At 37.1% G+C, this 86,643-nt stretch carries 79 protein-coding genes, 1 other RNA gene and 3 pseudogenes; 14 read left to right on the forward strand and 69 right to left on the reverse strand.

Annotated features, from left to right (window positions below):
- Positions 1-285: 285 nt before the first annotated feature.
- Positions 286-888, forward strand: a pseudogene (locus HMPREF0819_RS08790) (IS3 family transposase); the annotation flags it as partial.
- 53 nt (positions 889-941) lie between these two features.
- Here HMPREF0819_RS08790 and hpf read toward each other — a convergent pair.
- The 3 genes from hpf to HMPREF0819_RS06960 all read right to left on the reverse strand — a co-directional run bounded on the left by hpf (position 942) and on the right by HMPREF0819_RS06960 (position 3,530).
- Positions 942-1,490, reverse strand: coding sequence for a ribosome hibernation-promoting factor, HPF/YfiA family (hpf, locus tag HMPREF0819_RS06950; protein ID WP_003067314.1), 549 nt, complete (start codon positions 1,488-1,490; stop codon positions 942-944).
- 76 nt (positions 1,491-1,566) lie between these two features.
- A complete protein-coding gene (locus tag HMPREF0819_RS06955) occupies positions 1,567-2,232 on the reverse strand; it encodes a ComF family protein (protein ID WP_003067316.1) in 666 nt (221 codons plus the stop codon).
- On the reverse strand, positions 2,232-3,530 hold the full coding sequence (locus HMPREF0819_RS06960; RefSeq protein ID WP_003067317.1) for an ATP-dependent helicase ComFA: 1,299 nt from the start codon (positions 3,528-3,530) through the stop codon (positions 2,232-2,234). Before HMPREF0819_RS06960 ends, HMPREF0819_RS06955 begins: the two co-directional genes overlap by 1 nt.
- A gap of 54 nt (positions 3,531-3,584) precedes the next feature.
- On the opposite strand from HMPREF0819_RS06960, the gene HMPREF0819_RS06965 reads away from it, so the two are divergent.
- Together HMPREF0819_RS06965 and cysK are read left to right on the forward strand one after the other, a co-directional pair.
- Positions 3,585-4,211: a YigZ family protein gene (locus HMPREF0819_RS06965; RefSeq protein WP_003067319.1), complete on the forward strand. Its 627-nt coding sequence runs from the start codon at positions 3,585-3,587 to the stop codon at positions 4,209-4,211.
- Positions 4,212-4,308: 97 nt separating this feature from the next.
- Positions 4,309-5,238, forward strand: coding sequence for a cysteine synthase A (gene cysK, locus HMPREF0819_RS06970; protein ID WP_003067321.1), 930 nt, complete (start codon positions 4,309-4,311; stop codon positions 5,236-5,238).
- A gap of 74 nt (positions 5,239-5,312) precedes the next feature.
- Here cysK and HMPREF0819_RS06975 read toward each other — a convergent pair whose 3' ends face one another.
- The 13 genes from HMPREF0819_RS06975 to HMPREF0819_RS07035 all read right to left on the reverse strand — a co-directional run bounded on the left by HMPREF0819_RS06975 (position 5,313) and on the right by HMPREF0819_RS07035 (position 19,950).
- Positions 5,313-5,669 (reverse strand): S1 RNA-binding domain-containing protein, encoded by a 357-nt coding sequence (locus HMPREF0819_RS06975; protein WP_003067323.1) that lies wholly within the window; start codon positions 5,667-5,669, stop codon positions 5,313-5,315.
- Positions 5,669-7,069 (reverse strand): bifunctional Cof-type HAD-IIB family hydrolase/peptidylprolyl isomerase, encoded by a 1,401-nt coding sequence (locus tag HMPREF0819_RS06980; protein WP_080552927.1) that lies wholly within the window; start codon positions 7,067-7,069, stop codon positions 5,669-5,671. The genes HMPREF0819_RS06975 and HMPREF0819_RS06980 overlap by 1 nt, the downstream gene beginning before the upstream one ends.
- A gap of 123 nt (positions 7,070-7,192) precedes the next feature.
- Entirely contained in the window at positions 7,193-7,837 is a 645-nt protein-coding gene (locus tag HMPREF0819_RS06985) for a response regulator transcription factor (protein WP_003067327.1), read from the reverse strand.
- Positions 7,821-8,846: an envelope stress sensor histidine kinase LiaS gene (locus HMPREF0819_RS06990; protein WP_003067329.1), complete on the reverse strand. Its 1,026-nt coding sequence runs from the start codon at positions 8,844-8,846 to the stop codon at positions 7,821-7,823. The genes HMPREF0819_RS06985 and HMPREF0819_RS06990 overlap by 17 nt, the downstream gene beginning before the upstream one ends.
- Complete coding sequence (liaF, locus tag HMPREF0819_RS06995; protein WP_003067331.1) at positions 8,843-9,538, reverse strand: cell wall-active antibiotics response protein LiaF; 696 nt, start codon at positions 9,536-9,538, stop codon at positions 8,843-8,845. The genes HMPREF0819_RS06990 and liaF overlap by 4 nt, the downstream gene beginning before the upstream one ends.
- A gap of 149 nt (positions 9,539-9,687) precedes the next feature.
- Positions 9,688-11,613 (reverse strand): Stk1 family PASTA domain-containing Ser/Thr kinase, encoded by a 1,926-nt coding sequence (pknB, locus tag HMPREF0819_RS07000; protein WP_003067334.1) that lies wholly within the window; start codon positions 11,611-11,613, stop codon positions 9,688-9,690.
- Positions 11,613-12,350 carry a Stp1/IreP family PP2C-type Ser/Thr phosphatase gene (locus HMPREF0819_RS07005; RefSeq protein WP_044023444.1) on the reverse strand — a complete coding sequence of 246 codons (738 nt, stop codon included), beginning with the start codon at positions 12,348-12,350 and terminating at the stop codon, positions 11,613-11,615. The genes pknB and HMPREF0819_RS07005 overlap by 1 nt, the downstream gene beginning before the upstream one ends.
- A gap of 37 nt (positions 12,351-12,387) precedes the next feature.
- Positions 12,388-13,710, reverse strand: a complete 1,323-nt coding sequence (gene rsmB / locus HMPREF0819_RS07010) for a 16S rRNA (cytosine(967)-C(5))-methyltransferase RsmB (protein ID WP_003067338.1) — start codon at positions 13,708-13,710, stop codon at positions 12,388-12,390.
- Complete coding sequence (gene fmt, locus HMPREF0819_RS07015; protein ID WP_003067339.1) at positions 13,700-14,635, reverse strand: methionyl-tRNA formyltransferase; 936 nt, start codon at positions 14,633-14,635, stop codon at positions 13,700-13,702. Before fmt ends, rsmB begins: the two co-directional genes overlap by 11 nt.
- Before the next feature lie 59 nt (positions 14,636-14,694).
- Positions 14,695-17,085 carry a primosomal protein N' gene (locus HMPREF0819_RS07020; RefSeq protein WP_003067341.1) on the reverse strand — a complete coding sequence of 797 codons (2,391 nt, stop codon included), beginning with the start codon at positions 17,083-17,085 and terminating at the stop codon, positions 14,695-14,697.
- A gap of 143 nt (positions 17,086-17,228) precedes the next feature.
- Positions 17,229-17,543, reverse strand: coding sequence for a DNA-directed RNA polymerase subunit omega (gene rpoZ, locus HMPREF0819_RS07025; protein ID WP_003067343.1), 315 nt, complete (start codon positions 17,541-17,543; stop codon positions 17,229-17,231).
- A 23-nt stretch (positions 17,544-17,566) separates the two neighbouring features.
- Complete coding sequence (gmk, locus tag HMPREF0819_RS07030) at positions 17,567-18,184, reverse strand: guanylate kinase (RefSeq protein WP_003067345.1); 618 nt, start codon at positions 18,182-18,184, stop codon at positions 17,567-17,569.
- A 158-nt stretch (positions 18,185-18,342) separates the two neighbouring features.
- A complete protein-coding gene (locus HMPREF0819_RS07035) occupies positions 18,343-19,950 on the reverse strand; it encodes a ribonuclease Y (protein WP_003067347.1) in 1,608 nt (535 codons plus the stop codon).
- Positions 19,951-20,098: 148 nt separating this feature from the next.
- On the opposite strand from HMPREF0819_RS07035, the gene HMPREF0819_RS07040 reads away from it, so the two are divergent.
- On the forward strand, positions 20,099-20,584 hold the full coding sequence (locus HMPREF0819_RS07040; protein WP_003067349.1) for an S-ribosylhomocysteine lyase: 486 nt from the start codon (positions 20,099-20,101) through the stop codon (positions 20,582-20,584).
- Between the two features lie 72 nt (positions 20,585-20,656).
- Here the strand turns inward: HMPREF0819_RS07040 and HMPREF0819_RS07045 are convergent, their stop codons facing one another.
- The 6 genes from HMPREF0819_RS07045 to HMPREF0819_RS07065 all read right to left on the reverse strand — a co-directional run bounded on the left by HMPREF0819_RS07045 (position 20,657) and on the right by HMPREF0819_RS07065 (position 25,916).
- Positions 20,657-21,421, reverse strand: a complete 765-nt coding sequence (locus HMPREF0819_RS07045) for a (S)-acetoin forming diacetyl reductase (RefSeq protein WP_003067351.1) — start codon at positions 21,419-21,421, stop codon at positions 20,657-20,659.
- A gap of 147 nt (positions 21,422-21,568) precedes the next feature.
- The gene (locus tag HMPREF0819_RS07050; protein ID WP_003067352.1) at positions 21,569-23,101 is read right to left on the reverse strand and encodes a cell division site-positioning protein MapZ family protein; all 1,533 of its coding nucleotides are present in this window, start codon (positions 23,099-23,101) and stop codon (positions 21,569-21,571) included.
- Between the two features lie 63 nt (positions 23,102-23,164).
- On the reverse strand, positions 23,165-24,337 hold the full coding sequence (locus HMPREF0819_RS07055; protein ID WP_003067355.1) for a THUMP domain-containing class I SAM-dependent RNA methyltransferase: 1,173 nt from the start codon (positions 24,335-24,337) through the stop codon (positions 23,165-23,167).
- Positions 24,338-24,507: 170 nt separating this feature from the next.
- Positions 24,508-24,875: RNase P RNA component class B (gene rnpB, locus HMPREF0819_RS08795), an RNA gene on the reverse strand.
- 66 nt (positions 24,876-24,941) lie between these two features.
- Positions 24,942-25,271 (reverse strand): cell division regulator GpsB, encoded by a 330-nt coding sequence (gpsB, locus tag HMPREF0819_RS07060; RefSeq protein ID WP_003067358.1) that lies wholly within the window; start codon positions 25,269-25,271, stop codon positions 24,942-24,944.
- Positions 25,272-25,397: 126 nt separating this feature from the next.
- Entirely contained in the window at positions 25,398-25,916 is a 519-nt protein-coding gene (locus HMPREF0819_RS07065) for an SLOG family protein (protein ID WP_003067360.1), read from the reverse strand.
- Between the two features lie 74 nt (positions 25,917-25,990).
- Here HMPREF0819_RS07065 and recU point away from each other — a divergent pair, with 74 nt between their 5' ends.
- Together recU and pbp1a are read left to right on the forward strand one after the other, a co-directional pair.
- The gene (recU, locus tag HMPREF0819_RS07070; RefSeq protein WP_044023445.1) at positions 25,991-26,599 is read left to right on the forward strand and encodes a Holliday junction resolvase RecU; all 609 of its coding nucleotides are present in this window, start codon (positions 25,991-25,993) and stop codon (positions 26,597-26,599) included.
- Positions 26,586-28,847, forward strand: coding sequence for a penicillin-binding protein PBP1A (pbp1a, locus tag HMPREF0819_RS07075; protein ID WP_003067363.1), 2,262 nt, complete (start codon positions 26,586-26,588; stop codon positions 28,845-28,847). The genes recU and pbp1a overlap by 14 nt, the downstream gene beginning before the upstream one ends.
- A gap of 90 nt (positions 28,848-28,937) precedes the next feature.
- On the opposite strand, the gene pepC is transcribed toward pbp1a, so the two are convergent.
- From pepC to HMPREF0819_RS07155, 16 genes and pseudogenes are all read right to left on the reverse strand, one after another.
- Positions 28,938-30,275: an aminopeptidase C gene (pepC, locus tag HMPREF0819_RS07080; RefSeq protein ID WP_003067365.1), complete on the reverse strand. Its 1,338-nt coding sequence runs from the start codon at positions 30,273-30,275 to the stop codon at positions 28,938-28,940.
- 256 nt (positions 30,276-30,531) lie between these two features.
- Positions 30,532-31,356 (reverse strand): ammonia-dependent NAD(+) synthetase, encoded by an 825-nt coding sequence (gene nadE / locus HMPREF0819_RS07085; RefSeq protein WP_003067367.1) that lies wholly within the window; start codon positions 31,354-31,356, stop codon positions 30,532-30,534.
- The gene (locus tag HMPREF0819_RS07090) at positions 31,356-32,816 is read right to left on the reverse strand and encodes a nicotinate phosphoribosyltransferase (RefSeq protein ID WP_003067370.1); all 1,461 of its coding nucleotides are present in this window, start codon (positions 32,814-32,816) and stop codon (positions 31,356-31,358) included. The genes nadE and HMPREF0819_RS07090 overlap by 1 nt, the downstream gene beginning before the upstream one ends.
- Positions 32,817-33,043: 227 nt before the next feature.
- Positions 33,044-33,958 carry a thioredoxin-disulfide reductase gene (gene trxB / locus HMPREF0819_RS07095; RefSeq protein WP_003067371.1) on the reverse strand — a complete coding sequence of 305 codons (915 nt, stop codon included), beginning with the start codon at positions 33,956-33,958 and terminating at the stop codon, positions 33,044-33,046.
- A gap of 66 nt (positions 33,959-34,024) precedes the next feature.
- The gene (locus HMPREF0819_RS07100; RefSeq protein ID WP_003067372.1) at positions 34,025-34,249 is read right to left on the reverse strand and encodes a DUF4059 family protein; all 225 of its coding nucleotides are present in this window, start codon (positions 34,247-34,249) and stop codon (positions 34,025-34,027) included.
- Between the two features lie 82 nt (positions 34,250-34,331).
- Positions 34,332-35,075: an amino acid ABC transporter ATP-binding protein gene (locus tag HMPREF0819_RS07105; protein ID WP_003067374.1), complete on the reverse strand. Its 744-nt coding sequence runs from the start codon at positions 35,073-35,075 to the stop codon at positions 34,332-34,334.
- Entirely contained in the window at positions 35,075-35,878 is an 804-nt protein-coding gene (locus HMPREF0819_RS07110; protein WP_003067376.1) for an amino acid ABC transporter permease, read from the reverse strand. Before HMPREF0819_RS07110 ends, HMPREF0819_RS07105 begins: the two co-directional genes overlap by 1 nt.
- A gap of 31 nt (positions 35,879-35,909) precedes the next feature.
- Positions 35,910-36,734 (reverse strand): transporter substrate-binding domain-containing protein, encoded by an 825-nt coding sequence (locus HMPREF0819_RS07115; RefSeq protein ID WP_044023446.1) that lies wholly within the window; start codon positions 36,732-36,734, stop codon positions 35,910-35,912.
- A gap of 165 nt (positions 36,735-36,899) precedes the next feature.
- Positions 36,900-38,243, reverse strand: a complete 1,344-nt coding sequence (locus HMPREF0819_RS07120; protein ID WP_003067380.1) for a DEAD/DEAH box helicase — start codon at positions 38,241-38,243, stop codon at positions 36,900-36,902.
- A gap of 193 nt (positions 38,244-38,436) precedes the next feature.
- Positions 38,437-39,450: a phospho-N-acetylmuramoyl-pentapeptide-transferase gene (mraY, locus tag HMPREF0819_RS07125; protein ID WP_003067382.1), complete on the reverse strand. Its 1,014-nt coding sequence runs from the start codon at positions 39,448-39,450 to the stop codon at positions 38,437-38,439.
- A gap of 6 nt (positions 39,451-39,456) precedes the next feature.
- Positions 39,457-41,721: a penicillin-binding protein PBP2X gene (pbp2x, locus tag HMPREF0819_RS07130; protein WP_003067384.1), complete on the reverse strand. Its 2,265-nt coding sequence runs from the start codon at positions 41,719-41,721 to the stop codon at positions 39,457-39,459.
- A 3-nt stretch (positions 41,722-41,724) separates the two neighbouring features.
- Positions 41,725-42,048, reverse strand: coding sequence for a cell division protein FtsL (gene ftsL, locus HMPREF0819_RS07135; protein WP_003067386.1), 324 nt, complete (start codon positions 42,046-42,048; stop codon positions 41,725-41,727).
- Positions 42,048-42,998: a 16S rRNA (cytosine(1402)-N(4))-methyltransferase RsmH gene (rsmH, locus tag HMPREF0819_RS07140; RefSeq protein WP_044023459.1), complete on the reverse strand. Its 951-nt coding sequence runs from the start codon at positions 42,996-42,998 to the stop codon at positions 42,048-42,050. Before rsmH ends, ftsL begins: the two co-directional genes overlap by 1 nt.
- 110 nt (positions 42,999-43,108) lie before the next feature.
- Positions 43,109-44,359, reverse strand: coding sequence for a glutamate-5-semialdehyde dehydrogenase (locus HMPREF0819_RS07145; protein ID WP_003067390.1), 1,251 nt, complete (start codon positions 44,357-44,359; stop codon positions 43,109-43,111).
- A 15-nt stretch (positions 44,360-44,374) separates the two neighbouring features.
- The gene (proB, locus tag HMPREF0819_RS07150; protein WP_003067391.1) at positions 44,375-45,178 is read right to left on the reverse strand and encodes a glutamate 5-kinase; all 804 of its coding nucleotides are present in this window, start codon (positions 45,176-45,178) and stop codon (positions 44,375-44,377) included.
- 107 nt (positions 45,179-45,285) lie between these two features.
- Positions 45,286-46,705 (reverse strand): annotated as a pseudogene (locus tag HMPREF0819_RS07155) (6-phospho-beta-glucosidase).
- Between the two features lie 152 nt (positions 46,706-46,857).
- On the opposite strand from HMPREF0819_RS07155, the gene HMPREF0819_RS09420 reads away from it, so the two are divergent.
- The 3 genes and pseudogenes from HMPREF0819_RS09420 (at position 46,858) to HMPREF0819_RS07165 (ending at position 49,718) form a co-directional block, all read left to right on the forward strand.
- Entirely contained in the window at positions 46,858-47,046 is a 189-nt protein-coding gene (locus tag HMPREF0819_RS09420; protein WP_003067396.1) for a MurR/RpiR family transcriptional regulator, read from the forward strand.
- Between the two features lie 70 nt (positions 47,047-47,116).
- Complete coding sequence (locus HMPREF0819_RS09425) at positions 47,117-47,728, forward strand: MurR/RpiR family transcriptional regulator (RefSeq protein WP_237393059.1); 612 nt, start codon at positions 47,117-47,119, stop codon at positions 47,726-47,728.
- A 137-nt stretch (positions 47,729-47,865) separates the two neighbouring features.
- Positions 47,866-49,718, forward strand: a pseudogene (locus tag HMPREF0819_RS07165) (beta-glucoside-specific PTS transporter subunit IIABC).
- Positions 49,719-49,775: 57 nt separating this feature from the next.
- Here the strand turns inward: HMPREF0819_RS07165 and HMPREF0819_RS07170 are convergent.
- The 9 genes from HMPREF0819_RS07170 to HMPREF0819_RS07210 all read right to left on the reverse strand — a co-directional run bounded on the left by HMPREF0819_RS07170 (position 49,776) and on the right by HMPREF0819_RS07210 (position 61,339).
- Entirely contained in the window at positions 49,776-51,398 is a 1,623-nt protein-coding gene (locus HMPREF0819_RS07170) for a hypothetical protein (protein WP_003067402.1), read from the reverse strand.
- A gap of 4 nt (positions 51,399-51,402) precedes the next feature.
- Positions 51,403-52,137, reverse strand: coding sequence for an ABC transporter ATP-binding protein (locus tag HMPREF0819_RS07175; RefSeq protein WP_044023447.1), 735 nt, complete (start codon positions 52,135-52,137; stop codon positions 51,403-51,405).
- Between the two features lie 15 nt (positions 52,138-52,152).
- Positions 52,153-52,455: a bacteriocin immunity protein gene (locus HMPREF0819_RS07180; protein ID WP_003067407.1), complete on the reverse strand. Its 303-nt coding sequence runs from the start codon at positions 52,453-52,455 to the stop codon at positions 52,153-52,155.
- Positions 52,456-52,594: 139 nt separating this feature from the next.
- Positions 52,595-54,580 carry a transketolase gene (gene tkt / locus HMPREF0819_RS07185; protein WP_003067411.1) on the reverse strand — a complete coding sequence of 662 codons (1,986 nt, stop codon included), beginning with the start codon at positions 54,578-54,580 and terminating at the stop codon, positions 52,595-52,597.
- A 158-nt stretch (positions 54,581-54,738) separates the two neighbouring features.
- On the reverse strand, positions 54,739-54,996 hold the full coding sequence (locus tag HMPREF0819_RS07190; protein ID WP_003067414.1) for a DUF896 family protein: 258 nt from the start codon (positions 54,994-54,996) through the stop codon (positions 54,739-54,741).
- A 122-nt stretch (positions 54,997-55,118) separates the two neighbouring features.
- Positions 55,119-57,158: a glycine--tRNA ligase subunit beta gene (glyS, locus tag HMPREF0819_RS07195; protein ID WP_003067417.1), complete on the reverse strand. Its 2,040-nt coding sequence runs from the start codon at positions 57,156-57,158 to the stop codon at positions 55,119-55,121.
- Positions 57,158-58,075 carry a glycine--tRNA ligase subunit alpha gene (glyQ, locus tag HMPREF0819_RS07200; protein WP_003067420.1) on the reverse strand — a complete coding sequence of 306 codons (918 nt, stop codon included), beginning with the start codon at positions 58,073-58,075 and terminating at the stop codon, positions 57,158-57,160. The genes glyS and glyQ overlap by 1 nt, the downstream gene beginning before the upstream one ends.
- 350 nt (positions 58,076-58,425) lie before the next feature.
- On the reverse strand, positions 58,426-59,574 hold the full coding sequence (nagA, locus tag HMPREF0819_RS07205) for an N-acetylglucosamine-6-phosphate deacetylase (protein WP_044023448.1): 1,149 nt from the start codon (positions 59,572-59,574) through the stop codon (positions 58,426-58,428).
- Positions 59,575-59,707: 133 nt separating this feature from the next.
- Positions 59,708-61,339 carry a Na/Pi cotransporter family protein gene (locus HMPREF0819_RS07210; RefSeq protein ID WP_003067426.1) on the reverse strand — a complete coding sequence of 544 codons (1,632 nt, stop codon included), beginning with the start codon at positions 61,337-61,339 and terminating at the stop codon, positions 59,708-59,710.
- Between the two features lie 361 nt (positions 61,340-61,700).
- On the opposite strand from HMPREF0819_RS07210, the gene HMPREF0819_RS07215 reads away from it, so the two are divergent.
- Positions 61,701-62,312: a hypothetical protein gene (locus HMPREF0819_RS07215; protein WP_044023449.1), complete on the forward strand. Its 612-nt coding sequence runs from the start codon at positions 61,701-61,703 to the stop codon at positions 62,310-62,312.
- 2 nt (positions 62,313-62,314) lie between these two features.
- Positions 62,315-62,827, forward strand: a complete 513-nt coding sequence (locus tag HMPREF0819_RS07220) for a YgjV family protein (protein WP_044023461.1) — start codon at positions 62,315-62,317, stop codon at positions 62,825-62,827.
- Positions 62,828-62,850: 23 nt separating this feature from the next.
- On the opposite strand, the gene HMPREF0819_RS07225 is transcribed toward HMPREF0819_RS07220, so the two are convergent.
- The gene (locus tag HMPREF0819_RS07225) at positions 62,851-63,696 is read right to left on the reverse strand and encodes a DegV family protein (RefSeq protein ID WP_003067432.1); all 846 of its coding nucleotides are present in this window, start codon (positions 63,694-63,696) and stop codon (positions 62,851-62,853) included.
- A gap of 132 nt (positions 63,697-63,828) precedes the next feature.
- On the opposite strand from HMPREF0819_RS07225, the gene HMPREF0819_RS07230 reads away from it, so the two are divergent.
- Positions 63,829-64,386 carry a TetR/AcrR family transcriptional regulator gene (locus tag HMPREF0819_RS07230; RefSeq protein WP_003067434.1) on the forward strand — a complete coding sequence of 186 codons (558 nt, stop codon included), beginning with the start codon at positions 63,829-63,831 and terminating at the stop codon, positions 64,384-64,386.
- 37 nt (positions 64,387-64,423) lie between these two features.
- On the opposite strand, the gene HMPREF0819_RS07235 is transcribed toward HMPREF0819_RS07230, so the two are convergent.
- The 21 genes from HMPREF0819_RS07235 to HMPREF0819_RS07335 form a co-directional block, all read right to left on the reverse strand.
- Positions 64,424-65,236: a Cof-type HAD-IIB family hydrolase gene (locus HMPREF0819_RS07235; protein ID WP_003067436.1), complete on the reverse strand. Its 813-nt coding sequence runs from the start codon at positions 65,234-65,236 to the stop codon at positions 64,424-64,426.
- Positions 65,229-65,855 carry a trimeric intracellular cation channel family protein gene (locus HMPREF0819_RS07240; RefSeq protein ID WP_003067438.1) on the reverse strand — a complete coding sequence of 209 codons (627 nt, stop codon included), beginning with the start codon at positions 65,853-65,855 and terminating at the stop codon, positions 65,229-65,231. Before HMPREF0819_RS07240 ends, HMPREF0819_RS07235 begins: the two co-directional genes overlap by 8 nt.
- A gap of 102 nt (positions 65,856-65,957) precedes the next feature.
- Positions 65,958-66,164 carry a heavy-metal-associated domain-containing protein gene (locus tag HMPREF0819_RS07245; RefSeq protein ID WP_003067440.1) on the reverse strand — a complete coding sequence of 69 codons (207 nt, stop codon included), beginning with the start codon at positions 66,162-66,164 and terminating at the stop codon, positions 65,958-65,960.
- An 11-nt stretch (positions 66,165-66,175) separates the two neighbouring features.
- Positions 66,176-68,416 (reverse strand): heavy metal translocating P-type ATPase, encoded by a 2,241-nt coding sequence (locus tag HMPREF0819_RS07250; RefSeq protein ID WP_003067442.1) that lies wholly within the window; start codon positions 68,414-68,416, stop codon positions 66,176-66,178.
- Positions 68,417-68,452: 36 nt separating this feature from the next.
- Positions 68,453-68,884, reverse strand: coding sequence for a CopY/TcrY family copper transport repressor (locus tag HMPREF0819_RS07255; RefSeq protein WP_003067444.1), 432 nt, complete (start codon positions 68,882-68,884; stop codon positions 68,453-68,455).
- Positions 68,885-68,987: 103 nt separating this feature from the next.
- The gene (locus HMPREF0819_RS07260; RefSeq protein ID WP_003067445.1) at positions 68,988-69,533 is read right to left on the reverse strand and encodes a nucleotidyltransferase family protein; all 546 of its coding nucleotides are present in this window, start codon (positions 69,531-69,533) and stop codon (positions 68,988-68,990) included.
- 11 nt (positions 69,534-69,544) lie between these two features.
- Positions 69,545-70,075, reverse strand: coding sequence for an LOG family protein (locus HMPREF0819_RS07265; protein WP_003067447.1), 531 nt, complete (start codon positions 70,073-70,075; stop codon positions 69,545-69,547).
- A 75-nt stretch (positions 70,076-70,150) separates the two neighbouring features.
- Entirely contained in the window at positions 70,151-70,501 is a 351-nt protein-coding gene (gene rbfA / locus HMPREF0819_RS07270; protein WP_003067449.1) for a 30S ribosome-binding factor RbfA, read from the reverse strand.
- Between the two features lie 124 nt (positions 70,502-70,625).
- Entirely contained in the window at positions 70,626-73,352 is a 2,727-nt protein-coding gene (gene infB, locus HMPREF0819_RS07275; RefSeq protein ID WP_003067450.1) for a translation initiation factor IF-2, read from the reverse strand.
- Between the two features lie 19 nt (positions 73,353-73,371).
- The gene (locus HMPREF0819_RS07280; RefSeq protein ID WP_003067452.1) at positions 73,372-73,674 is read right to left on the reverse strand and encodes a YlxQ-related RNA-binding protein; all 303 of its coding nucleotides are present in this window, start codon (positions 73,672-73,674) and stop codon (positions 73,372-73,374) included.
- Positions 73,667-73,963: an RNase P modulator RnpM gene (rnpM, locus tag HMPREF0819_RS07285; protein ID WP_003067455.1), complete on the reverse strand. Its 297-nt coding sequence runs from the start codon at positions 73,961-73,963 to the stop codon at positions 73,667-73,669. Before rnpM ends, HMPREF0819_RS07280 begins: the two co-directional genes overlap by 8 nt.
- A gap of 18 nt (positions 73,964-73,981) precedes the next feature.
- Entirely contained in the window at positions 73,982-75,142 is a 1,161-nt protein-coding gene (gene nusA / locus HMPREF0819_RS07290; protein ID WP_044023462.1) for a transcription termination factor NusA, read from the reverse strand.
- Positions 75,143-75,225: 83 nt separating this feature from the next.
- On the reverse strand, positions 75,226-75,723 hold the full coding sequence (gene rimP, locus HMPREF0819_RS07295; protein ID WP_044023450.1) for a ribosome maturation factor RimP: 498 nt from the start codon (positions 75,721-75,723) through the stop codon (positions 75,226-75,228).
- Between the two features lie 206 nt (positions 75,724-75,929).
- The gene (locus HMPREF0819_RS07300) at positions 75,930-77,768 is read right to left on the reverse strand and encodes a hypothetical protein (protein WP_044023451.1); all 1,839 of its coding nucleotides are present in this window, start codon (positions 77,766-77,768) and stop codon (positions 75,930-75,932) included.
- Positions 77,765-79,996, reverse strand: a complete 2,232-nt coding sequence (locus HMPREF0819_RS07305) for a glycosyltransferase family 2 protein (protein ID WP_044023452.1) — start codon at positions 79,994-79,996, stop codon at positions 77,765-77,767. Before HMPREF0819_RS07305 ends, HMPREF0819_RS07300 begins: the two co-directional genes overlap by 4 nt.
- The gene (locus HMPREF0819_RS07310; RefSeq protein ID WP_003067464.1) at positions 79,983-81,050 is read right to left on the reverse strand and encodes a bifunctional glycosyltransferase family 2/GtrA family protein; all 1,068 of its coding nucleotides are present in this window, start codon (positions 81,048-81,050) and stop codon (positions 79,983-79,985) included. Before HMPREF0819_RS07310 ends, HMPREF0819_RS07305 begins: the two co-directional genes overlap by 14 nt.
- A gap of 5 nt (positions 81,051-81,055) precedes the next feature.
- The gene (locus HMPREF0819_RS07315; RefSeq protein ID WP_044023453.1) at positions 81,056-82,069 is read right to left on the reverse strand and encodes a sensor domain-containing diguanylate cyclase; all 1,014 of its coding nucleotides are present in this window, start codon (positions 82,067-82,069) and stop codon (positions 81,056-81,058) included.
- A 238-nt stretch (positions 82,070-82,307) separates the two neighbouring features.
- Entirely contained in the window at positions 82,308-82,943 is a 636-nt protein-coding gene (gene trmB, locus HMPREF0819_RS07320) for a tRNA (guanosine(46)-N7)-methyltransferase TrmB (RefSeq protein WP_003067469.1), read from the reverse strand.
- Positions 82,943-83,740, reverse strand: a complete 798-nt coding sequence (ccrZ, locus tag HMPREF0819_RS07325; protein ID WP_003067471.1) for a cell cycle regulator CcrZ — start codon at positions 83,738-83,740, stop codon at positions 82,943-82,945. The genes trmB and ccrZ overlap by 1 nt, the downstream gene beginning before the upstream one ends.
- Before the next feature lie 69 nt (positions 83,741-83,809).
- On the reverse strand, positions 83,810-84,844 hold the full coding sequence (locus HMPREF0819_RS07330; protein WP_044023454.1) for an ABC transporter permease: 1,035 nt from the start codon (positions 84,842-84,844) through the stop codon (positions 83,810-83,812).
- Between the two features lie 2 nt (positions 84,845-84,846).
- Positions 84,847-85,572, reverse strand: a complete 726-nt coding sequence (locus HMPREF0819_RS07335; protein WP_003067475.1) for an ABC transporter ATP-binding protein — start codon at positions 85,570-85,572, stop codon at positions 84,847-84,849.
- Positions 85,573-85,635: 63 nt separating this feature from the next.
- Between HMPREF0819_RS07335 and HMPREF0819_RS07340 the strand changes: the two genes are divergently transcribed.
- Positions 85,636-86,055, forward strand: a complete 420-nt coding sequence (locus HMPREF0819_RS07340) for an HIT family protein (protein WP_003067477.1) — start codon at positions 85,636-85,638, stop codon at positions 86,053-86,055.
- A complete protein-coding gene (locus tag HMPREF0819_RS07345) occupies positions 86,052-86,366 on the forward strand; it encodes a hypothetical protein (RefSeq protein WP_003067479.1) in 315 nt (104 codons plus the stop codon). The genes HMPREF0819_RS07340 and HMPREF0819_RS07345 overlap by 4 nt, the downstream gene beginning before the upstream one ends.
- The last annotated feature ends 277 nt before the right edge of the window (positions 86,367-86,643 follow it).

Genomic DNA, 86,643 nt, shown 5'->3' on the forward strand with positions numbered 1-86,643 from the left:
CTTTTTTTCTTCTGTTTCAAGATGTTCCTACCAGATTTTTGCAGCTATATTAATTTATCATCTTATATCCTAATTTGTCAATACCATTTTGATAAAAAATTAAAAAGCCGCTACTAAACTGCACCCCAAAAGTAAGACAAAAAATCTAACGATTGGGGTGCTCTTTGTATGAAATTAACTTATGAAGATAAACTAGAAATCTATCAACTCAGAAAACAAGGTATGTCGTGGCCTCAGCTGGGTCAAACCTATGATGTTAATCCTAGAAATCTACGTTACATGGTTAAGCTTATGGACCGATATGGCGTAGAGATTGTTAAAAAAAGCAAAAATAGGTACTATTCCCCTGAACTAAAGCAAGAAATTATCAATCAAGTCCTTTTTGAAGCTTCAAAGCCTTACGAAAAATGTTATACTGACGTCACAGAATTTGCCATTCCAGCCAGCTCTCAAAAATTATACTTATCACCATTTTTAGATGCTTATAATAGTGAAATCATCGCTTATCAGTTATCAACTTCGCCTAATTTGGAACAAATCAAACGAATGTTAACACAAGCTTTTCCAGATGACCATTATGATGATACGATTCTTCACAGTGACCAAGGGTGGCAATATTAACACCTGTTTTATTATGACTTTCTCAATCAAAAAGGAATTCATCCATCCATGTCCCGTAAGGGAAATAGCCCAGATAATAGCATGATGGAATCTTTTTTTGGAATCTTAAAATCAGAAATGTTTTATGGGTTTGAAAAGACATTTAAGTCACTCAATGAGCTAAAACAAGCTATTATTACTTACATTGACTATTACAATAACAAACGGATTAAAGTCAAACTAAAAGGACTTAGCCCTGTGCAGTACAGAACTAAATCCTTTCAATAATTATTTGTCCAACTTTTTGGGGTCAGTACATACTTATAGCGAATTTTTTACTATCATTTCGCCTCAATTAACCCTAACTCGCCATCTTCGCGGCGGTAGAGAATGTTGGTTTCGCCATCTTCTGCATCTGTGTAAATGAAGAAGTCATGACCCAAAAGGTCCATTTGGAGAAGCGCTTCATCAAGATCCATAGGTTTCAAGCTAACATGTTTTGTACGAACAACGTTTACAGCTGGGCTTTCTTCTGTTTCTTCAGCTTCAAACTCGCTTGTAAAAATATGACTAGCTGGTAATTTTTCACGATGCTTTCTAGCAATTTTTGTTTTGTTTTTGCGAATTTGGCGTTCAATCTTATCTGTTACTAAATCGATTGATCCATACATATCTTGTGATACATCTTCTGCTCTTAGAGTGATAGAGTCAACCAAAATAGTCACTTCAACTTTAGCAGTTTTTTCACGATAAACTTTAAGATTGACACGAGCATCTAACTCTTGTTCAGCGTTGAAGTATTTTTTAATTTTTCCGAGTTTAGATTCGACATAGCTACGGATAGCATCTGTTACTTCGATGTTTTCTCCACGAACACTATATTTAATCATAAAAACACCTCTTTCTCGCTATAAAGCGCTTTCTTTACTCTTTCATTATACTACTTTCATGAAAATTTGCAAGCATTTACCGTGCAATTGTTAAACTTTTTACATTCTGTGCACCGTTTTTATAAAGAAGATGATAAATGCCTTTTAGTGTAGCGCCAGTCGTATAGATGTCGTCAATGATTAAAATATTTTTGGGAATTTTACTATTTGACATAACTTGAAATGGACACTGGCTCCCAAGTCTCTTTTTTCTGTTTTTATCTGATTGTTTAGCGATATTTTTCTTTGATAAAATCTCCTGATAGGCTATTCCAGAAGCGTCCAATAAGGCAGCAACTTGATTAAATTTACGTTCTGTCATTCGCTCTTTACTTAAAGGGACTGGCACGATACTGTAATTTTTGTACAGCTTTATTTTTTTCTTAAGCTCTCTAGAAAAAATTGCACCGAGTGCTACGTCTCCTTGAAATTTGTACTTTGAAAAATAATTTTTCATGGCAACATTATAGGTAAAAATTGCCTGATGCTTGACAGAATGCCCTTCCTTTTCCCATTTTTGACAATCTTTACACTGCGTTTCACAACCATTTCGATAACAAGTTGGGCAGTGCTTATCTCCTATTTTTTCAAAAGCAGCGAGACAATCAGGACAAATATTTCTTTGATTTTTTTGAATAGAAATGATACCCAAAAAAGTTTCTTTTTCAAGAAATAATTGGTCACATAACAAACACTTTTCCATCAAAATCCTCCTTTCTTGTTCATTTCCTTTATTTCTTTAATCGCTTGTTGCATTGATTTTGTAGCACCATCGTGCAAAAATAATAATTCTCCTGTTGGTCGCTTTGCAGCTCTACCGACTCGCCCAGAAATTTGAACCAAGGCACTTTTAGTGTATAATTTGTGATTCGCTAATACAACAAATACGTCAACACAAGGAAACGTGACTCCACGTTCTAAGATGGTTGTGCTGACTAAAATTGTTATTTCATTCTTTCTAAATTTTTCAACTAATTCAAGTCTATCTTCGGTCTTACTTGACACAAAACCAATCTTCTCAGTAGGAAATTTTTCTTGCAGAATCACCGAAAATCTTTTTCCCTGCTCTATATTTGGAAAAAAGATTAGTAAGGGGTATCCAGATTTTCTTTGATTTTTAAGCAGCAAGTCTAATTTTTTAGGTACTTTTCCCTTTTTCATTGACTTTAACACCCCACTAAGCCAGAGCATTTTAGGAACAACCAAAGGATTGGCGTGAAAACGTCTGGCTAAATGCAATTTTTTTAAGTTGCCTTTTCGAACTTTTTTATCTAATTCATCTGTCGATGTAGCTGTTAAAAATATTTTAACACCTTCTTTTTTTAAAGATTGATTTACTGCGTAATACAGCATTTTATTGTCAACAAATGGAAAGGCATCAACTTCATCAATAATTAATAAATCAAATGCTTGGTAGAACTTTAAAAGTTGATGAGTTGTTGCAATAATGAGCGGTGCTCGCTTGTAAGGCTCAGCTTCCCCATGTAATAAAGTAATTGGACATGAAAAATCACGAGACATACGTTTATAAAGTTCTAAACAAACATCAATTCGTGGGCTAGCAATACAAACACAACCACCGTCATCGATTATTTTTGCTACTGAGTGATAAATCATCTCTGTCTTACCAGCTCCTGTCACAGCATGAACTAATAAATCTTTCTTTTCAGCAATTCCTGACACCATACCTTCTGACACTTCATTTTGATAAGGGGTTAGTTGCCCTTGCCAGTTTAGAGAATTATTTTTTGGAAAACTTTTTTGCGGAAAGTAATATAGATAAGAATCACTGATGTTACGACCAAAAACTAGACATTCTCTGCAGTAAGTCTGACCAGTTTGTAAAATATTATCTGGTAAAACAATGCTTCTGCAGCGGTTACACGTAAAATTGTCTTTTCTTTTTACCATAGAAGGAAGTTTTTCAGCTTCTTCTTTTAACTCATCAGACAATTGAGACTCAACAAAAATTCTTCCATAATAGTCATTTTTATCTTCCATATCTATTTATTCGAAAATTTTGCTAAATCTCTAAAAATCTTGTAAAATTTTGATATGAACTATAAAACAATAAAAAAAGATGACATCTGCGAGGAAGAAATCAAAAAATCTCGCTTTATTTGCCAATTAAAACGTGTTGAAACTGAAGAAGAAGGGCGAGAATATATTGCTCAAATCAAAAAAGAACATTACAAAGCAACTCACTCTTGTTCTGCTATGATTATTGGAGAAAACTCTGAGATCAAACGTTCTAGTGATGATGGTGAACCAAGTGGAACAGCTGGTGTTCCAATGCTTACTGTTCTAGAAAAGCAAGGTTTGACAAATGTTGTTGCTGTTGTCACACGCTATTTCGGTGGTATCAAATTAGGCGCTGGAGGCTTAATTCGCGCTTACGCTGGTAGTGTCGCAAATGCTCTTAAAGAAATTGGTATCGTAGAAGTTAAAGAGCAAGAAGGCATTAAAATTACTCTTTCTTATCCGCAGTACCAAACATTTTCAAATTTTTTACAGGCTGAAGAACTTCAAGAATTTGACACTGAATTTTTAGAAAATGTCACTACTCACATTTACCTTGATCCAGAAAAAATTCAGGAAGTTACTGATCGACTTATTGAATTCTATCAAGGCAAGGTTACTTTTGAAAAGGCTGGTCCAAAAATTGTTGAGTTAGATTTGTGATAAGTTTTTCCTATCACCTTGATAAGAATTAAATATTTTACAAACAATAAATTTGAGCATATACTTGACCTATAACTTTTATTCAAGGAGAAGATTTATGGCAAAAATTTATAACTCAATTACTGAATTAATCGGAAATACTCCTATTGTAAAATTGAATAACATTGTTCCTGAAGACGCTGCTGATGTTTATGTTAAAATTGAATCATTTAATCCAGGGTCTTCTGTCAAAGACCGTATTGCTCTTCGTATGATTGAAGATGCTGAAAAAGCTGGTACTATCAAACCAGGTGATACAATTGTTGAACCTACATCTGGTAATACTGGTATTGGTCTTGCTTGGGTTGGTGCAGCAAAAGGTTATAAAGTTATTATCGTAATGCCCGAAACAATGAGTCTTGAACGCCGTAAAATCATTCAAGCTTATGGAGCTGAACTTGTTTTAACACCAGGTAGCGAAGGCATGAAAGGTGCTATCGCTAAGGCAAAAGAAGTCGCTGCTGAAAAAAATGGTTGGGTCCCACTTCAATTTGCTAACCCTTCAAATCCTGCTGTTCATGAAGCTTCAACTGGTGCTGAAATCATCGATGCTTTTGGACCAAAAGGTCTTGATGCTTTCGTAGCTGGTGTTGGTACTGGTGGAACAGTTTCAGGTGTTTCTCATGCTCTTAGAAAAGCTAACCCAGAGATCAAAGTTTATGCCGTAGAGGCTGACGAATCTGCTGTTCTTTCTGGTGAAAAACCTGGTCCACACAAAATTCAAGGAATTTCTGCTGGTTTTATCCCAGATACTCTTGATACTAAATCTTATGATGGCATTATTCGTGTAGCTTCAGACGATGCTATTGTGACAAGTCGTCATCTAGGTGGAAAAGAAGGTTTCCTTGCTGGAATTTCTTCAGGTGCTGCAATCTTTGCCGCTATTGAAAAAGCAAAAGAACTTGGTAAAGGTAAAAAAGTCTTGGCACTTCTTCCAGACAACGGTGAACGTTATCTATCAACATCACTTTATGATTTTGAAGACTAATATACGAAAACTGCTAGACAATTGTTCTAGCAGTTTTCGTATACCATAATAAAAAAGCATCCTAAGGATGCTTTTTATTCTTTAGTTAATAAATCTAGACTTTCTTTAGTCCATTTTGGCAAATTGTCCGCCAAAGGCTGAAAGCCAATATTTAGGTGGCTATTTGAAAAACGATGACGTCTGTGAAGGTGATGTTTTTCTTCTTCGAGAGTACGAAGAGAAAGACTTACTTTTTGAGTAAATTCATCAAAATCAACCACCTGAACTAAGACTTTTTCACCAACTTTTAACAGTTGATAAATGTTTTCAATATAGCCTGCTTTGATTTCTGAAATGTGAATAAGACCTGTTGTCCCATTATCCAATGCGACAAAGGCACCATAAGGTTTTATACCCGTTATTGTTCCAGTGATTTTGTCGCCAATTCTCATTAATCAACTACCTCAATTGTTTCGATAACTACGTCTTCGACTGGACGGTCTTGCGCACCAGTTTCTACGTTTGCAATTTCGTCAAGAACTTTGTAAGATTCTTCATCCATGATTTGACCAAAGACAGTGTGACGACGGTCAAGGTGAGGTGTACCACCGTTGTTTGCATAGTATTCAGCAATTGGTTTTGGCCAGCCACCACGTTCTAGTTCTTTTTGAGCATATGGAATTTTGCTGTTTTGTACGATGAAGAACTGACTTCCGTTAGTATTTGGACCAGCATTTGCCATTGAAAGTGCGCCACGAACGTTGTAAAGTTCTTCTGAGAATTCATCTTCAAAGCTATCACCATAGATAGATTGTCCACCCATACCAGTACCTGTTGGGTCGCCACCTTGAATCATAAATTCAGGGATAATACGGTGGAAGATAATACCGTCATAGTAACCATCTTTTGACAAAGCAACGAAGTTTGCTACTGTTTTTGGTGCATGATCAGGGAAAAGTTGAATTTTCATGTCACCGTGATTTGTTTTGATTGTCGCAACTGGACCCTCGACAGTTGATAAATCAACTTGTGGGAAGTTTAATTGTTTTTCTACCAAACCTAGTTCCTCCAAGGCATATAAAATACCATCTTCTTCTACTGTTTTTGTTACAAAATCTGCTTTTTCTTTAAGTTCAGGTACTGCATTACCCATGGCAATTTTCAAGCCAACATAATCAAAAATTTCCATATCATTTGGACCGTCGCCAAACATCATGGCATTGATTGGTTTTAAGTTTTGACTTTCTAAAACATGAGCAACACCAGATGCTTTAGAAATATTTACTTTAACAACATCAGATGAATGTTCGTGCCAAGGCACAAGACGAATTTCATTTGCCAACTCTTCTGGCAACTGCAAATCAGCATTATTTTTTGCAAATGTCCACATTTGGTAAACATCATTTGCCAAATAAAAATCTGGTTCAACATCGCAGATACCATAAATAGGTTTCATAGCGTCATCAATCAAATCACAACGTTTTGATATGACTGGTTTATCTTTACCAGTAAAACCGTATTCGATTCCTTCTGATTTTGCCCAGTTGACATATTTTTCAACAAGTTCACGTGGCAATGGATCACTAAAAATCTCTGATTCTTTATTATCAACGACATATGTTCCGTTGATTGTTACAAAAAAATCAGGATGCAAATCACGAATTTCAGGTACAACACCATAAAGTGCACGACCAGTAGCAATTCCTGTCATAATGCCTTTTTCCTTCAAGTTTTTAAAAACATACTTGATTGATTCTGGCATATAACCTGTCAGCTTAACACGCAAGGTGTCATCAATGTCAAAGAAAACAATTTTAGTTTTCTTAGCTTTGTATTTTGTTTTTACATCCATCTGTATCATTATGGGAAAGGAAATGGTCAATACATCTCAATTTCCATCAAAAGTCCAAAAACTTTTATCCCATTTTCCTTTCTAACTTTGAAATCAAAGAAAAGCTATGTTTTTATTATATCATTATTCCTCATCTTGCGGAACTAAATGATGCTTAAAGGCATAGACAACAGCTTGAGTGCGGTCATCAACTTCTAGCTTCGCTAAAATATTTGACACGTGTGTCTTCACGGTTTTCAGAGAAATAAATAACTCATCAGCGATAGTCTGATTATCATAACCTTTTGCCAAAAGTTTCAAAATATCACGTTCACGCGCTGTTAGATCCTCATGCAATTCTGGTTTTTGATCGTGCGCTTTGATTTTTTTATCAACTTCTGTCTCAATCGCCAAATCACCACGCGCAACTTTATGAATAGCATTTAAAATCTCAGCTGCACTAGATGTTTTTAGCATGTAACCTTTGGCACCAGCTTCAATAACTGGATAAATTTTTTCATTATCAAGGTATGATGTCAAAACTAAAATTTTGGCTTCTTTCCACTCTTTTAAAAGCTTCAATGTCGCTTCAACACCACTCATCTCTGGCATTACCAAATCCATAACAACAACATCTGGTTTTAACTCTAAGGCTAATTTTATCCCATCAATACCATTTCCAGCTTCACCGACAACTTCAATGTCTGGCTGCAAATTAAAGAAACTTTTCAGCCCTAAACGTACCATTTCATGATCATCAACTAGGATAACTCTAATTTTCTGGGTCATCTTCTTTCTCCTTTTTTTCTCCCTTGACCAAAGGCAAACGAATATCCATTGATACTCCTTTTCCTTTTTGGCTCAAAAATGTTATTGTTCCAGCCATGTCATCTACACGATCTTCAATATTAGTAATACCATAACTTAAATCATGACGCTCATCCATATCAAATCCAACACCGTTATCCACCATTTTCAATTGCAGTTCGGTTTCAGTTTGATTTAGATACACTTCCAGACGAGTCGCTTTTGCGTGCTTAAGCGTATTACTAATAAATTCTTGTGCAATTCGGAAAACATTATCTTCGATTTTTTTAGGTAATTTTCCGAGATTTTTCTTATAAACAACTTCTATACTACTCTTATCTGTTAATTCTTTCAAGAGGATATCAAAACCTTCCGAAAGGGTTTTATTTTCAAGCTCTGTAGGTCTTAAATGCAAGAGTAAAATTCGCAAATCTTTTTGAGCATTTTGCAACATACTTTCAACTGCAGTCAATTGAAATTCCAGCTGCTCTCTTTCAATTTGGTCAAGGTTAGCTGATACACCTGAAAGAATCATTGAGGATGCAAATAATTCTTGACTGACGGTATCATGTAAATCACGCGCAATACGTTTACGTTCTTGCTCAACAATTTCTTGTCCATTCTGAATACGGCTATTTTCGGTATTTTGGAGACTTGTTGTCAAATGAGTCATCTTTTTAGATAAGCGTGACAAATTCGTGTTGATTTCTGTATCTTCATCAAGAGATACTTCCTGATTATTTAAAATGCGGCGCAGATTTTGGTTAGTACTACGCTTGCTGTTATCATCTAAAATCACCCACAACAAAAGTAAAAGAATTGTCACAGCTAGAATTAGGAAGACAATTGAGAATACAAAACGTTCCCCCATCCAAAAATCAGTGATGAGATTTTGTAATTGTAATTCTAAACTATCTAAAACAACAACAACAATTGAAATGATGATGATACTTGCATAAAGAATCAAGAGTAAAAAATGATGTTTTTTCATTTGCGTACCACCTCTACATCTCCAGCAATCGTGTTCACAATGATTTTAACACCCTTTAAATATTCTTCATCTTGAGCATGCCATAATTTCAATGATTCATTACGCAAATCATACTCACCAAAATCAAAATATCGAACACTACCATAAATGGCACTGACATCAAGTTTAACACCAACATCAATTGGCACTAAAACTTTTGTCGGCCCAAAAACTTTACGAATGATAACAACATTATCTTTTCCTGTTACAATAACACTGCTTAAATCAATGACATCACTTCCTGTTAGTCGAATGATATTAATGTCATCAAAAGCATAAAAATCGCTATCGTGCATGCTTGCACCAATCCACTGGTTTCGAATTGGTTTTGCCTTTAAGTCTTCTTCACGAAAACGCACCAAAGCAAAGCGATTCTTCTTTTTAACTTGTGAAAAATGGTTAATCACAACGTAGACAACACCCAGAACTACCGCCATGATAATATAAGGATTTAACATTAAAATCAAAAATAGAAGAACCAGCCCTACTGTTAACAAAAGATTATTGCGTTTATCCTGATTATAAAAACGAAGTGCTATCAAAATGAGAACTAAAATTAAAATAAAGCTCGATAGATCATTGGCTAAAATAGTCATCATGCCTAAAGCTAGCAAAATGCATTCAACCAATAAGAAAAATTGAAATTTTCGCATGTTCTCTCCTTATCACACATTTTCTGCCATTTTACCAAAAAGCCTCAAAAATTGCTGGCTTTTGCCACATGAACATTAGTACATTTCTTGAATATTCTATGCAAATAAGAAGCCTGAGATAAATATCACAGACTTCTTTTATAATAATTTTATTGTTGCATTTCAGTAGATGCTTCTGAACTTTCTTCAGTACTACTACCACTACTTGATGAACTTGATTCACTTGTCTCACTTGTCTCACTTGTCTCACTTGTCTCACTTGTCTCACTTGTCTCACTTGTTTCAGATGATTCTGGAACTAATTGTGACGTTTTTTCAGATGGTTGCGCAGCCGTTTCTGAAGAGAAGTAAAGGTTAACCTCTCCTTCAACAGCCCCACCATAATAAGGATCCTGAGCAACGACAACCGCAGAACTTGATACTGAGTTTACTCGAGAATATCCTGTTGATGAAGTTACATCTGCCATATAAATTGTAATATGTGAGCTTGATACACCCATAGAATTTAACTCAGCAATCGCTTCTTGGTAAGTATAACCAATCAGACTAGGCATTGTGATTGCTGCTACTTCAAAAGTAATTTTATCTTCACTACCAACTTTTGTCCCTTCATTAGGAGTCTGGCTGATAATGGTACCACCGATATAATTTGTTCCGGATAACCATTTAATAGCAATCTTTTCGCTTGAAATACCATGTTTCTTTTCAAGCTCCTTGATGACATCTTGATAATTCTGACCAGTGTAATCTTTCATCTTGAATTCAGAACTTCCTTTTGATACATAAATATCAACTTTAGCTCCTTCTTTCTTAGATGAACCAGCAGTCGGATCTGTTTTAACAACGTAACCTTCAGCAACTGTATCACTAGAAACTTTGTGGATATCACCAATCTTCAAACCAGATGATAACAAGCTTGTCTTAGCATCAGATAAAGCCGCACCAGACACGTCTGGAACATTAACTGAAGCTGGTGTACTTAAAGTTAAGTAAGTAAAGATAGCAATCGCAACAACAACAACTGCAAAGAAGATTTTCATCAAAGTACCAAATATACGATGAGATTTTTTCTTTTTAGTCTTTGCTTTAGGTGCTTTTTGATTAGCTACTTCTTTATTTTCTTTTGCAGCTTTTTGTTTTTTCAACAATTGTTCTGTCGTTGATGGAACAGGTGTTGAAGTAGTCACTTTTGGAAGTGTCTTAGTATTTTCTGTATCCTCAAAAACAAGTTTACGTTCTCGACTACGGTTGTATGAAAGTGCCGTCATCAAATCACGACTCATTTCAAAAGTTGACGCATAACGGTCGCTTAAACGTTTTGCTGTTGCTTTGATAACTACATTTTCTAAAGCCTGTGGAACGTTCTTATTTTCAGCGATAATGGATGGTAGAGGTTTTTGAAAATGTTGCAGTGCAATTGTCACCGCTGAGTCGCCATCATAAGGAATGTGACCTGTTAACATTTCAAACAACATAATCCCCATAGCATAGATATCACTTTGAACAGTGGCTTTTGAACCTCGCGCTTGTTCAGGTGACAAATAATGCACACTACCAAGCATTGAGTTTGTCTGTGTTAAACTTGTTTCTGCAAAAGCTACAGCAATACCAAAGTCAGTAACTTTTACAGTTCCGTCTTTAGTCAACAAAATATTTTGTGGTTTTAAGTCACGGTGAACAATTCCTTGTTGATGGGCAAGAGTCATTGCTGACAAGACTTCTTCCATAATTCTAACAACTTCGTTATTAGATAGAGGCGCATGATCTTGAATGTATTTTTTCAAGTCAGAACCATCAACATATTCCATTACTAAGAATTGCTGTCCGTCTTCTTCTCCAATATCTCGAATCGAAACAATATTGGGATGGTTCAACTCTGCCATGGCGCGCGCTTCACGTTGGAAACGAGCTACGGCAATTTGATCTGTTTGATAATTAGTCCGAAGAACTTTGATGGCTACTTCTTCATTATCAAGAATCAGATCTTTGGCAAGATAAACATCTGCCATTCCACCCCGTCCGATTGATTTAAGGATACGATAACGACCAGCAAATAATTTGCCAATCTGAATCATTAAGCTTCCTCACTTTCGGCGTGGATAAGAGCAATGGTAATGTTATCAAGACCTCCTCGTTCGTTAGCAAGAGTTACCAATTCATTATTTTTGTCGTCAAGTTTTTTATCTTGAGTCAAAATGTTAACAATTTCATCATTCGTAATCATATTTGTCAAACCATCACTGTTAATGATGAGATAATCACCGTCTTCAAGAACTTGAACACCTAAATCTGGTTCAACTGGGTTTGCTTGTCCAATAGATTGCGTAATAATATTTTTTTGTGGGTGGTTTGCTGCTTCTTCTTCTGTCAATTGACCAGCTTTCACCAATTCATTAACAAGAGAATGGTCGCTTGTCAATAATTGGTATTCGCCATTATGAAGTAAACCAATACGTGAATCACCAACGTGCGCAAAGATAACGTTGTTATCAACAATCGCTAAAGCTTCAACGGTTGTCCCCATACCTTTGTACTCATCTGTTTGACCCAGTTCGTAAATTCTTTTGTTTTCAGCTTCAAGAGCTGTTATCAACCAATCACGAATTTGGCTTAGTTCTGTAAATTCAGTACTAATCCATTCACGTCCAAGATCAGTAACGGTCATTTCACTAGCAATATTACCAGCACGATGACCTCCCATACCATCTGCTAGAATAACTAATGTGATACCCTTTTGATTATCAAATTTATTAATAAAATCCTGATTATTTGAACGTCTTTGTCCAATATCAGTTACAAGTGAAATTTTCATAGTTTTATATCTGACTGTGTCAGTTTCCTCCTCGAGATTACAAGATACGTTTAACTTGTCCAATAAAGAACCCGTCTGTCTGATATTGCTCTGGTGTGATTGCAATGCAGCCATCTTTTATAATATCTTCTTGTGTATGACTCAGTTTTACCTGTTCAAAATTTGGATGAGTTTCTAAAAATTTATGGATGACTTGGAAGTTTTCCTCATCAAAAATCGTACAAGTACTATAAGTTATTATACCACCTTTACGCAATGTTTGACAAACGCTATCAAGAATTTGCAATTGAATTTCTTGTAAAGCGGTCAAATCTTGATTTTCTTTATTATATTTGATGTCTGGTTTACGACGAATCAAGCCAATTCCTGAACAAGGAGCATCTACTAATATTTTATCAAAAGTATCTGCCGCAAAATGTTCATGAACAGTCGTAGCATCCATTCTTTGGGTAGAAATTTTATCATCAACATGCAAACGTTTGGCATTATCCATAACCAACGCTAACTTGTGGTCATACAAATCAAGTGCTGTAATATGACCATCAGTCAGATATGACGCTATATGAGTAGTCTTTCCACCCGGGGCAGCACATGCATCAAGAATTTTCTCTGAACCTTTAATATTAAGTGTTGGTGTCACTAGCTGACTAGACTCGTCTTGAATGGTAATATCACCGTTAGCAAAATAATCTGTCCCTGCAAAATGCCCTGATATTTTAACCAAACCAACAGGAGATAGAAGTGATGGTTTAGCACCCGTTGCCGCCTCTATCTCAGCTAATTTATCAGGATTTGTCACACGAATACTAGCTTTATTTCTGACAAATAGACTCTGCATGATAGCTACTGCTCGTTCTTCACCAAATTGGTGAATTAATTTTTTAACCAACCAAACTGGTAAAGAATACAGAACTGAATAGCGTTTATTTTTTCGTTTGATACTTTCAGGATTTGGAAGGTCATCCTTTGTCAAACGACGTAAAACAGCATTGACGAATTTTTCAGCACCTTTTTTATTGCCACGATTTTTTGCAATATTAACTGCATCGTTGACAACAGCGTGCGCAGGCATTTTATCAAGGTATAACAGCTGATAAAGACTCAACATCAAAAGGTAATATACCCATGAATCTAACTTATCTCGGTCTTCAATATAATGTGCTAAATACCATTCCAAGGTAATCTTACGTGCAACTGTTCCATAGACAATTTCAGTCACTAAAGATTTATCTTTTTGAGATAAATGAGTGTGTTTCAACTCTTGATTAAGAGCAATATTTGAATAAGCTCCTTCTTCAAAAACATTTTCCAGAACAAGTAAAGCTAATCCGCGTGCTTGGTTTTTCCAATCATTCGCCAATAAGGTCACCTACTTCAAGTTTACGTCCAACACCATTTAGAAAATCAACAACACTCATACGAGGTTTCCCAGATGGCTGTACAGTTTTTAGTGAGATCGCGCCATCACCAGTTGCCACAACAAGTGATTTTTTACCTTTTTCGATAATTTCACCAGGTTTTCCTTGACCCTCAGCCAAAACAGCCTCATAGATTTTGAAACGTTTGCCATCAAGAAGTGTATACGAAACAGGCCATGGATACAAGCCACGAATGTGGTTAAAGACATCACGCGCTGATTTATTCCAATCAATACGTTCTTGTTCTGGTGTGATATTTGGTGAGAAAGTTGCCGCTTCTTCATCTTGTGGTTCTGGTTTGATATTTCCAGCAATGTAATCTGGCAAAGTTTTCAAAAGCAAATCACGTCCGATAACTGCCAATTTTTCAAACATTGTACCGACGTTATCATCATCAGTAATTGGTGTTGAAGCTTTAGCAATCATATCACCAGCATCCATTTTCTTAACCATTTCCATAATAGTTACACCAGCTTCTTTATCGCCATTGATAATAGCATAATGAATTGGTGCGCCACCACGATATTTTGGTAATAATGATGCGTGAACGTTAACAGCAAAGTCAACAGAGTCAAGTAATTTTGTTGGTAAAAATTGACCAAAAGCAGCTGTTACGATACCATCTGCACCCAAAGTCATTAGCTCAGCCATTTCTTCTGAACCAGACATCTTTTCAGGTTGATAAACTGGTAAGTCATGTGCCAAAGCGACTTCTTTAACAGGTGTCATTTTGATTTCTTTTTTACGACCAACAGCACGGTCTGGTTGAGTTACAACAGCTAAAACTTCATAATTGGCATCGTTTAATAAGCCTTTTAGAACAGTCGCTGAAAAATCAGGTGTTCCCATAAAAATAATTTTTGTCATTTTTCTTCCTCTCAAAGGATTTATTCTTATCTTTTTCTTTATTATAGCATAACAAAAGCCTACATAAAATTCTGTGGCTCATGGTCAATCACAAGTCGCAAATCTTTATTTTCAGGTAATTGCGTCATGTCCAAAATGTAATTCAAGACCTCTTCTAAATGATCTTCAAAGCGATATTTAATAATAATCTGATAATGATAGAGACTATGCGTTCTTGCAATCGGCTTAGGTGTTGGCCCCAAAATCTTGATTTTATCAGATAAATGCTGACGCAAGAGTTGCAAGATTTCAAAAGACTTGCGCACAACTGTCTGTTCATCTTTATGCGATAAAGTCAAACCAGCCGTAAAATAATATGGCGGATAAGACAGTTGCTTGCGAATTCCCATTTCATAAGCATAAAATGCTTCATAATCCTGCTTTTGAGCCAACTTAATGGCATAGTGCTGAGGATTATAAGTTTGAATGAGGACTTCACCTTCTTTTTCTGCACGCCCTGCACGTCCTGCTACCTGCGTTAGCAATTGAAACGTTCTCTCAGATGATCTAAAATCAGGCAAATTCAAAGACGTATCCGCATTTAAAACCCCAACTAAAGTCACATTGGGAAAATCAAGTCCTTTTGCAATCATTTGAGTTCCAAGTAGAATATCTGCTTCATGATTTCCAAATTTATCCAATATTTGCTGATGAGCACCTTTTTTGCGCGTCGTATCAACATCCATTCGTAAAATACGAGCTTGCGGAAAAACCTCTTTTAATTCATCATAGGCTTTTTGAGTCCCAGTTCCATAGTAACGAATACTGCGGCTATGACAATTTGGACAGGTATGTGGGATAGCTTTTTCAAAACCACAATAGTGACAATTCATGGTCTTTGTATCCATATGAAGTGTCAATGAAATATCACAATTTGGGCACTCATCTACGTAACCACAATCACGACACATGACAAAGCTCGAATACCCACGGCGATTTAGCATGAGAACGACCTGCTCACGGTTTTCCAATCTGTCAGCAATTTTTTCTAAGAGATAAGGTGTGTAATTGCTAACTTCTTGTTGCCCAACATAATCGCGAAAATCAACAATGTCCACTTTTGGAATTTTAGCAAGCGGGTTAGCACGGTGAGTCAATTGTAAAAATTGGTAAACGCCACGGCTAGCCCTAGCTCGACTTTCAATGCTTGGTGTCGCAGAGCCCATTAACAGAACTGCTTTATGGTATTTTGCCCGTAGCAAGGCCACATCACGTGCATGATAACGCGGATTAGATTCTTGCTTGTAAGTTGCCTCGTGTTCCTCATCGATAATAATGGCTCCAATATTTTCCATTGGAACAAAGATAGCCGATCTGGCACCAACAACCACTCGAGCTTGTCCAGATTTGATTTTTCGCCATTCGTCAAATTTTTCACCATCAGATAAAGCTGAGTGCATAATTGCCACTTGCTTACCAAAACGTGAAATAAAGCGATTTGTCATCTGCGGTGTCAATGAAATCTCAGGTACCAAAACAATGGCTGTCTTGCCGAGCTTTAAAACCTTATCAATGATATGAAGATAAACTTCAGTTTTACCTGAACCTGTCACACCTTCTAACAAGTAAGGTTTAGAGTCTTTTCCAATTTGACTTGTAACTTTTTCAACAACTGCAGCTTGTTCATCATTTAAATCAAGAAACTTAGTTGTTGCAACATCAAAATATACATCTGAACGTTTTTTCTCTCTTTCAATGACTTTAATCAGCTGATTTTCTACAAAAAATTTGACAACTTCACGTGAAAATAGCTGATGCAAATCTGATAATTTTCCTTCGTCAGGATGTTCAAGCAGATATTCTTGCAGCTCCAAACGCTTCTTAGCACGAGCTGAAATCTCGGCAGCTGCAAGTTTATCAGACAGAACTTGATAATATTTTTCTGTCTTAATATTCTTTTTGTCTTTTGCCAAATATTCTACAGTTATCTTTCCAGCCTGAACTAGTCGTGCAACTTTTTTAGTCTCGTCTTCTGACAAAGTAGAATGGAGACGGCTCTCTTTTTCACCAAATAAAGCTAATCTCTCTTCTTGTGACAAATCTTCGCTTGGAATCAGCTTTTTATCATACTGAGAATTAAGGAGATTTGGAATCATTGATTTCAAAATTGAAATCTTATATGAAAAGACAGTATGGCGCATTTGCTCAGCTAGCTTAAGTTGTTCTTCATTCAAAACAGGTTCAAAATCCAAAACTTCACAAATAGCCTTGAGTTGCTTAGCTTGACCTTGCATATTCTCAGTAAAGCCAACAACGAACCCTTGCAAAAGACGATTGCCACGTCCAAAAGGAACATGCACACGAGACCCTAAAACGATTTGGTCTTGCATATCATCTGGAACAAGATATGAAAAAGGCTTATCCGTCTGCATCAAGGGAACATCGACGATAACTTGGGCAATCTTTACCATAACTCTCCTTTCTAATGACTCTTGAGCTAAAAATCAGCATTATTCTACCGAAAAAAAGAATAATCATCATGATAAGTAATACTGCAGCACTTGTTTACTTTATCACAATGATTTATTACAAGAAAAATCTAAGATAAAATACCTTAGATTTTTTCTCCTTCTTCTTTTTCTTTAGCAATTTGTTCTTTGATTTTACGTTCTTCTTCTTCTTTAGCCAAACGTTCTGCTTCAATGCGAGCAAGAACAGCTGCGCGTTTTGCTTCTGGATCTGGGTGGATAACAACGTTACCAGATTCGATTTCTTCAAGAGCTTGCAAAGTAGCTTTAACAGATTTGAATTCTTGAGTCGGTTTAGCACCCGCTTCAAGTTCATGAGCGCGTTTAGCTTGAAGAATGCAAAGTGAGTATTTTGAAGGCACTTTATCAAGCAAAGTGTCAATAGAAGGTTTTAACATCATAGCTTTTTTCTCTTTTCTCTCTTTTAATCAATGTCTTTAATCATGTCATTGTAACGACCAATCACACGATCAACACGGAAGTGTTCTGCTTCAATAATGCGTTTAACACGTTCAGCTGCCAAAGACACTTCATCATTAACTACAGCATAATCGTATTCACGCATCAAAGCAATTTCTTCTTTGGCACGTTCAATACGTTGGCGAATAACTTCTTCGCTATCAGTACCACGACCGACCAAACGATCTTTTAATTCATCCAAATCTGGTGGAGTCAAGAAAATGAATACACCATCTGGAACCTTTTTCTTAACTTGAAGGGCACCTTGAACCTCAATTTCAAGGAAAACATCAATCCCTTTATCAAGAGTTTCATTAACGTAAGTCAGTGGTGTGCCATAGTAATTACCTACATATTCAGCGTATTCCAACATCTGACCATTTTTAATAAGCTCTTCAAATTCTTCACGAGTTCGGAAGAAATAATCAACGCCATCAACTTCTCCAGGCCGTTTTTGGCGTGTTGTCATCGAAACAGAATACTCAAATTTATGATCAGGTGTTGAAAAAATTTCTTGGCGAACTGTTCCCTTACCAACCCCAGAAGGTCCTGAGAAAACAATTAACAAACCACGTTCGGTCATGCCACTCTCCTTATTATAGACTACAAGTTAAGACTTGCTTTTTATCAATTAGACTACAGTTTAGTATATCAAAGATAAGGCTATTTTTCAAGAAAATTTACAAGCTCTTGCTATTAAAAAGAAGTACGTTTAAAACGTACCTCTTTTTGTCTATTTCATTATTTTGCGTAATCAACCGCACGTAGTTCACGAATAACTGTAACTTTAATATTACCCGGGTAATCAAGATTATTTTCAATCTTTTCACGAACTTTATGCGCAATGATTGTTACCTCATCATCGGAAATTTTATTTGGTTGTACCATGATTCGAATTTCACGACCAGCTTGCAAAGCGTAACTATTTTGAACACCGTCAAAGCTTGTCGCAATTTCTTCCAAATCACGAAGACGTTTGATGTAGTTTTCCATTGACTCGTTACGAGCACCTGGACGAGCTGAACTCAAAGCATCAGCAGCTGCAACAATTACAGCAATGACACTTTCTGGTTCGACATCACCGTGGTGACTAGCGATAGCATTAACGACGATTGGATTTTCTTTATATTTGCGAGCGAACTCTGCACCAATCTCAACGTGACTACCTTCAACTTCACGGTCAATTGCTTTACCCATATCATGCAAGAAACCAGCGCGACGAGCAAGCATCACATTTTCACCAAGTTCACTAGCAAGAATACCTGCCATCTTACCAACTTCAACAGAGTGACGTAAGACATTTTGACCATATGAAGTTCTAAATTGCAAACGTCCCATGATTTTAATCAAGTCAGGATGCAAGTTTACTGCACCGATTTCAAAAGCAGCAGCTTCACCATATTCACGAATACGGTTATCCATTTCCAAACGGTTCTTTTCAACCAATTCTTCAATACGCGCTGGATGAATACGACCATCTTGAATCAAAGCTTCCAAGGTCATGCGAGCAATCTCACGACGAATTGGATCAAATCCTGAAAGAACGACCACTTCTGGAGTGTCATCAATGATGACATCAATACCAGTCAAACTTTCAAGAGTACGAATATTACGACCTTCACGTCCAATGATACGACCTTTCATGCTATCATCAGGTAATTGAACAGTTGTAATAGTTTGTTCAGTAACGTATTCACCAGCCATTCGTTGCATGGCTTGAGCGAGAATATTTTTAGCGAGTTTGTTGGACTTATCACGAACCTCACGTTCAGCATCTTTGATACGAGTAGCAATTTCGTGCGTTAAATTAGTTTCTGTTTCTGTTAAAATAATTTCACGCGCTTCAGCAATCGTCATCAATGCAACACGTTCAAGTTCTGCTTTTTTCTGTTCTTCAAGTTCTCCGATTTGTTTTTCACGCTCATTAATGTGTCTAGATTTATCGGTTAGACTTTGTTCTTTACTATCCAACACTTTTTCTTTGCTGGTTAGATTTTCATCCTTGCGATCAAGAGAGGACGCTCGTTCTGTTAAACGAGTTTCCATTTGTTTCAACTCTTGTCTTTCAGATTTAAATTCTTTTTCAATCTCTTCTCGATATTTTCTAGCCTCTTCTTTTGCTTCGATCAGTAATTCTTTGCGATGAGCTTTTGTTTCTCGCTCAGCTGATTTTCTAATGTGTTCAGCTTCTAACTCAGCTTTTCCACGTAGATTGACAGCATCCTGTTCTGCATTTAAAAGAGTGAGTTCTGCAGCTTCTTTCGCAGACTTAAGTTTAATCGAAATCAGTGCATAACCAACTATCAAACCAATGAGGGCAAAAACAATCAAGATAATAATATTTGGCATGTTTTTACCTCAATAAAAATTTTAGATTTCATCTATAGAAAGCTACTTTCAAGTTTACCATAAAATAAATTTTTTCACAATTTAAAATTGTAAAGCGTTTTACTAAAATTTATGATATGATTATTAAAACAATACAAAGGAGGCTGTTATGTCTAAAAAAGAAGTAACTGTTGAAAGTTTTGAACTCGATCACACTCTCGTTAAAGCACCTTATATTCGTTTGATTTCTGAAGAAGTTGGACCTTCAGGAGATGTTATTTCAAACTATGATATTCGTCTCGTTCAACCAAACGAAAATGCCATTCCAACTGCTGGCTTACACACTATCGAACATTTGTTTGCAAAACTTATCCGTGAGCGCATTGACGGAATGATTGACTGCTCACCTTTTGGTTGCCGTACTGGTTTCCACATGATTATGTGGGGCAAACACAGCACAACTGAAATCGCAAAAGTCATCAAATCAAGTTTGGAAGAAATTGCTAATGTAACATCATGGGAAGACGTTCCTGGTACAACTATCGAATCATGCGGTAACTACAAAGACCACAGTCTATTTACAGCTAAAGAATGGGCTAAACTCATTCTTAAAGATGGTATCTCAGATGATCCATTTGAACGTCATATTGTTTAAAAAACAAAGTCAGCTTTGCTAGCTTTTGTTTCATAAAAGGCAGAGAGATTCTCTCTGCCTTTTATGATAATTTTAATGGAATTGCATACCACCATCAACAATAATGGTTTGCCCGGTAATATAATCAGAATCAGGTCCCGCTAAAAAACTGACAGCTTTAGCCACATCTTCTGGTTCAGATAACCGCTTAAGAGTAATGTCTTTAGCGAATGTTTGCATTCCCCATTCATCGTCCTTACCTGCATTTCTACCAACTTCATGGGCAATATCAAACATCATCGGCGTTTTAACAATTCCAGGTGCATAAGCATTTACTGTAATACCATAATCTGCTAAATCACGCGCCAAAGTTTGTGTAATACCGCGAATGGCAAATTTGCTACCACCATAAACAGTTAAATTAGGATTACCTACCACACCAGCTTGAGATGATGCATTAATAATTTTACCACCGTGACCTAATTTTTTGAATTCTGCCAAAGCCGCTTGAGCACCCCAAATTGCACCTCCGACATTAATGGCAAAAGTACGTTCGAAGATGTCTTCTGTGATTGTTTCTAGAGGTGTTGTCGGAGCGACCCCTGCATTATTCACAACTACCGATAAATCTCCAAAATGTTCAACAACCTTAGCAAATGCTTTAGCAACCTCTTCACGCTTAGAAACATCCGCTACAACAGCATAAGCATCTTGTGGAGAAAGTTCCTGAACAGCTTTATCTGCTGTTTCTTGATTATAATCTAAGATTCCAATTTTAAAACCATCTTCGTGAAGACGTTTTGCAATAGCAAAGCCAATCCCTTGACCTGCACCAGTAACAATGGCTACTTTTACCATAATATCACCCCTTAATCTTTAAGTTACGACAATTATAGCGTTTTCAAATTTTGCTGTCAATTTTTTGAAACTCTTTCAAGTATTTTTCAAAATTTCACTTTAAAAATCAAAAAAGCCCTCCAAAAGGAGAGCTTTTTGAACATTTGATTAATAATCCAATGCGTCAGAATGACCTGAACCATTACCTACAAAGTAACCTGTTTTACAGTTGATTGAAAATAGATATGTTCCGTCTTTTCTAAACATGTTGTAGTAGCCATTACCATTGATGATGTTAACTTTTTCAAGAATATAATCATCACCTGAGAAATAACCACGTGCTTGTGATGTTGAAACAACTTTTTCAAGTACACCATCACCAAATGTCCAAGCGGCATTTCCTGAATCAGCAATAGCAGATTCGTTATATGGAACACGACTTTTATCGCGTTGAAGGTTTGATGTATTAGAAGTTGATTCTGTAGAAGAAGCCTCACCGCTGTCTGTTTGGCTAGCAAAACTTGCTGATTGTTCTTGACTACTTGATTGTGTTTTAGATGTTAATTGTTTTTTACCTTCAGTGATAGCAGATTGAAGTAAGTTATCCAATTTAGCATCACCAGTATTTAAAACATCACTAGACAAGTTATCAAAGTTAGCATCAGCTTTTACAGTTCCTGAAACTTTTTTACCATCTACGATGACATCTTTATCAAATAAAGCGTTGATTGCTTTGATAGCAGTAATGTGAGCTGCAACAGTGTCGTATTGTTTTTTAGCAGCATCGTAAAAATCAGTTCCTTTCAAGGCATCTAATTTTTCTTTCAATACTGAGATTTTATCAAACTCACTGTTTTTCAACTTCGTTTTAGTATCATCAGTAAATAGCGCTGCGTAAACATCATCAAAAGCTTCTTTCACTTCTTTTGCTTTCTTAGCAGCACTTGAACTTGCTGAAGTTTTTTTCGTAGTTGAAGTTGTTGATGAACTTGCAACTGTAGTACTTGAATCTTTGGCGTAGTGTAATCCATAGCCAGCTCCAAAGATAGCTACAACCAACGCAGCCAAACCACCAATAATCACACGTTTTTTCGTAGATGAAGGTTTGTCATCATCAGAAGAAATCGCAATTGAGTCATCAGCTGTTTTGGTTTCTTCCTCAACTGTGGTAGAAACTTGTTCATCAGCGCTTGATTCTTTCGCTTCATCTTCTTTAATCTCATCACCAACTTCTTTGTCATCAGTTGGTGTTTCTTTGACAGAAGCTTCTTTTGTTTCTGCAACTTCAGGTTCTGAAACTTCTTTTGCAGGTTCTACAGTTTCTTCAACAACTTCACTTGATGTTTCAGATGGTTCTACATCCTCAATAACTGGTTCTACTTGAGCTTTTTCAGCTTTTTCGAACACTTCTTTGCTGACAATACCACTATTAACAAGTTCTTCACGTTGTTTTTTAATAAAGTTATCCAAAGCTTCTGTATCTAAATTTTCAAAATCAGATAGCTTTGTTTCAAATTTTTGTGATGTTACTTCATCTCGGTGCTGTTTAATATACTTATCTAAAACACCATCAGACTCAGTAATTCCAGCTTTCCTTTCAGAATCTTTTCGAACAGCTTCTTCAATGGTTAGATTTTTAACATCTTGCAAGTTAAGCCCGTCTTGCTCTTCTGAAGACGGCATGTCTTTTTTCTCTGACATGTTTTGGTCACCTCTCTAAATAAAATCTCAACTGCCTAACTAAGCTGTTAAGCGCTACATTCCTTACTTTTCTTTTGCTTGCGCGATAGCAGATCGTTTAACACGTTCACCGTAAAATTGATACAAATCAACTCTCAAAGTACCATTGTACAATTTACGTTTTTTATCAGCTTGTGACCCGTATTTTCGTTCAAACTGTTCGTCGCTAGTCAGAATAAATTTACTCCACGTTTTAAGTGGTGCAAATGTCTGACCCATCTCATTATACAGGATGTCGACAGCTTTGTCATCAAGCAATCGTTCACCATAAGGAGGGTTAGAAACGATAACACCGTTGATTTTATCAGTTTTCAAGTCTTGAAGACGCATTTGTTTAAATTTGACAACATCAGAAAGTCCCGCTTCTTCAGCATTTTTCTTAGCAATTTCAACCATGCGCCCATCAATATCAAATCCTGAAATATCAAGTTCAACGTCATAATTAGCTTTTTCTTCAGCTTCATCGCGAACTTGCTGAATCAGATCAGCATCCACCCAATTCCACTCTTCAAAAGCAAAATCACGGTTAAACCCTGGAGCGATATTCATCCCGATTAAAGCAGCTTCAATACAGAATGTTCCTGAACCGCAAGTTGGATCAATCAACGGTTTATCAGGATACCAATTTGACAACTCAATAATAGCTGCTGCCATATTTTCTTTAATCGGAGCACCACCTTTTTCAACACGATAACCGCGTTTGAAAAGACTAGCACCTGTTGTATTAATCATGACAGTTGCTTTATCTTTTAAAATAGAGACTTCAATTTTGAATTCAGCACCATTTTCCTGCAATGGAACACCATCAGGACGGTGATAAACCTTTTGAAGTTTTTTAACAACTGCTTTTTTACTAATTGCTTGAACGCTTGGCTCATTATGCAATTTTGATTTGACACATTTTGCTTTTGAGATTGGAAATTTTGCTCCAAGTGGCAAATAATTTTCCCAATCAAGTTTATAAACACCTTGGAAAAGTTCTTCAAAAGTGCGTGCTGGAAATTCTCCAACAATAATTTTGACACGGTCAGCGGCACGCAACCAAAGGTTTGTCACAGCAATGGTTCTAACATCACCTTGAAAACGTACTTTACCATTTTCAACATGACAATCAATCCCTAAATCACGGATTTCACGTCCAACAACTGCTTCAAGTCCAGCGGCTGCTGTCGCTACTAAATTAAATGTTTTTTTCATTCACACATTCCTATTTCATCAAATACTTATCTATAAGTTTAACACGTTTTACCAGCTTTAAGCTAGCAAAATTTAATTAATTTTAAAATACCAAAACAATTGATGATTTAGTATTAAAATACAGCAAAAATAAAAGCTAGCCTAAGCTAGCTAGATACCTATATGCAATTTTCTATAAGCCATGTTTTGTTCCAGAGATAACTAGGCCTTATCTCCTTCGATAATCATCTGTCTACTGTTTCCAGTCAGGATAAATCGTTCGTTTCCTACTATCCCGTGCCCCTACCAAAGTTTGGGTTGCTAGCTTGAGGGGTTTACCGCGTTCCACTTCTCGGGTTTTCCCAAGAACTACGTCACTGTGGCACTTTTCAGAGCTATTCAAGCATATCAAAAGACTTAGCTTTTTCACTCGCCGTAACATCAAAAAGATGTCCCTAGGCTTATTAATTCACCTAGCACAAACACTACCGGCATCACAGCCAGTGCTAGCATGGACTTTCCTCATGGTACGTAAGGTACCACGCGATTATCCAAAAATTGCAATTTATCATCCTTACCTTCAAATGAAGATAAGACACATACAAAGTTAGTACTTAAATAGTAATTATGATTCAGTAATTTGTTTACCGAATACTTCTTTTTCCAAACGGCTGATACGTTTCAAAATATCAAAGTTAGTTGCCGTTTGAGCCACATGCGCATGATCCGCTTGCGGTGCGACAAATGGAGCTGATGGCACTTTAGGTTTAGCAGCCAGTTGTTGTTTCAATTTTTCATTTTCAGTACGTAGTTCTTGAACTTGTGAAATATAACTTTCATAATCTTTGATAACATCATCAAGAAACTCGTCTACTTCTTGTTTATCATAACCACGCATGCTAGTTTTGAACTCTTGTTCAAAAATGTCCTTTGGACTATAAATAATACTTGCCATTCTATCTCTCTCCAAACAAAACTATTCTAGTTAACCTTAGAATATGACATCGTCATATCAAGATATATGTTACAGAAAATTTAGTGAAAAATCAAGCATTTACTTTTAATTCATATTAAAAATTTATTACCAATCTTCAAGAAATTCATTAAGGCGATCAAAAGTCAGATATTGGATAGGATAATCTGACTTTTCTTGCATTACATGAAGTAAATATTTTAAATTCGTTTCATTTTCTGAATCATAAAAAAGATATGCACCATCTGTATTATCAACCAGAAATTGGTTGTAATTTCTAAATTGACTTGGATTTTCGTAATCTGGATAAGAATACTTCACAAAATCAACTTGCTTAAACTCGCTGAGTTTCATCTGATTAGCTTCATTCCAGTTATACCCATGATTTTCAAATGTAAAAATTGTAGCAATACTAAAATCATACTCCTCTTGCAACTCTTTTGCAACCTGCAATGCCCAATATTCAAATCCAAGATTTCCCATAAAAATCAACCAGTCGACACCTTCATCAAAGTATCGAATAAAATCATGTTTAATTGCTTTTTTGATAACCTTAATTCGCTCGTCTTTTTCTTGAAAAATGCCAAGCTCAAAACTCTTGTAGCCTGTAACGAGAATTGCAGTCATATTCTGTTTCCTTTCTAAAAATATGTTATAATAGTAGTGCTTATATTGACTTAAGCATGAATGTTAGGAGTTTTATGGTTAATTATCCACATCATATTATTCGAAAACAAGCAGCCCCAGCTTCTAAAAAGGTAAAAAAATCAACAATTAATTTTGCTAACCGTGGGATGAGTTTTGAAGCAGCAATCAATGAAACTAATAATTACTACTTATCTCGTGATATTGCTGTTATTCACAAAAAACCAACTCCAATTCAAATTGTAAAAGTTAATTATCCTAAAAGAAGCCGTGCAAAAATTGTAGAAGCTTACTTTCGTCAAGCATCAACAACCGATTATTCTGGCGTTTATAAAGGTCGCTATATTGACTTTGAAGCTAAAGAAACTCGGCAAAAGACATCCATGCCACTTAAAAATTTTCATGCCCACCAGATTGAGCACATGGAACATGTCCTAAAGCAAGATGGGATTTGCTTTGTATTACTTCATTTTTCAACAATTAAGGAAACTTATTATTTACCTGCTAGTGCTTTAGTGGACTTTTACCAAATCAATCTCGGAACCAAATCCATGCCACTTGATTATATCAGAAAAAATGGATATATGGTGACGACAAGTTCACTCCCTCAGGTTCCTTATTTAGATATTATCGATCAAAAAATTTTAGGCGGTGATCACAATTAAAAAGAAAACAACAAAACACAGACGATCAAATAAACCCACATCCAACAAGACAGCTATTAAGGTACTTAGATATGCCTTAATCACTATAATGTCATTAGTTATTGCTGGTTTTGTCATTGGTGGATTAGTTTTTGCTTTTTATGTTAGCAGCACTCCTAAGCTAACAGCTAGCAAACTATCATCTACCAACTCAAGTTTGATTTATGATTCTAACGGCTCACTAATCGCTGACTTAGGTTCTGAAAAACGCGAAAGCGTCTCAGCAAACAGTATTCCACTAAACTTGGTTAATGCCGTTACATCAATCGAAGATAAACGTTTCTTCAAGCACCGTGGTATCGATGTTTACCGTATTCTAGGTGCTGCGTTAAATAACTTTACAAGTTCGAGCACTCAAGGTGGATCAACACTTGACCAACAGCTAATCAAATTGGCTTACTTCTCAACAAGTGAATCAGACCAAACTTTGAAACGTAAAGCTCAAGAAGCTTGGCTTGCACTCCAAATGGAACGTAAATACACTAAAGAAGAAATTTTAACTTTCTACATCAATAAAGTGTACATGGGTAATGGTAACTACGGAATGCTAACAGCAGCTAAGTCATACTACGGTAAAGACTTGAAAGATTTGTCTATCGCTCAATTGGCCTTACTTGCAGGTATCCCTCAAGCTCCTAGTCAATACGACCCTTACACAAATCCAGAAGCTGCACAAAACCGTCGTGACACAGTTCTTTCTGAAATGTACGAAGATGGTAACATCACTAAATCTGAATATGATACTGCTGTTGCTACACCGGTTACAGATGGTCTACAAACTCTTACAGAGTCTACAAGCTACGAACCTTACCTTGATAACTACATTAAAGAAGTCATCCAAGAAGTTAGCGATAAGACAGGTCAAGACATCTACTCAGCTGGTCTAAAAGTTTACACAAACGTAGATACTGATGTTCAAAAATATCTATGGAATGTCTACAACACAGACTATTACGTAACATATCCTGACTCTGATTTACAAGTTGCCTCAACAATCGTTGATGTTCAAACAGGTAAAGTTATCGCCCAACTTGGTTCACGTAATCAAGACACAACTGTTTCACTCGGAACTAACCAAGCAGTTCTTACAGACCGCGACTGGGGTTCTACAATGAAACCTATCACTGATTATGCTCCAGCCATTGAACACGGTGTTTATACAAGTACTTCTGACATTACTAGCGATAGTAAAGCTTATTGGCCTGGTACTTCTACCCAAATTTATAACTGGGATCGCCAATACTATGGTAATATGACAATCCAAACAGCTATCCAACAATCACGTAACGTTCCTGCTGTTAAGACACTCGAAGCTGTTGGTTTAAACAAAGCTAAATCATTCTTGGAAGGACTTGGTATTTATTACCCACAACTTTACTACTCAAATGCTATCTCAAGTTCAACAAGTGATTCCGATGAGAAATACGGAGCAAGCAGCGAAAAAATGGCTTCTGCTTATGCCGCATTCGCTAACGGAGGAATTTATTATGAACCTCAATATGTCAACAAAGTTGAATTCAACAACGGTACAAGCAAAACATTTGATACATCTGGTAGCCGTGCAATGAAAGAAACAACAGCATATTTGATGACATCAATGCTTAAAACAGTACTAACTTACGGTACTGGTACCGAAGCTGCTATCTCGGGTGTTTACCAAGCTGGTAAGACTGGTACTTCAAACTACTCAGACGACGAACTCGCTGAAATCGAAGAATCAACTGGTATTTACAACAGTGTTGTTGGTACAATGGCACCTGATGAAATGTTTGTTGGTTACACTTCTCAATATTCAATGGCCGTTTGGACAGGTTATAAAAACCGCATGACGCCAATCTACGGAAATGGTTTGAATGTTGCAGCTGATGTCTACAAAGCTATGCAAAGCTATCTTAATGAACAATATGGTAGTGGTAGCGAAGACTTTGAAGTTCCAAAAGGTGTTCACACAAGTGGTGGCTATGCTTACCTAAGTGGCTCAAGCAAATACACTTACTCACCATCATCAACTTCAGTCTACAGCAACATCTACGGTTCAAGCTCTTCAGAAGAATCTTCATCTAGCCAATCATCTAGTGAAGAAAGTTCTTCATCAGAAGAAAGTTCTTCATCAGAAGAAAGTTCTTCATCAGAAGAAAGTCAAACTTCTGAAATAGAAACAGCTACAGAAAATAACGCTGACTCAAGCAGCACTGAAACTAGTAACTAGTCCTTAAATTAAAAACTCCTCTGAATAATCAGAGGAGTTTTCTTATCTCTAAAAAAGTATCAATAGCTAAAACTACTGATACTTTTTGTTTTATTTACCTGCAAGTGCTCCCATTGGATCCCATGGTGCAAGAACGACTGGTTCAGCTTCATAAGCTGCACGTTCTTCTGCCGTCAAGAATTCTTTACGTACCACGATTTGATATGTGAATTCATCCATCCAAGCATCAGAAGCAACAAAGTAACCTTTATTACCAACTTTATCTCCCCATGAATTTTCGACTTTCCATTTAAGAGATTTGCCGTTTTCATCCAAGTCAACACCTGTAAGAACCATAGCATGTGTCATCAAGCTTTCGCTGTAATCAAGACGTCCAGCTTTGTCTTGTGTGAAATTGATATCCATTGCAGTATCAAAATCATAAACATTTGTTGCCATGATACCTTTTTGACGGTCTGAAATTTGACCAACATCAGAACCAAACCAAACTGTTTCACCAGCTTGCATTTGAGCGATAGCCAATTCTTTGAAACGTTCCATATCAAGGTTGATGTAGCGAACGTCACGGCTACCAACAACGTTACCAAGCATTTCAACTGTATATGATTTACCAAAAGGTTTGTCAGCTGTTGGTGCATTGATAACTGAAACATATTCTGAAAGTTCTAGACCAACATATTTTTTGAAGAATTCTTGTGGTGTGATATTTTTATCTGAGTGGAAATTGTTATCTTTATCACGGTAAGCAAAATCAAAAGTACGTGGTGGCAAACCTAAATTGATAGCTAAGAAATTGAAGACTTCTTGAAGAAGCTCTTCTTTTTTAGCTTGAACAGCTTTTTCATCTGCACCTGCTGCAATAGCTTCACGCAAAATTTGAGCATCTTGACGCAATAGTTTGTTAAGGTATTGATTCAATTCACGGCTATTGCTTGATGAAATTGATTCTGGGTATGCTGCTTTTGGTACAACACCGTATTTTTCAAAAAGTGCAACAACCATGTCCCATTGACCACCGTCTTGTTGTGGAACATCAAGTAAGAATTTCACTTTACGGCTACCAAGTTCTTGGTCAGCAGTCGCAATCACTTGTTCTAAGAACCAATTTGATTTTTCGTATTTATCCCAGAAAAATGTGTGTGCTTGAGAAAGCTCAAAGTTTTCCAAGTTAAGGTCTGAAATCATTTTATGACGGAAAGTGTTAAGAGCTGCAAACATCCAGCAACGACCTGATGCTTTTTGGTTAGCAACTTTATCTTTTGTTAAATCAATTGAAAAAGCATGGTCATTTTCCATTTCACTTTGACGAGTTTCAAGTGATTTTAACAAACCATTGTGAGTTACAGCATTTTCAACAGCACGTAATTTGCTATTAGCTTCATAATCAGTAAATAGCTTATCAGTAAATATTGATGATAATTCTGACATATTTCCTCCTAAATATCCGTAAGCTTCACATTTATGTTATTTTTTCTGACTTAAGCCTACTTAACTAATATCCATTATAGCGCTTATAAAAGAGAATGCAAGAGGTTTTATCAGAATTTTTAATACTTTTTGAAATTTTCAAAAAGTGCGTAAACTCTTTTGACATTTTTCAGTGATATCAGCTGACATCTCCTGACACTTAATACCAATAATTTTTGGCTTTAAAAAGAGACCCTAACGGGTCTCTTTTTACATATTATTTCCAGAAATCATCAAATACAGTAATTGGTAAATGACGTTTGTGTTCTGTTTTATTCCACCAATTTTCGATTTTTGATTGTGCTTCTGGTGAAACAGTTTTACCTTCAAGATAGTCATCAATGTCGTTGTAAGTCACACCAAGTGCCACTTCATCTGCGATACCAGGACGATTTTCTTCCAAGTCAGCTGTAGGAATTTTTTCGTAAATAGCTGGGTCAGCACCAAGTTCAGCAAGTAATTGTTTTCCTTGACGTTTGTTCAAGCGGTAAAGTGGGACGACGTCAGCACCACCATCACCAAATTTTGTAAAGAATCCAGTGATGTTTTCTGCAGCGTGGTCAGTACCAATAACAGCTCCACTATTTTCTCCAGCAACAGCATATTGCGTAATCATACGTTGACGTGCTTTGATGTTTCCTTTGTTAAAATCAGAAACAGTAATACCAGCTTTTTCAAGTTCGTGAACTTGTCCGTCAACAGCTTCTTTGATGTTAACAGCAATACTAACGTCTGGTTTGATAAATTGAAGAGCACGTTGTGCATCGTCTTCATCTGCTTGAACACCATATGGCAAGCGTACAGCGATAAATTTGTAGCTATCGTCTCCTGTTTCAGCACGCAATTCTTCTACAGCGATTTGTGCCAAACGACCTGCTAAGCTTGAATCTTGTCCACCTGAAATACCAAGAACATAACTTTTAAGGAAAGAATGTTTTTTCATGTAATCTTTTAAGAAATCAACAGATACACGAATTTCTTCTTTAGGGTCAATACTTGGTTTAACACCCAATTCTGCAATAATTTTTTCTTGTAAAGTCATTACTTAACTTCTCCTTTTTGCTGTGCTTCTTTACGAATACGGTCGATAAGATCCATTTTGTTTTGCCAAACTTCTTGTGACAAATCAACTGGATAATCTTGTGGGTTAAGAAGACGTTTGTACTCATCCCAAAGTTTGTCATACTCTTTGCGAGCATAATCTTGAATTTCAGCAAGTGTTGGCACGTTATAAACCAATTCACCTTTATCAAAGATATCAACAAGAAGAGGAACAGCTTCAAAATCTTTCACTGTTTTATTGATGTAAGTGTATGTTGGATGGAACATATAAACTTCATCAAGTTCGTTAACATCAGTATCTGTGAAAGTGATGTAGTCACCTTCAGTTTTGTTGCGTTCACGACTAGTAATACGCCAAACTTGTTTTTTACCTGGTGTAGATACTTTTTCAGCGTTATTTGACAATTTGATAGTATCTTGCATGACACCATTTTCGTCTTCGATTGAGACGATTTTGTAAACTGCACCAAGAGCTGGTTGATCGTAAGCTGTGATTAGTTTTGTACCAACACCCCAAACATCGATTTTAGCTTTTTGCATTTTAAGATTTAGGATAGTATTTTCATCTAAATCGTTTGAAGCATAAATTTTAGCATCTGGGTAACCAGCAGCATCCAATTGTTCACGGATTTTTTTAGACAAGTAAGCCATGTCACCTGAATCAATACGAACACCTAGGAAGTTAATCTTGTCGCCAAGTTCATTGGCAACACGAATGGCTGCAGGTACACCTAAACGAAGTGTGTCGTAAGTATCAACCAAGAAGACGCAGTCTTTATGAGTTCCTGCATAAGCCATAAATGCATCATAGTCGTCACCATAAGCTTGAACAAGAGCGTGGGCGTGTGTTCCTGATACTGGAATGTCAAACATTTTACCTGCGCGAACATTTGAAGTAGCATTAGCACCACCAATAACTGCTGCACGTGTACCCCAAATCGCTGCATCCATTTCTTGGGCACGACGACTACCAAATTCAAGCAAGGGTTCATCGTCAATAACTGAGCGAATACGAGCTGCCTTAGTAGCAATCAATGTTTGGAAGTTTACGATGTTAAGCAAAGCTGTTTCAACCAATTGACATTGAGCAAGTGGTCCTTCAACTTGAACAATTGGTTCATTAGCAAAAACCAAGTCACCTTCTTGAGCAGAACGAATGCTCAATTCCAATTTGAAATCTTTCAAATAAGCAATAAAATCAGCTGGATAACCTAATTCTTCCAAGTAAGCAATATCTGTTTCAGTAAAACGAAGGTCTTTTAGGTATTCAACCATACGTTGCAAACCAGCAAAGACGGCGTAACCATTTTCAAATGGTTCTTTACGGAAATAGACTTCAAATACGGCATTTTTATTGTGAATGCCTTTATCAAAATAAACTTGCATCATGTTAATTTGATACAAATCTGTGTGGAGAGTTAAACTATCATCTTGATACATGTGGTATCCCCTTTTTAAAAATATTGACTCAACACTAGTCTTATCATTTAGGCTTAACGCCCCTTGATAGTATCTGTCAAAAGATTAATTATCCCCCATATTATAGCACAAAAAGACAAGGCTTGCTAAAACTTTGTGAGTTTTTGCGCAAAGATTTGAAAAAAGTTACTCTTTTTCAGAAAAATTTCCAAACATAAAAAGTCCTGATGTGATATCAGGACCTTATCTTATTTCATATTTTCGATATATTGATAAACACCTTGTCCAGCAATGGCACCATCGCCTACAGCTGTTGTAATTTGACGAAGTTCTTTCTTACGAACATCTCCAACGGCAAAGATTCCAGGAATAGATGTTTTCATATGGTCATCAGTAATGACCCAGCCTGCTTCATCAGTGATTCCTAGATTTTCAACCATTTTAGAAACTGGATCAACTCCAACGTAGATGAAAATACCACCAAATTCATGTTCACTGATTTCACCAGTTTTAACATTTTCAACAGTCACACCAGAAACTTTGATGTCATTTCCTTTGATTTCTTTGACCACTGAATCCCAGATAAATTTAATTTTTTCGTTAGCAAAAGCACGGTCTTGCAAGATTTTTTGTGCGCGCAATTCGTCACGACGGTGAATAATTGTTACTGATTTTGCAAATTGTGTCAAATAACCAGCTTCTTCGACCGCTGAGTCACCACCACCAACAACTAGCAAATCTTGATTGCGGAAGAAAGCACCATCACAGACCGCACAGTATGAAACACCACGGCTTGTAAATTCTTCTTCACCAGCTACACCGAGGGCACGATTCTTAGCTCCAGTAGCCAAAATAATTGTCTTAGCTTCATAAGTAGCATCCTCAGTAATGACACGTTTGATCTTGCCAGCATCCTCAATACTTTTTACGATACCGTAGATATTTTCAACACCAAATTTTTCAAGTGGTGCGTGCATTTTCATTGATAACTCAGGACCAGAAATATGGTCATATCCTGGGTAGTTTTCAATTTCTGAAGTGTTATTCATTTGCCCACCAGGAGCACCTTGTTCGATAATACCAACTTTCAAATTGGCACGCGCGGCATAAAGCCCTGCAGTCATTCCAGCAGGACCAGATCCAATAATTAATGTATCGTACATGTATCTTTTACCTCGTCTTATTGATTATTTTTCCATTCTATCAATCTAGTCTCAAAAACGCAATTATTATGCTTTGAACATCAGTAAAATAGCCATAAAGGCAAATGAAAGAACTGGAATTACCATAATAGATATCATCAAAATGTCATACAAAAAAGCTTGACGTTCTTTAGCTGTTTTATCATATTTACGATTAGCACGCCAAAAATTCCAAATCACACCAGCTAAAACAACACTGATGATTGATAACAGTAATCCCTGAATGTAGAGACCAAAAATTTCTAAAAACATATCTCACCCTGTAATAAGCATTATTTTTTACTCTAAAAAAGCTGAAAAAACTTTCAGCTTATATTATATCAAATCTGTGTGCTTAAATATATGTTTTTGAATAATTCGCAAAGAATTCTTTAGTTCTTGCTTCTTTAGGATGTTTAAAAACTTCCTCTGGACTACCCGCTTCAAGAATTTGTCCTTTATCTAAAAAGAGAACTTTATCAGCAACTTGATAAACAAAATTCATGTCATGGCTGACTAGGATCATCGTTTGACCTGCTTTAGCTGCATCAGCAATTGATTTTTCAACTTCTCCAACCAATTCAGGGTCAAGTGCTGATGTTGGTTCATCAAGCAAGAGAACATCAGGTTTCATAGCAAGTGCACGCGCTAGTGCCACACGCTGCTTTTGACCCCCAGATAAATGTTTTGGGTAATAATTTTCGCGGTCAGACAAACCAACTTTTGCTAATTCTTCTTTAGCAATCTTAGTGGCTTCAGCATCAGAAATCTTCTTAACTACTTTTAGGCCTTCTTTGACATTTTCAAGAGCCGTTCGACGTTCAAAAAGATTAAACTGCTGAAAAACCATAGCTAATTTTCGACGAAGTGCCAAAACATCTTCTTTGGAAATAGTCTGAAAATCAACCTTAAAATCATCAATCGAGATGCTACCATAATCAGCTTTTTCCAAGTAATTCAAACTGCGCAAAAATGTTGATTTTCCAGCTCCTGAAGCACCGACCAGAGCAAGAACTTCACCTTTTTGAATGTCAACATTTAAGCCATCCAAAACTTTCTGACCTGAAAATGCTTTTGTTAAATTTGTAATTTTAATCATTAGCGAATGTCTCCCGTTACAATATCTTGGTTTACCTCTGGTGTATCAATTGACATTTTCTTTTCAATCAAACGTCCAATTTGTTCAATGAGAATGCTAATCACCCAATAAACGATTGCTACAGAGATGTAACGCTCAAAATAGCGATAATCTGAACCACCTAAAATCTGCGCCTGCGCAAACATTTCAACAATCCCTGCGTTAAATGCTAGAGATGTTCCTTTAGTCAAACCAATCAAACTATTGATTAATGTCGGAGTAGCAATCACTGCTGCATTTGGAATGATGACACGTCGATAAACCTGAAATGAAGTCATACCCAAGCTTTTAGCGGCTTCGATTTCTCCAACGTTCACAGCTTGAATTGCTGCTCGAATAGTCTCACTCGTATAAGCTGCTTCATTAAAAGCAAATGCTGTCACTGCAAATACTGATGCTGGAATGGCATTGATATTCCAATCAAAGCCATACTTCAATTTGAGGAATTTCAAGAAAAGCGGAATTCCATAATAAGTCAGCATGAGCTGAACTAAGATTGGGGTACCACGTAAAAAACTGACAAAGACAGCTTGAATAGGATATAAAACCTTTGTTCGATTGATTTTCACGATAGCAAATAACAAAGCTAGTAATAATCCAAACACAGCTCCTGCTATTGTCAAGCCAAGTGTTGTTGGCAAGTGTTCAATCAAATCAGGTATAGCATCAAATACCGCTCGCCAACTAAACAGCTGACCTTCGGGAATTTTTTCAACTAACTTATCATACCAAGATAAGCCAGTCGCAAGTGTATTTAAAGACATGTAAGCTCCTTTTTAAATTCAAAAAACTCTATCACTCAATACCTGAAACAAAGTCACCGCCAAAATAGTTTTGGCTCAATTCTGTTAAAGTACCGTCAGCTTTCAATTCTTTGATACGTTTATTGACAAATTTTTGTAAGTCTTTGCCTTCATCTGTATTGGCAAATAAGAGGTATTCTAAACCATCATTCTTTCCACCGATTGAATCTTTGACGTTTGTAACTGTCAAATTAAATCCTTGGTCCTCAATAAGGTAATTTGATGAAATGGCGTCATAAAGAATAAAATCAATCGTTCCATTTTCAATGTGTTGAATACGAGTTGTCAATCCAGTTGAGCTTGCCGCGTATTTAATGTTGATTGGTTCTTTGTCAGGATTTTCTTTATTCCAATTTTCCAAAACTTGAGCGTAGTTTGAACCAGAAATCACTTCTGTCTTTTTACCAGATAGATCATCTAGGCTATCATATCTTGTTCCTTCAGCACTTGTAATGGCGTAATTGGAATGTGAAATTGGGTCTGAAAAAAGGTACTTCTTAGCACGCTCTTCATTGTAGTTAAAATCATTTGCTGCAATTTGATAACGATCAGCATCAACCCCAGTCAAAATAGAGTCAAAAGCTGTTGTCACAAATTCTACTTTATATTCTTTTGAGTCTTTAAAAATTGCATTGATAACATCAATGTCATATCCTTTAAAATTATCATTTTCCTTAAATGTAAACGGTGCTGTATCAGAGTCAGTCGCAATTTTCACCACTGTTTTTCCACCAGATTGTGATTGATTTGAGCAAGCAGCCAAGATAAAAGCTACTGAGGCAAAAACTACAGTTGTCAATAATCTCTTCAATTTCATCACATCATCCTCTTTTCTAATAATCACCTCCTAGTCTATCAAATTTCATGTAACTTGCCTAATACATATTTTTTATTGAACTGATAGGTAAAAACTATCAAGGTGATAAGCAGGATTCTTGACATGAAAAAAACTTGAGACAATGTCTCAAGTTTTTGGATTTTTTTAGAAAGTTTGTTTTCTTGCTTTACGTTCAGCACGTCCTTTAGCACGGTTAGCTGCACGGCGCTCACGTTTTCGTTTTTCTTCAACTTTCCATTGAATTTTTTTCTTGTATCCTGGTTTGATTTTTTTCTTTTTCTTCTTAACCAAACCAATCATTTCTGTATCAAGTTTTTGATATGATTTTTCACGATTAGCACGACGATCACGATCATAGGTATCTTTGAACTCACCATTTTTAAGCATTTTCGGTACAAATTTAATGCCTAATTTTTCAAGTTCCCGAATGTCTGAATCATCACTTGGTTGGTAAAGTGTGATGGCAATACCGTTTAATCCATTACGACCTGTACGCCCAACACGGTGAACAAAGAATGACAAATCTTGTGGAATCGCATCGTTGATAACATGACTTACCCCTTCAATATCAATCCCACGCGCTGCCAAATCAGTTGCAACGATGTATTCGTAAGACAATTTTTTGATTTGGTTCATTGTACGTTTACGTTCGCGTGGTGGAATGTCACCGTGGATTTTAGCTACTTTCAAACCATTTGAAGCAAGGTAGCTATGCAATTCGTCAGCACGCTCTTTAGTGTTAACAAAAATCATAGCAAGATATGGATTAATAGCCTTAGTGATTTCCAAGATTTGAGCATTTTTATCACGACCTTTAGTTGATACCAACCAGTTGTCGATTGTATCAGCGATAACTGTCGTTGTCTTGATTTTTTCCATGACTGGATTTGTCAAATATTTTTTCAAGAATGGTTGAAGTTTTTGTGGAATCGTTGCTGAGAAGACCAAAATTTGGACATCTTTTGGCAAAGTACCAGCGATTTTATCAACCGTATCAAGGAATCCCATATCAAGAGTCATATCAGCTTCATCAACGACAAAAGTGTGAGCTTTGTAGATTTCAAGGTCGCCTGATTTTACCAAATCGTAGATACGACCAGGTGTACCAATGACGATGTGTGGTTGAGCTGATTTTAGTTTTTCAATTTGACGAAGTTTATCAGTACCACCGACATAATTTGCTACACGAATTTCTGTCTCAGATTTTTCAGCAATTTGTTTTGTTGCTTGATAAATTTGTGTTGCCAATTCACGGCTTGGCGCTGTAATAACAACTTGAACGTTGTTATTATTCTCATCTAATTTTTCAAAAATAGGAAGCAAGAAAGTGTGTGTTTTCCCTGAACCTGTTTTTGATTCACCAACCAAATCACGACCTGAACGTACAACAGGAATTAATTTTTGCTGTACTTCTGTCGGATTTTTGAATTTAAGCTCTGCGAGTGCCTCACGGATGTAGGGCTTAAAATTAAAATCATTAAAAGACATGTTTTACCTCAATTTCTTATCTCATCAAGTATAACTTGAAAATTCTCTTCATTAACTTATCGTTTCATTCTAGTCTAAATTGACTACCCGAATTTTTTCATTCCCTCCTATTATATCATTAAAAGGGCAATTAAAGCAAAGCACTATGCGCTTTAAATAAAAAAGAGAGCTGGATTTTTCCAACTCTCATTATTTAAAAGAAGTATAAAATCATCAAAGTAATAACACTTACGACAATTCCAACAGTCCACAAGAATGCATCAACTTTCCATTCAGACCATTTTTCTGATTTTCCTGACAAACCGCCAAGCTCTAAATGGTGGTGGAATGGCGTCATACGGAAAATACGACGACCTTCACCATATTTTTTCTTCGTATACTTAAAGTATGACACTTGAAGCATTACTGAAGCTGTTTCAAAAACGTAAACAAAACCAATAATAAGAAGTGTCCATTCTTGGCGTAGGGCGATTGAGATTGTTGCAAGCATAGCACCTAGTGACAAACTTCCCACGTCACCCATGAAAACTTTGGCTGGCTTGTGGTTGAAAATAAAGAAACCAAACAAAGCACCAATCATAGTAACGATAATCAAAAGAACATCAAATTGTTTTTGGACAATCGCAATCACACCATAAGCAGCCAAGCTAATTGCTACTGAAATTGAAGCTAATCCATCAATACCGTCTGTTAAGTTAACAGCATTTGAAAAACCAACAATCCAAAATAGAACAAAGAGAACATAAAATACACCAAGGTGAATATCGAAACCAAAAACATTCAAATCATCTGTCCCACTTGGACGAACATGAACAAAGTAGAAAATCAAACCAGCAATGATTTGTAGGCTCATTTTTTGCCAAGGTGTCAAACCTTCATTAACTTGTTTAAAGATTTTCAAAAAATCATCAAGAAATCCGATGATTCCATAAATCAAAACAACTAACAGAATTCCTACTGTAGCACTCATTGAAGTCCCTGCTTGTCGTTCAATAAAGAAACTACAAAATAGGCTAACAAGAAGAGCAACTGTTAAGAAAACCGTTCCTCCCATTGTTGGTGTACCAGCTTTAGCTAAATGCTGTTTGACGTCCTCGTGCATTTGTTGTCCACCAATTTTTTTCAATTGATAGATACGAATAAAATGCGGCATAGCAAATACTGTCAAAACAAAGGCGACAATACCTGCAATTAAACTTAAAAACATTTTAGTTTAGTCTCCTAGAGTAATTTTAATTTTTTTAACATGGTCAATATCTTTTTCAGAATCAACACTTTGCTTGATGACTTTACTTCCTGAACCTTTGAAAATTACTTTAATTCCAGTCCATTTTGCAAATTGTTTAACATTTGCTTTTGTCCAGCCATACATATCAGGCATTGTGTTGAGATTTCCTGTCCAAAGAAGGACTTGTTCGTTTTGAGCAAGATTGCTTCCAACTTTTTTAGACATTTTCTTAATTTTATTACCTGAACCGACAACTACAGGTTGAACAAGATTATTACGAAGCTCTTGAGCTGTATCACCAGGTGCTTTACCGATATAATCTTTCAATTGGTATTTGGTTTCTGTATCTGTACCAGTCACGGCTGTACTTGTCAAAGTATCTTTAATCATCATAGCACGTTCAAGAACTGGGTTAACCACATCTTTCCAGAAAGAACGTTTGAAAGTTGTTGTTGGTTGTTGAAGAGTGACATACATGATAAAGTCAGGATCATCTGACGGCACCATGGCAACTACTGAGTTGATGTAGTCGTTATCACCTGTCAAGTATCCACCACCTTCTTCAGCAGACGCAGCAATTTGGGCTGTACCAGATTTGACGGCAACAGAGTAACCACCAACTTGGATAACTGGTGCTCCTTCAGTGCTATCATACAAGGTACCAAATTGTGAATCTGTACCAACCGTTACCATATAATCAAGGGTTTGATCAGCAGCATCTTCTGAGACAGGATTACCAGCAATTTCTGCTGAAGCTTTACGAGCTGTATTGTTATTTGGATCATAGATCTGGCTGATAAATTGCGGCTCAAGCATAACCCCTTTATTAGAAATCGCAGAAAAGGCACGAAGCATTTGAACTTGTGTCACACCAATACCTTGACCGAAAGCACTCATGGCAATGGTTACTTCATTGTCTGATGGTAACAAGCCACTACCTTCATTGACCATGCCAAAACGTGTTGGGTAACCAAACTTAAACTTAGACAAGTAGTTTAGCCATTTATCATTACCCATTTTTTGTTCAAGACTTGTCATAGCAACGTTACTTGACCAAGCAAACCCTTGAGCATACGTCATATATTGAACAGAAGTATTACCTTCATTGACGTTCCAGTCATTGATGGTTGTATCAGCAACTGTAATACCATTAATGGTTGAAATCACTTCATTTGGCGTGAAGACATCATCATCAATAGCTGAAGCAAGAGTCATTACTTTCATGGTTGACCCTGGTTCATAATAACCTTGATATAGAAGGGTATTCCATGTTTTTAGGTTATCTTCATTATAACCTTCCATTGTCTGTGCATTATAAGTTGGACGTTGTGTCGTTGCTAAGATTTCTCCTGTCTTAGCATTAACCACTGTCGCACTGGCATATTTACCTTGAGCATCATTTTGGAAAATATCCATTTGTGACTCAAGGTAAGATTGCAATGGTTCAGAAAGTGTTGTATAAACATCTTTTCCGTCAACAGCTCTTTTAACAGTCGTTTCCGTACCAAGAAGCAAATTGCCATTTTTGTCTTTTTGGTAAGTCACTTTTCCGTCAGTCCCTGAAAGGACATCATCTAGTGATGCTTCAAGTCCTGAAGTACCTACAAGACTTGATGTTTTACCATCTTTATTTTCTTTTAATTGAGCAAGTCCTAAGAATTGAGAAGCAAAGATGCCATTTGGATACATACGTCCTGGTGTTGATTCAAAGCCAATTCCCTTGATTCCTGCTTCTTTCATAGCTGATTCGATAGAAGATTTTGTACTATATGAAAGTCCTGAACCAGCAGTCCCGAAAGAAACTTGGAAAAGCCCACTTTGATTTAATTGTTTTAAGACTTCGTCCTTATCAATGCCAATTTGAGCATTTAAAATCTCAGCAACTTTATCGTATTGAGATTTTTTGACATATAATTTTTCGCCTGTTGAAGAAACATAAGATTTTGAAATAATCGCATAAACACTATATGTTGTTGAATCTTCAGCAAGAGCGACTCCGTTTCGGTCATAAATCGTTCCACGCTTTGCTTGTACAGTCACAGTTTGCCGATAAACATCTGACGCTTCACTTGATAAATTATGACCAAATTTTGTATCTGTCCCAACAATAATGGCAAAATTGATAATAAACACAAAGAAAAGGAAGACTGCCAGAATCATAAGATTCTGACCAACACGCTCGCGATTCTTATCGGGTGTGCGTCTGTCCTTCACTACATAGTCTAAAAAACGATTCATTAATTTTTTCATAGACTACTCCACCTGTTTAATATTATCTTGCTGACTTGTTAAGCCTGCATTCTGTGCAATTTGCTCAACACGGTCACGGCTTGAAAGCTCATTGACCTCTTGTTTAGCGTTGTCATAATCTGTCTGTACCTCAGTGATTTGACTATTTAAGTCGGTAATTTGCTGCTGTACTTGAAGATTTCGACTTTGCAGATAAATAATACTAACAGCCATGGTAATAGCCGTTATGATAATTGAGCCATAAAAAGCTTTTTCAACGCGCGAAAGTTTTCGAACACGACGTTTTAAAGCATTAGCAATGGCTTCATTACGGTGTTTTTCAGTCATTACTTACGAACCTTTCTAGCCACACGTAGCTTGGCAGAATGTGAACGATTATTAGCTTCTAATTCTTCTTGACTAGGCAAAATTGGTTTGCGATTGACTAAAGCAAGTTTTGGTTGCATGTCATCTGGAATAAATGGCAAACCTTTTGGAACCTCAACTGTTGACGCTTCTTTGAATAATTGTTTTGTCAAGCGATCTTCAAGAGAATGGAAGGTAATCACAGAAATGCGACCATCCACTACTAATAAATCAATAGCTTGTTGGATAGACTCATCAGCTGCCCCAAGCTCGTCATTAACTTCGATTCGAATAGCTTGGAAAATCTGCTTAGCTGGATGACCTTTTTTCTTAAGTTCTTTAGCAGGCTTAGCTGATTTAATAATTTCTGCTAATTCAGTTGTTGTTTCAATCGGTTTAACTTGTCTAGCCTGCTCAATTTTGCGAGCAATTTGCTTAGAAAATTTGTCCTCACCGTATTTGTAAAAAATGCGCACTAAATCATGGTAGTCGTATGTATTTACCACATCATAAGCTGTCAAATCTTGCTCACGATTCATACGCATATCGAGCGGTGCGTCTTTCTTATATGAAAATCCACGTTCGCGCTCATCTAACTGCGGACTAGACACCCCAAGGTCGTATAAAATACCGTCAATCTCAGTCACTCCATGCATAGCTAAATTTGAAGCAAGATTACGGAAATTGTCCTTGATAAAAGTGACTTGTCCTTTTTCAATATAATCTTTTAATCTAATTTGTGCATTATCAATAGCCGTTTGGTCTTGGTCAAAAGCGTAAAGGTGACCATTCGGCCCAAGCTTAGAAAGGAGATACTCACTATGTCCAGCTCCCCCAAGCGTTGCATCTACATAGATTCCATCTGGCTTAATATCAAGCATATCAACGGTCTCATGTAGAAGTACTGTTATATGATGAAAGTCTTTTGTCATACCTTTCATTATAACATAAATAAAAAGATTCTACCTTAAAAGATGGGAATAAAAAGAAAAACCAAGCCCCACTTAGCATGGCACTTGATTTTCGGTGTATTTAGAAGATATTACTCTCTGATTTGTCCTTTACCGTTAATGTAAAATTTCGTACTTGTCAACGCCTCTAATCCCATTGGTCCACGCGCATGCATTTTCTGAGTAGAAATACCTATTTCTGCACCTAAACCAAAGACAAAACCATCTGTAAAGCGTGTTGAAGCATTAACGTATACCGCTGCTGCATCCACCTCATCTTGGAAACGTTCAGCATGTTCGAGATCTTTTGTAATAATAGCTTCTGAGTGATGTGTTGTGTATTTGTTGACCCAATTAATAGCGTCATCAAGAGAATCAACAACTTTAACAGACATGATGTAGTCTAAAAATTCTGTAGCATAATCTTCAGCTGTTGCAGCTACTGCATTTTTGAAAATAGTTAACGCTTTGTCATCAGCTCGAAATTCAACTGGATGAACTACGTTAATAGCTTCTTCTAATTTTGGCAAGAAGGCATCAGCTACTGACTGATGAACGAGCAAACTTTCTGCTGCGTTACAAACACTTGGACGTTGTGTTTTGGCATTAATGACAATTTTTGTTGCCATATCTAGGTCAGCCGAATCATCCACATAAATATGGACATTTCCAACCCCCGTCTCAATTACAGGAACTTTTGATTTTTCTTTGACAGTCTGAATAAGACGAGCTCCTCCGCGTGGGATAAGAACATCGACATAATCAACAGCCTGCATCAATTCTTCAGCAACCGCATGGCTTGTATCCTCAACAAGCTGAACAACATTTTCATTAAGACCTGCTTTAGCAAGGGCCTTACGAATAACTGTCACAAGCGCAGTATTTGAATGAATCGCATCGCGCCCACCACGTAAAATAATGGCATTACTTGTTTTAAAAGCTAAGCTGAAAGCATCGACTGAAACATTTGGACGACTTTCAAAAATCATAGCAATCACACCAAGAGGCACACGCTTTTGCACAATTTTAAGACCATCAAGATTAGTGTATCCACGAACGACTTGACCAATCGGGTCTTGTAAATCAGCTACTTGACGAACTCCCTCAACAATACCTTCGATGCGTTTAGCATCTAGTTTCAAACGGTCAACCATAACGGGGGAAATGCCATTTTCTCTTGCTTTTTCTACGTCACACGCATTTTCTTGCAAGATAAAATCAGTCTCTGCTAATAATGCTTCCGCAACTTGACCTAGCACTACATTTTTTTCTGCTGCTCCAAGTTTTACCAAACTTTGACTAGCAATTTTAGCATTTTTTCCTAGTTCATCAATATAGCTCATCTCAAGCCTCCTTTATTATTTAGATTGTGAAAACCACGTTCCGATATTTGCACCTTCTAAAGCACGTAAAATGTCACGTGGGTTAGCGCCATTCATCAAAATCATTTGACTATTGTTGTCAAAAACCATCTGGGCACTCTTGATCTTGCTAAGCATGCCACCTGTACCAAATCGACTTCCAGCACCACCAGCTGACTTGATGATTTCATCAGTGATTTCGCTGACATGTTCACGAAGTTTAGCATCATCATAGACATTTGGATTTTTATCATAAAGACCATCAATATCTGACAACATGATTAACAAATCTGCTTTAGTCACTTTAGCAACGATAGCTGACAAGCGGTCGTTATCTCCAAATTTTGTCGTGTGATCCATTTCATCAACACTGATAGCATCATTTTCATTAACAATTGGCACAATTCCCATTGAAAGAAGAGTCTCAAAAGCGTTAGTGAAATTTGTCAAACTTTCAGGATATTCGATAACATCACGTGTAATCAAAAGCTGGCTAACTTCTGTCTGATAGTGTGAGAAGATTTGTGAATATAAACTCATCATGGCAACTTGACCAACACTTGAAACTGCTTGTTGACGTGCAATTTCTGTCGGACGTTTGTCCATGTTTAAGACATTAAGACCAAATCCCATGGCACCTGATGACACCAAGACTACTTCTAACCCCTTGTTCATCAAACTAGAGATGACAAAAGCTAGTTGATCGATTTTTTCAAGATTAATTTTGCCATTTGGCATGACAAGCGAACTTGTCCCGATTTTTATAACTATACGTTTTACTGATTCAAAATTACGTTTCATACGCTTATTATACACTAAAAAATAGTCCGAAGAACTGTTTTTTATCAGCCTTTAGTCAAGAAAAATGTTTTTTTTTAGATATTTTTCTCTTAGAAGATTAAAACTAGCTAAAGATTCTCACCATTTGAAGCAATGACTTGTTTAAACCAGTCAAATGATTTTTTCTTACTGCTACGTAAAGTGCCCTGGTCTACGTCATCTCGGTCAACATAGATAAAACCGTAACGTTTACTCATTTGACCTGTACTGACTGAAATCAAATCAATACAGCCCCAGCTGGTGTAGCCCATTAACTCAACACCATCGATTTCAACAGCATCTTTTAAAGCAATAATATACTTGCGCATATAATCAATACGATAATCATCTGCCACATACCCGTTTTCATCAGGGACGTCCTTAGCACCAAGACCATTTTCAACAATGAATAATGGCTTTTGATAACGATCATAAAGCTGATTCAAAGCATTACGTAAACCTAATGGATCAATTTGCCAGCTCCATTCTGTTGATTCTAAATTAGGATTTTTTATTGAACGGAAAAGGTTTCCTGTAGTGGTTTCATAATCTTCTTCAAATCCACTGACCGTACGAGAGGAATAATAAGAGAAAGAAACAAAATCAACAGTATTTTTTAAACACTCAAGGTCCCCATCTAATATTTCCAACTCAATCTTTTCACGTTCAAACATTTTTTCGCGTAATTTGGATAATATCCTCGTGCTTGAACATCAATAAAGAAGTAATTCTTACGATCACTATCAATGGTTTCCTTGTAATCTTCTGGACGACATGAATAAGGATAATGCATACCACCTGCCAACATACACCCAACCTGATTCTCCGAATCAATATCATGTGCTATCTTTGTCACCAAACTTGAAGCGACTAATTGATGATGAGCTGCTTGATACATGAGTTGTTTCTTATTATCTCCTTCTTTAAAAATAAGCCCACCACCTACAAAGGGACTATGAATCAGTATATTAATTTCATTAAATGTCAACCAATAGTTGACCAAACCTTTGTAAGCTGTCATAACCGTTTGCGCATAACGGACATAGGCATCTACTAAATGACGGTCACGCCAACCACCATAACGTTTTATTAAACTGACTGGTACATCAAAATGTTCCAAAGTCACAAGAGGTTCAATACCATATTTTTCAATTCTTCAAAAATATCACGGTAGAAATCAAGTCCTGCCTGATTTGGCATCTCATCATCTCTATTTGGAAAAATACGAGTCCACGAAATTGATATACGATAAACCTTGAAACCAAGCTCTGCAAATAATTTAATATCGTCTTTATAATGATGGTACATGTCAATAGCTTCTTTGGCAGGATAAAAATGATTATCATCCCACTCTAAATGTTCTATTTCACCACTAGAAATTGTGGCTCTGTCTTTTCCAATAGGTAATAAATCAACATTTGACCAGCCACGACCACCTTCTAAGACACCACCTTCAGCTTGATTGGCTGCCGTAGCACCGCCCCATAAAAAATTTTCTGATAAAACCATTTTCTCCCTCCGCATGTTATAATATTTTAAAATTACTTTAGCATTCCTGGAAAACGACTTCAATGAGTCCAAAACGACTTGGCAAAAGGTTTCATTTTAAATTAAGTTAACTAGAAAAAGCTAAAACAAAATTTCATCAGAAAGAATTTTTTATGACACTATTACAAGATATTGAGGATCTAGCTCAGACACGTAAAGATTCCAAAAAAGACATTGCAAACTTTATTTTGACTCATAAAACAGACTTAGCTCATTTAACATTAGATGATATTCAAAATCAATCGTATATTTCAAAATCGTCTTTAGTTCGCTTTGCTAAATCTTTGGGATTTTCTGGTTAAAATGAATTTTTAGTACCTCTAATGGAAGAAATTCATCAAGAGAATCATTATTTTTCTGATGTTGACCCAGATGTTCCCTTTACCAAAAAACGATGATAATCTGACCTTAGCAAGAAAGATTGCACAACTTCAAATAGCAAGTATTGAGGATTGCTTAGCTCTACTAGATGCTGCTCTACTAACACAAGCGGCCTATTCCATCAAAAAAGCAAAACGTGTCGCCATTTTTGGTATCAGTCCTAATAATATTTTAGCCGAAGTTTTCCGACGACGTATGGCTGGTGTTGGGAAAATCATTGAAGTTCCACGTAATGACGAAATGGGCTTGACTTCGCTATCCTTAACATCTGAAGATTTAGCTGTTTTGATTTCCTACTCTGGTCAAATTGTTCAATTTCCACATCATTTACTGGAACATCTTAGCGATTGCGACGTGACAACACTTGCTATCACCAGCCAAGAAAAATCACTATTGGCACAATTTTGTGACTTCACGCTTCCGATTTCTGGACGAGAGCAAATCGTTGGAAAAATTTCAGGCTTTGCTTCAGAAGAGTCAATCTTATTCATTCTCAATATTCTCTACGCTACTTATTTTTCATTAGACTATGAAATAAATCTATCTTATAAACAAAAAATGGCAGAGCTCCTAGAAACTGGACGTCAAGATAAGCATATATAACTTGAAATAAAATTTCATTTTTAAATCGCTACCATTTATGAAAATGAAACCTTTTTCCATCTCCTTTCCTAAGTCTTGAAAGGGCTTTTTTTGCTGTGATAATCTTATCTCGAAAAAAACAAAAGGGAGACAAGATTATGTCAAAAGAATATCAAACATTGGCTACCCAAATTATTGCCTTAGTTGGTGGTAAAGAAAATGTTGCTAACGTTTATCATTGTCAAACACGACTACGCTTTACGCTTGTTGGTAACCTAAAAGCTGACACCGAAGACCTTGAAAAGCTCGACGGCGTAACAAAGGTTATTATCAATGCTGGACAATACCAAATCGTCATCGGAACACACGTTGCAGATGTCTTTGAAGAAATTGAAAAGCTCGTTGAAATATCACAAGATACTACTACCCAAGAGAAAAAAGGCATTTTTGATACTAACATCGATTTTGTCGCAGGAACTTTCCAAGCAATCATCCCCGCACTCTCTGGGGCTGGTATGGTAAAAGCTGTTTTAGCACTTCTTGTCGTTTTCAATGTCATCACCACTGATTCACAAACCTATTACATGCTTAATGTATTTGCAGATGGTGTATTTTACTTCTTACTAATTCTCATTGCCTTTACTCAGGCACAAAAACTCAAATGTAACCCTATTTTAACTGCAGGTGTCGCTGCCATGCTTTTACACCCAAATTGGTCGGCGCTTGTGGCTGCTGGAGACGCTGTCAACTTCTTTAACGTCATTCCATTTACACTAGCAAGTTATGGTTCAAGTGTTATCCCTGTTATTCTCATCATTTTTGTCCAATCTTATGTTGAGAAATTCTTAAACAAACACATTCCAAAATCAATCAATATTGTTTTTGTTCCAATGCTAACTTTCCTTATCATGGGAACATTAGCCTTCTCAGTTCTTGGGCCAATTGGAGCCATTGTCGGAAATTACTTAGCTACCGTTTTCACATTCTTAGCAGAAAATGCAAGCTGGGCACCTGCTTTAATCATTGGAACATTCTTACCGATTATGGTGATGTTTGGTATCCATAACGGTGTTGCCCCACTTGGAATCATGCAAATGTCTCAACTAGGTTATGACTCAATCTTTGGTCCTGGGTGTGTCTGTTCAAATATGGCACAAGCAACAGCTGGTGCAGTCGTTGCTTTCGTAACAAAGGATAAAACAACCAAAGAAACAGCTATTCCTGGTTCTATCACAGCTTACCTGGGAATTACCGAACCTCTTCTTTATGGTGTTAATCTACCCAAACGCTACCCATTGATTGCTTCAATGATTGGTGGAGGACTTGGTGGACTTTATGCTGGTTTAACACATGCTCACCGATTTGCGACTGGTTCTTCTGGACTTCCAGCAGTTCTTCTCTATATTGGTAATAACACAATGACTTATTTTTACAATATTATCATTGCTATTGTCATTAGCATCATTTCAACTGCTATTATTACCTTTGTCCTTGCCAAACACTTCGAAAAAGAAGAAACTACTGACAACCTTGATACAACACAAGCTCCTGTCATTACAGGTCAAGAAGTCATGTCTCCATTGACTGGTGAAGTTCTCCCTATTGAAAAAGCTGAAGATGAAGTCTTTGCATCAAAAGTTATGGGAGACGGTGTTGTTATCTTACCAGAAACAACTGATGTCTATGCCCCATTTGATGGTACTATCGCAAGTCTCTTTCCAACTAAACATGCTATTAGACTTGTCTCAGACAAGGGAGCAGAGATTCTCATTCATATTGGTATCAATACGTAGATCTCAACGGAGAAGGATCTAAAGCCTTCGTTAAGCAAGGAGATTCCGTCACAAAAGGTGACAAATTAAGTTCATTTGATAAAGTAGCTATTGAAAACGCTGGCTACTCTAGCCAAACAATGGTCATCATTACAAACGGTTCTAATTATAATCAAATCATTAAACACAACAATCAATTTAGCCAAACTGGTGATTTGATTTTAGAATTAGAGAAATAAAAAAAGCGGAAAAATTCCGCTCCTAAACTCTCCTCAAAATAACTTGGGGAGAGTTTTTTATAACTTTTTCCAAAATGTGTGGTAAATCACTATTTGAGAAGCGATTCCTATCAAAACAGCCAGTATTGCAAACAAAACATTCGCCAACAAAACATCTTTGAGTAGAGCTCCGAGTAAAAATGTGCCTGCCCCCAGACTTCCACCTACTACTAAGGCGATTAGGATAATAGCGAGAGTCAGCCATTGTCCTGCGTGACGGTTAAAAAGTTGGGTCACATCTTGCCATTTTAAATCAAGAAATTTAAAATCACGGCGATACATAAGTTGCCCCTGAAGCAAGATACTCGCAAGAAGTCCTAGGATAAAGAAAATGACCAACACTATCGGTGCTTTTAAGACAATCAAGCCCACTAATAAATAAATGATAGCTGGAACAAGTGCTTGGAGTCCTACCAGCGTTAAAAATTTTTGAACAAGAAAATCCTTGAAATTGATTGGTAGAGCTTTAAAAAAAGTCAGATTTTCTTTTTCTAATGAAATCCCAACCCCAACAAATGAGCTTGGCGTGCTACAAAAACTTCCCAAAACAATTCCGATAAGCATTGCCACACCAAAATAATCATTCGGCACTTCAGCCAAACTAACCCCATTTGTCACACTCGGTGTGATAAAAATCACCACATAAATCAAAGGCAATAGATAAGTTTGTGTCAGTAAGGTCGCATTTTGTAACGTTGACATATGATGACGAATCATCATCGTTTTCAACGATTTACCTTTCAACGCTTTTTGAGATGCTGACGATACTTTTTGTTTCGGCTTAGATTTAGGCTTAGCATAAAGAACTTCTTTGTAATACGTTGGCATCAACCATTTGACAACCCCAACTGTTAAAATCATCAACACTAACAAAGGTAGCCAAAAATTAAGAACAGTCGCTGATTGAAATGGTGCTTTTGCCACGTCATAAAAACCACGAAAATAGGGTAAAACAGTATGGTCTGCAAGGGTAACATTATCATAAGTCATGTTTTGACTGTTGATAACATTCATGTAAAGAATGGCACCGACTGCTCCAATCGTTGAAATAGACATGAGAACAGTCGAGACGATTTTTCGGTGCTGACTTCGAAGAATGATTTTTCCCACAAAACTATTAAGATAAAGTGCCAACAAAATCACAGCCGCAAACAGAACAAAAAAGAGGATAATTGTCAACGGAATCGCTAGTACAAGCCCTGCTATTTGCCAGTAAGCGATAAAAAACAAGGACAAGAGTGGCATTAAAAATGTAATGCCCATACCAAAACTGGAAATCACTTTTGCCATATAAAGTTCACTCGATTTAATCGGCAAATGTGCATAAAGCCGAACATCATCGCTCTCATAAAAAATGCTATACATGGCTGAAAAAGCATTTAGAGTTGCCATGATAAAGAAAATCGCTATGTAAAAAGAGAAATACCCTGGGAAATAACGAAAATCAATGTTAGCATACATAGAAATGTAAATAACCGCAAACAAAAGGCTGAGGAGAATTTGCTGACGCATCACACTCTTATAAGCTGAAAAACCTTTGCTTGGTTTACGTTCTTGTTTTCGCTTTGCCGCCGTGACAGACTGTGGGCTAGAATAGAGGATATTAATCTTGGTTAACTCCCAAACTGTTGACCAATTCATACGCCTAGCCCTCCTCTTGCACTTTACGCCCTGCTAATTCAAGATAGATTGTTTCCAAATCTTTATCAGGGTGATTAGCTTTTAAGTCATCTAAGGTTCCGATAAAAATCAACTTGCCATCTTTTAAAATTCCAATACGGTCACAAAGTTGCTCCGCAACAGCAAGAACATGTGTTGAGAAAAGAACCGTATTGCCACCACGCGCGTGCTCTTTCATCATTTCTTTCAAATCAAACGATGCTTGTGGGTCAAGCCCTGTCAAAGGTTCATCTAAAATCCAAATATCTGGATTTGATATCAGAGCACCAATAAGAATCACTTTTTGACGCATACCGTGTGAAAAACTATCAATCAAATCATTGATATTCTCCGCAATATCAAACAAATGTGACAATCGTTCAATCCGTTCATCAGTGAGCTTATCATCAACGTCATAAATTTTAGCTAAAAAATACCAGTATTCTATCGCCGTTAAGTTCAGGAAAATATCAGGTGAATCAGGCACGTAACCAATGCGTTTTTTGATATCATCACGGTGCTCAGAAAGAGGTAACTCATCAACATATACCTCACCATAGCTCGCTTCAATGATTGACGTTAAAATGCTAATCGTCGTTGTTTTTCCTGCACCATTATGCCCAATCAAGCCAAAAATTTCGCCATTAGCAATGGTCATATTGACATCACTTAGTGCTTCCTTATCACCATACAACTTTGAAACATGATCAAATCGAATCATCTGCATCTCCTTTCCCTACTCTCCCAACAATGGTTTTATCCATTTTGAAACTTCTTTGCTCTTTCGGTAATCCGCAGCAAATTCCTGTGTCAACTGTTTTAATGATTTTACCCCTTTTGGTAGCGAAAAATCATGCCTTATACTATACAGATTTAACTGACGGTCAAGGTGAAGAGCGCTCAACCCAGCATCTCCAGACCTAATCACCTCATTTGACGCAGAAAGTAAGATTTTTGACAAATCGTTATCTTCACGAATGGTCATATCTTCATAAGCATTCCTAATTGCTTTGTATAATTCACTGCACTTCTCTTCCATAAAATCCCCCTAAAATTTTATTTGTACTATTAAAGCAACACAAAAATATTTTTATTCTATCTTAACTTTTCAGCTATCATTTGTCAAATAATTATAAAAACCCTCCTTGAAAACAAGGAGGGTTTCAGTTAGTTATTAATTACAATGATTCGTAAAGATTTACAGCGTTATCAACTGTGAAGCCGTATTCTTCAAAGATTTTATTGCCTGGTGCAGATGCGCCCCAAGTATCGATTGTAAGAGTTTTACCTTGGAGACCAACGTATTTGCCCCAGCCAAAGCTAGAACCAGCTTCGATAGCCAAACGTTTTGTGACGTTAGTTGGAAGAATGCTTTCTTTATAAGCAGCGTCTTGTTCGTCAAAGATGTTTTGTGCTGGCATTGAAACCACACGAACATGAACACCTTTTGCTTCCAAAGCAGCTTGAGTATCAAGAGCTAATTTCACTTCAGAACCAGTAGCAATAAGGATACCGTCAAGGTCACCTTTAGCTTCTGAAAGGATGTAAGCACCTTTGTTCACACCTTCTGCTGCCAATTCTTTTGTTCCTTCCAGAACAGGAAGATTTTGACGTGTCAAGATGAGCATTGTTGGACGATCAGTTTCAGCAAGAGCACGTTTCCATGCAGCGTTTGTTTCGTTACCATCAGCTGGACGAATAACGTTAAGGTTTGGCATAGAACGAACGCTAGCCAATTGTTCAACTGGTTCGTGAGTTGGACCATCTTCACCGACGGCGATTGAGTCGTGAGTCATGACATAAACAGTTGGTAATTGTTGAAGAGCAGCCATACGAACAGCTGGAAGTAGGTAGTTAGAGAATACGAAGAATGTACCACCGTAAACACGAGTACCACCGTGAAGGGCAATACCATTCATAGCAGCTGCCATGGCAAATTCACGCACACCAAACCAGATGTTGCGACCAAGGTAGTTATCTGGTTGGAAATCAGATTCTACTTTGACCATTGTATTATTTGATGCAGAAAGGTCAGCTGAACCACCCCAGAATGATGGAACTTGTGCTGAGATTTGTTGGATAGCTTGTTGGCTTGATGAACGGCTAGCAAGGCTAGTTCCGATTTCAAAGTCTTCAAGTTTTACGTCAACTGGTTTGTTAGCAAATGCAGCTTTGTATTCAGCAGCTAGTTCTGGGTAAGCAGCTTCGTATTCACGGAATTTAGTTTCCCATGCGTTTTGAGCAGCTTCACCACGGAATTTAATACCAACTTCGAAACGTTTTGCAACTTCTTCTGGAACTGTGAATTCTGGATATTCCCAACCATAAGATTTTTTAGCGTAAGCAATTCCGTCAACACCAAGAGGGGCACCGTGAACAGCTGATGTACCTTGGTTTTCGGCACCAAAACCAATGATTGTTTTAACTTCAATGATAGATGGTTTCTCTGTTTCAGCTTTTGCTTCTTCAATAGCTTTAGCAATTGCTTCAAGGTCGTTACCATCTTTAACTAGAATGTGTTGCCAACCGTAAGCTTCAAATTTACCTTTGATATCTTCTGTGAAAGCTTTTGATGTTGAACCATCAAGTGAGATGTCATTTGAATCATAAAGAAGAACCAATTTACCAAGTTTTAAGTGACCTGCAAGACTTGCTGCTTCTTGGCTGACACCTTCCATCAAGCATCCATCACCATGCAAAGCGTAGGTGTAGTGGTCAACAATATTAAAACCAGGTTTGTTGAATTTTGCAGCTAAGTGTGCTTCTGCCATTGCCATACCGACAGCATTAGCAATACCTTGACCAAGAGGGCCAGTTGTTGCTTCAACACCATCTGTGTGGTTTACTTCTGGGTGACCTGGTGTTTTTGAACCCCATTGACGGAAGTTTTTCAAATCATCAATAGTCACATCGTAACCTGATAGGTGAAGAAGACTATATAAAAGTGCAGAACCGTGACCTGCAGATAGTACGAAACGATCTCGGTTAGACCAAGAGCGGCTTGTTTTTGGATTAACGTTCATTACATGATTCCAAAGAACATAAGCCATAGGTGCAGCTCCCATTGGAAGACCTGGGTGGCCAGAATTGGCTGCCTGAATGGCATCAATTGAGAGAGTGCGGACAGTGTTAACTGCCAATTGATCAATAGTATCAAATGTCATGAGTGAAACCTTTCTGCTTTTAAGGACTTAAAGTATTATTGTTCGGATTCTATTATAACATAAAATACTTGACTTTTTAAATTAAATTATTATTTGGTTTTTTGTAAACATTTTCCCAAACAATAAAGCCCAGCATTTATAGCTGAGCTTTATGTTTTTTATGAATTTGGATCGTCAAGACTGCGACCATGCAAACCACGTTCACGTTGCAATTGACGGAGTTTTTCAGGAGTTAAATCATTTCCTTTTTCATCGACAATTTTAATACCTGCGATGTGGTGAAGAAGTGAATGACGATAACCCTTGATATACTCTTTACGCAATTTAGCTTGTTCAACTTTTTCTGCACCAGTCAAGCCAACTGTTTTTTTCTTACGTGCAAGTTCATTAATACGTTGAATCTTTTTTTCATTCATGAGTAAGACTCACCAAACGTCCAAATAATATTTGAAACGTTATTCCTTTCTATAATTTACCAAAACTTCTCATAAAGTCTGATATAAGTCAGAAATTTACTCAAAGAGTAGATTTCTTAAGCTTATTTGGTATTCAATTTGTTAAATGCGGCAACGCTGCTTGCTTTTGCTGTCAATTCTGCAAGGATAGCTAAGCGATTGTTTTTGACAGCTTCATTATCTACCATAACCATTGTATTGTCAAAGAATTTGTCAATAACTGAACTTAGTACAAATAGTTGTGCCAATTTATCACTAGCAGAGCCAGCCAAGTTTAAGTCCGCTGCAGCTTGTGCCAAAGCTTTTTCTTCGTCATTTTCAAACAAGCTTGCATCAACTGCTACACCTTCTTGTGCTTTTTCAGCAAGATTGAAGACACGTGAAAGACTTTCAACTGCTGCTTTGTAACCTTCTGCTTTGCTTGCTTCAACAAGAGCATCAGCAGCTTCAAGCATTTCAGCAACAACAAAGTTTGAACTAGCAAGAACGGCTTCTTTAATGTCTTTAGAAACTGATTTGCTCATCATTTTTTCAACACGAGCACGGATGAAGTCCATAACTTCTGCCTTGTGTTCATAAGTCAAGCTGTCAAATGACAAAGCATACAAGTTATCAATCAATTCGTCCATTGGAATTTTCAATCCAAATGCGTCCATGATACGAACCACACCAGCTGTCGCACGACGAAGAGCGTATGGGTCGTTTGAACCTGATGGAATCAAACCAACTGAGAAGAATGACAAGATTGTATCTAATTTATCAGCAAGTGCCAAAAGAGCACCAACTTTAGTTTCTGGAAGGTTACCTTCAGCTGAATTTGGAAGGTAGTGTTCACGAATAGCTATAGCTACTGCGGCATCTTCACCTGCAAGAAGGGCATATTTTTCACCCATGATACCTTGCAATTCGTCAAATTCACCAACCATACTAGTCAATAGGTCAAATTTGTAGATTTCAGCAGCGCGTGCAAGTGCTTTGCTTTCTTCAGCAGAAGCGCCAGCTTTTTCAGCAAGGTAAGTAGCAATCACTTTGCTACGGCTCATATGTTCTGAAAGTGAACCAATTTTTTCGTGGAATGTAACGTTGTCAAGTTTAGCAACAAGGTCAGCAATTTTAAGTTTTTGGTCTTCACGCCAGAAGAATTCTCCATCTTCCAAACGAGCAACAAGAACTTTCTCATTACCTTTAATGACGTTTTCGATGTGTTTTTCGTTACCGTTACGAACTGAGATGAAGTTTGGCATCAAATTGCCATCAAGGTCACGAACAACGAAGTAACGTTGGTGGTTTTTCATTGAAGTAACGAGCACTTCTTCTGGAACTTCAAGATATTTCGTATCGAAGCTACCCATGAAAGCAGTTGGGTATTCAACCAAGTTAAGAACTTCGTTAAGCAATTCGTCATCGATTTCAACACGAACGTTTTCAGCTTTTTCGATGGCTTTGATTTGGTTAACAATCATATCTTGACGTTCTTTAGCATCTGCGATAACAAAGACTTTACGCAAATCTTCTTCGTATGAATCAGCGCTAGCAATTTCTGTTTCATGACCAAGGAAACGGTGACCACGGCTCACACGACCTGAGTGAATATCTAAGAAATCAAGGTCAAGAGCTTCATCATCAAGAAGGACAGTCAATGTGTGGACTGGACGGATATATTCAAATGTGTTGTTTGCCCAGTGCATGTTTACTGGGAAAGTCATTGCTGACAAGATTTCTGGAATGTCTACAAGAACTTCTTTAGCAGCTTTTCCTGTTTCATGTTTTGTAACGTAAACATACTCTTCACCTTTGACTTCGCGGAATTCGATGTCATCAGTTGTCAAACCTTTACCACGTACAAAACCTTGTGCAGCTTTTGTAAAGTTACCATCAGCATCCAATGCAATTTTCTTAGAAGGACCTTTAAAATCTTCTGTTAAATCAGTTTGCGCATCAGCAAGACCAAGAACACGTACAGCCAAACGACGTGGAGTTGAGAAAGTTTGAATGCCTTCAAATGCCAAACGTTTTTCTTTCAAAAATGCTGCCATGCGGTCACCAAGTTGTTTTTCACTTGGAGTAACAACATAAGCTGGTAATTCTTCTAAACCAAGTTCTACAAGTAAATTTTTAGCCATTATTCAGCATCCTCCTTCAAAAGTTTTTCACGTGTTACTTCGTCAAGCAATGGGTAACCAAGACGTTTACGTTCAGCCACAAATGTTTTCGCAACGACACGAGCCAAGTTACGGATACGAGCAATGTAACCAGCACGTTCTGTTACAGAAACTGCACCACGCGCATCAAGCAAGTTGAATGTGTGTGAACATTTCAAAACGTAGTCGTAAGCTGGGTGAACCAAGTTTTCTTCCAAGCAACGTTTTGCTTCTGTTTCAAATTTTTCAAAGTTTTCAAGAAGCATATCTTGGTTAGAAATTTCAAATGAGTATTTTGAGTGTTCAAATTCTGGTTGAAGGAAGATTTCACCGTATTTAACACCTGGAGCCCATTCAATATCATAAACAGAATCAACTTCTTGGATGTAAGATGCCAAACGTTCAAGACCGTAAGTAACTTCTGATGTTACAGGACCAGTTTGCAAACCACCAACTTGTTGGAAGTAAGTGAATTGAGTGATTTCCATACCGTCAAGCCAAACTTCCCAACCAAGACCAGCTGAACCAGTTGATGGGTTTTCCCAGTTATCTTCAACGAAACGAATATCGTGTTCCAAAGTATTGATTCCCAAACGTTCCAATGATTCAAGGTAAAGCTCTTGAATGTTTGATGGAGATGGTTTCATAACAACTTGGAATTGGTGGTGTTGGTAAAGACGGTTAGGGTTTTCACCATAACGACCATCTGCTGGACGACGTGATGGTTCTACGTAAGCTGCATTCCATGGTTCTGGACCAATAGCACGAAGGAATGTGTAAGGGCTCATTGTACCAGCACCTTTTTCATTATCGTAAGCTTGCATTAACATACAACCTTGGTCATTCCAAAATTGTTGCAAAGTCAAAATAATCTCTTGGAAAGTCAATTTTTTAGACATACATCTACTCCTTATTTTTTTAACTTAGTTTAGCAAAGTATCATCCGGAAGTCAGCCGTTTCCATAATAAAAGAACCGCCAACACACCCATATGATACCTCATAAGGGGCGTTAAAACGCGGTTCCACCCTATTTTATTACTTCATTTATCTGATTTTAACTTAGCCTAGCTAAGCGAAAGCGCCAGCGACTCATTTCAGTTTCATCCGACTTCCACCACCTCGGACTCGCTAAGAAACACCATGAGGCTTTCTCTCTTTACCAGCTATTCTAGCACAAATGTATTTGAGTGTCTAGTAAATATCAAAAAAGCTGAATCCACTGCTGTAAATCCAACTTTTTTGTATCTTCTAAGCTTTCCAAGCCTCTTGTCCGCCAAGATAAGTTGCTCGAAGATCAAGATCTTTATCCAAAATGATAAAATCAGCTTTGTGTCCTTTTTTAATCTGACCACATTTATCGTCAATGCCAACCGAAATAGCTGCTGCAAGACTCGCCATGCTAATAGCTTGTGCTTTTGAAGCAATTCCCCAATTCACAACATTTTTAACAGCATCTTTCAATTGAAGGATTGAACCAGCAAGAGCTCCATTTGATTTCAAGCGTGCGGTTCCTTTTTCAACAGTCACAGGAAATTCACCCAGCATGTAGTCACCATCTTCAAGACCACCAGCACTCATACAGTCAGTAATCAAAACCACGTGTTCATGATCTTTTTGGTGCATCAAAATGTCACAAGCCGATGGATGAACATGATGACCATCACAAATCAGCTCAGCATAAGTATTTGGCATTTCATAAACTGCACCAACCATACCTGGTTCACGGTGATTAAGTCCACGCATGCCATTATAGGCATGCACCCAGACAGAAGCTCCCGCTTCCACTGCTTTTGCGGCTTGATTATATGTCGCATCAGAGTGTCCAAGAGCCACAATCACATTTTTATCATTTGCATAATTGATAAAGTCTTCTACCTCATCACGTTCAGGTGCTAAAGCTATTTTTTTCAATAGTCCTTTTGAACTTTCAAGCCATTGATCTAGTTCAGCTGTAGATGGATTTCGCATGTAAGATGGATTTTGAGCCCCTTTATATTTCTCTGTGAAATATGGCCCCTCAAAGAACAATCCTTGAATACGTGCTCCACTTTCTTGACCTGCAAAATCAGCTGCCGTACGACAAATATCATCAAGTGTTTCAAAAGATGCTGTCAGGGCAGTTGGCAAGAAGCTTGTCACCCCAGCTCCTAAAAGTGCTTTACTCATCGTTTCGAAAGCTTCTTGGGTGTTATCCATCACATCAACACCAGCAAAGCCGTGAATATGTGTGTCTACTAAGCCAGGTGCCACACTAAAACCTGTATAATCTATAATTTCTGCGCCATGTGGTGCTTCTTCTTGCCAATCACCGAAACGACCATTTTCAATAGCAAGGTAACCCGCACCTTTTACATGGTAAGGATAGTAAAATTCATCTGCTTTTATGTATTTTGTCATTTGAATTGCCTCCATGACACATTATAAAATAAAAGCGCTTTTTTGTAAATGGTATATACCAAATTTATACCAATTCAAAATTGGTATTAAAAAATACCCTTGAGAAAATTTCTCAAAGGTACTAGATTTATGATTAAATTTGATTTTCAATAACTTTTTCGACCAAGTTTAAAGCGTGGTCGGTGATGCGTGTACATGGTGTAATAAGATCGATAAAGTTAATACCAGCAAGCGGTGTACATTCACCATTGTTCATACGTTTAATGTGATTTTTGCGGATGCGACGTTCCAAATGCGCAATTTCTTTATGACGTTCAACCAACTCTCCTGCCAATTCAAGGTCATTATCAATGATAACTTTCAATGAATCCAAAATCATACGATGTGTTTCATGATAAAGTTTATCGATTTCTTGAACAGCTGATCGTGAGAAGGTAATATCTTTTGAAATATTATGTTCCATCAAGTGAACTAGGCTAATACTGTGATCTCCAATACGTTCTAAATCACGTGATGAATCTAAAATACTTGATAAAATTTCACTTTCGTGCTGATTCAATTGTTCACTTGAAATATCAATTAAGTATTTTGTCAATTCTTCATCGACATTATTAATTGTATCCTCAAATTTTTGCGTTTTATCAGCATATTTTTCATTACATGTTTCAACAAATAAGAATGCTGCTTCAAAAGCTTGCGTTGCAAAAGCACCCAAGTGAATCAATTGCTTTTTAGCGTTACCAAGGGCAATAGCTGGCGCTTGTTTAAGAATGATCCTATCGAGGTAAATAGCTTTGTATTTAACAGCTTCATCTTCACCAGGAATTAATTTTGTCACAACAAATGCCAAAGTTCCGATAAATGGGAAGAGCAAAATGGTATTTGTAATATTAAAAGTACCATGTGCAAAGGCAACTGTCATGGCTGGTGTTAAATTGAAATGAACTTCCATCCACTGCATTAAGCTAGTAAATGGCACCAATAGAACCATAAAGAGCACTGTTCCAACAACGTTGAAAAGAACGTGAACTCCAGCCACTCGTTTTGCTGCGATGTTAGAACCAATCGCTGCAAGCACGGCTGTGATACAAGTACCGATATTACTTCCCAAAAGGATTGGAATTGCCCCTTGAAGATCAAGTAAATGACCAGCATACAATCCTTGTAAAATACCAATGATTGCTGCTGATGATTGGATAAGCATAGTTAAGCCAGTCCCAATCAAAACACCCATAATTGGTTTGTCACCTAAGGTTGCTAAATAATCCTGAAAGGCTGGAACAGATTTTAATGGAGCCATCGCATCACCCATAATGTTTAGTGAGAAGAAAATTCCTCCAACACCAAAAATGATACGTCCGATATTGTTTAAACGTCGATTTGACGTAAAGAACAACAAAGCAGCACCGATAAAAATCATCGGAAGGGCATAATCACCCAAATTAAAACCAATCAGAAAAGACGTAACAGTCGTCCCGATATTGGCACCCATGACAATACCAATCGCTTGTCTCAAGTTTAAAAGTCCTGCTGATACCAAACCAACAGTAATAACTGTTACCCCTGAACTTGATTGGATTAGAGCTGACATGGCTAAACCAACAAGAATTCCTAAGAAAGGATTACTTGTATATTTGTCGATATAAAAACGAAGTCTGTCTCCCGCTGCTTGTTGCAGACCGTCTCCCATGTATTTAATACTAAAGAGAAAGAGTCCTAGACCTCCAAAAAAACCAAAAGCAATTTCTTGCCAATTTACTGACACAGTCTTGTCCTCAAATACTATAATTTTACCGAGAAAAAACCCGATATTTCCATTTTAATGTATTCAACGTAAACAGACAAGTATTTTTTAAAGCTTTTTTCTAAATTGATAACGTTTTGAAATAATATCACTCCTCTAAGAAAGCTAGTCCTAAATTATTTTTCAAATTTTTTATAAGCTTAAATGATGAAAAACTAAAAATTCGAGGAGTTTTTAGAAAAAAGATTAACGTGCTGCCATTTATATGTTATAATATGAAAAGACGCTGTGTTTCAATAAATACTACTAATCTAGTCTACTTTTCAGTGTGATGCGACTTCATCATCACATAATATTAAATAATTTTAAAAAAGGAGCTCTCGTGAAAGCAACAAAAAGTGAAGTTACTTATTTTATTTTAAGTATTATTTTAATTGCCTTAGCAGGCGGAATTTACTTTGTCTTTGGTAATACACATACAAGCACATCAAGTTCACAACCTAAAACATCAATTAGCTCATCTTCTAACCAAGCAGATTTAGAAGCTAATGCACAAGCTCTCCTAGCTGAAGCTCAAGCTAATCCTTCAGCCGAAGCCATTTCTAGTGCACAAGATGCTATTAACAAACTTTCTGATGAAGCTAAAAAGACTGATTTGCAATCACAATTAGATGCTGTTTCTGCAGAGCTTACTAATAGAAATAACGCAGAATCTGCTGTCGCAACTGCAGAATCTGAACAAACAAGCCAGAATGTTGATGCAGCCCAAGCTGCAATCGACGCCGTAGGTGACCAAGCAACTAAAGATCAGCTTCAAGCACGTCTTGATGCTGTTTCTAATGCTATTGCAGCTGCTGTTAACAAAACTGAAGATACAACAGTAGCATCAGATAGCTCAGACAACTCTGACAGTTCTACTATTAATCCAAATGACACAACTCAAACTCCTTCTTCAGTTGTAACCGATGGTAATTACACTTATGACAGCTATTAATGATGTCAATCGGATTTATTTTTTCTGCGATTGGTGCGACATGTTTAGCAGCCGCATCTTTTGCTAAAACTAAAAAACATATGTTAATGTGGCAATTGTCGGATTACTTCTTCACGATGATTGCTAATTTTTTACTTGGCGGCTACACAGGAGCCATTTCTATTAGTGTATCGATAATTCGTAATACACTCATGATTAAAAATTGGGATTCAATCTATTCAACCATTCTTTTGGTGATAATACAGGTTTCAGCTGGAACTTACTTTAATAACCTTGGCTTAATTGGATTGCTTCCATTAATTTCCTCAGTATCTTATACTATCGTTTCTTTTGCAACTGATAAAGTGCAATGGCTCCGCTGGGTTACTGTTGAAAATATGATACTTTGGGCATTTTATGACTTCACTATCAAAGCATCCCCTGCTTTAATCATGGATGTATTTATTACAATCACCACATTGATTGCTATTGCTAAATACAGTTCCTTTAATCAAACGAAAAAAGAGCATGAGTGATACTCATGCTCTTTTATATTGACTTACACTGTTTCGTACCCTAATAAAATACCACCGTCTTCTCCATAGAAACTACATAAACCTGATGCAGGTACGCATGTGACATCAGCTTGTGGGTATTTTTCTTTAATTTTTTCAGTCAATTGCTGACATGCTTTTTCATTATTGGCATGAGCAATCATAACTTTACCACCTTGATAGCCTTCTTTAAGCATTTCATCGATAGTTATTTGAACAGCTTTTTTCTGTCCACGCACCTTATGAAGGAGTTCCAACTTACCTTCGTCGCTTGCTTTACCGACCATACGAATGTTCAAAAGTCCAACAACTTTCCCGACAAGTTTACTCAAGCGACCATTTTTAACAAGATTATCAATACGAGCAAGGACAAAAAGGAGTCTTGTTTTAGCTTGGTAAGCTGTAATTGCCTCAACTACTTCGTCAAAACTTAGTCCTTTTGCAATCAAGCGGCTCAATTCAAGAACAATCAAATCGATTTCACCTCCTGCTGACAAAGAATCAATAATGTGAACATTCACATTTGGGTGTTCTTCTAAAAGCATATGTTTTGCAACTTGGGCACTATTTTGGCTTCCTGAAAGATTACCAGTGATTGTAATAGCAATAACATTTTCAGCACCTTGATAGGCTTGTAAGAAAGCATCTGGGCTTGGGCAACTTGATTTTGATAAAACTGGGCTTTCGTACATCTTTTTCATCATATTAGCAACATCTAAGCCTTCATCATCTACAAAGATTTCTGAACCGATTTGAATTGTAAGTGGGACATTTTTGTATTCGACGTGTTCAGCAAGTCCTTCAATTTGTCGAATATCACATCCAGAATCTGCAACAATTTTCCAACTCATATCTATATCCTCCAATCCATTGAGATTAAAATTTATTTGACAAACAAAGTATTTTCACCTAAAATTATATCATTAATGCCCTTACATTAGCCACTAAAAACAATCAGATGTCACAAGTACGAGGTTTTTGTCATGACGGAAAAGACAATTTCAAAAAATTCCTTGCAAAATTTAAAAGTTTCAAATAAGGAATCACGAAAATTGACTCGTGAGTCCCTTGAAGCGGCACTCTTGCTACTTCTTGAAAAGAAAACCTTGGACCAAATTACTATCTCAGAACTCGTTGCCAAAGCTGGAGTCTCACGTAACGCCTTCTACCGTAATTACAAATCAAAAGAAGCTATATTAGAATCAATTCTAACCCAAATCGTTCGACGAATTTTTCGTGGTCTTAAAGCCTTTGATTTGAAAAGTCAACTCTCCCAAGCTTGGCTTTTCATTTTGAACGAAGCTAAAAAAGAGGCACAAGTCCTTTGTGCTATCTTTGAACAACACCTTGAAAAACTCTTGACAGGAATTGTCTCTAAACGCTTAAAAGCTTATCAAAGGTTCAAGAAAAAACATAACTCAAACTACACTAACTCATTTTGGAGTAATGCCATTATCTCAGTCCTATCTAATTGGGTGGCTGATGATATGCGCACACCTGCTGAAGAAGTTGCAGCAATTGGTTTACCGCTTTTCTTATAAGAAGACAAAATCCGACCAAACTGGTCGGATTTTTTATTTATTTCAACACATAATCGTAAATGGCTTTTGCAACACCTGCTTCATTATTAGTTGTTGTTTCATAACGACAAATTGCTTTGACTTCGTCAGTCGCATTTCCCATAGCAACGCTGTAATCAGCGAATGCTAACATTTCAAGGTCATTAGCTGCATCACCTAACGCCATAACTTCTGCTTGCGACAAGCCAAGTTTTTCTGACAAAGCTTTAAGTGCTGTTGCTTTTGTATAGCCTTTAGGCATTGCTTCAAAGATGTATTCCTGGCTACGAACGACACTAAAATCTTTTGCTAACTCTTCTTCTTTTGCTGCTTGGAAAGAATCAAGCTGTGGCGCTTTTGCCATGTACATGGCTTGGAAAATAGTTTCATCAAGTGCCTTCATCTCATCCAAACTTTTAGCAATAGCTGTGTCAAAAACAAGACTTGCATCGTATTGAACCAATTCTGGAACTTCGCTACCTACGGCATAATAATGTTTTTCACCAGTCAATGTTAGGCACACATCAGGGTAATCAGCGATAGCTTCGTTCAATGTATCAAGTTCTTCATTTGTGACTTGAGCATGAAAAACAAGCTCCCAATTTTTTGTATTATAAATTGAGCAACCATTATTCATAATGATATATTCTTCATCATCTAAGCCCAATTTTTCAAAAAATGGAAGAATACCTGATTTTGGACGTCCTGTACAAAGCACGATTTTTACACCAGCTTTTGCTGCTGCTTGAATCGCTTTTACATTTTCTTCAGGAATTTTTTTATCAGAATTGAGCAATGTTCCGTCTAAATCGATTGCAATTAATTTAATCATTTTTAATGACCTTCCGTTTAATTTTTGGCAAATGCCACTGACGCCAGTAGCCTATCATACGTAAGATTGTCAGAACTAAAACGAGCAAATAATAGCCTGGATCATTATGGACGATTTTAAAGAAAATAGCTAGCGCTGCAACGATAGCCCAGCCAGCATAAACTTCACTACGCAAAACACTTGGTTTTCGACCAGCTAAAATATCACGAACGATACCACCACCAGCACCAGTCAGAACAGCTGCAACAATCACAGCACTCAAAGGCTGATGAAGTTTTACAGCATACATGGCCCCTTGAACACTAAATGCTGCAAGACCAATCGCATCTGTCAAAACTTCTGCTTTTTTCCAACCTTTGTGGGTAATGATATTTGGAAAAATCATGATAAATAGCATTGCTGCGAATGCAAAATAAAAGCACTGACTTTGTGACCAGAGAGCGCTAATAGGCAGACCAATCAAAAGATTACGAATGGCACCGCCTCCAAAAGCTGTCACAAAACCTAAGATAAAAATCCCAAGCATATCAAAATCTTCATCCATCGCAACAATTGCTCCAGAAAGTGCAAAGGCGATAGAGCCGATGATACTTAATAAATCCCAAACATTCACTGTCATTTTTATTCCACACTAATTTTTTTCTTACTAGACTAGTTTATCATTTTTAGGCTAACAAAAAAACAGAGCAAGCCCTGTTTTTCTAAAATTTACCAAAATCCTTTATTTAATTTCTTGACCGAGTGCAAATTTTGTTCCTTTGAGAGCACGTTTTAGGAGAAATTTAAAAGGGTGTCCTGTGATGGTTGCTTGTTTTTTCTCCAGATCAACTTTAACAGATTTGACACCTGGAACAGCTGACAATTTTTCAGTCACTTTTGTGACACAACCCTGGCATTTCATACCTGTAACTTCATATGTTTTTTCCATGAGAAACTCCTTTATTTTAGTTTAATATATTTCAAGCGAAGAGCGTTTAATACAACAGAAACTGAGCTAAATCCCATAGCAAGTCCTGCAATCATCGGATTGAGTAAAGGTCCACCGAAAAGATACAAGATCCCCATCGCAACTGGAATAGCTAGAATATTGTAGATAAATGCCCAGAAAAGATTTTCTTTAACCACTTTAATCGTCAAATGGCTGATGCTTAGAGCTTTGAGAATATCAGAGATTTCTGGTTTCATCAAAATAATATCTGCGGATTCAATGGCAATGTCGGTTCCTGAGCCAACCGCAATCCCAATATCAGCTACCGCTAAGGCTGGTGCATCGTTAATCCCGTCACCGACCATCGCAACCAGTTTGCCTTGACTTTGCAAATCCTTGATAGCGTGCGATTTTTGGTCTGGAAGAACTTCGCTAATGACTGTTTTGATGCCTGCTTGTTTGGCAATAGCTTGCGCTGTTTTGCTATTATCCCCTGTTAACAAAACCACATCAATGCCCTTGTTTTGTAATTTTGCGACGGTCTCTTTACTGTCTACTTTTAGCAAATCCGCCACGGCCATCACACCTTGTAGTTGTTGATTTTCCGAGATGTAAATTGGAGTCTGACCTTTTTGTGTCGCAGCCAGCACTGCAGCCTCACTTGCACTTAAGTCGACTTGCAACTCTTCCATCAATCTGCGATTACCAATATAGAAAGTCTGCCCCCCAGCCACTTCACCTTGCAATCCTCGTCCTGTTAAAGAGGTAAAATTTTCAACTTCTGAAAAATCAAGTTTTTCAGCGACTGCTTTTTCCACAATAGCTTGACTCAGTGGATGCTCTGAGTATTTTTCAATAGAAGCAACATTGCTAAGTAGAGATTTCTCATCACCATGGTAAGTGATAACATCAACGACTTGTGGTTTTCCTTGAGTGATAGTTCCTGTCTTGTCAAAAACCATGGTGTCAATGTGGTGTGCATTTTCCAAAACGTCACCACGTTTGTAGAGGATACCATTTTCAGCGCCACGTCCTGTTCCGACCATGATGGCTGTTGGAGTGGCAAGACCAAGTGCACAAGGACAGGCAATAACGAGCACTGCAATAGCAACTTGGAGAGCAAAAACAAAACCTTCCCCCATGACAAAATACCAAAAAGCAAACGTAACCAGCGCAATTGTAATCACAGCAGGAACAAAAACACCGGCGACTCTATCAGCGATTTTTGCAATTGGTGCTTTAGTCTGCTGCGCGTCTTCTACTAATTTGATGATTTGAGCTAGAAGCGTCTCATCGCCGACTCTTTCGGCCTGAATCGTTAGAGAACCTTGACCATTAATTGAGGCACCAAACACCTTGTCATCAGCTACTTTCTCGACTGGAATGCTTTCTCCAGTCAACATTGATTCATCAATGGCTGAATGTCCTGAAACCACTCGACCATCAACAGGGATTTTTTCACCAGGTTTTACCAGAAGGATATCGCCGATAACCACATTCTCAATTGGAACTGATTCTTCTTCACCGTCTCGAATGACTGTAGCGGTTTTAGCGGACAATTTCACTAATTTTTGAATAGCATCAGATGTACGACCTTTTGATAAAGTTTCAAAATACTTTCCAAGCGTAATCAAGGTTAAAATCACTGCAACTGATTCAAAATACAACATGTGTGCGTGATGAGCATGCCCAAGGACAACATGATAAACACCGTAAAGGCTATAAATAAAGGCAGCACTGGTTGCCAAAGCCACTAAAGAATCCATATTAGGATGACCTTTTATCAGTGAACGAAAGCCATTGACATAAAAGCGACGACCCAAATACATAACTGGCAGAGTCAAAACTAACTGGACAAGAGCAAAAACGAGCGGATGACTATCCATGCTCACGACGTCTGGCACCCACAGTCCCATCATACTTCCCATTGACAGATACAGAAGTGGGACTGCAAACAAAGCGGATAAAAGGAACTTATGCCACATGTTTTGAGTAGCTTCGCTCTGACGCTCAGATTGACTTTTAGCCGTTGCCGGATCAAAAACACTAGCTCCATATCCAGCATCAGCAACTGCCTTTTCAATCTCCTCTTCACTGACCAAATCAGGATTATAACGGACAGTCATTTTCTCAGTTGTCAGATTAACAACCGCTGAATCGACATGATCTATTTTACTGACGGCATTTTCGACAGTCGCAGCGCAGGCTGCACAAGTCATGCCGTCAATGACAAAGACTTCTTCTTTTTCCATAAGACACCTTCCTGTCTAAATATCACAAATGAATCATTAGAGTTCTAAATGCTCTTTACAGCGACATTGTCCAGGAATACAATTACAAGGTACTTCATCTACAGTTTCTTTTCTTTTAGACAATAGCAGAGCTTGCAAGTCATCAATATCAGAATCAGTCACTGGTACTTCTTTTAGCAAGTGTTTCAAAATAGCCACATGCTTGCGCTGGCAAAACTTTGAAAATAAGTCATCAGCTTGCTGATTCATTACTTCCTGCTCAGAGACCTTACTTGAGTAAAGAAATCTTTTGCCAAGTTTTTGTCGAGATAAAAATCCTTTATCTACCAAACGTTTTAAGAGCGTCTTAATGGTTGAAGCTGTCCAATCATTTTTTTCACCTAAAATGGCAAGAATCTGACTACTTGTTGTTTCTTCTTTCGTCCAAACCACTCGCATGATTTCCCATTCTGCTCTTGAAATTGACATCTTATTCCTTTCTAAAACCTTTTAGTTTACATTTATAAATCCATTATAATTTTATCGTCTACGTTTGTCAACAAAAAAGAGCACTTAGGTGCTCTGTAAAAATTTAGATAAAAATTCTTAAGCAAGGCCATTTTTCTTGCCAATTTTTCTTTTTCAATCGCTCACGATAAACACGCATCCGCTCGCCATCATTTAAAAAATGAGGTGTTGGCTGAACAATAAAATTAAGAATATCCTCATCACCATATGGTAAAAAGAGTTCAAACTCACCATCTTGCAATCTTGCAGCAATTGCTGTGCAACGTTCTGGGTACTTGCTGACAGCATCTTTTGCACTTTGATAGGGAGCCGTGTGAGGACTATGTTGGTGCAAGAGAACTTGATTTTTAACTTCCCATTGATAATTGGGATAACTTGCTTGCAACCGTTTTGGAATAACTTGAGTCTTCTCATAAGTTACCTCAGGGTCAAAAAAGACAACATCAATGTCACTTGCATCTGATAGACCTGGTTTTCCTGATAAGACATTCCAAATATAATTTCGCAAAGTCCCTGCAGCTAGCCAAGAATCCTTCAACTTAAGCGCAGCTATTCTTTTTAAAATCCCTATAAGTTCATCATCTTTTAAAAAGAGTGCCTTAATATCCATAAATCTCTTCCCTATTTTAAAACTGCCTCAAGCTCTTTTAAATCGTTAACGAAAATTGCCTTGTCACGAACTTCTTGACTGATAAAATCAGCTGATACCATTTTGTCAAATAGCTCAATCAAGGGATTATAATAGCCATTGATATTTAGAAAAAGGCAAGGTTTGTGATGCAGTCCAATACGCGCCCAAGAAAATGCTTGAACAATCTCTTCAAGTGTGCCCGGTCCTCCTGGCAAAGCTAGTAAGACATCTCCTTTATCCATTAACATACGCTTACGCTCATCCATGTCAGCCACTAAGGTTAACTCTGTCAAATGCAGATGTACTTTTTCACGTTTTTGAAAATCAAGCGGAATAACACCATACACCTCACCACCATCAGCTAAAACTGTGTCAGCAAGACAGCCCATCAAACCATCCTTACTTCCACCATAAACCAATTGATGATTTTGACTTACTAACCAGTGACCTAGTTTTACAACCATTTCCGTATAAATAGAATCATTCCCAAAACTTGAACCTAAATAAATTGTAATTTTCATATCTCTACTTTCCTCGCTAAATTAATTTCATTATAGCACAAAAAAAAGCCCGCCTGTGGCGAGCTTTCATTTGTTTTATTTTTTAGCTTCCAAATCACGAAGCATTTGGTCGATTTTATTTCCGTATTCGATTGATTCATCTTTGATAAATGTTAAATCTGGAATTTTGTACATTGTTAAGTTGCGACCAAGTTCGCGTTTGATAGTTCCTTTAGCTTTTTCAAGACCGATTTGTGCTTTTTGATTATCTGAAGCAAGTTCAGAATGAATTGTGTAGTACACTTTAGCCATTGAAAGGTCTCCAAGCATTTGAACATCAGTAATTGTGACATCTTGAACACGTGGGTCACGAACTTTTTTATGTAAAATTTCGTTTACTTCACGTTTGATTTCCATACCAACACGGTCGACACGATGATTAGCCATAATTTTTCCTTTCTAATCTTTTTTGAAAAAAGCTAGGCTAAGCACGCCTAGCTTTTTATTCGTTTATAAATTGTAACGTTTAGGCAAGACGACGAACCTGCTCTCTGGGGTTCTGTCTTACTTCTTAACGTTTAATTTCTTCCATTACGTAAGCTTCGATAACGTCATCAACTTTAATGTCGTTGTAGTTTTCAATCATCAAACCACCTTCTTGGCCATTTCCGATTTCTTTAACGTCATCTTTGAAGTGTTTAAGGCTAGCAAGTTTTCCGTCGAAGATAACGACACCGTCACGGATGACACGGGCGTTAGCATCACGAGTGATTTTACCACTTGTAACCATGAATCCACCGATTGTACCAACTTTAGAAACTTTGAAGGTTTCGCGGATGATAGCCTCACCGATGATTTTTTCTTTGTATTCAGGGTCAAGCATACCTTTCATGGCATCTTCAACTTCTTCGATAACTTTGTAGATAATTGAATGAAGACGAATTTCCACTTCATCAGTTTCTGCTTGTTGACGTGCTTGTGGTGTAGGACGTACGTTAAATCCAATAATAAAGGCATTTGAGGCTTCAGCAAGGGTAACGTCTGATTCGTTAATAGCACCAACAGCTGAGTGGACAACTGAGACTTTCACGCCTTCAACATCAATTTTAAGAAGTGAGGCAGCAAGAGCTTCAACTGAACCTTGTACATCGGCTTTGATGATGACGTTAACAGTCTTAACTTCACCTGCTTTAAGCGTATCAAAGAGGTTTTCAAGGCTAACACGTTGTGTTACTTGACGTTGTTTCATCAATGCACGTTTAGCACGTTCTTCACCAGCGGCACGCGCAGCTTTCTCATCTTCATAAACGGCGAAGTGGTCACCTGCCATAGGTACTTCATTCAAACCGGTAATTGATACTGGTGTTGATGGTTCAGCTACTTTTACACGACGTCCAAGGTCATTAACCATAGCACGAACACGACCAAATGTGTTACCAACAACGATTGGGTCTTGAACGTGAAGAGTACCTTGTTGAACAAGAAGTGTTGCGATAGCACCTTTACCTTTATCAAGACGAGCTTCGATAACTGTACCGATAGCACGAACTGTTGGGTCAGCTTTCAATTCTTCCATTTCAGCAACAAGGAGAACTGTTTCTAGCAATTCATCAATATTTTTACCAAATTTAGCTGAAATTTCAACGAATTCACAATCACCACCCCATGAAGTTGAGATGATTCCGTGTTCTGCCAACTCACCGATAACACGTTCTGGGTTAGCACCTGGTTTATCAATCTTGTTGATAGCAACAATGATTGGGACACCAGCAGCTTTAGAGTGGTTAATGGCTTCAATTGTTTGAGGCATAACACCGTCATCAGCGGCAACAATCAAGATAGTGATATCTGTGATTGAGGCACCACGTGCACGCATTGATGTGAAAGCCGCGTGACCTGGTGTATCAAGGAAGGTAATTTTCTTACCATTTTCAACGATTTGGTAAGCACCGATATGTTGAGTGATACCACCAGCTTCGCCTGTTGCGACACGTGAATTACGAAGGGTATCAAGAAGGGTAGTTTTACCGTGGTCAACGTGACCCATGATTGTTACGACAGGAGCACGTTCAACCAATTTATCAGGGTTGAGGTAATCTTCATCTACAAAGAAGCGTTCAATATCAGCTTCATCAACTTCAACTTTTTTATGAGCTTCAATACCATAATCAACCATCAACAATTCGATTGTATCGCTGTCGAGGGATTGGTTTTGAGTTGCCATAACACCCATCATGAAGAGTTTTTTGACGATTTCTGCTGGTTCGCGTTTGATACGTTTTGCAATTTCAGCAACAGTCATGCCTTCAGTGTATTCAAATTCTTTAGGTAATTCGTGGAACTTACGCTCTGTTACAGGTTTTGGAGTATTGTTACGATTGTTATTATGTTTACCTTTTTTGTTTTTCTTGTTATTATTCCAGTTACTATTTCTTTGATTTCTCACTTGGTTTTGATTATTCCAGTTTTTTCTATTCTTGCGTGGTCCATCTTCATTATCACGTTCATAATCACGTGATTTTTCAGGACGAGCTTGTTTCTTACGACGTTTGTCCACAGCAGGTGCTGCTTGTTCTGCTACGACATGTTTAGGAGCAGAAGTTGCAGGTTTTGCTGTTTTTACTTTGTGTTCTTCAGCCTTAGCTTTAGCATCCACACGAGCTTTGTGCTCTTGTTCTTTAGTTGCTTTTGCTTTACGCTTAGCAGCTGCTTTTTCGTGGATACGATTTTCGCTTTGACGAGAATACTCAGCATTTTGTTCTGCTTTCAATGCAGCTGCACGTGCCTTGAAATCGATACGTGGCTTAGCTGATTGATTGCGATCATTTCGCTGATTTCTTTGGTGATTATCACGCTGTTGATCTCTTCGATTATGATTTTGAGAATTGCGATCGCGATGTTTGCGATTGTTTTGGGCATTCTCTTGTCTGTCACGATTAGAACGATTGTCGCGTCCTTGATTGTTATTGCGCTTTTTATCGCCGCCTTTAGCTCGTTTTTCAGCTTCGGCTTTAGCACGCGCTTCACGTTCTGCCTTGAAATTACGACTCTGAGGTTTTGTAGGAGCTGCTTTAGGAACTTCCACAACTGTTTTCTCAGCAGCTTTTTCTACTTTAGCTTTCGCCGCAGCAGGTTTTGCATTGCCTGAGAATTTTGCCGCAATTCGTTTGGCATCAGATTCGTCAACGCTAGAAGAATGACTCTTCACATCAAGTCCTAATTCTTGAGCGTAGTCAACAATTTCTTTGCTTGATTTGCCCAGTTCTTTAGCGATTTCATATAATCTTTTCTTTGACAATTGATGTCCTCCTATTCTGTTAGTTCATAAGAGTCCTCATTTTCTTTGAAAATCCAGCGTCTGCTATGGCAACTACTTTACGTGGTTTGCCAAGTGCAACACTTAATTCCAGTGTGTTAAACACTGTGGAGACTTCTACTTTGTAATATTGACTTTTATCAGTTGTTTTCTTTGTCAAATTATCACCAGCATCATTTGCCAGAAAAACAAGTTTTACTTTACCAGATTGGATAGCCTTAATGACTAATTCTTCTCCAGAAATAACTTTTCCTGCACGTTGTGCCAGCCCAATTAAATTTGACAATCTTTCGCGGTTATTCAAGACCTAACTCTCTTCTTTTGACTTTGTGATCTACGTAAGCAATCAATTCATCATAAAATGATTCAGGAACTTCCATTGAAAAGCTACGATTAAAGACGCGTTTTTCTTTGGCTTGGAGTGCTTCTTCATTATCAAGCTTGATGTAAGCCCCACGACCGTTTTGCTTACCAGTTGGATCGATAAAAATCTCACCTTCTTTGTTCTTAACAATGCGAAGTAAATCACGTTTATCAATAACTTCACCTGAAACAACTGATTTTCTTAAAGGTATTTTACGTGTTTTAGCCATGAAACACCTCTATCTTTCTTATTCTGCGTCGTTTGCTACAACTTCTGTTTCAGCAGTTTCAGCTGGAGCAGCTACTTGTTCTGCACGTTCAGCTTCAAGTGCTTCATATTCTGAAGCAGATTTGATGTCGATACGGTAGCCAGTCAAGTGCGCAGCCAAACGAACGTTTTGTCCACGACGACCGATAGCAAGTGACAATTTGTTGTCAGGAACAACAACTGTTGCACGTTTGCTGTCTTCTTCATCGAAAAGAACCATATCTACTTCGGCTGGTGCAATAGCGTTATAGATGAATTCTGCTGGATCTTCAACCCATTGAATAACATCGATGTTTTCTTCAACAGGAACTTCAACGCCAGCTTTTGCATCATAACGTTTTGGATGAAATTTGCTGATAACTTTCTTGATGTTGCTTCCACCGCGACCAACGATTGTACCGATAGCATCAACGTTTGGATTGTGGCTACGTACAGCAACTTTTGTACGGTCACCAGCTTCACGAGAAACGCTCATGATTTCAACAGTTCCGTCAAATACTTCAGGAATTTCTTGTTCCATGATGCGTTTGATGAATTGAGGGTGGCTACGACTTACAAAGACGTTAACACCTTTTGGATTGTTTTCAACTTTGTATACGTAAACCTCGATACGGTCGTGTGATTTCCATGTTTCACCAGGAATTTGATCTTGGTGTGACAATTGTGCTTCAAGAGAGCCAAGGTTAACGTAGATGAAACGTTGGTCAAAGCGTTCAACTGTACCAGTCATGATTTCGCCTTCGTGTTGTTTGTACTCATTGTAAGTTACTTCACGGATTTGACGGCGCATTTTTTCCATGATAGTTTGTTTAGCTGATTGAGCAGCAACACGACCAAATTCAGCAACAGATTCTTCAAAACGAATTTTGTCACCTAGTTCGTAAGCTGAGCTGATTTTCAATGCATCTGACAAACTGATTTCTAGACGGCTATCAAAAACTTCTTCAACAACTTCACGAACAGTGTAGACTTTAAAGTCACCTTTTTTGTCGTCGAATTCAATAACACATGATTCAGATTGACCATAACGACGTTTGTAAGCTGATTTCAATGATTCTTTTACAGCGTCGATGATATCGTCTTTGTTAATGTGTTTTTCTTCTTCCAAAATACGGAAGGCTTCTAGCATTTCTTTGCTCATTTTTTTCATTGCTCCACAATAGGCAGAGCATTATCCTTTCGTTTATATCTAAATAAAATCAGATTGTAGTTTATAACAGTTGACTACAATTTCACTGCCAAACGCGCTTTTGCAACAGTTGAATACGGAATTTCAACAGTTTTCTTGCGTGTTTTGTCCAAATAATCAATTGTCAATGTTTCACCATCAAAAGCAACAAGGTCTCCTTGAAATACCTTAACTTTGTCGATGGCTTTGTAAAGACTAACATTGACATAAGATCCTACAGCTTTTTCAAGAGCTTCTTTAGTCTTCAATGGACGCTCTAAACCAGGGCTAGAAACTTCTAGCATGTATTGTTCTGGGAACGGATCTGGTTTGATAGCATCAAGTAGAGGACTAATAATTTCAGTCAAATCAGCTGTATCATTTACTGTGATACCGCCTGGTTTGTCGATTAAGATACTAAGGACATAGTCACTGCCCATTTTACCGTACTCAACATCAACCAATTCAAACGGTTCTTTAATAGCAGGTGCAACAACTTCTGTAACCAATTCAATGATTGTATTTGCGTTTGCGATAAGAATCCCCTCCTTTATCTATTAAAATAAAATAGAAAGTTCAATCACATCGGCTGACCTTTTCAAGCCACCTCAATGCTACTCGTAGAAATCGCTTTAACTAAACTAGTATTAAGCACACACAAGAGGCGAAGTAACAAACTCCGCCTCCTTCTACTTATTTTATATCATCATACCATATTTCTATAACTTTGACAAGTTAAAAGCTTATCCATCAATAAAACTCAGCCTTTTTCATTTAGAATATCTGAGGTCTTATAAAGACCTGGCAAATAAGTTCTGCCAAAAAGTTTCTTCGTTAAAGCATTGAATGTATAGTGGTCTTCTAGAATCAATACCTTATCATAAGCCTTCAAAAGCGCGATAAAATCTTTATCTGAAAATGTAAAATCATCTCTGGCATCGATATTTTCATTCCAAAGATAATAACGGCTAGCATACTGGATAAAGAAACTATCGACATTTCCTTTATCTGTCATAACAACCAAGATTCTGTCTTTAGAATCATCCATCTTATTTCCAACAAGTTGATGAAGTTCTTTTGAGACTTTATTAGTTTCTTGATTATTATTAAAGACAATGCCGTTATTTTCGGACAAAAACATACCAACTGCATAAATCGACAAAACTAAAGTCACATATTGATACAATCGTTTATTAAGCAAACTCTTATAAGATTTTGCATTTCGACGACTAAACGTTTGTTCATACAAACATTTATCCATTTCCCAAGCAAGAGCCATGACCATATAGCCAAAAGTAAAGATAACCATACTTGATGCATAGCGCTCAAATCCAGCTAATTGCAAAGCTTCTTCTGTCGGCATAGCTGTCAAATACATCAGTAAAATACTGATATAATAAGTCACAAACGACATATCGATGAAAAACCAAGTCCAAAAAATTTCTTTTTTGTGTTTCAATCGAATACCAATGATAACAAAAGCAACTAGCATTATCACATTGATGAGAATAAATCCTTGTGTCGCTAAACTGCTAACATTAAAAATTGATTTCACAAATAAATTGATGATTTTTTCTGGGACGCCTGAAATATGACCAGACAAGATTTTCTCTAAATCCGCCATTGATACCGCATGCTTAGCACTTGCTGCATCAGGAAAGTTAGCTGAAACGTGTTTTTGCCAAATAAAAAATGGCAAGAAACTTGCAGCTAAAGTAAGCAACATCATACCAAGTGCTTTCAAACGTGCTCTTTTTTGGACAAATAAGCGCATCATACAGACGATGTAAACAATTAAAGCAAGCAATACAAAAAACAAACCACTAACCTTAACAATACTTAGCATTCCAAGAACAACCATCATATGAATTGACAGCATCCAGAAACGATTGCGATAGGCAAAACATCCTGCTATCGCTGCTAGAGCCAAAGCTGGCAACAAAAAGTCAACCAGTAGATTGTTCAAACGAATGGCAATATTGAAAGTATTAAAAGCTGCAAATGATGCAAAAATCATGGCAATCATCAACATACGACGGTCATCACGAAGCGCTCCAAACATAGCATAAAGACATGATGCAATTAGGAAGAATTGCCCAACCAACATGCTGCCTTCTGAGAAACCAACAATTGTTGTGAAGAAATAAATGAACAAAGAGCTACCAACAGGATAAGTATAATAGCTGATAATCGTATCATATTGTGTTGGAAGTGTGTTATTAATGTGGAAAAATTTTACAATTGTCGCCCAATGCGTAAAATTATCATAATGCAGAATTGGAGATTTCCAAAGCGTCAATCCAAACAACAAAAGGTAAAACATCATTCCGATTGCAATGATATCTAACCTTCGAAATTTGACCCTTTTCTTCCAAACTGACCAAAGATAATAAAGACTAAGCAAACAACCAACAACTGATATGGCATAAACCGTCGGTAGCATCAAACCAATCAAACTACCAATGTGAAAGACTAACGTAATAGCTGAAAAAGTAAACACCCAAGTCAAGCGACGATTCATTTTCAAGGCATTTCGGAAAAATGCATTGTATCCCATAGTAATAGCAAAGAACAAAAGTAATCTAAGAATAGTAATCATACCTTTTCCCTCCATTCATTTGCTAAAGCTTTAAAAGCAGGTATTTTTTCTATCGATGGCAAATTGATTACCTGATAAATGGATTCGTCCATATCGGGGTCATGTGATACAAAAGCTAATTTGAAAAAGACGTCATGATAGATAAAATCGACAATTGGTTTTCTACGCGGATTTTCTAAACGTCCAGAAAAAGTCATGTAATAATAATTTGTCTTTCTAAGCTGACGAGTTTGTCCGCCGTAATCCACTTCTTCATTCAATCTAACCTTCGGCAAAGCAATCTTATCATAAGGGGATTCTGGACGTTCATTACTTTGAAATCGTTGATTAAAGTTTTCAAGCAAATCATCCCAAGTTGTCATCCAAGAATCTTTCTTTGTTGGCAAATTATGATTAATTCGGTCATAAATGTATTGATAGAATTGACGAATATCAGCTTTCTCAACACTTGTGAACTGAACACCGTAACGCCAACCTTTAGCCTCATCATTGACCACAACACGAACCACATGACCTTTTGTAAGAGCACGGTAATTTCGTGATTGCAAATGAAGTGTCAACTCTTTTTTGGGGGGCAAGTACAATGGCAAAGGTGAGCTAAATGAAATCCCCGTTTCTGAAATATCACAAACTCTGACATCGTAAGACTCTCCGTCGGCATCAATAACCATTGGTTCATCCACGATAAAACGTTCACTATTACGATAAGTCGGACGACCAATTGCACAGAAAATGGCAAACGTCAAATTGACAATGTGATACATTAACCAGAAACTAGTGATGCTACCATAAAACAGTTCTGAACCAAATTTTCCATAGTTAAATGTTATCAAGCCATACATCGCAAGTCCCCAGAGGATAACATAAGGAATAGCATAAAGATATAAGGTCCACGAAGAATCATTTCCTTTAGGAGTAACCTTAAATTTTTTTTCGCTAATTCCAAATGATTCCAGCATCAAAGGAATAACCAAGTAAGGTGCAAAAATAGTTTCAACAATTTCACCCCACACCTGTGTACGGTAATCTTTTGAGGCCTCTCGCATAGAAATCCGTGTCAAAGCGTAACTTGGTAACCAGAAGAAGAAAAGCAACCAAATATTTGAGACAACTACACGCACATGAAAAACAGTGAACAAAATCGGCGCCAAGATATACAACAACCGTCTAAAGAATGACCACCAATAGAGATAACTATTAAAGTATACAAGACGTTGTCCTTTTGTCAATTTTGGATTGAAGAAAACGTTCATGTTATAACTACTTTTAATAACACCACGTCCCCAACGGACACGTTGTTTGATAACACTTTTCAAATCTGTCGGTGTCAAACCACTTGCCATGGGATTTTTAGTTGAGTAATTCACATAACCAGCCGCATTCATTCGAACACCAAGTTCGAAATCCTCAGTAATGGTACCTACCGGAAAGCCTCCTACATCTTCAATCGCCTTGCGGAAAATCACGGTATTTGAACCAGTATAAATCGCTGCACCACGTGCATTATTAAAGACATTAATTTCTTTTGAAAAGAAATCTTGTTCATTAGGAAGTGTTTCTTCTGAGAACAGATTGTATTGGAAAATGTCAGCATTGTAAAAACTTTGCGGTGTTTGAATTAAACCAATTTTCGGTTTAGTGTACTCCTCACCTTTTTCGTATGCTTCAACCTGCTCGATAAAATACGGCACAGCTTCCATCAAGAATTCACGATAAGGAATCATGTCTGCATCAAAAGTCGCTACAAGCGGAGCTGATGTTTTACTAAGTGCATTATTGTAGTTCCCCGATTTTGCATCTTTATTATCAGACAGTCCAAAATAACCCACTCCAAGCTCATCTGCAATCTTTGCTACTTCTGGACGATTGGTATCATCACAAACGTAGATACGAACCTTTGACTTGTCAGGATATTCCATAAAAGTACAGGCATTGATGGTTTTATAGAGCAAATCTGGATCTTCATTGTGAGTCGCAATCAAAACATCCACATCAGGATAACGGTCATAAGAAATCTCAGGCTTTTCAAGTTGAAAATTCTTTTGCTTATTCAAAATGAGAACGTAGCCAGTAACCGCAGAAACCAGTTCACTTAACCACAACAATAGCCCAAAGACCAAAGCAAACCAAGAATCATGCCAAGGAATTGTAGCCACCAAACGCCAACTGAGGTAAAAAACTGTCGTAATGAAGGCTGCAATGTATAATAAATTTTTAACTTTCTTCATTTTCACCTCCATTAAACACTAAGTGCTTTTGAACAAAGTAGCTAACGAAGAAAAGCATACCATCCACTACAATTTTGACAATTGAGATTGGAACAGCTGTCAAAGCATTTCCGACGATGGTTACCAAAAAACTTGATACCATGATTTGCACTACAACTAAGGTAAAGTACTTAACAGCAGAGCTTGCTTTTCCTTTTTTGAAAACAACTTTATGGTTCAAGAAATAATTCACTACTGATGAAATCGCGCGTGCTAAAACGGATGCCAGAGTAACTGCACTAAAACTAAGTCCATTTAACAATGAAATTAGAATTGTAAAAGCAATGATATCAACTAAGAATGAGAACAGTGATGAGAAAATATACTTGAAGAAAACTTTATAAATGCGAAGCGAGTCACGCACCACATCAAAGTGTGATGATTGATTTTCATCGAGATAAATCGTCGCGATACCAACTTCACGAATTGGGATAGCATCTTCTTTTGCTTTTAAGAGCATATTCATTTCAAATTCATAACGTTCGCCTTCGACATCAAGCATTTCTTTTAACCAACTTGCTGGTAAAACACGAAGACCAGTTTGTGTATCAGACACTTTCATACCAGTAAAAGCGTCCAAGACATCACGAGTCAGTACATTACCAAAACGACTGCGAAGTGGAACAGAATTTTCAAACTTTCTCACACCAAGAACTAAGCTATCAGGATAACGCAAAAATTCATCCAAACATTTTAATGTGTCTTCATAAGTGTGCTGACCATCAGAATCAATCGTTACAATTCCTTTAGCTTGCGGAAGTTTTTCAAGGATATAAGAGATTGCTGTCTTCAAAGCACGACCTTTACCTTTGTTTTCAGGATGAGTTAATAAATGACAAGCATATTTTTCCTCAGCTTCTTCAAATAAAGCTTTATAATCAGGACCACTACCATCATCAATAAGGACAATCTCAAACGGCTTATTTTCTCGTGCTCGAATATCTCGTAACAATTCCAGCATGCGTTGGTCTGGTTCAAAGGCAGGAATTACAATAACAACCTCTTGATACATCATAAGCGTTATCCTTTCTGATTTTTATCGCGATACATTCTCTCATCAGCGCACGCACAAAAATCAACAAATGATTTATGTGCCTCGTAAGAATCTGTATAAGAACCAAGTGAAACTGTGACAGGCATATCTTCAGTCATCATTTCTATCTTGACAAGATTCATTAAAAACTCAGCCTGCTTCTCTGAAACTTCGGGAAGTAAAACAGCAAACTCATCACCACCTAGACGTGCAACTACAGCTTTCTCGGGCATTACCTTAGTTAAAATATCTCCAAATTTCACCAAAATTTGATCTCCTGCAGCATGGCCGTAAGTATCATTAGCCTCCTTAAATTTATTCAAATCCGACATGATAATGGTGATAGGGTCTACTTTATTGCGAGCACACTCATTAAAAGCCAATTCAATGAAACGCCGATTGTAAACACCCGTTAGCATATCTTGATAAATCAATCGCTCATATTCATTTTCTCGAAGTTTTTGCTCAGTGATATCAATCGTAAAACAAACTACTCCAATTAATTTCTTTCGTTTATTATAAAAAGGAGCAAACATTTTTTCCCAATAATAGGTTTTACCATCCAGTTTAACTTCATCAGTGAAGCTAAACGTTTCGCCTTTCTTAGCTCGTTCAATATTATTCTTTAAGCGAATCGCTTGATCATTAGTCAAATTTGCATAAACACTCCCACCAATTACAGGTGTAAACTCATAAAATTTTTCAACTAATTCTATATCAGATTTATTGAAAGCCATATAACAATCATCTAAGTCAACAGCATACAACGCAAAATGTTCTAAGCTTTCTAGAATGAAATGAGTGACAAGATCTCTCCTTCGACTTAAATAGTGCTCCAGAATTACAACTACTAACAATCCTGTTAAAACTGATAAAATTAGCCAATCGCCACCCTCGTCAACAATGTCTTTATAAAGCAGGATAACTGAAATTATAACCAGCAAATATGAAATCAATCTATGATGTTTTCTTAAAAAAATTCTGACTTTTAACAATGGCACGTGCCTCAATTATTCTAGGTAATCATAATTAATTACCAACCTATAACTTTTCTAAATCTTTTCGAAAAAACATCCCTGATGTTTTCAAATGAAAAAAATCAAAGGACATTTCTTTTTGTATCAAATTGTGTAAGGAGAGGAAGAGACCCGAACCCTCAAAACATTACAACGTTCATCCACTATGTAACCTCTCCAACAGAAATACTATTCACTTCTTTTGATAGTATTCAGAAAATTACTAAAATTGTGCTTCCACACGGTAAATGACTTGACCTTTTTTAGAGAATTTTTCCTCATATTCTGTCATAACATTTCCTTCAAAATCACTAGCATGCAAATCCAACCAAACTTGTTTTAAAATCATGCCATATTGTGAGAAGCTTGCTAAGCTATATTCAAATAAGCCTCGATTATCAGTTTTGAAGTGGATTTCACCGTGTTCAGGTAAAATCTGACGGTAAGTATCCAAGAATGTCTTATAAGTCAAACGGCGTTTTTCATGACGTTTCTTAGGCCATGGATCTGAGAAATTCAAATACATCAAATCAATTTCGCCGTCTTCAAAATAATTAGTCAAATCTGAACCATCAACTAGTAGCAAACGAACATTTGGTGCTTGGCTATCTAGAACTTTATCCAAAGCGTAACTTAATACTGATACTTGAATATCAATTCCGATATAGTTAATATCAGGATTTTGCAAGGCCATTCCTGTAATGAATGCTCCTTTTCCTGAACCAACTTCAATGTGGATTGGGTTATCATTACCAAAAACTTCGCGCCAATGACCTTTTGCTTCTTCTGGATTTAAGATAACATAGTGTGGGTTATTTTCTAAGTGCTCCTCAGCACCCTTACGTTTTCTAACTCGCATTATTTATTTTTACTAACTAACTCCCTAAATTTTCGTAAGCCGTAAATTTCTTGGTTTACGTGCTCCATATCTCGTTTGTCAAAACATTTCAAAATCTGTGAAAGATATGAAAACTGTCCGTACCATTTCACTTTACTGCGTACTTTTTCATTATCTTTATAGCCATAATAATTCAACCACTCACCCCAACGTGTGTAAGGAATGTAGTGACTCAAAAGAAAGGCTACATCATACATTCTATCTGTCAAACGAACTGAATCCCAGTCAACTAGATAAATCATACCACTTGTTGTGATTACCCAGTTACTGTGTTTAATATCACCATGCACAATTGTCGCAACTTCTGAGTGGAACTCTGGTAAGCTGCGTTTTAATTCTTTTACAATACTTTGCAAATAAGTATTTTCACGAATTTGTAACGGTGCATTTTTTTCCCAGTCAACCAACAAATCATATGGATTCTCAATCTTATAGTTCAACTGCAATAATTGATTAACCAATGGACGTGACTTGTGTAAACGCAAAAGAATATGGACAATTTGTTTACTACCCATATCCTCCTTAGTCAAAATTCTTCCATCAAGCCATTCCTGTGCACTCATTGTATCGCCGTTACCAGTTCGACGTACCCACAACAATTGGGGTGCAATCTGTTCTTTTGCAAGAGCTGGTAAAATTGGTGTTGTGTTAAACTTGATAAAGATTTTTTCACCATTTGGATATTGACCAATAAAAGCTTTGCCACTTTTACCTCGAAGAGGTGTCATTGTCAATTCCTGATCTGATACTGTTGTCACCTATCTGCCCTCCTTTTCTATTCTATTACTATACATTTCTTCACCTTTATTTTACTTGTTTTACACCAGCTAGTCAATCATCTTCGCGATTTTGTAAGGAAGATACCATTCTGTAACAATTACAGTCACTAAAATGATAAGACCTGCTGCTTTCAATGAGAAGCATAAAACAAGCTCAATTAAACTAATCAAATAAGATAAACATCTCAAAAATACCTTTAGATTAGCCTTTTTCTGTGTTTCTGATATTGGGTATAAACGTGTTAAATATTGATAATCAAAATGTTGGGCTAAACTCAATAGCTGAAAGAGTAAAAGGTAGTTAAAAACAAGTGCAAGACCTGCTGCTACTAAATGATTTGGAATAAATAGCAAAGCTAAAATACTTAGTAGTGATAAACGCAAAGTTAGCGCTAAATAATCCGAGCTGCGAAGAAAAGCACGAAGGTACAAGTTTGACCATGTTTTAGCATGTGTCTTCTTAACTAAAAGTAGCAATTTATCAAGATAGGCACGACGTTTTACGCTAGCTGAAATACCTTTAACAGTTGTAAAGAGAGCAAAGAACTTCAGGATTCCTTGACGACGTTTCGATTCATAATTAATAGCTTTTTCCCATGAAAAATATCCATCTTTAAAAAAGACTTTTTCCTTTTCTGTCATCACAAACCATTTCAGAATAGCTAAAACAATCACCAATACAATAAAAATAGCTGGCGACATTCCCAATTTGAAGAAAATCGGTGCTAATAAAATCAGCACAACTGTCTGAATCACCGTCCAAATACCAAATGAACGAATGCGTGCTTGATGAATCAGGCTTACAACTTCTTCTTCCTTAGGAAGATAAAACAACTTATCCGGTGCCTCAATATAAGTCGCAATTTTTCCAAGGCTAAGCATAGCAAGCGCCACAAAAGCTAAAATAATTTCTAGCCAAATGACATTTTTGGGAAAATGCTGCAATAATTTTCCATACTGAAACATCGAAAATCCAAGCAAGAAAAACAGCACTAAAACAAAATGGTCATTTAAGACATATCGTAAATACTTCAGACATTGCCCTAAAAAGAGGCGACGTCGTTTTTGAAAAACTTCTTTCATTCTCATCCCTCTTTAGTCAAAGCTATGTAGATATCATTTAAACTAGCGTCTTCCTGACCGAAAGTTTCTCGCAATTCAGCTAAATTTCCTACAGCTCTTACTTGACCATGATGCAAAATCACAAAACGGTCACACATTTTTTCAGCAGCATCTAACACGTGTGTCGACATCAAAATCGCCTTACCTTTAGCCTTTTCTTGCGCCAGCAAATCTGTTAAATCAGAAATAGCCAACGGATCCAACCCCAAAAAGGGTTCATCGACGATAAATAAACTTGGATTAACCATGAAAGCACAAACAATCATGACCTTTTGCTTCATCCCTTTTGAAAAATTAATCGGGAACCAATCAAGTTTATCAGACAGACGGAAAAGATTTAGCAACTCTTTTGCACGCGCCATAGCAGCCTCAAACTCAAGACCATAAGCCATAGCAACAGTTTCCAAATGCTCACGCAAAGTCAATTCTTCATATAAACTTGGCGTTTCAGGAATAAAACCGATTTTTTTACGATAATCAGCTTGATTATTATCCAAAGTCAAACCATCTAGCGTAATTTGACCTTGATAAGGCGTCAAAAGTCCAATAATTTCATTTATGGTTGTTGATTTTCCAGCACCATTTAGACCAATTAATCCAACAAGTTCACCATCATTTACTTCAAAAGAAATATTTTTTAAAACTGGGATATTAACATATCCACCTGTAAGATTTTCAATTTTTAACATAAACTACCCACATTTTTTTGATATAATAATTATAACAAAATCAAAGGAATATAGGTGATTCAAATGGAAAATTGCATCTTTTGTAAAATTATCACTGGTGAAATCCCTTCATCAAAAGTCTATGAAGACGATAAAGTCTTAGCCTTTCTAGATATCTCACAAACAACTAAAGGTCACACTTTAGTCATTCCGAAAGAACACGTTCGCAACGTTCTTGCCATGTCAGAAGAAACATCACAAGAATTATTTGCTCGCTTACCAAAAATTGCGCGTGCCGTCCAAAAAGCAACTGGAGCTGTTGGTATGAACATCGTAAACAACAACGAAGAAATCGCTGGGCAAACTGTTTTCCACGCTCACGTTCATCTTATTCCACGTTATGGTTCTGATGATGAGTTCTCACTTAACTTCACAGAACACGAACCAGATTTTGAAGCACTTGGAAAATTAGCTAAACAAATCGCTGTAGAGGTAGAAAAATGAAATTAGCACATCTTGTCGCATTTGGTGTGGCAAGCTGCGCTGGTTTTGCAGCCTATCAAGCCTACCAAAAGCGCGAAGAATATACTCAAGAAATCACTGATGTCAATGACATCAGTAACAGAATTGTTGATGACATTTCTAAAATTAGTCGCTCTATCGAAAATATCAATCAACAATTACCAAAGCTTGAAAGTATCAGTAAAGATTTGGATTACAAACGACGACTTTTTGAACAAGAAACAAACAGTCGCCTTGAAGAGATTGGGCAAATTCTTGGAAAATATCAAGAAGCCACTAACGAAAAAGTCTAGGAAAAATTGGCTCTATAATTTCTATAGTGGGTAACTCCACTGTGGAGATTATAGAGCTTTTGAGTGTACACAAAAAGTCCCATATGACTTATAATGAAAAGCGACCAAACAACTCATTAGAAAGGCTCATATGGAACTACTTAAGAATACCACAGATTTAATCGGATTGAAAGACAAAAATATTTCTATTCTCTGCGCTCGGCAGCATCCATCTCATATCGAAATCAAAGCTAAGTTGGATTAGACTGCCCCTTTATGCCCCCATTGTCAAGGGACC

Origin of the sequence: Streptococcus equinus ATCC 9812 (assembly GCF_000187265.1) — a bacterium.
In the GTDB taxonomy this organism is placed as follows: Bacteria; Bacillota; Bacilli; order Lactobacillales; family Streptococcaceae; genus Streptococcus; species Streptococcus equinus.

What these genes read in the sequence shown, in the direction of transcription:
- proB (WP_003067391.1), bottom strand. Translation starts at nt 45,178, where the DNA reads ATGAAACGTAATTTTGAATCAGTAAAACGTATAGTTATAAAAATCGGG.
- HMPREF0819_RS07230 (WP_003067434.1), top strand. Translation starts at nt 63,829, where the DNA reads ATGACGGAAAAGACAATTTCAAAAAATTCCTTGCAAAATTTAAAAGTT.
- nagA (WP_044023448.1), bottom strand. Translation starts at nt 59,574, where the DNA reads ATGACAAAATACATAAAAGCAGATGAATTTTACTATCCTTACCATGTA.
- cysK (WP_003067321.1), top strand. Translation starts at nt 4,309, where the DNA reads ATGGCAAAAATTTATAACTCAATTACTGAATTAATCGGAAATACTCCT.
- HMPREF0819_RS07310 (WP_003067464.1), bottom strand. Translation starts at nt 81,050, where the DNA reads ATGATGTATCAAGAGGTTGTTATTGTAATTCCTGCCTTTGAACCAGAC.
- HMPREF0819_RS09425 (WP_237393059.1), top strand. Translation starts at nt 47,117, where the DNA reads ATGTTCCCTTTACCAAAAAACGATGATAATCTGACCTTAGCAAGAAAG.
- HMPREF0819_RS07305 (WP_044023452.1), bottom strand. Translation starts at nt 79,996, where the DNA reads ATGAAGAAAGTTAAAAATTTATTATACATTGCAGCCTTCATTACGACA.
- HMPREF0819_RS07065 (WP_003067360.1), bottom strand. Translation starts at nt 25,916, where the DNA reads ATGACTGCAATTCTCGTTACAGGCTACAAGAGTTTTGAGCTTGGCATT.
- HMPREF0819_RS06990 (WP_003067329.1), bottom strand. Translation starts at nt 8,846, where the DNA reads ATGAAAAAACATCATTTTTTACTCTTGATTCTTTATGCAAGTATCATC.
- pbp2x (WP_003067384.1), bottom strand. Translation starts at nt 41,721, where the DNA reads ATGAAAAAATTAATGAATCGTTTTTTAGACTATGTAGTGAAGGACAGA.
- HMPREF0819_RS07265 (WP_003067447.1), bottom strand. Translation starts at nt 70,075, where the DNA reads ATGAAAATTACAATTTATTTAGGTTCAAGTTTTGGGAATGATTCTATT.
- glyS (WP_003067417.1), bottom strand. Translation starts at nt 57,158, where the DNA reads ATGGCTAAAAATTTACTTGTAGAACTTGGTTTAGAAGAATTACCAGCT.
- mraY (WP_003067382.1), bottom strand. Translation starts at nt 39,450, where the DNA reads ATGTTTTTAAGTTTAATTGCAGGTATTGTCGCCTTTGTTTTGACAGTA.
- HMPREF0819_RS07050 (WP_003067352.1), bottom strand. Translation starts at nt 23,101, where the DNA reads ATGTCAGAGAAAAAAGACATGCCGTCTTCAGAAGAGCAAGACGGGCTT.
- rpoZ (WP_003067343.1), bottom strand. Translation starts at nt 17,543, where the DNA reads ATGATGTTAAAACCTTCTATTGACACTTTGCTTGATAAAGTGCCTTCA.
- HMPREF0819_RS07035 (WP_003067347.1), bottom strand. Translation starts at nt 19,950, where the DNA reads ATGCCAAATATTATTATCTTGATTGTTTTTGCCCTCATTGGTTTGATA.
- HMPREF0819_RS07100 (WP_003067372.1), bottom strand. Translation starts at nt 34,249, where the DNA reads ATGTTTTTAGAAATTTTTGGTCTCTACATTCAGGGATTACTGTTATCA.
- HMPREF0819_RS07340 (WP_003067477.1), top strand. Translation starts at nt 85,636, where the DNA reads ATGGAAAATTGCATCTTTTGTAAAATTATCACTGGTGAAATCCCTTCA.
- HMPREF0819_RS09420 (WP_003067396.1), top strand. Translation starts at nt 46,858, where the DNA reads ATGACACTATTACAAGATATTGAGGATCTAGCTCAGACACGTAAAGAT.
- HMPREF0819_RS06965 (WP_003067319.1), top strand. Translation starts at nt 3,585, where the DNA reads ATGAACTATAAAACAATAAAAAAAGATGACATCTGCGAGGAAGAAATC.
- HMPREF0819_RS07115 (WP_044023446.1), bottom strand. Translation starts at nt 36,734, where the DNA reads ATGAAATTGAAGAGATTATTGACAACTGTAGTTTTTGCCTCAGTAGCT.
- HMPREF0819_RS07260 (WP_003067445.1), bottom strand. Translation starts at nt 69,533, where the DNA reads ATGGATATTAAGGCACTCTTTTTAAAAGATGATGAACTTATAGGGATT.
- HMPREF0819_RS07045 (WP_003067351.1), bottom strand. Translation starts at nt 21,421, where the DNA reads ATGGTAAAAGTAGCCATTGTTACTGGTGCAGGTCAAGGGATTGGCTTT.
- glyQ (WP_003067420.1), bottom strand. Translation starts at nt 58,075, where the DNA reads ATGTCTAAAAAATTGACTTTCCAAGAGATTATTTTGACTTTGCAACAA.
- fmt (WP_003067339.1), bottom strand. Translation starts at nt 14,635, where the DNA reads ATGACAAAAATTATTTTTATGGGAACACCTGATTTTTCAGCGACTGTT.
- nadE (WP_003067367.1), bottom strand. Translation starts at nt 31,356, where the DNA reads ATGACTTTACAAGAAAAAATTATTGCAGAATTGGGTGTTAAACCAAGT.
- HMPREF0819_RS07245 (WP_003067440.1), bottom strand. Translation starts at nt 66,164, where the DNA reads ATGGAAAAAACATATGAAGTTACAGGTATGAAATGCCAGGGTTGTGTC.
- HMPREF0819_RS07255 (WP_003067444.1), bottom strand. Translation starts at nt 68,884, where the DNA reads ATGTCAATTTCAAGAGCAGAATGGGAAATCATGCGAGTGGTTTGGACG.
- HMPREF0819_RS07175 (WP_044023447.1), bottom strand. Translation starts at nt 52,137, where the DNA reads ATGATTCGATTTGATCATGTTTCAAAGTTGTATGGTGATAAGGAAGCA.
- gmk (WP_003067345.1), bottom strand. Translation starts at nt 18,184, where the DNA reads ATGACCGAACGTGGTTTGTTAATTGTTTTCTCAGGACCTTCTGGGGTT.
- HMPREF0819_RS07120 (WP_003067380.1), bottom strand. Translation starts at nt 38,243, where the DNA reads ATGTCTTTTAATGATTTTAATTTTAAGCCCTACATCCGTGAGGCACTC.
- HMPREF0819_RS07110 (WP_003067376.1), bottom strand. Translation starts at nt 35,878, where the DNA reads ATGTCTTTAAATACACTTGCGACTGGCTTATCTTGGTATGATAAGTTA.
- HMPREF0819_RS07005 (WP_044023444.1), bottom strand. Translation starts at nt 12,350, where the DNA reads ATGAAAATTTCACTTGTAACTGATATTGGACAAAGACGTTCAAATAAT.
- liaF (WP_003067331.1), bottom strand. Translation starts at nt 9,538, where the DNA reads ATGCGAAAATTTCAATTTTTCTTATTGGTTGAATGCATTTTGCTAGCT.
- HMPREF0819_RS07145 (WP_003067390.1), bottom strand. Translation starts at nt 44,359, where the DNA reads ATGAGCTATATTGATGAACTAGGAAAAAATGCTAAAATTGCTAGTCAA.
- HMPREF0819_RS07190 (WP_003067414.1), bottom strand. Translation starts at nt 54,996, where the DNA reads ATGAATGAAAAAAAGATTCAACGTATTAATGAACTTGCACGTAAGAAA.
- HMPREF0819_RS06980 (WP_080552927.1), bottom strand. Translation starts at nt 7,069, where the DNA reads ATGGATGTAAAAACAAAATACAAAGCTAAGAAAACTAAAATTGTTTTC.
- HMPREF0819_RS07330 (WP_044023454.1), bottom strand. Translation starts at nt 84,844, where the DNA reads ATGAAAGAAGTTTTTCAAAAACGACGTCGCCTCTTTTTAGGGCAATGT.
- HMPREF0819_RS06960 (WP_003067317.1), bottom strand. Translation starts at nt 3,530, where the DNA reads ATGGAAGATAAAAATGACTATTATGGAAGAATTTTTGTTGAGTCTCAA.
- pepC (WP_003067365.1), bottom strand. Translation starts at nt 30,275, where the DNA reads ATGTCAGAATTATCATCAATATTTACTGATAAGCTATTTACTGATTAT.
- HMPREF0819_RS07105 (WP_003067374.1), bottom strand. Translation starts at nt 35,075, where the DNA reads ATGATTAAAATTACAAATTTAACAAAAGCATTTTCAGGTCAGAAAGTT.
- HMPREF0819_RS07090 (WP_003067370.1), bottom strand. Translation starts at nt 32,816, where the DNA reads ATGTATCAAGATGATAGTTTAACTCTCCACACAGATTTGTATCAAATT.
- HMPREF0819_RS07300 (WP_044023451.1), bottom strand. Translation starts at nt 77,768, where the DNA reads ATGATTACTATTCTTAGATTACTTTTGTTCTTTGCTATTACTATGGGA.
- recU (WP_044023445.1), top strand. Translation starts at nt 25,991, where the DNA reads ATGGTTAATTATCCACATCATATTATTCGAAAACAAGCAGCCCCAGCT.
- rnpM (WP_003067455.1), bottom strand. Translation starts at nt 73,963, where the DNA reads ATGGCTAAAACACGTAAAATACCTTTAAGAAAATCAGTTGTTTCAGGT.
- HMPREF0819_RS07240 (WP_003067438.1), bottom strand. Translation starts at nt 65,855, where the DNA reads ATGACAGTGAATGTTTGGGATTTATTAAGTATCATCGGCTCTATCGCC.
- HMPREF0819_RS07250 (WP_003067442.1), bottom strand. Translation starts at nt 68,416, where the DNA reads ATGGAAAAAGAAGAAGTCTTTGTCATTGACGGCATGACTTGTGCAGCC.
- rbfA (WP_003067449.1), bottom strand. Translation starts at nt 70,501, where the DNA reads ATGGCTAATCATCGTGTCGACCGTGTTGGTATGGAAATCAAACGTGAA.
- gpsB (WP_003067358.1), bottom strand. Translation starts at nt 25,271, where the DNA reads ATGGCAAGTATTATTTATAGTCCAAAGGACATTTTTGAACAAGAGTTC.
- HMPREF0819_RS07180 (WP_003067407.1), bottom strand. Translation starts at nt 52,455, where the DNA reads ATGGAAGAGAAGTGCAGTGAATTATACAAAGCAATTAGGAATGCTTAT.
- HMPREF0819_RS07055 (WP_003067355.1), bottom strand. Translation starts at nt 24,337, where the DNA reads ATGAAAAAAACATTTAATTTAGTAGCGACAGCAGCCGCTGGACTTGAA.
- HMPREF0819_RS06955 (WP_003067316.1), bottom strand. Translation starts at nt 2,232, where the DNA reads ATGGAAAAGTGTTTGTTATGTGACCAATTATTTCTTGAAAAAGAAACT.
- HMPREF0819_RS07235 (WP_003067436.1), bottom strand. Translation starts at nt 65,236, where the DNA reads ATGATTAAATTAATTGCAATCGATTTAGACGGAACATTGCTCAATTCT.
- nusA (WP_044023462.1), bottom strand. Translation starts at nt 75,142, where the DNA reads ATGAGCAAAGAAATGCTAGAAGCCTTCCGTATTTTGGAAGAAGAAAAA.
- HMPREF0819_RS07345 (WP_003067479.1), top strand. Translation starts at nt 86,052, where the DNA reads ATGAAATTAGCACATCTTGTCGCATTTGGTGTGGCAAGCTGCGCTGGT.
- HMPREF0819_RS07335 (WP_003067475.1), bottom strand. Translation starts at nt 85,572, where the DNA reads ATGTTAAAAATTGAAAATCTTACAGGTGGATATGTTAATATCCCAGTT.
- ftsL (WP_003067386.1), bottom strand. Translation starts at nt 42,048, where the DNA reads ATGACTGAAAAACACCGTAATGAAGCCATTGCTAATGCTTTAAAACGT.
- pknB (WP_003067334.1), bottom strand. Translation starts at nt 11,613, where the DNA reads ATGATTCAGATTGGCAAATTATTTGCTGGTCGTTATCGTATCCTTAAA.
- HMPREF0819_RS07220 (WP_044023461.1), top strand. Translation starts at nt 62,315, where the DNA reads ATGTCAATCGGATTTATTTTTTCTGCGATTGGTGCGACATGTTTAGCA.
- tkt (WP_003067411.1), bottom strand. Translation starts at nt 54,580, where the DNA reads ATGACATTTGATACTATTGATCAATTGGCAGTTAACACTGTCCGCACT.
- rsmH (WP_044023459.1), bottom strand. Translation starts at nt 42,998, where the DNA reads ATGACAAAAGACTTTCATCATATAACAGTACTTCTACATGAGACCGTT.
- HMPREF0819_RS07170 (WP_003067402.1), bottom strand. Translation starts at nt 51,398, where the DNA reads ATGAATTGGTCAACAGTTTGGGAGTTAACCAAGATTAATATCCTCTAT.
- HMPREF0819_RS06975 (WP_003067323.1), bottom strand. Translation starts at nt 5,669, where the DNA reads ATGAGAATTGGCGACAAAATCACTGGAACAATAACGGGTATAAAACCT.
- trxB (WP_003067371.1), bottom strand. Translation starts at nt 33,958, where the DNA reads ATGTACGATACATTAATTATTGGATCTGGTCCTGCTGGAATGACTGCA.
- HMPREF0819_RS07020 (WP_003067341.1), bottom strand. Translation starts at nt 17,085, where the DNA reads ATGGTAAAGATTGCCCAAGTTATCGTCGATGTTCCCTTGATGCAGACG.
- hpf (WP_003067314.1), bottom strand. Translation starts at nt 1,490, where the DNA reads ATGATTAAATATAGTGTTCGTGGAGAAAACATCGAAGTAACAGATGCT.
- trmB (WP_003067469.1), bottom strand. Translation starts at nt 82,943, where the DNA reads ATGCGAGTTAGAAAACGTAAGGGTGCTGAGGAGCACTTAGAAAATAAC.
- HMPREF0819_RS07225 (WP_003067432.1), bottom strand. Translation starts at nt 63,696, where the DNA reads ATGAGTTGGAAAATTGTTGCAGATTCTGGATGTGATATTCGACAAATT.
- HMPREF0819_RS06985 (WP_003067327.1), bottom strand. Translation starts at nt 7,837, where the DNA reads ATGACCCAGAAAATTAGAGTTATCCTAGTTGATGATCATGAAATGGTA.
- HMPREF0819_RS07040 (WP_003067349.1), top strand. Translation starts at nt 20,099, where the DNA reads ATGTCTAAAAAAGAAGTAACTGTTGAAAGTTTTGAACTCGATCACACT.